The following is a 111,875-nucleotide window of genomic DNA, read 5'->3' on the forward strand; positions in this document are numbered from 1 at the left end:
CTTCGGCGGGCGGCGGCGCCGCAGGGCCGCGTGCTGCCCTGTCGGCATCGTGCCGGCGCTCTGCCGCTGCCCGCCGTCGCCCATCCCGGATCTGTCTTGAACGCCACTGCCCCCGTTTCTCCCGACGACCTGCCCCAGGCCGAGCGCCTGCGCATCGCCCTGGACCTGCTCGAGACCATCGCCGCCGACCGGCGCGTGCTCGATACCCTGCCCGAAGCCGAGCGGGTGCGCCTGCTGCAGGTGGTCGCCCAGGTCTTCAACCCCGAGCCCAAGGCGCGGCGCAAGCTGCTCAAGGAACAGGCGCGCGAGCGCCACCAGGAGAAGGTGCGCAAGGCCGAGGAGCTGTTGGCGCAGACCGGCATCCGCGCGCTGCGGCGCAAGCCGGTGTTCAGCACGCCCAACTATTTCCCGCCGCACACCCCGGAAGCGCTGACCCATGCGCAGGCCGTGGCCGAGGCGCCGGCGGCGCATTCGCCCGAGTTGCGCCACTGCTACGTGTGCAAGCAGAAGTACACCGAGCTGCACCACTTCTACGACCAGATGTGCCCGCCCTGCGCCGAGCTGAACTACTTCAAGCGCACCGAGACCGCGGACCTGCGCGGGCGCGTGGCGCTGCTCACCGGCGGCCGGGTCAAGATCGGCTACCAGGCTGGGCTCAAGCTGCTGCGTGCGGGTGCGGAACTGATCGTGACCACGCGCTTCCCACGCGACTCGGCAGCGCGCTACGCGGAGGAGCCGGATTTCGCCGAGTGGGGCCACCGCCTGCAGGTGTATGGGCTGGACCTGCGCCACACGCCCAGCGTCGAAGCGTTCTGCAGCGAGCTGCTGGCGACCCGCACGCGCCTGGATTTCATTGTCAACAACGCCTGCCAGACCGTGCGCCGGCCGCCGCAGTTCTACGCGCACATGCTGGCCGGCGAGACCGCCGCGCTGCACGACCTGCCCGAGCACGTGCGCCGGCTGGTGGGCCAGTACGAAGGCCTGCGCGGTCCCGATCTGCTGCCGGCCGGGGGCAACACGCAGATGGCCGGGGTGGGCCAGGGACGCAGCGGTGCCGACGGCCTGCTGCGCGCCGCGGAGCTGTCGCAGGTGCCGCTGCTGGCCGACGACCTGCTCGCCCAGCAGCACCTGTTCCCGGAAGGGCGCCTGGACCAGGACCTGCAGCAGGTGGACCTGCGCGGGCGCAACTCCTGGCGCCTGCTGCTGGACGAAGTGTCCTCGGTGGAACTGCTGGAGACGCAACTGGTCAACGCGGTCGCGCCGTTCGTGCTCAACGCGCGGCTCAAGCCGCTGATGCTGCGCACGCCCGAGCGCGACAAGCACATCGTCAACGTGTCGGCGATGGAGGGGCAGTTCTACCGCAACTTCAAGACCACCCGGCATCCGCACACCAACATGGCCAAGGCCGCGTTGAACATGATGACCCGCACCTCGGCGGCGGATTACCAGAACGACGGCATCCACATGAACAGCGTGGATACCGGCTGGGTCACCGACGAGGATCCGGCCGAGATCGCCGCGCGCAAGGTGGAGGAGGAGCGCTTCCATCCGCCGTTGGACATCGTCGACGGCGCCGCGCGCATCGTCGATCCGATCATCCACGGCTTCAACACCGGCGAGCACGTGTGGGGCCAGTTCCTCAAGGACTACGCGCCGACGGATTGGTGAGAGACGGCGCGTGGGGGCGGGCTGCGCCAACGCGCCCGCGTCCATGTTCCGACGATCGCCGCGGCCATGCCGGCGGCGTTGTCGTGCTTTCGGATGTCAGTCGCCGGCGGCCGCACGCCGCATGGTGCCGCTGTAGCCCCAGGCGAATTGATGCCACTGATCGGTCGGGGGAACGTCGAGATTGTTCACCGTGCGCTGCCAGTAGACGATCATCTCGTCATTGGATGTCCGCGCAAGCGTGAACGACGACGACTCGACCCAGACGCCATCCTCATCGCGACCCGAGGTGGTGCTGTAAATGAGCGCATGCGGGCCGGAATTGCGCATGCGGAACTGCCCCGGCTTCATTTCCTGCCACGTTCCCCTGACCAGGTTGTAGACGCGCACGTGCCAGCGCGAAACCACGAAGCGAAAACGCATGGGGAAGCCCGCGCTATCCACGTAGTGCGGCGCGTCGAATCCGTCGAGAACCCCTTCCCAGGTGCCCTGAAAGTCGAAGCTGGCATCGCTCGGGTGGGCCAGGACGGGGCGTGGCCGATACGAGTAGAGCGGCGCGGTGATGGTGGCGCAGGCGCTCGTCAGCAGACACAAGGCAAGCGCAACGGCCCAGGGTCTACATGCTTTCATGGCACATGGCATCCGATGCGATCGGCCGGCAGCCGGTTCGACATGGTTGGTTCGTAAAAGGCGCATCCGGAGCGGAAAGATCGGACGATGCGCTCGAGGCTTGCCCGACGCCGCTCAACGGGATGGATCGGAGGTGGCCGTCGCTTCGCCTTGGTCGCGTTCGCGGCCCCAGAACTCCACCAAGATGGTCATCATCGTCCACACGATCAGCGTCGGCTGTACCTTGTCCGGCAGCAGTGCCTGGCCCTTGAGCATCACGTCGATCACCTTCGGCAGCGCCAGCACCATCAGCAGCGTGTAGATCGCGTACGCCACCCGGTGCCGGCTGCTGGAAATGAACAGGATCGAGGTGACCAGGCTGGCGAGGACGCCCAGGACCACGCCGAACTGCCAGGTGTTGAGGCGTTCGGTACCGGTGAGCACCAGGCCCAGGACGGCGCCGAAGAACATGTTCAGGCCGTTGAGATTGGCCTGGTACTCGTCCCTGGTCATGCGGCCGAGGCCGACCTTGCCGAAAACGTTCCATCCCTTGCGCATGCTCGCTCCCCTTCGCATTGCCGCATCCTGGCGTCGCCATGCCTTCCGCTGGCCGCACGCCTCCCCGCCTCCACTGTAGCGAAGATCGCGCGCGTTCGTCGCCTGCCCGCCGCGCGTGGCACGCCGCGTGGCGCCTGCGCCACGGCGCGGGAACCGCCTGCGCTAGCCCAGGGTCTGCAACTCGCCGCGCGGGCCGGTCGATGTCAGGTACAGGTGGCCGAGGCTGATCGGCAGGCGGAAGCGGCGCGGCCCGGCGCTGCCGGGATTGAGGTAGAGCACGCCGTCGCGCGTCTCCAGCAAGGGCTTGTGCGAGTGGCCGCTGATCACCACGTCCACGCCGTCGGCGACGCGCGCCAGGGTCTTCAGGTCGTGGCGCACGTGCAGGCGAACGCCGTCGATGTCCAGGTCCAGGGTCTCGGGCAGCGCCTGCGCCCATGGCGCGGTATCGATGTTGCCGCGGATCGCGTGCAGCGGCGCCAGTTCCCGCAGTGCGTCGAGCACGTGCGGTTTGCCGATGTCGCCGGCATGCACGATCGCGGCGCAGCCGCGCAAGGCCGCCAGCGCCTCGGGGCGCAGCAGGCCATGGGTGTCGGCGATCACGCCGAGATGCAGTGGTCGAACGGGACGCATCGGTGGCACTTCCTGGTGCGTGACCAGCGTGCAGGCTACCTGCTCGGGCGTGGTGGCGCCGTCGCGAGCTGCGCGTGCTGGCCTGGTTCGTGAGGCGCTGGCGCCAGCGAGCCAGACGCGGATGTAGAGATCGTACCGACATCGGCATCGACATCGGCGCTTGGCGCATCGCCGGCGCGTATCGGGATGCACCCGATGTTGCATCAGCGGCAGTTCCGGCCTGGGCGTCGTACCGCTGTGCATTAACCCGCACGTAGCGACGTGCGGCGTCATGGCGGCATGCGCACGCGGCGTGTTGTACCGTTGCCACGCGCGCCGCCCATGCTGTCCCACGACATCGCAAGGCGGTGCCGTTTCTTCTCCAGCAGACTTCGATCGATGACTTCTTCCGCTACGCCCCCCGCCGCCGAGGCCGCGCCGCACGGCGCGGCCGCCGTGTTCCGCGTGGTCACCGGCAACTTCCTCGAGATGTACGACTTCATGGTCTATGGCTTCTATGCCACGGCCATCGGCCATGCGTTCTTCCCGTCGCACAGCGCGTTCGCCTCGCTGATGCTGTCGCTGGCCACGTTCGGTGCCGGCTTCCTGATGCGGCCGATCGGCGCGCTGGTGCTCGGCGGTTACATCGACCGGCACGGGCGTCGCAAGGGCCTGATCCTGACCCTGGGGCTGATGTCGGCCGGCGTGCTGCTGATCGCCTTCGTCCCCGGTTACGGCACCATCGGCGTGCTGGCGCCGTTGCTGGTGCTGCTTGGCCGCCTGCTGCAGGGCTTCTCCGCCGGTGCCGAGCTGGGCGGCGTATCGGTGTATCTGGCCGAGATCGCCACGCCGGGCCGGCGCGGCTTCTATGTGGCCTGGCAGTCGGCCAGCCAGCAGGTGGCGGTGGTGTTCGCCGCTGCGCTCGGCGTCGCCCTGCACGCGCTGCTGTCCGACAGCACGATGGACAGCTGGGGCTGGCGCGTGCCGTTCGCCATCGGCAGCCTGATCGTGCCGCTGATCTTCCTGATCCGCCGCTCGCTGCAGGAAACCCCGGAATTCGCCGCGCGCCAGGCGCCGGACCTGGCCGGTATCGCGCGCTCGCTGCGCGCCAATGTCGGGTTGATCCTGGCCGGCGTGGGCATGGTGATGATGACCACCGTGTCGTTCTACCTGATCACCGCCTACATGCCGACCTACGGCCGCGCCGAACTGCACCTGAGCGAGCTGGACAGCCTGGTGGTGACCGGCTGCATCGGCCTGTCCAATTTCGTGTGGCTGCCGGTGATGGGCGCGCTCAGCGACCGCATCGGCCGCAAGCCGCTGCTGGTGTTCGCCAGCGTGGCCATGTTGCTGACGGTGTGGCCGGCGCTGCAGTGGCTGGTCGACGCGCCCTCGTTCGTGCGGCTGCTGCTGGTGGGCGAGTGGCTGTCGCTGCTGTACGGCGCCTACAACGGCGCGATGGTGGTGGCGCTGACCGAGGTGATGCCGGCGGAGGTCCGTACCACCGGCTTCTCGCTGGCCTACAGCCTGGCTACCGCGACGATGGGCGGCTTCACCCCCGCGGTGTCCACCTGGCTGATCCACACCACCCACAGCCGTGCTGCGCCGGCGTTGTGGCTGTCGCTGGCCGCCCTGATCGGCCTAGCCTGCACCTTGCTGCTGTTCCGTCGCCAGCGCGGCGCTGGCACGTTCCACGCCGCCTGATCGCGGCGCTGCGTGGCGGCGGGGCAGGGCGGCGGCAGTGTGCCGCGCCCTGCGCAACCTGCGCCTGCCTAGCCCAGGTCCAGCGCGGCGGTCAGATCGCCCGGCACCACGCCGCTGGCGGCGTGCATCGCGCGTTCGCGCTCGACCAGGCCCGGCAACGGCTCCAGGCCGAAGCGGCGGGTGATGAAGCGCAGGATCGAGCCGGTGTCGTAGACGCTGTGGTCGACGTGGCCGCGCCTGGCGTACGGCGACACCACCAGCGCCGGAATGCGCGAACCCGGGCCCCAGCGGTCGGCCTTGGGCGGCGCCACGTGATCCCACCAACCGCCGTTCTCGTCGAAGGTGATGAACACGACGGTCTTCTCCCACAGCGGGCTGTTGCGCAGCGCGTCCACCACCATCGCGATGTGGCGATCGCCGGCGGCCACGTCGGAATAGCCGGCGTGCATGTTGAGGTTGCCCTGCGGCTTGTAGAACGTCACCGGCGGCAGCGTGCCGGCCTGCACGTCGGCGAGGAAGCGGTTCTCCGGGGCGGTGTCGCCCAGGCCGCCGTCGCGCAGCCGGCGCGCCCGCGCCTGCGTGCCCGGGGCGAGGTTGGCGAAGTAGTTGAACGGCTGATGGTGGATCTGGAAGTTGGGACTGCCCGGGAACTCGCAGGTGTCGCCGGTGTCGCCCTTGCCCTGCACCGCCAGCGCCCAGCCGCCGGCGTACCAGGCCCAGTCCACGCCCTTGGCGTCGAGCGCATCGCCGATGTGGCGGTGGGTCTGCGCCGGCAGCGTATTGGGGCTGTTGGGGTCGGCGTAGTCCGGGCGCGTCGGGTCCTGGCTGGTGCTGGGCTGGAACGGCGGGCTCAGGGTGTTGATCGCCCAGAAATCCGGGGTCAGCGCGCCGTTGCGCACGAAGCGCGGCCGGCCGTTGAGCGCGGTGCCCGGCGAATCGTCCTGCACCGCCAGCCGGATCTCGTCGGGACGGTCGCTGGCCAGCACGCTGATCTGCGTCCGCCCCGGGCTGCTGTCGGCCTTGGGGTAGTACGGCGCCTGCGCGGCGATCAGGTACTGATGGTTGAGAAACGAACCGCCGAACGCGCCCATGAAGAAGTTGTCGCACAGCGTGTAGTCGCGGGCCAGGCTCCACAGCCGCAGCGTGGCCGGCGCATCGGCGTAGTGGCCCATCACCAGGCCGCCGGCGTCGCTCCACGCGGCGAAGCCGTCGTTGCGGCCGCCGTTGATCTGCATCTGGTTCTCGTAGAAGCGGTGCACCAGGTCGCGGGTCACGATGCCGTGCGGCAGCAGTTGGCCGTCGGGCGTGCGCAGCGCGAACGGCGCATTGGGCAGCGGCCCGATCGCGTCCTCGCCGATCTTGTAGCGGCGGTGCGCCACCACCTGTTCGTCCGGCGCCAGTCCGCCCCAGATCGGCGGCAGGATGTCGAGCACGCTGCCGTCGCGGTCCACCTGCCGCGCCTGCGCCGGGGTCACCTTGGACAGCGGCTGCTGCAGCCCGGGGAACTCGGGAAACAGGTTGTTGAAGCTGCGGTTCTCGGCGTAGATCACCACCACGTGCTCGATCTTCTGCCGCAGCTGCCGATCCAGTTCCGTCGGCGAAAGCGCACGCGCCGGCGCGCGTTTGGCGCTCTCGGCGTGGGCCTCGGCGGGGCCGCCGAGCGCCAGGGCGCTGCCGGCCAGCGCCAGGCCGCCGAGCAGGCGCCGGCGTTGCGGGTTTTCGGGGGTGGTGTCGGTGTCGGCAGGCGTGGTGGACGCGGGATCCTGGGGCGGCTTCTTCACGGTGTCATCGGGCGAGGGAAAGGCACCCGCCAGTGTGTGCCGCGTGAATGACAAGTCAAAGCCAGCCGGTCCCGGTGCCGGGCCGGCGTTCAGCGGCCGTATCGCAGGCCGCGCTCCCGTGAGGCTGGATGACGCTGCGTCAGGCGGTGCCCGAGGCCGCCTTCAGCGGCGTACCCGCGGACTGCCAAATACCTGCTCGCACAGCACCACATAGTCGCCCGAGCCGTCGCGCGCGGCCGCGCCGCTGGCGATGGCGGCGCTCAGCGCCGGGCCGAGTCGCGCCTCGCCCAAGCGCGCGGCCAGTTCCGTCAGTTGGGTCTGGAACCGGTGCTGCATGTCGGCGATCTGCTGGGTATCGTGTCCCAGCCAGGCATAGCCCTTGTCGTTGTACGCGGCGGCACAGTGCAAGGTCTCGGCCAGGTCGCGTTGCAGGCCTTGCGGATCGGTGGGCATCGTCGCGTGCGGGGCGGGGTGGGATCACGCACCGCTGATCAGGCGGCGGGCTTTCCGGCGCCATCCGCGCCCTCGGCATCGCCCAGCGCATGCTGCACGTACAGCCGCTTGACCAGCACGTACAGCACCACGGTGAGCGGCGCCGCCAGCACCACGCCCATCGGCCCGAACAGCACGCCGATACCGAACAGCGAGAACAGCAGCAGCGCCGGCGGCAGGTCCACCGCACGCGCCTGGATCAGCGGCTGCAGCACATGGCCTTCGAGTTGCTGCAGCACCACGAACAGCAGCAGCGCGCCCAGCGCCACCTGCGGGCTGACCGTGAAGCCCAGCAGGATCGCCGGGACCGCGGCCACGATCGGGCCGACGATGGGGATGAAGTCCAGCAGCGCGGTCAACAGGCCGATGCCCAGCGCCACCGGCACGCCCAGCAGCCACAGGCCGATGCCGGTCAGGGTGCCGATCACCGCCATCGCCAGCAACTGGCCGGTCAACCACGCGCGCAGCGCCTGGCCGCTGGCGGTCAGCGCCTCGTCGGCGACGCCGCGGCGGTCGCGCGGCAGCAGGTGCAGCAGGCCCTGCCGATACAGCCGTGGCTGCGCGGCCAGGTACAGCCCGCCGACCATCATCAGTACCGCGTCGGTGACGCCGCCGCCGGCCGACAGCACGATGGCGCCGGCATGCGTGGCCAGGGTCGAGGCGCCGTCGCGCAACTGGTCGGGGATGCGCTCGATCTGCGGCCCCAGCGGGCCGGACTGCAGCCAGGCATGGAACTTGTTCCAGGCCGCCGGCAGGGTGGCGCGGAAGGTGTCGATCTGCGCGGCGACCTCGGCGCCGAACAGCAGCACGATCGCCGACAGCGCCAGCACCAGCACCAGGATCACCAGCGCCAGCGCCGCCCACTCCGGCAGCGGCAACCACTTGCGCAACAGCGTGGCCAGCCCGTGCAGCAGCACGCCCACCACCACCGCGCCGAACACGATCAGCAGCAGCTCCGACAACTGCCAGGCCAGCAGCGCCAGCGCGCCCAGCGCCATGACGACCAGGACCCGCGCCGCGAAGGGGCGCAGGGGCGAGGGGGAACTCGGGAGGGAGGCATTCATCGGTGGCGCGGATCCCGATCAGGACAATGAGCGCGGACAGTAGTGATAGCGCAGTGCAGGGGGAGCGAAGATCATGTGCCGCCGGTCGGTGGCGCCAGCCCGCCGGCGCGGGGCTGGTTCGACGCTGATCGGTCGGGCGTCCCGAGCTACCGGCCGGCCAGTCGGCCGGCCGGAGCGGGCACTACTGCCCGGCGGGCGGCTGCCAGAGCTCCACCTTGTTGCCTTCCGGGTCGATGACCCACGCGAAGGCGCCGTATTCGGATTCGTCGATGCGGTCCAGCACGTGGCAGCCTTCCTCGCGCAGCGCCGCCACCAGCGCGTGCAGATCGTGCACCCGGTAATTGATCATGAAGGGCGCGGTGCCGGGCGAGAAGTGCGGCTCCTCTGCCGCCGCGCCGATCGACCAGACGGTGGAGCCGGTCACCGGCGCGCCGTTGCCGTCGTTCCACGCGAAGGCGGTACCGCCCCAGGCCTGCACGTCGATGCCGAGATGCCGCTGGTACCAGGCCTGCAGCGCGGCCGGATCCTGTGCCTTGAAGAAGATGCCGCCAATCCCGGTGACGCGCTTCATGGAGCCTCCGCTGGTCCGATGGTGGGCTGGCCGGGCAGTGGCTCGTAACCGTCGCCGCGGCCGCTCAGCCAGCGCAGTCTACGCTTGCCGGCCTCGCCCAGGTACGCCGCGGCGGCCAGCAGCAGCGGATGCCGCAGGTCCGCGTCGACCATCAAGCGCACGTATCCGTCCACTTCGATGTTCAGGAAATGCGCTCGATCCGCATCGTCGTCGTAGCTGCGCGCCAGCACCCGATCGCGGCCGTCGCTGAAGCGGTAGAGAGTGTAGGCGTAGGAGTAGCCGTGCCCGTCGTCGGGTTCGCTGGCGTCCACGTGGTGGGTGATGTCGACGTGCATGCGGGTTCCATGTGTCTGTCAGGCCGCCCTCGCGACCACGTGGCCTGTCCCTTCGCTGCCGTTCGCCCAGAGCGTGAAATCGGCACCCGCCGGGAAATGGGCAAGTGCGTCAGGCATCAGCAACTGCACCCCTGCCCGGAACGTATCGCCGGGCGACGGGCTGCCGGTGAAGGTAAGGCGGGCCGACCACTGTTGCTGGTCGATGCAGAGAATGGCGCACCACTGGCCGGAGACGAGCGCAGTCGCCTTGCTTCCTGTTTGCGCAGGATGCAGCTGCAGATCGGCCAGGAAGTGATGCGGCAGGTCATGCATCAGGTCGATATCCGGTCACGGCTTGCCCCAGCGCTCCTCGACATTGAACAGCACCTCGCAATCGCAGAAGCCTCCGTGCGCACCGAGCCAGGGGATGACCGACTCTGGAGCGACATTGTGCGAGGCGAGGAACTGCGTGGTGCGCCGCAAGGAATGATCGCAGCCATCGGCGAGTACGTCGTTCAAGTAATCGAACAAGGCCCAGAGCGTTTCCTTGGGAAGGGGAAGCGCGGCCTCTTCGGACGCGCGCTGTTCGGACTGCATTGTTGTGCGGGGCGCGTAGCGACGTTGGGCTTTCGGATTCTCTGTCATTGTCGACTGTCACAGGGCGGACGCTGCGGCGAGGATTGCCATCAGTGTGAAAGCTGGGATTGAAATACCGCGCCAATGAATCGCTAACCATCCTCAGACACATGATGAGCGATGGAAGGATTGTCCTCGCAATTCCTCAAGACGGCATACTTGCCATCCGTCTTGCCAACCAGCGAAATCGGGAAGGACGTGTGGCCGCCATCGACGGAGATTCTGACCTCCATGTCCTGGCTCTCGAATGTCTTGAGTTCTTCGATCAACTGCGCGACCGATTTTCCCCTGGTTGTCCAATCTGGATTGATCATCTGCGAGTATCAGCTATTGGAGCAGTGGGCACGGGCCGAACAAGCAGTCCGCTTCTCCATGATCTCGGCCGCATCGCAATGAGATCATGCACCGGGTCTGTTCTTTGCCGCTAGCCGCTCGATCGCCTCGATGCCAAGACGCATCTTATCTCTCGCCGAGGTGTTTGCAGAATGGACGTGCATCCTGGGCGGAACGAAGGACCGAAGTGCCACTGCTTCCTCGATCCAGAGCACCACGTCGTAACCGGTTCCGCGCGCATCGTCGCCGAGATCATGGTCCAGGCTGAGTTCCTCTACCTTCCCGGTTTGGAGCAGCGCGATGACGTCATCCGGCCAATAGGCCCTTGTCCATCCCGCGGGTGTCTCGCGCTCATCGTCCAGAAATACACGCATGGCAATTGGCACCTGTTCTCGGATCGGCGGGTGCGCGCATCGCCCCGTACGCGACGAACCTACTACAGTCCAAGGATCGGCGCGATCTCGCCCCGCCGCAAGACAAGGGCGAAGCGGCGCGCCGCATCAGCCTGGGAGCGGCTCGGGCAGCTCCTGTTTTGGCGTCAGCGCGGGAACATCCAGGTCAGAGATCTGCAAGCGGCAATGCCTGTCACGGATGCTTTCGCGCAGCTCCGTCGCCGCGCCGGCCCCCATCGTCGCGAAATTCAGCATCCGTAGCAGCTTATGTATTAACGCAAGGCGCCTCCGGCGCGGATTGGCGCCGGCGTACTGCATCTTGTGCCGTAGATGTCGGCAGTTCGGTTCGCGGTCGAATACATCACACCTTCAGACTCGCAAGAGCGATGATGTGCCTGGCTTTCTCGTCACCAAGCGCGCCTACTTCCGCTTCCTGAATGATGCCGCGACGCAAAAGGACGGCGAAGACGAGGATGAGCTGAGAATAGCGGTAGTCGTATGTCTGAGCGATTTCGCGCTGCTTTTTTACGGCCTGGTCGACCAAGGGCCATAGAGCGTCCGGCGTGTCGATGCTTGCGGCACTGCGTTTGAACTCTTGGAGATAGGCTTGGAGTTCGCGGTGAAGCGCGGCGTCGAACAGTGCCCTGGCTGCCTTTTTCTCGGAAGCGCTCCAGGTCATGTCATGCATGGCGGCTTTCTCTTTCCGGGTACCCAGCCTGTCATGAATCATGCCAGAGCGGGGCTGGATGCGATAAGGGGTGGCTTACGCTGGCGATGCCGGTCGGATGCATCACCTGATCACCAGGCGTGGCTTGCACAACGCAGTTGTCACGAGCAGAAAATCCGCACGGATTTCCATGCAAAACTCCCCGGACGGTCAGTCGCTCTGCCTCCAGGCTTTGATGGACAGGGTCACGCGCTGGCGGGTCTCGGCATCCGCCTTGCGAACCAGATACGGCGACCGATTGCCCAACACCCCGGGCGCGGTCGACTGCACGCGCTCGGCGAGCTGCGCGATGAAATCACGCCCGAGCGTCTGGAACTGCGCAACTTCCTGGGCAGTCAGCGCCATGGTCCACGTGTAACCGACGGGGCCATGGCTGCAGTTGACGTCGAGCAGCAGCGTCTCGCCATCGCGAAGCAGGAACCAGGCGTGCGGTTCGTGCTCCACTACCTGCATGACGCCCTCCTGTGATGCGCGAGGACGACGCCTTGCACGCGGACGCACCACTTGGGCTGCATGACGTGACCGCGCATGCCCATTAGGTTGACGGCTTGTTCTTGCTGTACACGATCTTCTTGCTTCCCGCCGCACAACTGCCGATGACCTTCCGATCCTTGACGTCGGCGTTGTCGACGATGTCCAGCGTGTAGTCCTTGACGCCGTGGGCATCGAGTTTCGCGGTGAGCTCGGCCTTCAACTCCTCGCAGTATCTGCTGGCCGCGAAAGCGGACGAGGAGGCGAAGGCGAGCAGGAGAAGCGCGATGGCCTGTTTCATGATGGCACCGATAGTCGACGAGAGAGAACGAGGTTGCTGGAGAAAACGCCTAAGGTGTGGCGGTTTTGCTGCGGGCGTCGGCCTGGTCGCTTGCGGGAGCCGGGCCGCCGCGCCGAGTGTAGCAAGCGCAGATTGCGTCGACCGCTAACGCCACCGCAGTCGGTGGGCGGCCGGTCCGGAGGAGCGGGACGCCGACATTGCGACATGGATCATCGCATTCAGGGATCGACCCAGACGCCTGCGTCGTACATCAAACGCATGGTGTAGTTGAGCTGCAGCGTCTGGTTCGGGCCGCAGGCGATCTGCGTGGTCTTGTCCGACACGCCAGGCCCGGAAACGGAGATGGACGAGGCGGATCGGAGTGGATCGAACAGGCTGTACCGGTAGCCGCCGTTGCTGAACTCGATCGATGCGTTTCCGTTGGGAAACGTGTTGTAAGTGAAAAGACCCGTCGGCGGCTTCTGCTGTGCGGGGTACTGCAGCACCAGCTTGCCGCTCTCCGACGCTCGGTACTGAAGGTAGCCCGCGGTCCGGTTGACCGCCTTCGACGAGCATAGCGAAAACTCTCGCTTGCGCGTCTGGCACGTCCACAGGGTGAGCTCGTCCTTGCCGCACAGCGGGCTGTGCTGGTATTCGCTCTCGGACTCCTGCAGTGTCGCTTGGGTGATGGATGACACCGGCTCAGACGCTGGTGCTACGAGCGGCAGGACCGTCAAGGTCGCTGTCATGGCAATGCTTGCCATTGTCTTCTTCATGATGTGCCAATCCCGTTGTGCCGGGTCATGTCAGAGGAGAGTCGGGGAGGAAAAACGACGGCGTCGCCTCTTGCAGCACGGAGGTCTAATGCGGAGGCCGGGACCTTGCCAATAGCGTCCGAGCGCGCCGGCCCAGCTTGTCGCGATCTCTCAAGTAGATCGTAGGAGTATGGGTGACCGCAACGGTGGTCGCTGCCTGCAGTGGTGAGAGCTGGCTAAGCGGCTTGCCGAATTCCCGATCGGCAAAGCTGCTCAATCCATGATCTGTGCCGTTGTAGGAAAGAATGCAGTAGAGGCCGTACATGTGCGACTCGTCGAAGTGCATCGGTAGCAGCGCGCTCCAAAGCGCGTTGCGCACGTGCGACTGACCTTGCGCCAAATCCGGGTAGACGAGGGACGTCACCAGGCGAGCCGCATGCGGGGAGGGCGACCCCACATTCGCATCGATCAGCCTGCGGATCGCTTCGGGAGGAGCGGCGTCTTCTGGATTGGCCTGGGCGAGCAGATCGCGGATTCGGGCCAGATGTGGGCGGACAGAGCGCATCGTAAGCGACCAGTGCGACAAGCGTTGCCAGCAGGAGCAGCGCCGTTCCCTTTCCAACGAATTTGATGATCTTGATCATGGGCGTCAGCCAACCCTCGGGCGACATTGACAGGTGTAGTCGCGTTCCGCACGCGACTACAGCAGCTGGCGTTGTTCCGCCGCGCGCCGGAACACCCAGCCGACGAGCAAGCCGAGGCCAGTGGAAGCGAGCAGTTGCAGCCATTCCAGAGCGACAAACATGGCTGGTTCGTCCGCCATGTCCGGCGGAAATAGCGCTGCGACCATATCCGCGAAGACGGCGTACACGACCAGGATGAGGCAGGCGTGCGCGAGGCGGTGTTGCGCCACACGCAATGCGAGGTGTGCGAAGAGTGCGGCGCATAGGAGGAAAGAGAGAAGGGTCCAGGCATTTACCAAGCCGCCTAAGTCGAATAAGCCGCTGAAAAAGCCAACGCCGCACTGGAGAACAAACAGCAGGGCGGCATAGGCAAAGATCGATTTCCAGCGCATGGTCGGCTGTACGGGGCGCGCGATCAACGAGCGAAAAGTGCGTCGCGTGCTGGGAGGGCGGGGACACTCCGCATCGAGCAAGCGACGCGCTGCGCCTGTCCGATGCCGGCTCTGCGCTGACGCGCCGTGTCGCCCGACGTTGCCAGCGTCATCAACGCAGGGTGCCCTCGGCGACCTTGCGCCCGCCCTCATAGGCGATGAACGACCTGTCTTTTTCCAAAACGTGGAACTGCTCGATGCAGCTCAGAGACACGGCAGCGGTTTCGCCTGGTTCGATCTTCTGCTGCGCTTTGGGAATGCGTACTGCACACATGACGTCCTTACTCTCACCGGAGAATCGCACCTGTGGGCGGTAGTTGTCGTAGATCGCGTTGTCGCGCCCTACCTTTCCCTGGCGCGTCAGCAAGGTGAGCGAGATCGGCACAGCGGCATCGGCGGGGTAGGTCACTACCGCATCTTGGGGATTGCCCGCCGTGGCAGAAAAACAAAAGGCCAGCAGTGCGAGTGCAAGAAGCGTACAGCGGCGGAGCGATTTCATTGGGCGGTCTGCCTTGTTGGGTGGGAAATGGCGCCTGAGCCGTGAACCAAACCGGCTCGGGCCGGTCTTGCCGGCATCGAGGCTCAGGCGTGTGGCCCGAGCATCAGGGTGTACGCGCGAATGCTAGCCGACCTGATCTGATCCTTGGTCATCGATTTGTTGCCGCGCACCGCCTCGGCAGGAACGAGCATGACCGTCGTCCGCCCATCGCCGGTGTTCCAGCCAAAAGCCACGAATTTCTTGTCGGCGAGGAACGACTGATCCCCGTCTTCGACATCCGAACACAGGATGCTGCCGTTCGGCTCGGTGTTGCTCGATGCGGTGACATGCACCAGGCCGATCGCGCTATCGACGAGCACCTGATCCCTGTGGCCGGCCGAATTGACCCTCCCTTCCACAACCGAAGCGGTGTGGCCGAGAGACACGAGATGACCGGCGACGATCGACGCCAGGTGCTTTTTGCGATCGAGTTTGCTCTTGCCTGTAATCATAGGGTGTCCTGTCGATCAGCAAGGATGCGTGGATGGAACCGGACCACGCATGGTGCCCGCTTGGATGACGCCTTGTCATACGGCTTCCGTTGGGTGTGCATGCCTCTTGCAGGTCAACGGGGGAAAGACCGTGTCTTGCCAGGAGACGTCGTCAGCATAGAAGGGCGATTTGTCCAGCGTGTATCGGTCATCACCGAGTGGCACTGCCCAAGGCGTTTCGACCATGGCCCCGCCCTCATCGTCTGGGACACGGAACAACACCGACAAGTCGATCGGCTGGAGACATGTGCTGCGGCGCCCGGCGTCTTGTTAGAGGGCAAGCGTTAGAGCGTCGCAGCGAGTGGCGCGGGAGATTTGCATCGTTTGTTAGGCGTTCTTCTCTGGCGCTGAACCAGGCCCAGCGTCTAAACCCGACGGGTCCGAGCCAAGCAGGTCCTCAAAAAGCATGGTCGCGTCATCTGGTTTGATTCCTGGATCAGCCATCTTATAGAGCGTGTCGAACACGGCCTCATAGGATGCCATGCGATAAAGGAGGGACAGGTCGCGCCTCGATGCTCCCAAAGAAAGCAGTCGTTCCAGGACAGGGCCGACATCCCCGAATGGACCATCGGGCTGCTGCTGCGATGTATTGATTACATTGTCGATCCAGACCTCCTGCATCGGCGAATTGATGATTTCGCTCCATAGTGAATCTAGGAACTCTTCGCGGCTTGGGTACTCATCAGAATCATTCATGTTGTAGTGGTCTTGTATGCCTAGGAGTGAGTTTTGTATCTGACGTCTGAGTTAAGCCGAGTCGCGAAGGGGCGTCGGCTTGAATAAATTGTTAGGCCCCGTAATAACGCAAAACAACACGCCACAAACGAGACCGATAAAGCCGCCAGCTACGAAATTGGCAAGATAGGGCTGCGAGCCAACGCCTAGAAGCATGAGACTGCCCGGTAGCGAAAATGTTCCGGCTATGGCAGCACCAGCGCATACACTGAGCCAGCTCAAATAGCCAGCGCGCCGAAGCCACGTGACGTAGGGTAAGCCGATAGCGACCATCGTTCCATATGCGATGGGTAGGCCGAAAGAAAAGTAGATTACAACGGCAATGGGCCAATCCTTGAGCCCTGGCAGCCCCTCCCGCACTAGAGCAGACGCCAGCGAGTACAGCAAGAATGCCACTGGCGCCCCGAGAGGAGCGATAAGTGCACCTAGCAGGATCGATCTTTTGGTCTGCAGTGAGTTCATGCCGACGGCCTAACACTGGAAATAAGCCGCGTGCCGTAGGCACGTCGGCTTGATTGACTGGTTAGGCCAGGATGGCCCAACGAAGGTGGGGCGCCGGAACGAGGTGCCGACGACCGTATTGTCTGGTGCTGCGTCCGATGCAGGGCTTGCCACGTTGACCATCCGTTGAGGTGACCTGCCAAGTGTCAGGCGGCGCGGTGGTTGGTGCAACCGGGAGCGCCAAGCCAAAGAAGAAGCCACACGCCTAACGCTTGAGATAAGCCGCATGCCGTAGGCATGTCGGCTTGATTGAATTGTTAGGCCGCGGCGCGCCGGAACTCAATGACATAGTTCTCTCCGGATACGCCAGCGACCCTCCCCACGAGATCGTCCCGCACGGCAAAGGTCTTGGGAATCTTGCTCCCATCTTCGCCGCGCTGTACACGATCCGGCTCCAGTGCGCGAGCAAGCACTAAGCGGACCATAGCGCCAGTGTCAAAGGCACGAACGACGTTGGTGCGAAATTCCGTATTGCCGGGACCTGACCAGCGATCAAAGCGGTCGCCGAATGCCAAGATGTTTGGCCCGTAGCCTTTGATGTGGTGATGATTCCAGAGGCTCACTACCAACGTGTCGTCATCGACCCACGAGCTCACGGACCAGTTGACGTTCTTGAGTGTGGCCCCGTAACGCCGGAATGCTTCAGAGATACCAAGCTTCATAAGCAGCCTAACACCTGAGTTAAGCCGCGCCGAGAAGCGGCGTCGGCTTGAATGAATTGTTAGGGCGCACCCGCTGCTTCACCCCTGATGGATATCTATCACGTGCCGAGGCTGGAACCATAGCTTCATGCCAGCCTGCAGCCGGTCTGTGCAGTGCGGGTCGTTGTCTAGCGCGCCCCGGTACCAGCCCGCCTTGCACTCCAAGACCTGTACCCACATGCGCTCGCCGTGCTCGACCTCCTCGCCGGACGCGTCAGGGCCCAGGATGTAGAACCGGAGCTTAGCTATGTCGCCGGGTGCGAGCCCACGGCGGGCTTCTGCATGCGGGATCCAGAACGACTCCGGGCTCTCGGCATGGGCCTCTTCGCCGTCCGATAGCCACCAGCCGTCGTGTTCTCTTGTAGCGAGTCGCGGTGTGCTCACCTGTGCGCCCTAACGCCTGAATTAAGCCGCGCCGCGTTGAATGAATTGTTAGGCGCCAAGCCCGGGTTCTCCGCGGTAGGGCGCCAAAAGAAGGTTGTGCACGTTGTTCAAGCGAGTCAGAAGGCTAGAAATTGAACTACTACGGGTTGATAGTTCTTTGGAAAGCGCCTGAAGTTCCTCCGAACTGCACGGCTGTCGCCGGAACATGACCAGCGAAGCCTGATGGGCAACATAGTCTCGATGAGGAATCTCGGCTTGGAGATCTTTGACAAGCTGAGAGTCTGAGCATGTCTTTGCGAAGACCTTCAGGAGTGTGCCAAGCGCTGCGTTGTCATAGTCGCTGCCCGTGAAGCCGAAGTGGAAGTCGCGACCCACGCGATGCTTGGCGATATTGAAGTAGTTACGCAAGTAAGTCTTTAGCAGTGCCTCGATAAGCTGGTAGCCGCCAAGCGTCAAGTTGGCGATCTCTTGATAGCTCTTTACTTCAAAATCCCGATCTGCGTCCATGGCGCCTAATGCTTGAATTAAGCCGCGCCGCGAAGCGACGTCGGCTTGAATGAGTTGTTAGGCCGGCGACGGCCGCGACCGGAGTAGAGATTGAATGTATGCCGAACTGGAGCCATCCCAGCCGCAGATGGCACATTGCCCTGAAATGAACTCATGTGGACACTTTGGAGTGCCATACAGAATATGAGCGCACTCTGGACAAAGCGATGACATGCTTGAAGCCGTTGCGATATATCGGCTCCCGCATTCATCGCACTTCCCAGAAGTTCTTTCCATTGCGGCCTAACTACTATGGGACCGTCCAAAAGCGGTGATGTCCCAAGTATCCACCAACGCCGGACGTCTGCAAAGCGGAAATTCCCACCCTGCATCAATGACTTGCCTTATGGTGGTCGCGGCTCCGTGCGCCAATGCTGGTTACGTTATCCAACGTTCGAGCTGGCGTATGAGTTACACCCATGACGATGAAGGCGTAACGGCGCATCAACCGCCGAGGTTGCTGGAGCAGGTGCGTGGCCGGTTGCGGCTTCGGCATTACAGCCTGCGTACCGAGCAAATGTCTGTTGGCTGGATGGGGCGCTTCATCCTAGTCAATGGTGAACGGCATGCAGCGCGAATGGGGTAGGCCGCGCAGATCCTCCGCATATGCCGTGGTGTCCAGAAAAGCAGCATAGCCGTGGGCGTTTTCGGTCCCGCGTCGGGACTGAAGTCCCTCCCACAGTGCAGTACCTGGACGCCATGAAGACCGCGGCAACCCACGGCCTTCATGGCAACGCTTCACCCCTCCAACATCGCCTTGTCCCGCACCGCCCCCTTGTCCGCACTGGTCGCAAGCAGTGCGTAGGCCTTCAGCGCCGTGCTCACCTTGCGCGGGCGCGGCTCAGCCGGCTTCCAGCCGCGTGCATCCTGTTCTGCACGGCGCGTGGCCAGCTCCGCGTCGGAGACCAGCAGGTCGATGCGGCGTTGGGGGATGTCGATGCGGATGCGGTCGCCGTCGCGGACCAGGCCGATGGCGCCGCCGGCGGCGGCTTCGGGCGAGGCGTGGCCGATCGACAGGCCGGAGGTGCCGCCGGAGAAGCGGCCGTCGGTGAGCAGGGCGCATTGCTTGCCCAGGCCCTTGGACTTCAGGTACGAGGTCGGGTACAGCATTTCCTGCATGCCGGGGCCGCCCTTGGGGCCTTCGTAGCGGATCACCACGACGTCGCCGGCCTGCACCTCGTCGGCGAGGATGCCCTTGACCGCGGCGTCCTGGCTTTCGAATACCTTGGCGTTGCCCTCGAACACGTGGATGGATTCGTCCACGCCGGCGGTCTTCACCACGCAGCCGTCCTCCGCGATGTTGCCGTACAGCACCGCCAGGCCACCCTCCTGTGAATAGGCGTGGGCGACGTCGCGGATGCAGCCGCTGGCGCGGTCGGCGTCCAGGCTCGGCCAGCGCGTGGCCTGGCTGAAGGCGACCTGGGTGGGGATGCCGGCCGGTCCGGCCTGGTAGAAGGTCTGCACGGCGGGGTCGTCGCTCTGGGTGATGTCCCACTGCGCGATGGCGTCGGCCAGGCTGCGGCTGTGCACGGTGGCCTGGTCGGTGTGCAGCAGGCCGCCGCGCGCCAGTTCGCCGAGGATGGCGACGATGCCGCCGGCGCGGTGCACGTCCTCGATGTGGTACTTCTGGGTGTTCGGCGCCACCTTGCACAGCTGCGGCACGCGCTTGGACAGGCGGTCGATGTCGCGCAGGGTGAACGGCACTTCGGCCTCCTGCGCGGCGGCGAGCAGGTGCAGGATGGTGTTGGTGGAGCCGCCCATGGCGATGTCCAGGGTCATCGCGTTCTCGAACGCTTCGAAGGTGGCGATGCCGCGCGGCAGCGCGCGCGGGTCTTCGGCGCCATACCAGCGGTGGCACAGTTCCACCGCGGTGCGGCCGGCCTTGAGGAACAGTTGCTCGCGGTCGGCGTGGGTGGCGACCACGGTGCCGTTGCCGGGCAGGGCCAGGCCCAGCGCTTCGGTCAGGCAGTTCATGGAGTTGGCGGTGAACATGCCCGAGCAGGAGCCGCAGGTGGGGCAGGCGCTGCGCTCGAACGCGGCGACCTTCTCGTCGGAGGCGGTGGGATCGGCGGCGATCACCATCGCGTCGATCAGGTCCAGGTTGTGGTCGGCGAGCTTGGTCTTGCCGGCTTCCATCGGCCCGCCGGAGACGAACACGGTGGGGATGTTGAGGCGCAGGGCGGCCATCAGCATGCCGGGGGTGATCTTGTCGCAGTTGGAGATGCACACCAGCGCGTCGGCGCAGTGCGCGTTGACCATGTACTCGACCGAGTCGGCGATGATCTCGCGGCTCGGCAGCGAGTACAGCATGCCGTCGTGGCCCATGGCGATGCCGTCGTCCACGGCGATGGTGTCGAACTCCTTGGCCACGCCGCCGACGCGCTCGATCTCGCGCGCGACCAGCTGCCCGAGATCCTTCAGGTGCACGTGGCCGGGCACGAACTGGGTGAAGGAATTGGCGATGGCGATGATCGGCTTGTGGAAGTCGGCGTCCTGCATGCCGGTGGCGCGCCACAGCGCGCGGGCGCCGGCCATGTTGCGGCCGTGGGTCGAGGTCTTGGAGCGATAGTCGGGCATGGGAGCAGCGAACGAGCGGGCGGGGAGGCTGGCGATGGTGGCGCGATCGGATCGTTGCTGCTGCAACCGTCCTGGGCGCCCACCGGTGGGCCGACCACGTTAGCACGCAGGCTGGCGCCGCCGCGCGCCGGCCGGGAGTGCGAAGCGGGTCGCAGACCCGCCTGCCTGCGCTTGGCAGACTGCGGAGGCCGGTGCGTCAGGGGGCGTAGGCCCGGCTCGCCCATCATGACCACAGGAGGTGTCCATGCTCCGGCATGTGCGTTCGTCGTCTTCCGCTGTTTCCTCCCCCACCCCGTCCCTCGCCTCCACCCCGGCCGATCCGGGCCGCCGCAGCGTGCTGCGCGCCGGTGTCGGCATCGCCGCCGGCGCCGCGCTCTGGGGCCTCGGCGGCCAGGCCCGCGCCGCGGGCTCGCTGCCGTTCGCCGGCCTCAACCTGTCTGGGCTGGCGTCCAACAACTTCGTGGACAACGCCGTCATCGACCGGCACTACCGCGACATCCGCGACCAGCACATCGCCGCCGCCGGTGCCTGCCCGCTGTTCCGCCTGCCCACCACCGCCGCACGCTTCAGCATCGGCCAGGGCATGCCGCTCAACGCCACGTATTGCGATCAGGTCGAGAAGGTGCTGAATCGGCTCGCGCAGCGCGGCAAGGTGGCGATCCTGGAGTTGCACGACTACATGCGTCTGCCGATCAAGGTCGCAAGCAAGTCCGGTTACCGGCGCGATGGCTCAGGGCAGTTGATCGGGCCGGACGGACGCGCGGTCACCGACCCCGCCGACCAAGCGGTGTGGAACGGGACCTACCGCAAAGGCAATTTCCTGTACCTGGCCTACTTCGATCCTGCCGACAATCTGCTCAAGCTCTACGAGTACCGCGTGATCGGCACGCCGGGCTGCACGCTGTACAACGCCGCCGGCCTGCCGGATCTGTGGAGCCGCATCGTGCAGCGCTTCCGCTCGCATCCGGCGATCTTCGGCTGGGGCCTGATGAACGAGCCCTACGAGGGGCCGGAGTACAACGCCGACGGCAGCAAGCTGGTGATGGCCGACCATTGGCTGCGCACCGCCACCGCCACCGCGGCGCGCATCTTCGATTTCGACCGGTCGCATTACGTGTTCGTCTGCGGCAACGAGTACGCCAGCGCCCGCCGGTGGAAAGAAGCGTCCAACGACCTGGACAAGATCCCCGACCCCTACGACCGCATCGTCTACGAGGCGCACAACTACCTCGACAACGAGGGCCGCGGAGGCGGCGCCTGGGCCAATCCCAATGAAACCGTCGCGCCGGATACCGGTATCGAGATGGTCATGCCGTTCATCGACTGGCTGGCGCACAGAGGCAAGCGCGGCTTTCTCGGCGAGCACGGCTATCCGGCCGGCAACGCCAGCGCGGAACTGGCGACCACGCGCATGCTCGCGCACCTGCAGGCCAACAACATCCCCAGCACGCAGTGGTGCTTCGGTCCCGGTTGGCCGGACAACGACGTGCTGGGCATGAGCCGCGACGTCGGCATGGACATCCAGGTGAAGTCCAACATCGCCGCGGTGCAGCCGTATTTCGACGCGCGCCTGTCCAGCTACGTGCCGCCGCCGCCGAAGAGCTGACGCGTCGCGCGTGCGTCCGCAGTGATGCCCAACCGCCGGCTGCGGGTTTCCGCGGCCGGCGGAACCGGGCATCATCGTGGCTGGACTCAGGAAGACGTTGCCATGAAAAGGTCGAAGACGACCGCGTTGTTGCTGATGAGCGCCGCGCCGTTGCTGTTCACCGCGTGCGGGCGCGAGCCGGAAGCGAAGGCGCAGGAAGGCCTGTACACCTCGGTGGACGCCTGCGTGGCGCAGACCCACGACATCGCCACCTGCCGCGAGGCCTTCGCGCAGGCGCAGAAGCAGGCGGCCGAGCAGGGACCCAAGTACGCCAGTCGCGAGCAGTGCGCGCAGGACTATTCGCAAGATCGCTGCGTGGAGCAGCGCGACAGCCACGGCCATTCCTTCATCGGGCCGATGATGACCGGCTTCTTCCTGTCGCAGATGCTCAACAACAACCGCGCTGCCGGTTTCAATGCGGCCCCTGCCTACCAGGACCGGCAGAACCAGTGGCAGCGGCCGGCGTCCTATTCCGGCGGTGCCGGTGCGGCGGCCGCCAGCGGCACGATGCTGCGCGGCAACCAGACCATGACCCACATCGGCGCCACGCCGAACCGTGCGGTCACCGTCAGCCGCGGCGGTTTCGGCGAATCCGCCGGTGGACGCGGCTTCGGCAGCTGAGTACCGCTTTTTCTCTCTTCGCACGAGACCCCGCATGAAACGCATCGCGATCGTCGAGCGCGGCGACTGGCGCGCCCAGGCCGCGGAGTACGGTTTCCGCTTCCACACCATCGACGGCCAGCGCTACTGGGACGAACGCGCCTACTACGCGTTCAGCCTGCGCCAGATCGAACGCGACCTGGAAGATCCCAGCGCCGAACTGCACGCGATGGCGATGGGCCTGCTCGACGAGATCGTCGCCAGCGAGGAGCTGATGCAGCGGCTGGCGATCCCGCCGGCGTTCCGCGACTGGATCGCGGACAGCTGGCGGCGCCGCGAGCCGCATCTGTACGGGCGCCTGGACCTGGCCTACGACGGCCGCGGTCCGGCCAAGCTCTACGAACTGAACTACGACACGCCGACCTCGCTGTTCGAGTCGGCGTTCTTCCAGTGGCAGTGGCTGGAGGACCAGCGCGCGCAGGGCCGCCTGCCGGACGACGCCGACCAGTTCAACTCCATCCACGAAGCCTTGCTGGAGCGCTTCGCCGCGCTCGCCGGCGGGCTGCCGCCGCCGCTGTACTTCGCCGCGGTGCGCGACTCGGAAGAGGACCAGGGCACGGTCGCCTACCTGCGCGACTGCGCCGCGCAGGCCGGCGTCGCTGGCGAGCTGATCGCGATCGAGGACATCGGCTTGTCCAGCGACGGCCGCTACACCGATCTGGACGACACGGTGATCGGCGCGCTGTTCAAGCTGTATCCGCTGGAGGACATGTTCGCCGAGCGCTTCGGCCAGGCGCTGCCGGGATCGGGCCTGCGCCTGCTGGAGCCGCCGTGGAAGGCGTTGCTCAGCAACAAGGGCATCCTGCCGCTGCTGTGGGAGCGCCATCGCGGCCATCCGAACCTGTTGCCGGCCGCGTTCGATGACGGCAGCGCATTGCCGCCGGGTTGGGTGCGCAAGCCGCTGCATTCGCGCGAGGGCGCCAACATCGTGCTGCACCTGGACGATGGCCGCGTGCTGGAGAGCGACGGCCCCTATGCCGGGCCCTACATCCGCCAGCAGGCGCATCCGCTGCCGGCGTTCGAGGGTCGCTACCCGATGGTCGGCAGCTGGATCGTCGGCGACCGCGCCTGCGGCATCGGCATTCGCGAGGATGATGGCCCGATCACAAGCGACAGCGCGCGGTTCCTGCCGCACGCCATCGTCGAGGACGCGCGAACGGGTGTGCTGTATGCGTGAGTCGGTGTCGCGCGCCGATGCGGCGTCGCCTGGCGCGCCGCACCGGCATCGCAACGACGGAACACCCTTGGCTGCCTATGCGGACCAGGTGGCGGTGCGCTGCCATCGCTGTGGCGCGCCGGGGTGGGTGCTGGCGCAGTGGGAGCCGTATCGCTGGCAGGCGCGATTCCGTTGTGGCCAGTGCGCTACTGGGCTGGACAGCGACGCCGACGACTGGGTGGGAGCCGTGCAATTGGAAGGCCATCGCGCCTGCGGCCATTGCGGACACAAGTGGGTGCGGGTCCGTGCGACGTCGACCGGTGCAACCCCGGTGCCCGCGAACTTGCCCGGGCGTTGCGCGCATTGCGGGAAAAGCAGCGCGGTGGCCGTCACCACGTACCGCGTGCGCGACGGCTCGCCCCACGATCCGCATTTCGGCATGCCGCTGGCGCTGGTCGCGCCGACCCGCGCCGGCCTGCTGTGGGCCTACAACCCGCGCCATCTGCAGGAGTTGCAGGACTACGTGGCGGCGACGCTGCGCGAACGCCGCGGCCTGTTCGGGCGCTCGATGGTGGCGCGGTTGCCGGCGTGGATGAAGCTGGCGCGGCATCGGCCGCTGATGCTGCGCACCTTGCAGCGTCTGCAGCAGGCCAGTGCGCAGCTGCCGTCGGTGCCTGCGGCGGCAACGTAGCGGCGGCGTCTGCGGTTTCATTCTTCGCCGTGAATGCGGCCGGCGCAGTCGCGCCACGCGCGACGCATGCGAAATGTCTACGATGTGATACTCGTCACGATTGACCGGGCTTGCCCGTCTGACGAAGATCGACATCGGGGAGTGCTGCGGGGGCCGGCATGTCTGCATCTCGTATTCGCGCCAGAGTGGTGGTGCTGCTGGCGTGCGTCGCAGCCAACTGCAGTGCGTGCGCGGTGGTGACGGTCTCCACCGCGCGAGAGGACGTGGTCGTGCGTGGCCTGTTCGGCGCACGCATCGCCACGACGGGATTGGCCCCTGTGGCGATCCGTTCGCGCGGGCTGGGAATTTCGCAGACCCCGCGCGCGTGGACGCTGGGCTGGCACGCCGAAACCGCGATCTATGCTCCCCCGGATGCGGACGCATGCCGCATCGTGCTGATGTCCAATACCGAAGCCGAGGTCCGCCGCCTGCTTGCGATCCTGCAGGCCGGCGGTGGCGATCTGTCTCAGCTCTGCATCGCATCACAGGAGGTGTCACGATGAAAACGTCTCTGGCTTGTTTCTCTGTTCTGCTGTTGGGCGGCTGCGCGCATCTGGAGCAGGCGCCGTTGGTCTATGCTTCAAAAACCACCTTCGGTGTTGACATCTCTAGTGCCTCCACCGAAAACCCAGGGATTTCTATGAATGTAGGCTACAAACAAGTGGACGCCGCATATGTGCCGGTGGCTGTGGCGCGTGCATGTCGCGAACCACGGATTGGTAGCCCCAGCACTCCGCAGACCGGCAGTCCCAGCACTTTTATTGGTTCCTGTTCTGGCCCGCAATATGATCTGAAAATAATATCGGGCAGCTCGAAGCGTGGAAGTACGGACAAAGAAGGAGCAGGTGAGAGCCGGGCGGACAAGGCGGTACAGTACATCAATGCATTCCGTCGCTACGCGGACGCCGCTAGTAATGCGAAAGCTGCTGGTCAGAAGGTAGAAGAAATCGATGCCGAACTCAGTCAAAAAGAGCAAAAATGGAAAACTCTTTCGGTGCAGAAAGCGCAATACGATGCGGCTGTGGAGCGCAATAATAAGCTGCCTATATCTCGACAGGATTCAGAATCTACTACGTTTGACACGGAAGCAATGGCTTCAGTTGATAATACTCCGGAAATCCAGCGCCTCATGCTATTGCCCAGCGACTTGGCGTTCATGCGTGACTATTCAGAAATAGTAAAGGGGTTGAAGGAGAAGCGGCAGTTAGCCAATGAAGATTATGAAAGCAAGAAGAGCCTGGTGTCAGCACTGGAGGCCGAGGCGGCTGCAGCTAAGGCTTTCATTAGCCAGAACGATCGTGGCGACGCTTACTCAGTCTTCGGTAGCTTCGATGGCGCCAGCGACGCCGACAAGGAAGGCGCATCGATCGGTCTCGGGAAAATGTTCTCTACCGGAGTGGCTTCACAGAACCTTTCCGAGGCCACAGCTATCGCTCTGTGCTACAAGGCTGCTGCGCGCCTAGCCGAAAAGCTCCCACAGAACGAGTTGATCGAAGTCTTGAAAGACTGCCGCGAGCGCCTGGCGTCGCGTTAGCGTGAGGCGTGGAGCACGCCGCTGGCCCGATGCTGATGCAGCCCCTGGCCGGCGTTGCGTTGCGGCCTACAGCAACCCGTCGCGCTTCACCGCCAGGTAGCGCTCGATCAGGGCGGCGGGCAGTTCCTCGCCGGTGACGTCGAGCACCATCACGCCGTGGCTGCGCAGTGCGTCGTGCGCGGCGCTGCGTTGTTGCAGGTAGCGCGCCACCGCGCCGGCCTGCACCGCCTGCGGCAGCTCGTGCACGTCCTCCGCCAGCGCCTGGTCCAGTTCGCGCTCGCGCAGGCTGGCCACGCACACCAGGTGGCGGCGCTGCAGCAGGCGCACGGCGGCCAGCAGGTCTTCGATGTCCTCGTCGCGCACGTTGCTGACCAGCATCACCAGCGCGCGGCGGCGCTGGCGCAGCGACAGTTCGGTGGCCGCGGTCAGGTAATCGGTGGCCACCGGCTGCGGCTGCAGGTCGTAGCTGGCGCGCAGCAGCACGTCGACGGTGGCCATGCCGCGCTGCGGCGCCACCCAGCGCGCGTCGCCGCCGCTGGCCATCATGCCCACCGCGTCGCCCTGGCGCAGCGCCAGGTACGACACCACCAGCGACGCGTTGAGCACATGGTCGAAGTGCGACAGGCCGCGCTCGCTGGCCAGCATGCGTCGCCCGGTATCGATCAGCATCAGCAACTGCTGGTTCTTCTCGTCCTGGTACTCGCGCGAGATCAGCTTGCGTGCCCGTGAGGTCGCTTTCCAGTCGATCTGGCGCAGGCTATCGCCGACCCGGTATTCGCGCATCTGGTGGAAGTCGGTGCCTTCGCCGCGGCGCCGCTTCAGGTGCGCGCCGACCAGGCGCGAGGCCTGTTCGGCGCTGAACAGGGCGAAGCGGGTCAGCGGCGCGAAGTTCGGATACACGCGCACGGTCTGTGCGGACCCGGCCAGGCGCTGCTGCCACCACAGGCGCCAGGGCGCATGCAGGCGCAGGTGGGTGCCGTCGAAGACGAAGCGGCCGCGCGCGGTCGGACGCAGTCGATAGCGCACCTGGGTCTGATGCGCGGCGGGCAGGGTCATGCGCTGCGGCAGGCCCTGCAACTCCCAGCCGCTGGGCACCAGGTCGAACAGGTCCACGCGCTGGCGCTGCGCGCTGTCCAGGTGCAGCACCACGTCGCGCTGCACACCCAGCGGCAGCGCTTCGGGCAGCTCGCGGCGCACCTGCGGCGTCGGCCGGCGCCACAGCCGCCACGCATCCAGCGCCGCGACCAGGGCGATGCCCGCTGCGACCGCGTGCCAGCTCCACAGCGGCAGCCAGCCCAGCGCCACGGCCAGGCCGTACAGCGCCCACAGCGCGAGCAGGGCCAGCAGGAGCGGGGCGGGTCTCATTGGGTGGCCGGGATTGGGGAGTGGGGAGTGGGGATTCGTAAAGGCGCGCAATGGGGTCTGCAGCGCTGCGTGGCGCTGCGACGGGGTCGGGACACAGGGAGTGCGGTACAGCAGATCGACCAAGACGCTTTGACGTCAGCGGCATGCGCCGCCGCAGCGCTCCGCTGTTGCCAATCCCCAATCCCGACTCCCCACTCCCCGCTCATTTCCGCGGCGCCTCCACCTTGGCCAGCAACCCACCGAGGGCGTCGTCGGCGCTCTGGCCTTCGATCTGCAGTTCCGGGGCCAGGGCGATGCGGTGGCGCAGGGCCGGCTTGGCCACGTCGCGGATGTCGTCGGGGATGACGAAGTCGCGGCCGGACAGCACGGCCTGCGCGCGCGCCGCGCGGACCAGGGCGATGCTGCCGCGCGGGCCGGCGCCAAGCGCAATGCCGGGCCAGCGGCGGGTGGCGGCGACGATGCGCACGGCGTAGTCGATGACCTGCGGGTCGACGGCGATGGCCGCGGTGCCGGTCTGCATCGCCACCACGTCCTCGGCGCCGAGCACGCGCGGCACCTGCGACAGGTCGAAGTCGCCGGCGCTGCGGCCGCTGGTGACCGCGGCGACCATGCGCGCCTCGTCTTCCAGTTGCGGGTAGTCGATCAGGATCTTCAGCAGGAAGCGGTCCAGCTGCGCTTCCGGCAAGGGGTAGGTGCCTTCCTGCTCGACCGGGTTCTGCGTGGCCAGCGCCAGGAACGGCGGCGCCAGCGGGAAGGCCGTGCCTTCGATGGTGACCTGGCCTTCCTGCATCACTTCCAGCAGCGCCGACTGGGTCTTGGCCGGGGCGCGGTTGATCTCGTCGGCCAGCAGCAGGTGGGTGAACACCGGGCCGCGGCGGATCTTGAAGCTCTCGGTCTTGGGGTCGTACACGGCGTGGCCGCTGACGTCGCTGGGCATCAGGTCCGGGGTGAACTGCACGCGTGCGTAGTTCAGTTCCAGGGCCTGCGCCAGCGCGCGCACCAGCAGGGTCTTGCCGAGGCCGGGCACACCCTCGATCAGCACATGCCCGCCGGCCAGCAGCGCGATCAGGATCTGCTCCAGCACGTCCGGCTGGCCGATGAAGGCGTGGCCGACCGCGGCGCGGATCGCCTCGGCGCGTTCGATCAGGGCAGGGCCGGCGAGCGGCGCGACGGCGTCGGAGGAGGCGGTGGTCATAACTGGTTTCTCATCTGGACGAGGAGGCGGATGCGCTCGCGCAAGGCGGCGGGTTGATTGGGCGGCGGCGGCTGCAGCGCCTGTTCGACCTGCGTCACCGGCAGCTGCAGGCGTTCGGCGATGGCGGCGGCCTGGGCGGGGCCCTCCAGCGCGGCGGCGATCGGCGCGCGCCGGCACAGCCGCGCCAGGAACGCCTCGCGTACCGCCGCGTGCAGCAGGTCGGCGCGGCCGTAGCGCAGCAGGTGTTCGCCGCTGGCGCGCACGTGTTCCAGCAGCGAACGGCGATCCTCGGCCGGCGGCGCGAGCAGCGGCCCGAAACGCTGCATGCGCGACCACAGCCAGGCCAGCAGGACCAGCAGCGCGGGCAGCCAGGCCGGCCAGCCGCGGGTGAACAGGGTGCGCCACAGCGATGGCAGTTCGGCCGAATAGATCAGGTGGATGGTGCCCTGGCCGTAGTTCGGCCCCAGCACCTGCCGTGCCAGCAGGCGGTTGCCGGCCTCGCGCAGCCCGCCGCTGCGCAGCACCGGATCGTCTTCTATCGGCGAGTCCTCGAACATCTTGCCGAGCCGGTCGTCCTGGTTCTCGAGGAAATCCAGCTCCGACAGCACGTCCACGCTGCCGTCGCCGTAGGGCACGCGCGCGAACACGAAGTCGTCGTCCTCGCCGCTCCACCAGTTGTCGGGCGTGTCCGGATCGATGTGGAAGCGGCGACCGTCGCAGAACACCTTCTGCGGCGCCGCGCCCGGCACCGCCATGACCAGACAGTCGTCCGGGCTGCGCGCCTCGACGGTGATGTCCAGCGCTTCCAGGATCGGCACGTCGCCGCGCTTGACCTCTGCGGTGGGCGTGCGCAGCACCAGATGTCCGCCATGCTCCACCCAGTCCAGCAAGGCGTCGCCGTCGGCCTTGCCGAGCATGCGTGGGTCGCCGTACAGCACCACGCTGTCGTGCGGGCGCAGGCGCATCGCCTCCAGGTCCAGGCGTTGCCGCGACTCGGCGCGCACGCCGTCGGCGCGCAGGGTCTGGCGCAGCGCGTACAGCGGGTTGTAGGCCGCCTCGCCGCGCGGCGGCAGCACGATCTCCCGCTCGGCGCGTTCGTAGCGGCCGAAGAACCAGGCCGCGCCGACGCTGACCAGCAGCAGGCCGACCAGGAAGATCAGCGCATTGCGCGTGCCGCTGTTCATGCCTGCCACCGGAACTGGCGCTGCAGGTCGTCCACCAGCGCGTCGAAGGCGCCGTCCTCGGGCAGCCGGCCTGCATAGGCGGCGTGCTGCCAGACCCGCACCATGCGCGCGAACAGGCTGCGGTCGGTGTCATCGGGCAGGCGTTGCGCGGCGCGCAGGCACTGCGCCTCGGTGGCGCTGGGCGGCAACACCAGGTCGGCGCGCTCGCACAGCGTCGCCACGCTGGCCCGGTACAGCAGCGCCAGCGCGTCGCGGTGGCGGCCTTCGCGCCAGGCGCGTCGTGCCACCGTCGCCACGTCATCGGGCAGCGGTTGCGGCGCCAGCACCGGCGTGTGTTCCGGCGCCGCCGGCACCGTTGCACGTCGGCGTCCAGCGCCGCGCATCCACGGAAGCCAGTGCCTGGCGGTCAGCAGCAGCACCAGCAGCAGGATGCCCGCCAGCACCCACATGCCCCACTTGCCGACGAACGCGATGGCCTGGGCGGCGGCCTTCATCCATTTGCCGAACGCGGTGAGGTCGTGCTGCTTGTCGTCCGGCTTGGGCGGTTCGTCGGGATTGCGCTTTTTCCAGTAGCCGATGGTGCGCTTGGCGGTCAGCAGAGGATCGGCGTAGGCGCGGTCGGCGGCGCGGGCGAAGCGCGCATCGGCGGCGGGCTCGGTGTCGAACACCTCATCCAGCGGGACCGGGCGCGCGCCGTGGTGGTGGCTGTCGGCAGCGGACTTGCTGTCGGTGTCGGCATCCGCATCTGCATCACTGTCAGTGTCCGCGTCGGCATCGGTCCCGTCATCGCGTCTGGCGTCGGCGGGAGCATCCTGCTCCGCCGCCGTCTGCACCGCCGTGTCGTCGGCCGCCGGCTGCGCACGCAGCGCCACGGCCGGCGCGGCGAGCAGGGCCACGCACAGCAGCGCCAGCGGCGCGGCGGCGCGCAGGCGCGCGGCCATCCGCCGCAGCGCCATTTCCACGTCCCAGGCTTCGAGCTGGGTGCGCCGGTTGAGGTACAGGCCGAAGCCGGCGCCGACGAAGAACGGTTCGATCAGGGTCATCGCCAGCCAGGCGATGGCATTGAAGCCGATGTCCGCCCATACCGGGGTCTGCTGGCCGATCAGCGACCAGGCCGCGCGCGCGGTTTCCGGCAGCAGGTCGATGGGCACGAACAGGAAGATCGTGGCGATGCAGGCCAGGCTGAGCATGCCTTCGAACGTGGCGAAGACGCTGGCCATCAGCAGCGCATGGCCGTAGATCGCCCCGCCCAGGGTGCGGCGGCGCTCGCGCTGCTGGCTGGCGCTCGCGCCTTCCAGTAATTCCAGCGGCATGAACACGCTGCGCGCCGGACTCAACCGGCGCCAGGTCAGGTAGCCGATCAGGGTGCGCCAGCCCCAGGCGCCCTGCGCGCGCACGGTGTCGCGCACGCGCGGCACGTCGCCGAACACCGCGCGCGAGATCACGAACAGCGGGATCCGGTCCAGCACCGGCTTCAGCCACCACAGCAGCAGCGGTGCCAGCCACAGCGCATCGATCGCCCAGGCGCCGAGGTTGAGCACGGCGAACAGCGGCAGGGTGACCAGCAGCCACGGCTTCCAGATCGCCCCGGCGTGGCGGCGGACCAGGGCGCTGCCCAGTTCCATCGCTTCCCAGGCCGAGCGTGCGCGCAGCACCACGTCCAGGCGCTCAATCCGCATCGCTGGCCTCCGCCCGGCCGCGCCCGCCGCGCCACAGCCACGCCAGCACCAGCGTCCATAGCGCCGCCGACACGCTGTACTTGACCCACGCCGGCACGGTCGCGATGGACGACCAGAACGCCTCGATGAAGGCGGCCACCAGCAGCATCGCGGCCACGCCCAGGCACAGCCGCGCGCCGATCTTGCCGCCTTCCACCAGCGCATCGATGCGCCGCCGCCGTCCCGGCGCCAGCACCTTCAGGCCGAGCTGCAGACCGGCGCCGCCGGCGATCACGATCGCGGTCAGTTCGAACGGCGCATGCCCGGCAACGAAGCGCCAGAAGGTGACACCGTAGCCGATCTGGTGCAGGTGCCCGGCCACCGCGCCGATGGTGATGCCGTTGAACAGCAGCACCAGCACCGTGCCCAGTCCCGCCAGCAGGCCACTGGCGAACGTGCGCAGGCCGATGCTGATGTTGTTCATGATGTAGTGGCCGAACATCTGCCAATCGGTGCCGCTGTCGCGGCCCAGCTTCTGTGCGCTGGCGGCCGGGTCGTACATGCGCTCGACCTGGGTGACCTGCATCGGGTCCATCAACCCGTGGATCAGTTCCGGACGGAACTGCAGCAGCACGAAGATGGTCACCAGCGGCACCACGAACAGCGCGGTGGCCGCCGCCATGTAGCCGGCCTGGCTGCGCACCAGCTGCGGGAATTCGGCGAACAGGAATTCCGCCACGCGCCGCCAGCGTGGCCGCGGCGCCCGGTACAGGACGGTGTGGCCCTGCTGCATCAGATGCTGCAGGCGCGCGGTGACCTGCGGGCTGTAGCCGCGCCTGCGCGCCAGCGCCAGCTGGTGGCACACGCGCCGGTAGCGCGCCGGCATGTCCTCGTCGGCGAGCGGCGTCGGCTGGCCTGGACTCGTGATCGGGGGCGGGATCGGCGGCGCGGCGGTCTCGCTGGCGTCGCTGGCGGTACCGGCCTTGTTCGGCGCCGACGTGCGCGCGCTGCGCTGCAGCCAGGCCTCGAACACCTGCCATTCCTGCTGATGGCGGAGGACGAACTGTTCCTGTTTCATCGGCGGCCCAGCAACCAGTTGGCCATCGCGTACAGGCGCAGCACCCCGGCCTGGCCTGGCGTGTCGGTCAGCGGCTGCGCCAGCGCGGCCAGTTCCAGTTGCCGCTCCGGGGTGAGCCGCGGCGCGCGCTCGGCGAAGGCGATCAGCGCCGCTTGTTCGGCCGGCAGCAGCGGCCGCGGCGGCGCGAGCGCGCTGGCGATCGGCGGCAGCGCCTCGTCCTCGCGCGGCGGCTGGTGCACCACCAGCGTGCCGGCGACCAGGTCGCCCAGGCGCCGCGAATGGGTGTCGAACAGGCAGGCGATCAAACCGACGGCATAGCCGAACGGCAACATGTCCACGGTGCGCAGCAAGTTGCGGGTGATCGCGGCCATCCAGCCCACCGGCGCACCGTTGCGCGCCACCACGCGCAGGCCCAGCGCCTGCTTGCCCAGGGTCTGGCCGCGCCAGCCCTCCAGCACGATCGGGTACGCCCAGAACACCAGGAACATCGCCACCAGGTACAGGCCCTGGCCGAGGCCGCCGAGCAGGCCGAGGAACATGCCCATGGCGGTGAGCAGGGCGAAGCGCAGCGCCAGGTCGATCAGCCAGGCCAGCGCGCGCGGCACCGCACCGGCGGCCGGCAGATGCAGCGGCACGCCCTCGGGGGTGATGACTTCGCGGTAGGTATCGAGCATGCCGCTTACCGCCGCCAAGTGGTGCGGCGGACACGGGCACCTGCGATGTGGGGAGGCCGTCCTTCCGTTCGGCCGGCTGCCTGTGGCGGCATGCTGCTCTCGACTGCGTCCTGCTCCGAAGCGGCACTTTAGCCGGCGTGGCGTGAATTGCCCAGCACGCCGGCGGCGCCGATCAGCGTACCGTGCCGCCGTCGCGCTGGCGCCCGGAGAACAGCTTGCGCACGCCGGCGACCAGCGCCATCAGGCCGACCAGCAGCAGCTTCCAGGCCTTGGCCAACAACAGGCCCAGCTTGGCGAACAGGCCGGCCTTGGCCGCCAGGCCGCCGCCGATCAGCGTGGCCAGGCCGTAGCTGGCGATCTTGTCGGTGGACGGGTTGTGGTCGGCATAGCGGGCGCCGCTGTCGAACTCGGCCATCGGCAGCAACTGCTGCATGCCCTCGCGCACCTGCGCCAGTTCGCCCATGCCCGAGACCGCATTGAGGCTCAGATAGCCATGCCGTCCGAGCACGCGGATGTCGTAGTTGAGGGTGTGCTCGCGCTCGCCGGCGAACGCGAGCTCGCGGGCCCAGTACAGCTTCTTGCTGCCGGTGTCGTAGCGCGGCGGCACCGCCCAGCCGATCAGGTCGACCTGCTCGTAGCCGGCCTTCTTGCGCTGCGCGTTGGACTCGCGCGTCTCCTCCTGCATGTCCTTGAGCATGGCCTGGTAGTCGATCTTGCTGGCGTCCTCGTCGGACACGTAGCCGTCATCGGAGTAGGTGACGACCACTGCCCAGCTGCCCTTCTCGTCGAGCGCGGGCTGGCGCGGCACGATCAGGCCCAGCACGTCGTCGTCGGGCGGGTTGCCCCAGTAGCTCTCCAGCACCCTGCGTGCGTCGGTCTTGTCCAGGAAGCGGAATGCCGGGCCGAGGTCGAAGTGCACCTTGGCCTGCGGCAGTTCGATATGCCCGTCGCGGAAATGCAGCGTGCCGACGAACTGCTCGGCGGTCATGTCCGGGCCGCTGTCCTGGGCCAGGGCCGGGCCGGCGGTGGCGCACAGCGCGCAGAAAAAAGCGGCCAGCAGGCCGCGCAGCGAGATCTTGATCATCGGCGATTCCATTCGTTCGGTGGCGTCCCCACGCCAGAGGCGCCTAGTGTCGCGCAAGCGTGCGGCGCACGCCAGCCGCGACGCAGGTGCCGCAACGACCGCAGTGGCCTCAGCCGTTGCCGGTGAGGTAACGGTCCTTCAGCCGCACGTAGTGCTGCGCCGAGTAGTGCAGGCTCTCGATCTCCTTGTCGCTGAGCATGCGCGCCTTGCGCGCCGGATTGCCCAGCCACAGCTCGCCCTCGCCGACGGTCTTGCCTGGGCCAACCACCGCACCGGCGCCGACGAAGCCGTACTTCTTCACCGTGGCGCCGTCGAGGATGCAGGCGCCCATGCCGATCAGGCACAGGTCCTCGATGGTGCAGGCATGGATGATGGTGCCGTGGCCCACGGTCACGTCCGCGCCGATCAGGGTCGGGTAGCCGGCCGCATTGAACGGGCTGTGGTGGCTGACGTGGATGATGGTGCCGTCCTGGATGTTGCTGCGTGCGCCGATGCGCACGTAGTTGACGTCGCCGCGGATCACCGTGCCCGGCCACACCGACACGTCGTCCTCCAGCACCACGTCGCCGATCACGGTGCAGGCCGGGTCGACATAGACGCGCTCGCCCAGCTGCGGAGTCGTGTCGAGGTAGGGGCGGATCGGGGACATGCTGCTCTCCGGCGATGGGCGGCCGGCGGCCACGCGGGCGCCGATGATAGCGCGGCGCCTGGCGCCGGCTGCCGCCGGTGGAGCGCCCGAGCGGCTGGGCGACGCACGCGATTGTGCGATAAACGCACCGACAATCGATATTCGCACTTGAATGGTGCAGTGCGATAAAACTAGCGTTGCCGCTGTTCCGGCGCCTGACCGTGCGCGACGCGTGCCCCGCTGGCGGCCGCGGCGCCGCCCGCCGCCGGTGCGGTCCCGATTCTGTTGGAGATGGTGCATGTCCTGTGCGTTTTCCTGCGGCCTGGCCCTGCTCGCGGCCCTGCTTCCCGGTGCTGTGTGCGCCTACCAGGCCGAGCCGCCGGCGCCGGAGCGCAGCGTGCTTACCGTGGACCGCTATGCCGACGACGACGCCCCCGGTTCCCTGCGCTGGGCGATCACCACCGCCAACCAGGCGCCCGGCCGCTACCGCATCGAGATCGCCGCGGTGGGCGCGCCGCCGTACGTGATCCGCCCGCGCGCACCGCTGCCGGCGCTGCAGGGGCCGCTGCAGGTGGTGGGCCTGGCGCGGGCGCACGACGGCCAGTACATCGCCATCGACGGTGCCGGCTACATCCACGGCAAGGGCACCGCCGCCTGCGCGGGCGCGGAAAAAGGCCAGTTCGGCACCAACGTGCGCAGCACCACGCTGCCCGGCCTGGTGCTGCGCGATACCCATGGCGTGGAACTGAGCGGCCTGGAGATCCGCAACTTCTGCATCGGCGTGCTGCTCAGCCGCGCCAGCGACAATGTGCTGCGCGACAACCGCATCGTCGCCAACCACGGCGGGGCCGGGGTGATGCTGACCGGCGACGACGGCAACGGCCAGTCCACCGCCACCACCACGGTGCGCAACCGCATCGAGCGCAACACCTTCCTCGACAACGGCGACGGCCTGGAACTGACCCGCGGCGCGGCCTGGAACCTGGTGGCCGACAACGTGTTCCGCTCCACCGACGCCAATCCCGAGCCCTCGCAGGGCATCGAGATCCTGTGGGGCAACGACAACACCGTGCTGCGCAATCGGTTCGAGCGCTATTCCGACGGGCTGCAGATCAACTGGGGCAACCGCAACACCATCGCCGACAACGACTTCGCCGGCAATTCGATCGGGGTCAGCGTCACCGGCCGCGACAACCTGATCGAGGGCAACCGCCTGATCGGCAACGGCATCGGCATCGCGGTACGCCCGCAGCCGCGCAGCGAGCCCAACCGGTTCAGCGCCAACCTGCTGTCCGGCAATGGGTTGAAGATCGAACGCTGTTTCGCCGGCGGCGCCTGCGCCCCGGGCCAGCCGCGCGGCGCCATCGTGTTCGGCGTGCCGGGCCTGGAGCATGCACCCTTTGTCGGCTCGCGCGGCATCGGCGTCGATCCCGACCCGCGCAAGCGCGCGGCGATCTGCGGCGCTGCTGCGCCCGACGGTTGCCAACCGCCGCCCAACTTCGGCCAGGCCGCTCCGCAGTTGCGCGCGATCGAGCGCGGCGCCGGCGTGCCGCAGGTGCAGGGCAGCTTCGTCGGCCGTCCCGGCCATCTCTACACGGTGGAGCTGTTCGGCAACCGCCGGCCCGGCGACGACGAGGCCGAACGTTATCTGGGCCGCGTCGAGGCGCAAGTGGATGCACAGGGAAAGGGCCGCTTCGCGCTGCCGCTGGAGGGCGACGGCGCGGCGTTGGCCACGCTCACCGCCACCGTCACCAGCGACGACGGCGCGACCTCGCCGCTGAGCGCGCCGCTGGCGGTGAAGCCATGAGCCGCGCTGCATCCGCTGGCGCTCGCGCGCTGCGACGCGTGCCGTCGGTGCCGGCCTGGTCGCTGCTGGCCGCCGCCGTCGCCTACGTCCCGGCGATCGCCACCGCACAGGACGCCACCGACCTGGCGCACAGCACCTTGACCGGCGACTGGGACGGCACGCGCAGCGACTGGCTGCAACGCGGCGTCAACGTACGCGGCGACTACGTCGGCGAAGCCATGGGCGTGGTCGACGGCGGCCGCGGCGAGCGCGGCGCGCGCTATGCGCAGCAGGTGCGGCTGGGCGTGGACCTGGACCTGGCGAAACTCGCCGGCAGGGGCGGCGGCGCGTTGCACGTGACCGTGAACGACCGCCGCGGCCGCAGCACCTCGGCCGACCTGCTCGGCAACCGCTTCCCGATCCAGGAAGCCTACGGCGGCCAGTTCACCCGGCTGACCGAACTGAGCTACGACCGCCGCTTCAACGACGGGCGCAGCTACGTCAAGGCCGGCTTCTATGCGATGGGCAACCAGTTCGGCGCGCACACGCTGCTGACCAACTTCGTCAACGCCGCGTTCTGCGCGCATCCGCTGGCGATGTCCGGCAACAGCGGCTGGTACAACTATCCGAATGCGCGCTGGGGCGCGGAGGCGGCGCAGCAACTGACGCCGGCGACGAACCTGCGGGTCGGCTGGTTCCAGGTCAATCCCAGCACCAACAACAACGTGCACACCGCGTTCGACCTGGACGCGCGCGGCACCACCGGCTCGCTGTTCCCCGTCGAGCTCACCTGGACGCCGGGCGCCGGCGGCGCCTATCCGGGCACCTACAAGTTCGGCGGCTACTACGACTCCTCGCGGGTGCCGCGCAAGGGCCTGGATCCGCGCGCCACCACCGGCCGCGACGGCGCCTACCTGCTGGTCGAACAGAAGCTGTACTCGCCCGGCGGCGAGCGCGGCCGCGGCCTGACCGGCTTCGCCCAGTACATGGTGTCCGACCGCGCCACCGCGCAGATCACCCGCTGGTACGCGCTGGGCGGCGTCTACCAGGGCATCGGCCGGCGCAGCCAGGACCGCATCGCCCTGGGCTACGTCGGCGCCGACATCAATCACCGCCTGCTCGACGCGCGGCGCGCGGCGCTACTCGATGCCGGCGTGCCGCCGGAGGCGCCGGTGTTCGCGCTCGACACCGCCGAGGAACTCTACGAGCTGTCCTACAGCGCGCAGCTCACGCCGTGGCTGCTGCTGCGGCCGGACGTGCAGTACATCGTCAACCCCGGCACCTTCGCCTACGCGCGCACCGACAACGCGCTGGCGGTGGGGCTGCAGGTCAAGCTCACCTTCTGAGCGCGCGCTGCGCGCCTCCTGCCCAGGCCGATCCCGATGCCCCTGTTCCCACGACGACTGACCTTCCTGTGCTGCGCCGGCCTGCTGCTGGCCTCGCCGCTGCATGTCGCCTCCGCGGCGCCTCCGGCAGCGGCGCCCGCCGCGCCGTCCGCGGGCGCGCCGTTGCCGCCGCCGCGCGTGCTGCAGATCCGCGGGCTCGCCATCGGCACCGGCCTGCCCAAGATCATCGTGCCGATCACCGCGCACGATGCCGGGGAGGCGCTGGCGCAGGCGCAGCGCATCGCCGCTTCGCCGGATGCGGACCTGGCCGAGTGGCGCATCGACCTGATGGACGGCGCCACCGACGCGGCGGCGCTGGCGGCATTGGGGCCGCGCTTGGCGCAGGCGCTGCACGGCAAGCCGCTGCTGCTGACCTTCCGCACCAAGGCCGAGGGCGGTGCGGTGGCGATCGACGATGCCGCCTACGGCGCGCTGTACGCCCGCCTGCTGGACGCGCGCTTCGCCGACCTGCTCGACGTGGAGATGTTCCGCGACCCGGCGGTGCTGCGGCAGGTGGTTGAGCATGCGCACCGGCAGGGCGTGTATGTGGTGATGTCCAGCCACGACTTCCACGCCACTCCCCCGGTGGCGGAGATCGTGGCGCGGCTGCAGCGGCAGCAGGCGCTGGGCGCCGACGTGCTGAAGATCGCGGTGATGCCGCGCGATCCGGGCGACGTGCTGCACCTGCTCGACGCCACCTGGCAGATGCGCCAGCGCAGCGGCCAGCCCTTGCTGACCATGGCGATGGGGCCGCTGGGCGCGGTGTCGCGGCTGTCCGGCGAGACCTTCGGGCAGAGCCTGACCTTCGGCATGCTCGGCACCGCCTCGGCGCCGGGGCAGATCGACGCGGCACGCTTGCGGCAGACGCTCGATGCGCTGCATGCCGCTGCGCCGCCCAAGTAATCCCGCGACGCTGCCGTTCTCGTTCGCCGTTCCTGCAGGAGTGTTGCCATGAGCCATGCCGCCGCCCCGCCCACCGCCCTCGTCCTGGACCGCATGAGCGGGTTCCAGTGGACGGCGATCGCGGTCTGTGTGCTGTTGAACATGCTCGACGGGTTCGACGTGATGGTGATGGCCTTCATCGCCCCGCACGTGTCGGAGGCCTGGCGCCTGTCCGGGAAAATGTTGGGCATCGCACTCAGCGCCGGGCTGGTGGGTATGGCGCTGGGCTCGCTGCTGCTGGCGCCGCTGGCCGACCGCTGGGGCCGGCGCAGCATGATCCTGTGCTGCCTGGTGATCCTGACCGTCGGCATGGCCGCCTCGGCGCTGGCGCAGGACATCTGGCAGCTTGCGGCGCTGCGCGTGTTCACCGGCATCGGCATCGGCGGCATGCTCGCCGGCGTCGGCGTGATCACTGCCGAATACGCCAGCCCGAAGTGGCGCAGCACCGCGGTGGCCCTGCAGGCCACCGGCTATCCCATCGGCGCCACGCTGGGCGGGTTGATCGCCGCGATGCTGCTGGAACGCTGGGGCTGGCATGCGGCCTTCCTGTTCGGCGCGCTCGCGTCGCTGCTGTGCATCCCGGTGGTGCTGGCGTTGCTGCCCGAATCGCTGGACTTCCTGCTCAGCCGGCGCCCGCCGGATGCGCTGGCGCGGCTCAACGTACTGCTGACGCGCATGCGCGCACCGACTCTGGACGCCCTGCCGCCGCGACCGCCGGTACAGGAGAAGGCGGGCTACGCAGCGCTGTTCACTCCCCGCCTGCGCCGCAACAGCGTGCTGATCGCGCTGGGCTTCTTCATGCACATGTTCGCCTTCTATTTCGTGCTGAGCTGGACGCCGAAACTGCTGGTGCAAGCCGGGTTGTCGGCCGAACAGGGCGTCACCGGCGGCGTGCTGCTGAACCTGGGCGGCATCGTCGGCGGCGCGTTGTTCGGCGGCCTGGCCGCACGCTTTTTGCTGCCGCGGTTGACCGCCGCCAGCTTCCTGATCGCCGCACTGGGGATGGCGGCGTTCGCCACGCTCGGCACGCAACTGCAGTTGGCGTTCCCGGTGGCCTTCGTGATCGGTGCGGCGCTGTTCGGCTCGATGGCCGGCCTGTATGCGCTGGCGCCGATCGTGTTCGCGCCGAGCGTGCGCACCACCGGCCTGGGCTGGGCGATCGGCATCGGCCGCGTCGGCGCGATCCTCTCGCCGATGACCGTCGGCGTGCTGGTCGACGCCGGCTGGCAGCCGGCCAACCTGTACTACGTGCTGGCGTTGCCGCTGCTGGTGGCCATTGCCGCGGTGCTGACGATGCGGCTGCAGCCGTCGCGTTGAGGGCAGGGCGGCGCGGACGCGCGTCTGATCCAGCTTCTGGGAACACTGCGCCTGACGGCGCTTGCTGCGCCGACCTGGCCTACGTCGCACCCCCGGCGCCGCTGCCCGGCGCCTAGATCGGCGGCTTCGCCGACGTACCCTCACCCCAACCCCTCTCCCGGGGGGAGAGGGGCTTCAGTTTCCTGCGGTTGAATGAGTTCGGCTGGCGGCTGGCGGCTGCGATGTGTCGGCCAACCTGTTGCACCCGCACGAGGCGGCCTGAGGCCCAACGGACACGTGGCTGCACTGTCCAGTGTCACCGCGCGCAGGCCTTGCTACTTGGCGTCCGGCAGCGCGTAGGCGATCACGTAGTCGCCGCGGTCCGGCGACTGCCGCGCGCCGCCGGCGGTGATCACGATGTACTGCTTGCCGTTTTTGGCCGACACGTAGGTCATCGGCCCGCCCTGGCTGCCCACCGGCAACCGCGCCTTCCACAGTTCCTTGCCGGTGCCGCTGTCGAAGGCGCGCAGGTAGTAGTCCTGGGTGCCGGCGATGAACACCAGGCCGCTCTGCGTGGCCAGGGTGCCGCCCAGGGTCGGCATGCCGACCGGGATCGGCAGGTGCATCTTGAAGCCGAGCGGGCCGGTGTCCTGCACGGTGCCCACCGGCACCTGCCAGGCGATGCTGCGGGTCTTCAGGTCGATCGCGCTCAGCGTGCCGAACGGCGGCGCCTGGCAGGGGATGCCCAGCGCCGACAGGAAGCGGTTCTTGTTGACCGCGTACGGCGTGCCCTTCAGCGGCACCGCGCCCATGCCGGTGTTGACCGCCTCGCCGCCGCTGGAGGCGGCCGCCTTGTCGGCCTTCTGCGGAATCATCTGCACCCACAGGCCCAGGCGCATGTCGTTGGCGAACACCACGTCGTGCACCGGGTCGACCGACAGCCCGCCCCAGTTCATGCCGCCCAGCGAGCCGGGGAAGCTCAGCGACACGTCGGTGCCGGGCGCGGTGTACAGGCCCTCGTAGCGCATCTTCTTGAAGGCGATGCGGCACAGCATCTGGTCCAGCAGGGTGGCGCCCCACATGTCCGCTTCGGTCAGGTGCTTGGTGCCGATCTGCGGCATGCCCACCGACAGCGGCTGGGTCAGCGCATACGGCTCGTGCGGGATGTCGGCGGCCTTCACGGGTACTTCGCGGACCTCGGTCAGCGGCCTGCCGGTGGCGCGGTCGAGCACGTACAGCTGGCCGGCCTTGGTGCCGATGATCAGCGCCGGCACCTTGCGGCCATCGGCCATCGGGAAGTCGATCAGGCTCGGCTGCATCGGCAGGTCGAAGTCCCACAGGTCGTTGTGCACGGTCTGGTAGACCCACTTGACCTGGCCGGTGCTGGCGTCCAGCGCGGTGATCGAGGCGCCGAAGCGGTGATCCAGCGCGCTGCGCTCGGCGCCATACAGGTCGGTGGACGGGCTGCCCATCGGCAGGAACACGGTGTTGGACGCGGCGTCGTAGGACATCGGCGCCCACACGTTCGGCGTGCTGCGCACGTAGGTCTTGCCCGGCGCCGGCGGCTGCGTGTCCTGCGGGTTGCCCGGGTCGAAGGCCCAGCGCTGCGCACCGGTGATCACGTCGAAGCCGCGGATCACGCCGCCCGGCATGTCGGCCTGCACGTTGTCGGCGACGCGGCCGCCCACCACCACCGTGGTCCCGGCCACGGTCGGCGCCGAGGTCAGCTGGTAGAACGGATCGGGCGCAGCGCCGAGGCCGGCCTTCAGGTCGACCTGGCCGTTCTGGCCGAAGCCGCTGCAGAACGCGCCGGTGTCCGCGTCCAGCGCGATCAGCCGTGCGTCGATGGTGTTGGTCAGCACGCGGCGCCGGCAGTTGGCGCCGGCCGGCAGCATCGCCGGCGCCACCGGCGAGGCGTTGGCGGCGCTGGGCTGGGCCAGCGCCGCGTCGGTATCGAAGTAGGCCAGGCCGCGGCAGCGCTGCCAGACCGAGGAGTGTGCGTTGATCTCGCGCTTCCACCGTTGCCGGCCGCTGCTGGCGTCCAGCGCGATGACGTTGTTGTGCGGGGTGCACACGTACAGCGTCTCGCCGATCTGCAGCGGGGTGGTCTGGTCTTCGGCGCCGTTGCCGTCGCTGAGGGCGATGTCGCCAGTGCGGTAGGTCCAGGCCACCTGCAACTGGCCGACGTTGCCACGGCCGATCTGGTCCAATGCGGCGAAGCGGCTGCCGCCGGAGGTGTTGCCGTAGTGGCTCCAGTCGCGTTGCGCCTGCGCCGGGGTCACCGGCACCGGCGCCGGGCCGGGGCCGCTGGCGGCCACCGGCGGATGCGGCACGAACATGCCGGCCAGGCCGCCGGCGCAGGCCAGCGCCAGCACCGCCGCCAACGCATAGGCGCCGCGTCCGCCGGGCAGGCCGCGGGCGCGGCGCAGGGTCGGGTAGACCAGGGCGACCAGCAGCGCCAGCACCGCCGGCATCATCAGCCGCGACACCAGCGGCCAGAACGCCAGGCCGGCGTCCCAGTACGCCCAGGCCACGCTCAGCACGAAGGCCAGCGCGTACAGCCAGGCGCCGGCTGGGCGCCGCCGCAGCACCAGCAGCGCCGAGGCCACGCAGGCCGCGCCCATCGCCAGGAAGTAGAGGCTGCCGCCGAGCGTGGCCAGGCGGATGCCGCCGACCAGCAGCGCCAGTCCGATCAGCGCCAGCAGCAGGCCGACGCTCCACAGCACGATCCGGCCGCCGGCCGACACATCCGATTGGGTTTGCACGTTTTCGATCCTCTGCAGCAGGGTAGGCGCGTGGCGTCCGCTGCCGGTCACGACGGCAGCGCGGGCGGGCGTGCGCACGATGGCATGCCGCGGCGGGAAACGACGTCGGCAAGATGGGCGATTATCGCATTTGTGTTCGGTAATAGAACGAACAGGGCCGTCCGCCGGTGCGACGTTGCATGCCGGTTTCCGACGTTTCTCCGACCTTGGTGAAGCCCGTACAACGCACTGTTACAGAGATGGTGCGATGCGACACATCCGTGGAGTAGCGTTGCGCGTTTCTTCCCAGCCGCACTCCCCATGTCCGACCGTTTCCAGGCGCCTCGTCGTCCCGTTCGCTGTGCCGTATTGCTGGCCATTGCCGTGGCCGGAGGCTGCTCCGGCGACAAGCCGGCGGCCGCGCCGCCGCCGCGGGTGGGGGTGCTGACCCTGGGCGCGCGCACCCTGCCGGTCGAGCGCACCCTGTCCGGCCGCACCGTGGCCTACGAGACCGCCGACGTGCGCCCGCAGGTCGGTGGGTTGCTGCGCCAGCGCTTGTTCCAGGAAGGCCAGGAGGTCAAGGCCGGGCAGGCGCTGTACGTGATCGACCCGGCGCCGTACCAGGCCGCCTACGACATCGCCCGCGGCAACCTGGTGCAGGCCGAAGCGGCGCTGGCCAGTGCGCGGCCCAAGGCCGAGCGCACCCGCAGCCTCACCGACATGGACGCGGCCAGCAAGCAGGACGCCGACGACGCGGTGTCCGCGCTGCGCCAGGACGAAGCGGCGGTGGTCGCGGCCAAGGCGGCGCTGCAGGCGGCGCGCATCAACCTCGACTACACCCGCATCACCGCGCCGATCTCCGGCACTATCGGCACCTCCGCCTACACCGTCGGCGCGCTGCTCACCGCCGCGCAGGACGCGGCGCTGACCACCATCCAGCGGCTGGACCCGATCTACCTGGACGTCACCCAGTCCAGCACGCAGATGCTGGCGCTGCGCCGGCAGCTCGACGCCGGGCAGATCCATGCCATCGACGGCAAGGCGCAGGTGCAGGTGCGGCTGGAGGACGGCAGCACCTATCCGCACGCCGGCACCCTCGAATTCGTCGGTACCCAGGTCAACGCCGGTACCGGCAACGTCACCCTGCGCGCGGTGGTGCCCAACCCCGAGCACCTGCTGTTGCCGGGCATGTACCTGCGCGCGGTGCTGCCGATGGCCACCGACCAGGGCGCGGTGCTGGTGCCGCAGCAGGCGGTGACCCGCGACAGCAAGGGCGAGCCCGTCGTGAAGCTGCTCGACGCGCAGAACAAGGTGGTGGAGCGGCACATCCGCACCGGCGAGGCCATCGGCCACGACTGGCTGGTGGAATCCGGACTCAAGCCGGGCGAGCGCCTGATCGTGGTCAACGGCAGCCGCGCCGAACTCGGCAAGCCGGCGCAGCCGTATCCGCTCACCGCCGCCCAGCTCGATGCCGCGCCGGCGCTGCCGGGCGACGGCGCCCAGGCCGACTGAGGACTCCCGCATGTCGCGCTTCTTCGTCAACCACCCGGTGGTGGCCTGGGTCATGGCCATCGTCATCGTCCTGATCGGCATGCTGGCCATCCATGGGCTGCCGGTCGAACGCTATCCGCACATGGCGCCGCCCACCATCACCGTGCGCGCCACCTACACCGGCGCCTCGGCGCAGACGGTGGAGAACACCGTCACCCAGCTGATCGAGCAGTCCCAGCAGAGCCTGGACCACCTGCTGTACATGACCTCCACCAGCGCCTCGGACGGCACCGCGCAGGTCAACCTGGTGTTCGAGACCGGCACTAACGCCGACACCGCGCAGGTGCAGGTGCAGAACCAGTTGCAGTCGGTGATGTCGGTGTTGCCGCAGGCGGTGCAGCAGAACGGCCTGGTCATCACCAAGTCCAGCGGCTCGCTGTTCGAGGTGGTGGCGTTCACCTCCGACGACGGCAGCATGGACAACTTCGATGTCGCCAACTACATGGAATCGAACATCGACGACCAGATCAGCCGCGTCAGCGGCGTCGGCAACATCCAGCCGATGGGCTCGGAATACGCCATGCGCATCTGGCTGGACCCGGAGAAGCTGCGCAAGTACGCGCTGATGCCCTCGGACGTGGAGAACGCGCTGCAGTCGCAGAACACCGACGTGTCGGCCGGCGAGATCGGCGGCCAGCCGGCGCTGCGCGGGCAGCGCCTGGACGCCACCGTGACCACCCGCAGCCGCCTGCAGACCCCGGCGCAGTTCGGCGCGATCGTGCTCAAGAGCGATGCCAGCGGCGCCGCCGTGCACCTGTCGGACGTGGCCAGGATCGGCCTGGGCCCGGAGACCTACGACAGCATCACCCGCTTCAACGGCAAGCCCTCGGCCTCGCTGGGCATCGAGCTCAACTCCGACGCCAACGCGGTGGAGACTTCCAGGGCCATCGACCAGCGCCTGCAGGAACTCAAGCAGTACTGGCCGCACGGCTTCAACTACCACATCGCCTTCAGCACCACGCCGTTCGTCACCACCTCGATCAAGGAAGTGGTCATCACCCTGATCGAGGCGGTGCTGCTGGTGGTCGCGGTGATGTACCTGTTCCTGCAGAACTGGCGCGCCACGCTGATCCCGACCATCGCCGTGCCGGTGGTGCTGATGGGCACCTTTGGCGTGCTCGCCGCGTTCGGCTACTCGATCAACACCCTGACCATGTTCGCGATGGTGCTGGCGATCGGCCTGCTGGTGGACGACGCCATCGTGGTGGTGGAGAACGTGGAGCGGGTGATGGGCCAGGAAGGCCTGCCGCCGAAGGAGGCGACGCTGCGCTCGATGCAGCAGATCGGCGGCGCCCTGGTCGGCATCGTGCTGGTGCTGACCGCGGTGTTCGTGCCGATGGCGTTCTTCAACGGCGTCACCGGCGTGATCTACCGGCAGTTCTCCATCACCATCGCCGCCTCGATGATCCTGTCGGTGCTGGTGGCGATGACCCTGACCCCGGCGCTGTGCGTGACCATCCTCAAGCCGCTGCACCAGGGCGAAGCGCCGATCGGGTCGCACGGCCGCCTGGGCTGGTTCTTCATCTGGTTCAACACCCGCTTCCGGCATCTGTCCGAGCGCTACCGCACGCTGGTCGAGCGGGTGCTGGGCAAGCGCGCGCTGGGCCTGGTCGCCTATGCGCTGCTGATCGCGGTCACCGGCCTGCTGCTGTGGCGCCTGCCCGGCGCGTTCCTGCCCGACGAGGACGAGGGCATGCTCAACGTGCTGGTCAAGCTGCCGGCCGGCTCCACCCTGGAGCAGACCCTGGCGGTGACCGACCGGCTGACCAAGGCCGCGCTGAAGGATCCGGGCGTGCGCTCGGTGCTGTCCTCGGCCGGCTTCAGCGTCACCGGTGCCGGTCAGAACGTCGGCATGGCCTTCGTGCGCCTGAAGGACTGGGACGATCGCGACGACGATGCGGCGACCATCGCCGACCATCTGAACAAGGCGCTGGCCGACGTGCCGGACGCGGAACTGTTCGTGACCTCGCCGCCGGCGATCACCGGCCTGGGCGACGCCTCCGGTTTCACCTTCGAACTGATGGACTACGAAGGCGCCGGCCACGCCGCCCTGGTCGCCGCGCGCGACAAGCTGCTGCGGCTGGCCCAGCACGATCCCAAGCTGATGAACGTGCGCTACGCCAGCCTGGAAGACGCGCCGGTGTACGCGGTCAAGATCGACGACGCCAAGGCGCAGGCGCTCGGCGTGGATCCAGGCGACATCAACGCCACGCTCAACAGCGCGCTCGGCGGCGACTTCGTCAACAACTTCATCTACAAGGGCCGCATCAAGAAGGTCTACGTGCAGGGCGATGCCGACGCGCGCATGGCGCCGCAGGACCTGGACCGCTGGACGGTGCGCAACGGCGGCGGCGACATGGTGCCGATGTCGGCGTTCACCCGCTCGCACTGGACCAGCGCGCCGGCCGCGCTGGAGCGCTACAACGGCGTGTCGGCGATGGAGCTGACCGGCCAGGCGGTGCCCGGGGTCAGCTCCGGCGCGGCGATGGACGCGATGGCCGAACTGAGCAAGCAGCTGCCGCACGGCTTCGGCTACGCGTGGTCGGACATGGCCTACCAGGAGAAACTCTCGGCCAACCAGGCACCGGCGCTTTACGCGATCTCGCTGCTGTTCGTGTTCCTGTGCCTGGTGGCGCTGTACGAGAGCTGGTCGATCCCGTTCGCGGTGATGCTGGCGGTGCCGGTGGGCGTGTTCGGCGCCGTGCTGCTGATGACCCTGCGCGGGCTGGAGAACGACGTCTACTTCCAGGTCGGCCTGCTGACCACGGTGGGCCTGGCGGCGAAGAACGGCATCCTCATCGTCGAGTTCGCGCGCGACCTCGAGCACCGCGGCGAGAGCCTGCTCGCCGCCACCCTGCACGCGGTGCAGATGCGTCTGCGGCCGATCCTGATGACCTCGCTGGCGTTCCTGCTCGGCGTGCTGCCGCTGGTGTTCAGCAAGGGCGCCGGCTCGGCCGCGCGCCACTCGCTGGGCACCGGCGTCACCGGCGGCACGCTGGCGTCGATCACCCTGGGCCTGTTCTTCGTGCCGCTGTTCTACGTGATCGTGCGCCGGATGTTCCCGGGGCCGGCGGTCGCCCACCCGGAGACGCAGGCATGAGCGCGCTGACCCGCATGAGCGTGGCGGTGGCCACGCTGCTGGCCCTGTCCGGCTGCACCCTGGCGCCCACCTACGTGCGCCCGGCGGCGCCGGTGCCGGCCGACCTGGCGGCGGTCGATGCGGCACCCGCCGCGGGCACTGCCACCGACACCCTGGCGATGCCGGACTGGCAGCAGGTGTTCCTGGATCCGCGGCTGCGCCAGACCATCGCGCTGGCCTTGCAGAACAACCGCGACCTGCGCGTGGCGATGTTGTCCATCGACAAGGCGCGTGCGCAGTACCGCCTCCAGCGCGCCGCGCAGTTGCCCTCGTTCGACGCCAACGCCAGCATGAGCCGCGGCCGCAGCAGCGCCGCCAGCAACGATGATGGCGTCTCCCAGGTCAGCACCAGCGACACCCTGCAGGTGGGGCTGAGCAGCTGGCAGCTGGATCTGTTCGGGCAACTGCGCAGTCTCAAGCAGGAAGCCCTGCAGAACTGGATGTCCAGTGCGGAAAACCAGCGCAACGTGCGCCTGACCCTGGTCGCCCAGGTCGCCGCGGCGTGGCTGACCGTGGGTGCGGACCAGGCGCAACTGGATCTGGCGCAGCAGACCCTGGACAGCCAGGCGCAGACCCTGCAACTGACCGAGCGCCGGCACAGCATCGGCAGCGCGTCCGGGCTGGACCTGGCGCAGCAGCAGACCAGCGTGGAGTCGGCGCGCGTGGCCGTCGCCAGCGCCGCCACCCAGCTGGCGCAGGCGCGCGATGCGCTGCAACTGCTGGTGGGCGCGCCGGTGGAGGCGGCGCTGCTGCCGACCGCGCAGGCCATGCAGGCCAGCGTCGCGCTGGCGCCGCTGCCGGCGCACCTGTCCTCGGCGGTGCTGCTGCAGCGCCCGGACGTGCTTGCCGCCGAGCACACCTTGCAGGCAGCCAACGCCGACATCGGCGCCGCGCGCGCGGCGTTCTTCCCGTCGCTGAGCCTCACCGCGTCCACCGGGCGCAGCAGCGATGCGCTGTCCACGCTGTTCTCCGCCGGCAGCCGCACCTGGTCGTTCGTGCCCAGCATCACCGCGCCGATCTTCCACGCCGGCGCGCTGAAGGCATCGCTGGACGCCTCCAAGCTCGGCAAGGACATCGCCGTGGCGCAGTACGAGAAGGCGATCCAGTCGGCCTTCGCCGAAGTGGCCGATGCCCTGGCCACGCGCGACCATCTGCAGGCGCAGCTGACCGCGCAGCAGGCCCTGGTCGACGCCAGCCAGCGCAGCTACACCCTGGCCGACGCGCGCTACCGCGCCGGCCTGGACGGCCACCTGCCGGTGCTGGATGCGCAGCGTTCGCTGTTCGCCGCGCAGCAGGCGCTGATCGCGCTGCGCCTGCAGGACGGCAGCAACCGCGTCACCCTGTACCAGGTGCTCGGCGGCGGTGCCGACGCCCAGGCCCAGGTCGCTGCCTCGCCCTGAGCCGGAACCGAGGCAGACCGAGGCTCGGCCTGGGCTGGCCTGAGGCGAGCTTGAGGCGAGCCTGAAGCCGGCAGGCTTGAGCGTGCAGAAGCGTCGCCACGCGCGACGCTCTTCTGTGGGAGGGACTTCAGTCCCGACGCGATGGACTCGGACGGTGGTCCAGACCTCCGACCCAGGCGCTGCGTGCGCACCGCCCGGCAGACAACACGACAAGCCCCGCGCTGCCGTCTTCCTTACCTGAACGTGGCGGTACACCTCGGCGGCCGTCGTAGACAAATGCCAGGCGCTGCCGCGCCGCCCAATCGTTCGTCGCACAGGCCGCAAGCCGCGCCGTGCGTATCTTCGGCGCGTTGGCGACACCGTCGACGCCGCGCCGGCACGCCGGGCACCACGCCAGCCTTGGGCCATAATCGCGGCGACTCACTCCAGGTACGCCGCACCCGATGAAGATTCCCCCGAGCCTGCAGCCGCTGATCGACGATGGCGTCATCGACGGCGTGCTGCGCCCGCTCAAGAGCGGCAAGGAGGCTGCGGTCTACGTGGTCCAGGCCGGCGACGACGTGCTCTGCGCCAAGGTCTACAAGGACATGGCGCAGCGCAGCTTCCAGGCCCGTGTGCAGTACCAGGAAGGGCGCAAGGTGCGCGGCAGCCGCCAGGCGCGGGCGATCGGCAAGGCCAGCAAGTTCGGCCGCCGCGAGCAGGAAGCGGCGTGGAAGGACACCGAGGCCAACACCCTGTACCAGCTGGTGGACGCCGGTGTGCACGTGCCGCAGCCGCGCGGCTACTTCCACGGCGTGCTGCTGATGGACCTGGTCACCGATGCCGACGGGCAGAGCGCGCCGCGGCTGGGCGAGGTGGAACTGGAACCGGAGCAGGCGCGCGCCTTCCACACGCAGCTGGTCGGCGACGTGGTGAAGATGCTGTGCCTGGGCCTGGTGCACGGCGACCTGTCCGAATACAACGTGCTGGTCGCCGCCGACGGTCCGGTGGTCATCGATTTCCCGCAGGTGGTCAGCGCCGCCGGCAACAACGCCGCCCGCAGCATGCTGCTGCGCGACGTGCACAACCTGCGCGACTGCCTGGGCCGCTTCGCGCCCGAGCTCAACGCCACCCACTACGGCGAGGAGATGTGGGCGCTGTACGAGAAGGGCACGCTGCGCCCGGACAGCGCGCTCACCGGTCGCTTCACCTTCGACACCCGTCGCGCCGACGTGCGCGCGGTGCGCGCCTCGATCGAGGACGCGCGGCAGGAAGCCATCATCCGCCAGCAAGGCCGCGAGGCCGCCGCGCAGGACGACTAGGGCTGTCGTCCGCTCCGCGCATGCCGCGGCGCCGCGGTGGCGCGGGCTTGCGGGCAGGAAGCGAGGACGTGGATCCCGTCCCCGCCTGGCCGACCGCATGCAGCAGGCCTAAAGCCGCGCGCAAGGTGCCGAATGGCCTCGGCGAGAGACTGAGCGCACCGACCGATCTGCCCAGGCAGTGCCGGCCGATTGCGCCGACTGCAACGCCGCCAAGCCGTCGCGGGCGCGCCCGATCATGCCGCGCGGGTGGGGCGTGGAAAACGTGCTGCCGATGCAGCGCGGCGTGACCAGACCCCCGCCCCTCAATGCCAACGGCCGCCCGCCAACGCAATGCGCTGTACCCGGGAACAGGTGACAGATCCGGGCGCGTAACCGCATTCGCGCACGTCCATGTTGCGCTGCAATGCGGCGCAGCGGCGTGTGCGACACCGGCCATCGTGCGCCGCAAGCCGCGCGAAGCCTTGCCACTCCTGCATTGCGGACGCCTTTGCGCCGCTGCGACGGGTTGCCTGCCGCTGACCCGCCAGGCACCGTGATGACCGTTCAAGTTCGCTTATTTGCGGAAATGGTTATTGACAATAACAATCTGCCCGACGCCGCTTGCGCAGCCGCCCCGGGAGGGCCACCCATGTATTTCGATCCAGACGTCGTCCGTTTCTTCGCCCAGGCCCAGCAGTCCGGGCAGCCGCCGATGGAGGAACTGCCCTTGCCCGAGGCGCGGGCGATGATGCGTGGCGTCGCCGCGCAGTTCGGTTTTCCGCGTGTGGAAATGGCCGAAGTCCGCGACCTGCAGGCGCCGGGTCCTGCCGCGCCGATTCCGCTGCGCCTGTACCGCCCGCATGGCCTCGATGCCGGTCCGGCCCCCACTTGCCTCTATGCGCACGGCGGCGGCGGCGTGGTCGGCGACCTCGACTCGCACGACGACGTGTGCCGGCAACTGGCCGCGCGCGCCGGCTGCCAAGTGCTGGCGGTGGACTACCGGCTGGCGCCCGAGCATCCGGCGCCGGCCGGCATCGAGGACGTGATCGCCGCGCTGCACTGGTTGGCCGCGCACCCGGGCGAGGTCGGCGCCGATGCGCAGCGCCTGGCCGTGGCCGGCGACAGCATGGGCGGCGCCCTGGCGGCGAGCGCCGCGCTGGACGCGCGCGATGCCGGCATCGCCCTGCGCTGCCAGATCCTGATCTATCCGCTGACCGACGTGCGCCCGGACAATCCCTTCCCCTCGCGCGTGCACAACGCCGGCATCCCGCCGCTGACCGAAGCGGCGATGCGCTACTTCGATCGCCAACTGCTGCCGGACCCGTCGCTGGCATCGGACTGGCGCATCTCGCCGGTGGTGGCGCCGGACGTGGCCGGTGTCGCCCCGGCGCTGGTGGTGCTGGCCGAGCGCGACGCGCTGCACGACGAAGGCCTGCACTACGCGCAGCGCCTGCGCGAGGCGGGCGTGGAAACCCTGGTGCGCGTCCACCCCGGCATGATCCACGGCTTCATCAACATGGGCAGCGTGATGCGCGTGGCCGGCGAAACCCTGGACCTGGCCGCGCTGCTGCTACGCCAGCGCCTGCTGCCGGTGGCTGCGTAGGACTGAGCCCCACCGCAGTGCGTACCCCCTCCCGGCAATCGCCGCCGGCGCTGGCACGCGCTGCTTCGTCTGGAACCATGTGCCCGTCGCGCGGATGCGTCGGCTTCCGTAGTCAAAGCCCCTCTCCCCCCGGGAGAGGGGTTGGGGTGAGGGTCCGGGAGCGCAGCGCCGCCTCCGGACCTTAGTGCACCATCCGTACCCTCATCCGCCCCTTCGGGGCACCTTCTCCCGAGGGGAGAAGGGAAAAACAAAGGAGCGGCTTCAGCCTCGACTTGGCATTGCCGACACGCCCAGGTCGCGGCTGAAGCCGCTCCTACGGGGGCGCTGCGCGCGATGCGCGTTCGCGACCGATCACGCCACCCGGCTGCGGCGCGCACGTTCCAGGTGCACCAGCAGCAGCGAGATCGCCGCCGGGGTCATGCCGGGGATGCGCTGCGCCTGGCCCACGGTCTGCGGGCGCACGCGTTCGAGCTTCTGCTGCACTTCGGCCGACAGGCCGCGCACCTGCGCGTAGTCGAAGGCGGCCGGGATCGGGGTGTCCTCGTGGCGCTGCTGGCGGGCGATCTCGTCGCGCTGGCGGTCCAGATAGCCGGCGTACTTGATGCCGATCTCCACCTGCTCGGCCACCTGCGCGTCGGCCACGCCCGGGCCCAGCGAGGGCACCCGCATCAGCTTGGCGTAGTCCAGCTCCGGGCGCTTGATCAGGTCCAGCACGGTGGTCTCCCGGCTCACCGCCACGCCCAGCGTGGCCGCGACCTCGCGGCCGAGCGCGTTGCCCGGCGTGGCCCACAGCGCGCGCAGGCGTTCGTTCTCGCGCGCCACCGCCTCCTGCTTGGCCTGGAACAGGGCCCAGCGCGTTGCGTCGACGAGGCCCAGGTCGTGGCCGATGCCGGTCAGGCGCGCATCGGCGTTGTCCTCGCGCAGCTGCAGCCGGTACTCGGCGCGGCTGGTGAACATGCGGTACGGCTCGCTGGTGCCGTGGGTGATCAGGTCGTCGATCAGCACGCCGATGTAGGCCTGGTCGCGGCGCGGCGACCACGGTTCCAGCCCGCGCACCTGGCGCGCGGCGTTGAGGCCGGCGATCAGGCCCTGCGCGGCGGCTTCCTCGTAGCCGGTGGTGCCGTTGATCTGGCCGGCGAAGAACAGCCCGGGCATGGCCTTGGTCTCCAGCGAGGCCTTGAGCCCGCGCGGGTCGAAGAAGTCGTACTCGATGGCGTAGCCGGGGCGGGTGATGTGCGCGCGCTCGAAGCCGCGGATCGAGCGCACCAGCTCCAGCTGCACGTCGAACGGCAGCGAGGTGGAGATGCCGTTGGGGTAGATCTCGACCACGTCCAGGCCTTCCGGCTCGACGAAGATCTGGTGGCTGGCCTTCTCGGCGAAGCGCACCACCTTGTCCTCGATCGAGGGGCAGTAGCGCGGGCCGATGCCCTCGATCTGGCCGGTGTACAGCGGCGAGCGGTCCAGCGCGCCGCGGATGATGGCGTGGGTGCGCTCGGTGGTGTGGGTGATCCAGCACGAGACCTGGCGCGGATGCTGGGCGACCTCGCCCAGGAACGACATCACCGGCAGCGGATCGTCGCCGGGCTGTTCCTCCATCGCCGCGTAGTCCAGGCTGCGTCCGTCGATGCGCGGCGGGGTGCCGGTCTTGAGCCGGTCCACGCCGAAGCGGCCGTCGCGCAGCGCCTGCGCCAGCGCGGTGGCCGGCGGATCGCCGGCGCGGCCGCCGGCGTACTGGGTCTGGCCGATGTGGATCTTGCCGGCCAGGAAGGTGCCGGCGGTCAGCACCACCGCCGCGGCCTCGAAGCGCAGCCCGGTCTGGGTCAGCACGCCGCGCACGCGCTCGCCGTCCATCACCAGGTCGTCCACCGCGGCCTGGAACACGGTCAGGTTCGGCTGCGCCTCGACCAGGCGCCGGATCGCGCTGCGGTACAGGCTGCGGTCGGCCTGGCAACGGGTCGCGCGCACCGCCGGGCCCTTGGAGGCGTTGAGGGTGCGCCACTGGATGCCGGCCAGGTCGGCGGCGTGGGCCATCGCCCCGCCCAGCGCGTCGATCTCCTTGACCAGGTGGCCCTTGCCGATGCCGCCGATGGCCGGGTTGCAGCTCATCGCCCCCACCGTCTCCACGTTGTGGGTCAACAGCAGGGTGCGCGCGCCGGCGCGCGCAGACGCCAGCGCCGCCTCGGTGCCGGCATGGCCGCCGCCGATCACGATCACGTCATGGCGGTAGAAGGAGTCGCTCATCGGGGTCTCGTCGGCCGGCGCGGGGCCGGCGGCAGGGGGCGACACGTGGCGTCGCCCAGGGTGTGAACAGGAATTTTAGCGGTTGCATCACAAATTGCAGATCCGGGCCTCAAGTTGGCACGCAATCTGCAGATATTCCCACTGCACCCAACGTGGCAATGCGTCAGGGGCGTATGACTGGAATTGGAACAGGGGCCAGTCACGCGCACGTTGGGGGAGCTGGGGGCCGGTAGTCGGGGGACTACCGGCCCTTTTTTATGCCCGTTTTTCGCCGGTCGCCGGCGCCACGCCAGCAATGGCAAGGCCCCAACGCGAAAAGCCCCGGCGGACCGGGGCTTTTCGTTGTGAGGCGCCGACGCCCGACAGGGCCGGAACAGGGGGGATCCAGATTTCCCTGTCGGACATCGACATAGACGGTGGGGTCGACCCCTTCGGGTCATAAAGCGACGCAGGCGGTCACCCCGTAGGACGTAGAGTGCGTGCTGGGACAGGCGAACGCAAGCCCTTTCTTAGGGTTCTAGTGTGCGACGCGTCCCATTGCTGCGACCCATATTGCCGGGGCGCGGCGCCGGCGGGCGCTGCATGCTCTCGGGACGCTGCATCGCCGGCCGGGCCGGCTGCATCGACTGCGGCCGCGGTGCCGAATTGAGCGCGTCCGGACGGCGCAGGCGGTCCATGTCGCGCCACGGCGTCGGTACCCGACCACCCACGCTGGGCGGGGGGGACGGCGGCCGCGAACCGCCGTCGTCCGGCCGCGGACGCGGTGGCGGGCGGTGGCGCGGACCATCGTAGCCACGGTAGTAGTAATACGGCACGCCGTACCCGTAGTAGCCGTAATAGGACGGGCCGTAGCCGTAGTAGGGCACCGCGCCGTAGGGCGAGTAGTACTCCGAGTAGCCGGCGGGGTAGCGGTATTCGACCGACGGGGCGCCACGGTAGTAGCCACCCTCGCCGCCTCCGGCGTAATCGTAGGTGGCACAGCCGCCCAGTGCGGCCAGCAGTCCAGCGGCGCAGATCAGGCGCAGTTTCATGGCATTTGCCCTCCAGCAGGCTGGCTGACAGGTTCGGTCCGTGGCATTGAATCCCCCCTTAACTTCATCGGCCGCACTTGAACGCTTAAGTTGCGCGCAACGACGGCGAACCGGCGCGGGTCGCGGGCGCTGCACGTTGGCGACGATACGCTACCCTTTCGCGCATGGTCTCACGTTTTCTGCCCGAGTTCGGCGACGTCCTGGCGGCCGCCGCACGCATTGCCGCGCACGCGCGGCCGACCCCGGTGCTGCGTTCGCGGGCGCTGGATGCCGCCACCAGCGCGCAGCTGTACTTCAAAGCCGAACACCTGCAGCGCGGCGGCGCGTTCAAGTTCCGCGGCGCCTGCAACGCGGTGTGGGCGCTGGACCCGGCGCAGGCGGCCTGCGGGGTGGTCACCCATTCCTCCGGCAACCATGGCGCGGCACTGGCCCTGGCCGCGCGCACCCGCGGCATCGGCTGCCATGTGGTCGTGCCGGAGGGGGCGGTCGCCGCCAAGCTCGCCAACATCGCCCGCCACGGCGCCACGCTGTGGCGTTGCGCGCCGAGCATCGCCGCGCGCGAGGCGCTGTGCGCGCAGGTGCAGCGCGATACCGGCGCGACCCTGGTGCATCCCTATGCCGATCCGGCGGTGATCGCCGGGCAGGGCACCGCGGCGCTGGAACTGCTGGACGCCAGCGGCGGGCTGGACCTGCTGGTAGTGCCGGTCGGCGGCGGCGGCCTGGCCGCGGGCAGCCGGCTGGCGCTGTCGGCGCGGGCGCCGCAGGCGCAGCTGCTGCTGGCCGAGCCGGCCGGCGCCGCCGACACCGCGCGCTCGCTGGCCGCCGGCGAGCGCCGCGTGGACATGGTCCCGGACACGCTCTGCGACGGCCTGCGCGGCAGCCTCGGCGAACCCAACTTCGCCCTGCTGCACGGCCAGGCCGAGGTGCTGGTGGTGGAGGACGCGGCGACCGTGGCGGCGATGCGGCTGCTGTGGCAGATGCTCAAGCAGGTGGTGGAGCCGTCCTCGGCGATCGCCCTGGCGGCGGTGCTGGCGCAGCCGGCGCGCTTCGCCGGGCGCCGGGTGGGGGTGATCCTGTCCGGCGGCAACGTCGACCTGGACGCCTTGCCGTGGGGCGCGGCATGAGCGCGCGGGGCGGCTTCCGCTGGCTGCGCTGGCTGCTGCGCCTGGCGGCGCTGCTGGGGCTGTGGCTGCTGGGCGTGGCGATCTACATCGTCTGGGTCGGCGACCGCGACCAGGCGGCGCCGGCCGACGCGATCATCGTGCTCGGCGCCGCGGCCTACGACGCCAAGCCGTCGCCGGTGTTCGAAGAGCGCATCCGTCATGGCCTGGACCTGTACCAGCGCGGCTACGCGCCGACCCTGATCTTCACCGGCGGCTTCGGCAACGGCGCGCGTTTCGCCGAGTCGCAGGTGGCCCGGCGCTACGCGCTGCGCCACGACGTGCCGGCCGACGCGATCCTGATCGAAACGGTGTCGCGCACCACCCGGCAGAACCTGATCGAGGCGCGGCGGCTGATGCGCGAACACGGCCTGCACCGGGTCATCGTGGTCAGCGATCCGCTGCACATGGCACGGGCGCTGCGGCTGTGCCAGGAACTGCAGATCGACGCGCTGGCGTCTTCGACGCCGAGCAGCCGTTTCCGCAGCTTCCAGACCCGCTGGCGCTTCCTGCTGCAGGAGCTGTACTTCTTCCATCGCGACCTGCTGGAGCGGGGCGTTGAGCACGGCGGCGAGACCGTATGATGGGCCTTTCCACGGCCGGAGGGCGGCAGCCATGAGCAACCACGGAGTTCCTGCGCAGGACCAGGCCATCGCCCTGGTGCAGGCCTATTACGCGGCGTTCAACCGCGGCGACTGGGACGGCATGCTGGGCATGCTTACCGACGATGTCGCCCACGATCTCAACCAGGGCGCGCGCGAGACCGGCAAGGAGGTCTTCGCCGCCTTCCTGCAGCGCATGAACGCCAGCTACCGCGAGCAGCTGCACGACATCGTGGTGCTGGCCGCGCAGGACGGCCGCCGCGCCGCCGCCGAGTACGTGGTGCATGGCGAATACCACCACACCGACACCGGCCTGCCGGAGGCGCGCGGCCAGCGCTACGTGCTGCCGGGCGGGGCGTTCTTCGACATCCGCGACGGCAGGATCGCCCGGGTGAGCAACTACTACAACCTGGAAGACTGGATCGCGCAGGTCTCCGCCTGAGCCGCGCGCCGGCCTGAGGCCGGCGCGTTCGCGCTGTCGCAAAACTGTCCGCCGGCCGTCATCCGCGGCCGCAGGCGCCGCCGCTATGGTCGCCGCGCCGAGTGAGAGGATTGCCGATGCGCGCGCTGCTTCGTTCTCCGGCCGTCGCGGTGGCGCTGCTGGCCTGCACGCTCGCGCTGGCCCTGCTGGGCATGCGCGGGATCTGGGACGCCGACGAAGGCCGTTACTCCAATGTCGCGCTGAACATGCTGCACAGCGGCGACTGGCTCACGCCGCGGCGCAGCGAGGACGTGGCGCACTGGACCAAGCCGCCGCTGACCTACTGGGCGATCGCCGCCAGCGTCGCGGTCTTCGGGCCATCGCCATGGGCGGCGCGGCTGCCCTCGGCGCTGGCCTACCTGCTGTGCGTGCTGCTGGTCTGGCGGCTGGCGATGCGGCTGTTTCCCGAACGCCCCGAGCTGCCGGCGCAGGCGGCGCTGCTGTACGCGACCATGCTGGCGCCGTTCGGCGCGGCGCAATGGATTTCCACCGATTTCCTGCTCGCCGCCTGCGAGACCCTGGCGGTGTGGGCCTTCGTCGAAGCGCGGGCGCATCCACCCGGACAGGGCAAGCGCTGGATCGCGGCGATGTGGTCCGGCTTCGCCCTGGCGTTCATGACCAAGGGCCCGCCTGGCCTGCTGCCGCTGCCGGCGCTGCTGCTGTTCAACGCGGTGACGCCCGGGCCGCCGCGGCGCGCGCTGCAGCTCTCCGGCATCGTCCTGTTCGTGGTGCTGGCGCTGCCCTGGTACCTGGCGGTGATCCACGGCCATCCCGGATTGCTGCAGTACTTCGTCGGCGAAGAGGTGGTCAAACGCGTGGCCAGCGATGCGTTCGGGCGCAACGCGCAGTGGTACGGCTGGGCGGTGGCGTATGCGCCGATCCTGGTCCTGGGCACGCTGCCGTGGACGCCGGCGCTGGCGCGCTGGGCCTGGCAGTTGCCGCGGCAGCTGCGGCAGTGGTGGCGCGATCCGGCGTTGCGCCTGCAGCAGGCCGCGCCGCTGCTGCTGGCACTGTGGCTGCTGCTGCCGCTGCTGGTGTTGTGCCTGTCGCGCTCGCGGCTGCCGCTGTACGTGCTGCCGCTGTTCGTGCCGCTGGCATTGCTGGCGGCGTGGCAGCGCGCGCAGGAGGGCCGGGCGCCGTGGTGTTGGCCTTGGTTGCTTGCGTGGTGCGGGTTGCTGCTGGCGCTCGAACTGGCCGTGGCGCTGTTGCCCACGCACAAGGATGCCGGCGCCTGGGCGCAGGCGATCGCCCGGCGTGCCGGCGCGCCGGTAACCGAGGTGGTGTTCGTCGAGGACATGGCGCGCTACGGCCTGCGCCTGGAACTGGGCGCGCAGGTGCGCAAGATCCGCCTGGACCCGGTGCGTGACGCGCCGCGTTTCGGTCCCGAGTACGACGCCGATCTGGCCACGGTGCTGCGGCAGCCGCGCGCCGGCCGCGTGTGGGTGTGCAAGCAGGAGGCCTGGCCGCAGGTGGCCGCGCGCATCGCCGCGCAGGGCGCACAGGCGCAAGCGTTGGGGATGCCCTACCAGGGCCGGGTGCTGTTCCGGGTGCGGCCCGGCTCAGTCGCCGCGGCGGCGGATGGGGATCGCTGACAGCGGCACCGCGGCGATCTCGCCGCCGCCTTCGCGGATCGGCGCGCCCGGCGGCGGCGCCCAGGCGTGCGCGTAGATCACTTCCCAGGTGCTGGGCAGGGTGCCGTCGGCGCCGCGCAGCGGCTCGTAGGCGGCGCTGGCGGCGGCGAAGCGGCCGCGGCCGGTGAGCGAATGGCGGCGCGCCTGCAGTGCGTTGGTGGCGCCGATCGCACGCAGTTCGCGCATCAGCGCGGGCAGGTCCGGATAGGTCAGGTTGAACACGTCGCGGTCCAGCACCGGATCGCGGAAGCCCGACAGCATCAGCGCATCGCCGAACTGCGCGATCGGCGCGAAGCGGCTCACGTGCGGCGTCGTCCGGTCGGCCTGGGCGAAGGCCTCGCGCAGTTCGATCAGGGTGTCCGGGCCGAAGCTGGAACACAGCAGCAGCCCGCCGGGACGCAGCACGCGGCGGAATCCGGCGAACACCGCCGGGAGGTCCTCGACCCACTGCAGGCACAGATTGCTGAAGATCACATCGACGCTGTGCTCGGCCAGCGGCAGCGCGCGCGCATCGGCGCAGACGCGGCCGAACGGCTTCCACCAGCCGGCCTGGCGCTTGGCCTGCTGCAGCATCGGCAGTGCCTGGTCGAGCGCGATCACCTGCGCGCGCGGCCAGCGCTTCTTCATCGCCGCGGCGGCATGCGCCGGGCCGCTGCCCACGTCCAGCACCACCTGCGGCACGCGGTCGCCGAGGTAGTCCAGCGATTCCAGCAAGCGCCCCTGCACCTCGCGCTGCAGCGCCGCGGCGGCATCGTAACTGGTGGCGGCACGCGCGAACGCGCGGCGGATGTGCTGGGAGTCGAACGCGGAAGGGTCCATCCGCGCATTATCGCCGCCCGCGTCGTGCTGCGGCCAGCAGGGGCACGGATCACCGCGTTCCGTACTGCGCGCCGACCGGACGCCGGATGCGGCGGCTGTGCGTCTCAATCCTCCATCGCGTTTCCGGCGCCTTGTCGTCGCGCACATCCAGCGATGACAAGCGGATCAGCGCGATCCGCATTCGTCGCGACCAGGTGTGCGAACCGGCTGTGCATCCCCACTCCCGAATCCCCACTCCCGGCTCCCGGCTCTTCAGAACGCCCCCGGATAGCTGCCGCCATCCAGCAGCAGGTTCTGCCCGCTCAGGTAGCCGGCCTGCGCGCTGCACAGGAAGGCGCAGGCCGCGCCGAACTCTTCCGCGGTGCCGAAGCGCCCGGCCGGAATCTGCCGACGCTTGCGTTCGGCCAGGTCGGCGGGATCCATGCCCTCGCGCTGCGCGGCGTGGGCGATGTTGCCGCGCAGGCGGTCGGTGTCGAATTGCCCCGGCAGCAGGTTGTTGATGGTGACGTTGTGCGCCACCGTGCGCCGCGCCAGCCCGGCGACGAAGCCGGTGAGGCCGGCGCGCGCGCCATTGGACAGCCCCAGACTGTCGATCGGCGCCTTCACCGCAGCGGAGGTGATGTTGACGATGCGGCCGAAGCCGCGCGCCTGCATCGCATCGACGGTGGCACGGATCAACGCGATCGGCGCCAGCATGTTGGCGTCAAGCGCGCGCAGCCAGTCCTCGCGTTCCCAGTCGCGGAAATCGCCCGGCGGCGGCCCGCCGGCGTTGTTGATCAGGATGTCGACCTGCGGGCAGGCGGCCAGCGCGGCGGCGCGGCCGGCCTCGGTGGCGATGTCCGCCGCCACCTCGACCACCTCGCCACCACCGTCGAGCGCGCGCAGCTGCGCCGCGGCCGCATCCAATCCGGCCTGACCGCGCGCCACGATCACCACATGCACGCCTTCGCGGGCCAGCGCCTGCGCGCAGCCCAGTCCCAGCCCCTTGCTCGCGGCGCAGACCAGCGCCCATTTGCCGGCGATTCCCAGGTCCATGCTTGCACTCCGGTTCGAAGGAGTCGCGATGATCGGACATCGGCGCTGTGGCGGCCAGCGTCACACCGCGACTGCGGGACAGTCGAGCACGCAAGACACGTGTTGGTGCGACGTCGCTGCGCTGCGTTCGATTGCCATGCGTCGCGACTGAAGTAGCTCCCACAGGATGAGCCGGGCGTCCTTGTGGGAGGGACTTCAGTCCCGACGACGGAGGGTGTCCGTCGGCTTTCGTCTTCGCTTGTCGCGGCGGCACGACAGTTGAGTCCCACGGCGGAGCCGCTTGCGTCTTTCTGACGTCGGTGCGGGTCGCGTGATGCAATGTGGGAGTCAACTGTCATGCAGCGCGCGACGCGCGAGACGGTGTGCGCTTTCCGATGGCGCAATGCGTCGGGACTGAAGTCCCTCCCACAGTGCACCCGGCGGGCTCGTCGCAAGCGCCTGTAGGAGCGGCTTTAGCCGCGACCTGATGCAGCAGGCGTGTCGCGGCTGAAGCCTCTCCTACGACAGCACCGTGGAACGCGCTTCGCGACGCCGCTAGTCCAGCGTCGCCAGGAATCCGCGCAGCGCGTCGGCGACGGTGTCGGCATGGCCGAGGAACGGGGCGTGGCCGCCACCGGCGATGATCAGCGCGCGCGCGTTCGGCGCCAGTGCCGCGGCGGCTTCCATGCCTGCGGGTGGGACCAGGCGGTCGCGCTGGCCGCCGATCCACAGGCTGGGCACGCGCAGGCCGGGCAGGGCGCGGCGCAGGTCGGTGCGTTCCAGCAGGGTCAGGCCGTCCTGCAGCACGTGCGGGTCGGGCGCGCCGCGGGCGTCGAGCGCTTCGCGCAGCGTGCGCAGTTCGGCGCGCGCGTGCGCCGAGCCGAGCGTGTCCAGCGCCAGGAAGCGTTCGAGGGTGCCGCGGTAGTCCTCGGCCAGATCGCGGCCGAACTGTTCGAACACCTGTGGTTCCACCGCATGCGGCCAGTCGCTGCCGCGGACGAAGCGCGGCGTCGCCGCGAGCATCGCCAGCCCGCGCACCTGCGGTTGCGTGGCGGCGGCGTGCAGCGCGAACAGCCCGCCCAGCGACCAGCCCAACCACACGGCCGGCGGCGTGGCCGCGGCGATCGCGCTGACCACGTGCGGCAGCGCCAGCGGCGTGTCGTCGCCGCGGCTGTGGCCGTGCCCGGGTAGGTCCACCAGGTGCAGGCGGTACTGCGCCGACAGGCGCTCGACCAAGGGCGCGAAGATGCCGCCGTTCAACGCCCAGCCGTGCAGCAGGACCAGATCGGGGCCCTGCCCCAGGGTGTCGATATGCATCGTCGTGCGTCGTCGCGAAAGAACAGGAAAGGCGGCGTCGGCTGCCGCGTCAGTGCGCCGCGCGCCGCGCCAGCACCTGCGGCAGCAGCAGGCGCCACTGCCGGCGCGGATAGGCGCGGGTGCGCCAGGCGGACACGCGATGCGCACCGCGGCGCTGCTGGATCGCCGCGCTCAGCCAGTCGCCATCGATGCCCTGCCAGGCGCCGGCCGGCGTCAGCAGGTTCGGCGCCAGCCGCGGATGCACGTCGTCGCGCAGCATCTGCCACAGCGTGTCGGTAGCGAACGGCGAGGCGGCGAGGACGGCGGCGATCTGCGGATGGTGTGCGTCGACCGCGGTGTCCAGGTAAAGCTCGGCCAGCGCCTCCCAGACCTTGCGGCGTGCGGCGTGCCTGCCGTCGCTCACGCCGGCACGCCGGGCGGATGCGCGACCACGCGATCGCGGGCCAGCGCCAGGGCATCCAGCAGCGCCTGCACCTGCGCCGGCGTATGCAGCGCCGACAGGGTCACGCGCAGCCGCGACTTGCCCTCCGGCACGGTCGGCGGACGGATCGCCGAGACCAGGTAACCGGCCTGTTCCAGCGCCGCCGACCAGGCCAGCGCGGTGCGCTCCTCGCCGCACAGCAGCGGCTGGATCGGCGTGTCCGAGGCCATCAGTTCCAGGCCATGACGGCGTGCGCCGCCGCGGAACAGGGCGATCAGTTCGACCAGCCGCTCGCGCCGCCACTGGTCGCGCCGCGCCAGCTTGACCGCCGCCAGCGAGGCCGCGGCCTGCGCCGGCGGCAGCGCGGTGGTGTACAGATACGGCCGCGCGGTTTCGGCCAGATGCCGGATCAGCGGGGTATCGCCGACCACCGCGGCGCCGTAGCCGCCCAGCGCCTTGCCCAGGGTCACCAGTTGCAGCGGAACGTCGTCGGCACCCAGCCCCGCCTCGGCGACGCTGCCGCGCCCCTGCGGGCCGACCACGCCGACGCCGTGCGCGTCGTCCACGTACAGCAGCGCCTGTTGCGTGCGCGCCACCAGCGCCAGCGAGCGCAGCGGGGCGACGTCGCCGTCCATGCTGAACACGCCATCGGTGGCCAGCATCGCCGCTCCGTCGGCGGCGTGCTTGAGCTGGCGCATCGCGCCTTCGGCATCCAGGTGCGGATAGCGGCGCAGACGGCAGCCGGCGAGGCGGCTGGCGTCGAGCAGGCTGGCGTGATTGAGCCGGTCCTGCACGCACACGTCCTCTTCCTCGCTCAGCAGCGCCTGCTGTACCGCCAGGTTGGCGATGAAGCCGCTGCCGAACAGCAGCGCCTGCGGATAGCCGAGCCAGTCGGCGATCTCGCGTTCCAGCGCCTCGTGCAGCGCGTGGTGGCCGCACACCAGGTGCGAGGCGGTGGCGCCGGCGCCCTCGCGCGCGGCGGCGTCCTGAAGGGCGGCGACCACTTCGAACTGCTGCGCCAGGCCCAGGTAGTCGTTGCTGCAGAAGCCGGTCAGCCAGCGGCCGTCCACTTCCAGGCGCACGCCGTCGCGGCGGCCGACGCTGCGACGCACGCGCAGGCGTCCCTGCGCTTCGCGCAAGGCGCGCGCGGACTGGATGCGGTCGTGCAGGTCGGGACGGGCCATGGGCGCGGGACGGGCATCTGGCGGGCTAGCGTAGCGCGTCCCCGGCCGAGCCGGGCGCCGCCGGCGATGGACGGCCGGATCGGCGGACGGACGCGCGACCCGGGTTCAGACCAGGGCCGCGGCGATCGCCGGCGTGGGCTGGGCGGTGATGTCCGCGTGCACGGTGCCGGGATGGTCGTGCGCGTCGGCATCCACCATCACCTGCATCGGCCGCAGCCCCAGCCGCGCGAACAACGCCTGGTCGCGCTCGGTGTCCGGGTTGCCGGTGGTCAGCAGCTTCTCGCCGTAGAAGATCGAGTTGGCGCCGGCGCAGAAGCACAGCGCCTGCAGTTCGTCGCTCATGCTCTCGCGCCCGGCCGACAGCCGCACCATCGCCCGCGGCATCGCGATGCGGGCGACGGCGATCGTGCGCACGAATTCGAACGGATCCAGCTCGACCGTGCCGTGCAGCGGGGTGCCGGCGACCTGCACCAGGCGGTTGATCGGCACCGAGTCCGGATGCACCGGCAGGTTGGCCAGCGCCTGCAGCAGGCCGGCGCGCTGGTCGCGCGACTCGCCCATGCCGACGATGCCGCCGCAGCAGGTCTTCAGCCCGGCGTCGCGCACGTGGGTCAGCGTGTCCAGGCGATCCTGGTACTGGCGGGTGTGGATGATCGAATCGTAGAAATCCGGCGCGGTGTCCAGATTGTGGTTGTAGTAGTCCAGCCCGGCCGCCTTCAGCGCCTGCGCCTGGGTGCCGTCGAGCATGCCCAGAGTGGCGCAGGTCTCCAGGCCCAGCGCCTTCACCTCGCGGATCATCTCCGCCACCTTCGGGATGTCGCGGTCCTTGGGCGAGCGCCAGGCCGCGCCCATGCAGAACCGCGACGCGCCAGCGGCCTTGGCCTGGCGCGCCTTGTCCAGCACCGCCTCGGTGCTCATCAGCTTCTGCGCCTCCACGCCGGTGGCGTAGCGCTGCGCCTGCGGGCAGTACGCGCAGTCTTCCGGGCAACCGCCGGTCTTCACCGACAGCAGCGTGGACACCTGCACCTGCGCCGGATCGAAGTGTTCGCGGTGCACGGCGGCCGCGCGGTGCAGCAGTTCCGGGAACGGCAGATCGAACAGGGCGAGCAATTCCTGGCGTTGCCAGTCGTGTCGGACGACAGCGGACATGGGGGTTTCCTGACGGTCAGCGGCTGGGAAAGCGGGCAGTCTGGTAAGCATGCAACGTCCTGTCAACTTCATGATGGCTGGTTTGGTTGACGGTGGTTGGCGCTGGCTGCAGCGCCGCCTGCTGCCGGAACGCTGCCTGGTGTGCGGGGAGCCCGGCGCGCCGGGCCTGGACCTGTGTGCCGCCTGTCGCGACGATGTGCCCTGGAATGCGGCGGCCTGTTGCCGCTGTGCGCTGCCGTTGCCGGCGCTGGATGCCGAGCAGGTCTGCGGCGCGTGCCAACGCCGGCCGCCCTTGCTGGAGCGGGTGGCCAGCGCCTGCGTGTACGCCGCGCCGGTCGATGGCCTGTTGCGCCGCTTCAAGTTCCATCAGGACCTGGCCGCCGGGCGCCTGCTCGCCGCATTGCTGCAGACACGCTGCGCGGCCTTGCCGCGGCCGCAGGCGCTGCTGCCGGTGCCGCTGCATCCGGCGCGGCTGCGCCAGCGCGGCTACGACCAGGCGCTGGAACTGGCGCGGCCACTGGCGCGCGCGCTCGCGCTGCCGCTGTGCCTGGAATTGCAGCGGGTGCGGGCGACCGCGGCGCAATCCGAACTGGATGCGCGCGCGCGCCGGCGCAACCTGCGCGGCGCGTTCGCGGTGCCGGATTCGGTGGCGCTGCCGGCGCACGTGGCCCTGGTCGACGACGTGATGACCACCGGCGCGACCCTGCATGCCGCGGCCAAGGCGCTGCGCCGCGCCGGCGTGGAACGGGTCGATGCCTGGGTGGCGGCGCGGGTGCCGTGAGCGTGGTCGTCCATCGGGTGCGGGCGGTTGGCGTCGCTGGATGGCGCGCGGCCGGGCCGCGCGTGTCTTGCCTGCGAATCGGCCGACGGGTCGCGGCGGCGATCTGCCGGATGCACGCGCCTGTGCGCATGAACGGTCGGCGGACGCACCCGGCTTTATGATCGTGAGGAAGCCAACAACGAAAGGAGCTTGCGATGCGCTGGAAGGCGTTGGGTCTGTCGATGGCGCTGTGTGTGTCCGGTGTCGCCGGGTGTGGGTATGACAACGCCCCGGATGTCGCCGACGCCAGCCCGGTCAAGGCGAAGCTCGAATGGCGGCTGGCCAGCCATGCGTCCATCCCCGACTATGTGCAGGCCGACTATCACGGGCAGCCGGTATACCTGGCGCCGCAGGCGCTGCTGGTCGTCGAAAAGGCGGCCACCGTCGCGCCCGCCGACAACGGCAACGGCCAGCCAGCGCTGGACCTGCGCTTTCCTGGACATGGCCAACGCCTGACCCAGGCCACCGAGCAGAACGTCGGCAAGCCGATCGCACTGCTGGCCGACGGCAAGGTGCTGACCGTGGCCACGATCATGGCGCCGTTGCCGGGGGACAGCCTGCGGATCAGCGGGCTGCAGGACGTGCAGGAACAGCAACGGGTGTTCGCGCTGCTGACCCACGCGCCGGCCGCGGATGCGCCAGCGCAGGACGCCAAGCGCTAGAACGCATCGGGGCGAGGAGGAGCGGCGGATGCCGCCTCCTTGTCAGGTCATGCGTGGGTCGAGTCGATGGCCTGGCTGACGGCGGGGCGCGCCGGAACGTGACAATGTCGGCAGGGCGCGTCCTAGGCGCCGACCTTTTGCGAGGGCCCTGGGGCACGTTTCACAGTCCGGCGCGGACTGTGCGTGATCGATGACGGTCCCTAGCCGGCGCGCAGCGCCAGCGCCGCGGCAATGCCGGCGAAGATGGCTAGGCCGACCCAGTTGTTGTGCAGGAAGGCGCGGAAGCACGCCGCGCGTTCGCGGTGCCGGGCCATGCGGAACTCGACGACGACCAGCAACGCCGCCACGCCCAGGCCGGCCCAGTACCACACGCCCAGGTCCGCGCGATGCCCGACGAAGGCGAGGGCGACGAACATCAGCGCGTACAGCACGCCCTGGATGATCAGGTCGAGTTCGCCGAACAGGATCGCGGTGGACTTGGAGCCGGCGCGCAGGTCGTCCTCACGATCGACCATCGCATACCAGGTGTCGTAGGCGGTGGCCCACAGGATATTGACCGCGTACAGCAGCCAGCCCAGCGCCGGCACCTCGCCGCGCACCGCGGCGAAGGCCATCGGGATGCCCCAGCCGAAGGCCATGCCCAGGTAGACCTGCGGCAGGTAGGTGTAGCGCTTCAGATAGGGATAGCTGGCGGCCAGGAACAGCCCGACCACGCTCAGGCCGATGGTCAGCGCGTTCATGGTCAGCACCAGCGCGAACGCCACCAGCATCAGCACCGCGAACACCGCCAGCGCTTCGCGGCCGCTGACCGCGCCGGTGGCCAGCGGCCGGCTGCGGGTGCGCTCGACCTGCGGGTCCAGCCAGCGGTCGGCGTAGTCGTTGATCACGCAGCCGGCCGAGCGGGTCAGCCACACCCCGGCGGTGAACACGAACAGGGTCCACAGCGGCGGTACCCCATCGGCGGCCAGCCACAGCGCCCACCAGGTCGGCCACAGCAGCAGCAGCACGCCGATCGGCCGGTCGCCGCGCAGCAGTTTCCAGTACTGGCCCAGGCGCGCGCGCGGCGGCAGCGCGGCAGGCGTTTCGTAGCGTTCGTAACCCATCGCGCAAGGGTAGCAGCCGCGTGGTGCGGGCGGCGCGTCGCGGAGGTGGATGCGCCGTGTCCTGCGTTGGTTGGCCGAGCGCCGCAGGACGCGGACGGGCGCCAGGCGTCCACGGCGAGGTGGCCGCCGTGCCGCATGTCGACGCAAGGTGCCGGTGAGCGGACGGCGGCGGCCGCATGCCCATGACGCGCGCGCCGTCGCCGGGCCGTGCGAATGGGGGAGACGCGGACCACGAATGCCGTTAGAATGCGCGTCCGTTGCGCCCGTAGCTCAGCCGGATAGAGTAGTGGCTTCCGAAGCCATTGGTCGGGGGTTCGAATCCCTCCGGGCGCGCCATCCCCCGCCGTGCATGCCGATCCTGTCTGGCATCGCTCGCGTCCTGTTCGCCATCTCCGCAGGCTCCTCTCTACTCTTTCGCTTCCGCCGCCCTGCGGCCGTGCGAACGCATGCGTTGCTCGCTGCCGGGCGCTGTGGCGCCGATGGGTCATGCCCGCGCGATCCCGACCTTGTCCCAGCGCTTGGCCAGCGTCCCATCCGCTCCCAGAAGCATGGTGCGCGGCGTGCTCTGCTGGAGCCGCTTGCGCGGTGTCCGAGCAGGGCGCCAGGCGTGGTACTGGCTGCGGTGCGTGGCATGAGTGCGTGCGTGCTCGGAGACGGGACGTGCGCCGGAACGCACGGAACGAGGTGTTGCGCAATGTAATATGTTGATGAATTTCACATTTCATGTCTCCCTGTGTAGAATTTCGGAGCGGGCAGGGTAGTGTCCGCCACGGGGCCGGCATGGGGATGCCGCTCGCAGTGCTTTCAGTGACGCCCGCCACCTGCATACGCACACGTTCGGATACAACGCCGGGTTCTTCATGCGCCGCCGCTCGACGCTCACGCCCCTGTTGCTCCTGATCGTCCTGTTGCTTGGCGGGTGCGGCGGAATCCAGTCGGTCTCCGAGCAGGGCCGCCGCTCCATTGCCCTGAACGGGCACGTACAGATGCTGCGCGACCGTGCCGGCACGCTCGACGTGCACGCGGTGGCGGCGCGCGGCGACCTGCAGCCGGCGTCGCCGGAGTTCAGCCTCGGCTACATCCCTGATGCGGTCTGGCTGCGCCTGCGCCTGGATCGCATGACCGGCCTGCCTCGGGTGCTGATGTTGCAGGTGGACGCGCCGCTGGCCGATACCGTGCGCCTATACGTGCCGCAGCCGGGCGGTGGCTTCCGCGAACTGCGCCGCGGCGAGGACGTGTCGCGGCGCGAGTACCCCTACCTGCTGCGGACGCCGGTGTTCCAGTTGGAAGCGCCGGATGGACGCTATCCGGAGGTCTACCTGCGCCTGACCGAGCGCAACGCGATGACGGTGGCGCTGAAACTGTGGGAGCCGCAGGCGCTGCTCGCCCACGAGGCCTTGTCCGCCAGCCAGGACAGCATCTTCCTGGGCTTCATCCTCGCGCTGTGCATGGCCGGCACCTTCATCTGGCGACGCAGCGGCGTGGGGCCGGTGCGCTGGTATGTCGCCTACATCGCCACCAGCGGCTACAGCGTGTACAAGACCCGGGGCCTGGTCGGCCCGTTTTTTCGTCTGGACACGCACGATGGCGGCGACACCGTACTCGGCGTGGTGCTGGCGCTCAGCGTGGCCATCGCCGTGTCCTTCAGCGTGCGGTTGATGGCTTTGCACACGCATTTCCCGCGGCTGTCGCGCGCCTACGAAACCTTCGTGTGGCTGGTGATCGGCGTCGCCTGCACCGGATTCCTGCTTGGCAGGTTCGGCACGGTAATGCCGTTCGTGCAGGGGCTGAGCCTGGCCAGCGTACCGTTGCTGCTGCTGGTGGCGGCTTACCTGAGCTGGCGCGGCCAGGCCATGGCCAAGCTGTACCTGGTGGCGTTCCTGGTGCTGTACATCGCATTCTTCCGCGGCTTCCTGATCAACCTTGGCCTGCTGCCGAACACGCCGTGGCTGCGCAATGGCGCGCCGCTGGCGGTGGGCCTGACCCTGCACCTATTGCTGCTGACCTTCAGTTTCGCGCAACGCTTCTACGCGCTGGAGAAGCAGCGCCAAGATGCATTGGCCCTGGCGCTGGAACTCTCGCAGCAGTCCGGGGCATCGCTGGAGCACAAGGTGCGCGAACGCACCCGCGAACTGGCCGAGGAAATCGTGCAGCGCCAGGCCACCGAGCAGCGCCTGCGCGAGAGCAAGACGCAATTGCGGCAGGCACTGGTCGCCGAGCAGCGGCTGCGCGAGGAGCAGCGCGAATTCGTGACGTTGCTGTCGCACGAGTTCCGCACGCCCTTGTCGATCATCCATGCCAGTGGCCAGATGCTGCAGGACACGGAGACCGCGCTGCAGCCGGCAGGACGCCGCCGCATCGAGAAGATCCAGCGATCGGTGGAGCGCATGTCCGAGTTGATCGAACGTTTCCTCGACGATGAACAGGTGCTCTCGGACGAAGGCGCGCTCAAGCGCGAGGTGTTTGCGTTGCCCGCGCTCATCGACGAGGTGCTGGACGCGCTCGATCCGTCACGCGAGCGCGTGCGGGCCGAACTGGCGCAGGCGCCGCTGCGGGTGGATTGCGACCGCGGCCTGCTGCGGATCGCCCTGGACAACCTGTTGGGCAACGCCCTGAAGTACTCCGGGCCGGGACAACCGGTACGGCTGACGGCCACGGCGGAGGCGCAGACCCTGATCCTCGGCGTCGCCGATCAGGGTCCCGGCATTCCGCAGCACGAGCACACCGGGATCTTCCGCAAGTTCGCGCGCGGCAGCGGCAGCGGCGGCACTGCCGGCGCGGGGCTGGGGCTGTACCTGGTCAAGCGCATCGCCCTGCGATTGGGCGGCGAATTGACCCTGGACAGCGACGGCCGCGGCGCGACCTTCAGCCTGCGCCTGCCCCAGGCCGTCGCCGCGGAGGGGCGGTGAGCATGCGCACGCACCGCACATGCGGCGCACGGCATGGCGTCGCGCACCGCCGCCGCGCCGGGGAGGCACGCTGACATGGCATTGATCGGTCTGCTCGAAGACGAAGTGGATCTGTGCGAGGAACTGCAGAGTTATCTGGTCGGCGCCGGACACCGCGTGGTATCCGCTGGCTCGGCCGCGGCCTTCTTCGCCGCAAGTGCCGGGCTGCGCTTCGACGTGGTGATCCTCGATCGCGGGCTCCCCGATGCCGATGGCCTGGAGATCGTGGAGCGCCTGCGCAGCGCCTCCGCGGGCATCGGCATCATCATGTTGACCGCGCGCGGTGCCAGCGAGGACCGCATCCACGGCCTGGAGAGCGGGGCCGACCACTATCTGGTCAAGCCGGTGCGCCTGGCGGAACTGGCGGCGCACGTGCGTGCACTGTTGCGACGGCTGCCGCGCGGCTGGCGTCTGGTCGCCAGCGAATGCTGCCTGTACACGCCGGAGGATGCGCGTCTGGAACTGAGCGCGCGCGAGTTCGCGCTGTTGCGGGTGCTGGCCGTGCGCGCCGGCGAGATGGCCGGCCGCCGCGAGGTGGCCGAGGCGCTGGGCTGGGACTGGATGTCCTTCGACCAGCGTCGCCTCGACACCTTGATCAGCCGGCTGCGTCGGCGCTGCCGCGACGCCTGCCGCCAAGAACTGCCGATCCGCACCGAGCACGCGCGCGGCTACCTGACGACCGAGCCCGTGCGCGTGGAGTGACTGCGCCACACCGTAAGGCGAGCGTGCGATGGCGATCTTGCGCAATCGAGTGTGCGCACGCTGTGGCGCCGGCGATGCGCGTCAGAATTCCGCCGCCGATGACGGTGACGTGCCGGCCGCCGACCGTTTGAGTGCGCCAAAAATCCGCCGAAAAGGCCTGCAATTCTGCGGCGCGAGCGGGATGCGCATGCGGTCTTCTGACGTTACGCGGGCGTGTCAGAACTCGTAAGTTTTCACACCCTCGTGATCTCCAGAATGGCGCCGATCAACAAGGGCGCGTTCTGCGCACCACACGGGGACATTGCATGAATACCACGCGGCTGGCCAAGCTTCTTGGCCTCGGCTCGTTGCCACTCGCTGTCAATTTGGCTCTTGCGCAGACGGCGCCGCCGGACGCGGGTTCGCTGCTCAACCAGCAGCAGCGCCAGGAACGGCTGCAGCCGCCGGCCGACGATGCCGCCGCGTTGCTGCAGGCGCCGTTGCCGGATGCGCCGGATGGCGGTTTCAGCGCACGCATCGACCGCGTCCGCTTCAGCGGAGCCGAGGGCGCGATCGACACGCAGGCGCTGCAGGCGGTGGTTGCCGATGCGCTGGGCAAGTCGCTGACCCACGCGCAGTTGCAGGCGCTGGCGCAGCGGGTCAGTGCCGCGCTGCAGGCGCAGGGTTATCTGTTGGCGCGCGCCTATCTGCCGCGGCAGGACCTGAGCAACGGCGAGCTGGAGATCGCGATCATGATCGGGCGTCTGCAGAGCGCGCCCGGCCGCGTGCAGGTGCTGTCCGACGATGCCGCGCTGCGCGCCCGCGCGACCGGCATCGCCGATGCGGCCTTGCCCGAAGGGCCGGTGCGCAACGACCAGTTGGAGCGCGCGCTGCTGTTGATCAACGACGTGCCAGGCGTGAGCGCGCGTGCGACGCTGGAAAAGGGCGTCGAGCCCGGCAGCAGCCGCCTGCTGATCCGTGCCGATAGTGCGCCGGCGTGGATCGGCGGCGCGAGCGTGGACAACTTCGCCAACCGCTACACCGGCGCGTGGCGCAGCAGCGCCTGGGGCGCGGTGAATCGGCCGTTCGAGCACGAGGACCTGCTCGGCGTGAACCTCAGCCACAGCAGCGGCACTGATCTGCTGGGTCTGAACTACGCCATCGGCCTGACCCCGTCGGGTCTGCGCGCCAACGTCGCCGCCTCGTCGATGCACTACGCGGTTGGTGCCGAGTTCAAGCCGCTGGACCTGCGCGGCAGCGCGCGTACCGTCAGCGCCGGCCTCAGCTATCCGCTGTTGCGCACGCGCAAGCGCAGCCTGTGGATCAGCATGGACGCCGAGCGTCGCGAGCTGGTCGACAAGGCGCTTGGCCAGGTCCTGCGCGAGCGCAATCTGGACCGGCTCACCACCATGCTCAGCGGCAACGCCTGGGACGGTTGGTGGGGCGGCGGTTACTTCGGCGCCAGCCTGGGCTGGGTCGCAGGCCGCGTGGATCTGGACAACGCGGCCGACCGTATCGCCGACGGGCTGAGCGCGCGCACCCGCGGCAGCTACAACAAGCTGGTCTGGCGCGTGGAGCGCAATCAGAGCCTGGGCGGCTTGAGCAACTGGGGCCTGTACGTGGGTGCCAATGGTCAGTTCGCCAGCAAGAACCTGGATTCGTCGGAGAAGTTCCTGCTCGGCGGCCCGTCCGGGGTGCGCGGGCATGCGGTCGGCGAAGGCAGCGGCGACAACGGCTGGCTGGTCAATGCCGAGCTGCGCCGCGATTTTCTCGTCGCCAGGCACGTGCGTGCGCAGGCGCTGTTGTTCGCCGATCACGGCCACGTGCGCCAGCACATCGATCCGTGGGCGGGATCGGTGATGCCGTGGTCGGGCAATGCGTACGACCTGTCCAGCGCTGGTATCGGCCTGAACCTGCAAGGCGAGCGCTGGTCGCTGCGCGGTGCCTGGGCGCACCGGCTGGGCGACAACCCCGGCCGCAGCGCCGCTGGCCTGAACGCCGACGGCCTGCGCGACGACCACTACCTGTGGCTGCAGGCCAGCCTGCGCTTCTGACGCCGCCACTCCACGCCTTCTGAGGACGATTCGCATGAATCACATCTACCGTTTGATCTGGGACGAACTGCGTGGCGCCTACGTGGTCGCCGCCGAGATTTCCCGCCGCCGCGGCAAGCGCAGCGGCACCGTGGTGCGCGCTGCCGCCGCCGCGATCGCCATCGGCAGCGTGCCGCTGTCTGCCTATGCCGTGGATCCTGGCGCATTGCCCGACGGCGCGCAGATCGCCGCCGGCAATGCGCACCTGGACCAGCACGGCGCCAACCTGACCGTGCATCAGGACAGCCAGCGGCTGATCCTGAACTGGAACAGCTTCGACATCGGCAACCAGGCCAGCGTGCGCTTCGAGCAGCCCGACAGCACCGCCATCGCGCTGAACCGCGTGCTCGGTGGTACGCCCAGCCAGGTGCTGGGCGAACTGAGCGGCAACGGCCAGGTCTGGCTGGTCAATCCCAACGGCGTGTACTTCGGCAAGGGCGCGCAGGTGGACGTGGGCGGGCTGCTGGTCAGCTCGCTTGGCATCAGCGACAGCGACTTCCTGGGCGGACACGCGCGCTTCGTCGCCAGCGGTGCGGCCGGCGCGGTGCGCAACGAGGGCGCGATCCGCGCCAACGGCGGCGTGGTGGCATTGCTGGCGCCGGCGGTGAGCAACACCGGCAGCATCGCGGCGGGCCAGGTCGGCCTGGCCGCAGGCGATCGCGTTGCGGTGGACTTCGGCAGCGACGGCCTGCTGTCGCTGGCGGTCGCCCAGGACGCGCTGAAGGCGGAACTGGCGCAGAGCGGCACCATCCGCGGCAACAACGTGGTGCTCAGCGCCGCCGGCGCCAGCGCGCTGCGCTCCAGCGTCATCAACATGGATGGCGTGGTCGAAGCGACCTCGCTGGGCGCGCATGGCGGGCGCATCCTGCTCGACGGCGGCGACGCCGGCCAGGTCCACGTCGGCGGCCGTCTCGACGCCAGTTCGGCGACCGGCCAGGGCGGCCGCATCGACGTGCTCGGCCAGCAGTTGCGCCTGGACGGCGGCGCGCGCCTGGACGCCAGCGGCGCGACCGGCGGTGGCGCCATCCACGTCGGCGGCGGTTGGCAGGGGCACGACCCGGCGTTGCGTAACGCCACCCAGGTGGAGGCCGATGCCAGCATCGCGCTCGACGCCAGCGCCGGCAGCAGCGGCAACGGCGGCGAAGCGGTGGTCTGGTCCGACGGCGACACCCGGTTCGCCGGCAGCATCGCCGTGCGCGGTGGCGCGCAGGGCGGCAACGGCGGCCGCGCCGAAGTCTCCGGCAAGCAGCAACTCGCCTACAGCGGCCGCACCGATGCCAGCGCGGCCAACGGCGCGATGGGCGACCTGCTGCTCGATCCGAATACCATCACCATTCAGGCCGGCGCCGGCACCGGCAGCCTCACCGGCAGTACCGTCTACGTGCAGGACCTGCAGGCGCAGAACGCCAACGTGATGCTGGTGGCCGACAATGGCATCACCTTCGGCGACCTGTCGCTGAACGGCGGCAATGGCCGCCTGAGCATGGCCAACAATGTCAGCCTGCGTCTGGAGAACACCAACGGCACCATCAGCTTCGCCAATCCGACCAATACGGTGGAAGTGTTCGGGACCGGCAGCATCTACATGCAGAGCGGACGCACCAACACCGGCTTCCTGAGCAGCATCGGCAACCTGATCGCACATGGCCCCGGCACCAATCCCGGCACGCTGCCGACCCACGACGTCACCCAGAACGGCAACGGTACCCCGGGCGCCGGCTCGATCACCCTGTACGGCGCCGACGGCATCTCGGTCAGCGGCGCGCTGACCACCAACGGCGGCTATGTGCGCATCTGGGGCGACTCGGACGACATGGGCGGTGGCGACCTGACCCTGAACTCGCCGATCTTCAGCAATGGCGGCAACGTCTACCTGTCCACCGGCCAGGGTGCGGTGACACTGAACTCCAACATGACGCTCGGTGCCGGGCGCGTGCTGTTCAAGGCCGACGGCAGCTACACCAGCGGCGAAAAAATCCTCAACGGCCTGATCGACGCCAGTGGGGACTTCAACATCGATACCGCGTTCACCATGAAGGGCAACGCGAGCATCTACACCAACGGCAACATCGTGTTCGGCAACGTACCGGTCAATCTCGATACCGGCAGCGGCGTGCTGGTGCTGCGCGCCAACAAGATCGACTGGGGCTCGTCGACCCTCAACAACCTCAGCACGGCGTCGATGCGCTTGGAGCCGTACGACCCTTCGGTCAACATGGTGCTGGGCGACGCCAACGGCTTCGCCTCGGCGGCGACGCTGAACAAGTTGCCGGGCATCCGCAACCTGACCATCGGCCGCGCCGACGGCACCGGCACCATCAGCGTCTCCGGCAACTACAACTTCAATGCCAGCGGCAGCTTCGAGTTGCTCGACAAGACCCTGGACATCACCGCCGGCAGCCTCAGCAACAGCACCGGCGACGTGATCCTGACCGGCGACACCATCAACCTCAGCCAGCATGTCACCGCCAATGGCGGCAACGGCAAGGTCACGATCCGGCAGATGACCGCGGCCAACGCCCTGCACCTGGGCACCGGGCTGAGCAATGCGTCGATCGGCCAGGTCAACGCGGCGACGCTGGAGGTGGGGCGCAGCGATGGCGGCGATCTGGTGTTCGACAGCGACATCGTCACCGGCGCCAGCACCGTGAGCCTGAAGAGCGGGCAGCGTGTGCTCGGCGTCAATGGCGGCGTGTCCGCGGCCAAGCTGGCGGTCACCGCCGGCGCCGGGGCCACGCTCAGCGACAGCACCTTCGACTTCACCACCCTGGCCCTGGACGTGGGCGGGGCCAGCCAGGTCACCAGTGCCAGCGCCAACTGGGGCTTGGGTGCGGCGGACACGCTGACCGGCCTGAACGTGCGCGCCGGCACCACCGGGACGGTCGGGCTGACCGCGACCGGCACGTTGGGGCTGAACAGCGCGATCAACGTCAACAACAGCGCCGCCACCCTCGCCGCCACCGCCGGTACCGGCTTCGATGCCGCCAGCGCCGTGCTGAGCAACCATGCGGCGGCCACCGTGGCCTTCGCCGTGTCCGGCGGCAACCCGTTCGCGTTCGGCGGCAGCAGTACGGTCCTGAGCGGCGGCACGCTGTCGCGCTTCAACGGGGTGAACACGCTGCGCGTGGATGCGGCGGGCAACGACGTGACGATGGGGGCATTCAACGTCACCGTCGGCAACCGCATGCAGGTGCAGGCGCGCCGCCTGCAGCAGACCGACGACGTCGGCGTGAGCGGCGGCAGCCTCTATCTCAGCGCCGCGCAGGGCGGCCTGACCCTGAACCACGGCATCAGCGCCGCGCAGACGCTGTCGCTCAACGACGTCGCCGGCACCGGCATCCAGGGCAGCGGCGCGCTGACCGCCGCGGCACTGGCGCTGCGCTCCAGCGGCACGGTGTCGCTGACCTCCGCCAGTACCCTGGTGAACGCGATCGCGGCGCAGAGCGGCAACCTGACCTTCCGCAACAACGGCAGCCTGCTGGTCGGCAGTGTCGATGGCCTCGCCGGCATCACCTCCACCGGTGCGGTGGACCTGCGCCTGACCGGTGCCAGCGCTGACCTGACGCTGCAACAGGCGGTGAGCGCGGGCAATGTCGCACAACAACAGACCGGCGTGTTGCTGGCGGCCGGCCGCAACTTCATCAACCAGGCCGGCAGCAGTGCGGTGAGCACCGGCAACGGGCGCTGGCTGGTGTATTCCACCTCGCCGCTCAACGACACCCGCGGCGGTCTGGCGCCGCAGTTCAAGCAGTACAACGCCGGCACCGGCAGCACCGTGCTGGATGCGGGCAGTGGCTTCCTGTACCGCGTCGCCCCGACCGTTGCCGTCGCCCTCACCGGCGCAGCCAGCAAGACCTATGACGGCAATGCCGCTGCCGCACTGGGCGGGATCGGCTACACGGCCAGCAGCGGTGCGATCGACGGCGATACGGTCGTCGTCACCGGCGCCGCCGCGCACTACGACAGCAAGAACGTCGGCCACGGCAAGGCGGTCACCGTCGACGGCCTGAGCGTGGACCACGCCGGCAACGGCGCGGTGCGCGTGTACGGCTACGGTCTGGCCAGTACCAGCGCCAGTGCCAACATCGGTACTATCAGCCAGAAGACGCTGCAGCTGGGGGGCGGCTCGATCCAGGGCAAGGTCTATGACGGCACCACCACCGCCAGCCTGGGGTCGGCGACCCTGAGCGGTGTGGTGAGCGGCGACGACGTGCGCTTCGCCGGTGCATCCGGCGCGGTGTTCGCCGACAAGCGCGCCGGCGTCAACAAGCAGGTCACTGTCTCCGGCATCGCGCTCGGCGGCAACGATGCAGGCAACTACCTGGTCGACAGCACGGCCTATGCCGACATCGCCAAGCGCACGCTGACGGTGGCGGTCGACATCGCCGGCAAGGTGTACGACGGCGGAATCGGCGCGCAGGTGCGCAACGCCACGCTCGGCAATGCCGTCGTCGGCGACGATGTGTCCGTCGCCACCCAGGCCGCGTTCGTCGACAAGAACGTCGGCGACAACAAGAGCGTCGTGGTCGCCGCACAACTCGGCGGCACCGATGCCGGCAACTACGTCATGGACGTGGCCACCTCTACGCCGCGCGGCAGCACCGCCTCGATCACGCCCAAGACGATCGACGTCGGCACGCTGAGCGTGACGGCCAAGGTGTACGACGGCAACCGCACCGCCAACGTCGGCAGCAACGGCCCGGTCGGCACGCTGAGCGGGGACGACGTGGCACTGGTCCTGCAGGGCCAGTACGACGACAAGAACGCCGGCACCGGCAAGCGGGTGGACGTGACGGCGGGCTTGCGCGGTGGCGACGCCGGCAACTACCAGCTGCTCGCGACGCGCCTGCAGTCCAGTGGCGACATCACGCCCAAGACGATCGACGCCGGCACGCTGAGCGTGATGACCAAGGTGTACGACGGCAACCGTACCGCCAACGTCGGGAGCAGCGGCCTGGTCGGCACGGTTGGTGGGGACGACGTGGCGTTGATCTTGCAGGGCCTTTACGACACCAAGAACGCCGGCACCGGCAAGCGCGTGGACGTGACCGCGGGCCTGCGTGGAGGTGACGCCGGCAACTATCGCCTGGTCAACACCAGCCTGCAGTCGCGCGGCGACGTGGCGGCGAAGGAACTGACCGTCGGCAATGTGGCCGTGCTGGACAAGCGCTTCGACGGCGGCAGCGACGCGGTGCTGGTACTGCCGCCGCTGCGTGGCGTAGTCGCTGGCGACGAGGTCGCGCTGCAGGGTCGCGGTCAGTACGACAATGCCTCGGCCGCGGCGGGCAAGACGGTGCAGATCGCACTGGCTCTGAGCGGTGCCGACGCGGGCAACTACCGCCTGACCGACGCGCGTCAGCAGACCGTCGCCGGCATCGAGGACCTGCCGGGCCGCAACGCGGTGGACGCGGTCTCGCAGCCGAGCATGGGGGGCAACGGCACGCAGCCGGGCGGCATCGCCGACGGCAATTCGTTGACGGCGGCGGGCGCGATTTCGGCAGCGGCCGGCGCGATGGGGGAATTGGGCGCATCGGCGCAACCGCGGCTGGGTGGAACCTCGCTCGATCCGACCGGCGCCGGTGGCAGCGGCAGCGGCCTTGGCGGTAGCGCCGGTGGTTCGGGCGGTGCCGGCGGCCCTGCCGGCGCTGCGATCGGCACGGGCACCGGGACCACCGCGGCCGACGGTGCCACCGGCTCGGCGGGCGCCAATGCCGGTGGCAACGGCGCAGGCAACGTCGCCGATGCCCAGGGCGGTGCTGGCGCCGCAAGCCAGGGTGCCGGCCAGCGCGGCGGTGCCCCGGGCGATGTGGCGATGGAGCAGGTGCTGCGCAACGGTGCCGGCGTGAGCCTCGCTACCGGTGGCGAGACCCTGGCGCAGCCCGAAGTGGCGGTGCTGACGGTGTTCGACGGCGAAGGCCGTGCGCTTGGCCGCCTGCGGGTGGAAGACCTGGGCAGCAGCCTGGCGCTGCACCCGCTGGACGGCAGCGCGCCGACCGCGCCGAACCTGCAGCAGAACGTTCGCGCCAGCGCCCAGACCAGCGTGGCCGTCGATGCGGACGAGAACGCTACGCTGCGCCTGTCCCTGCTGGAGGACGGCACGCTCCACGTGGTGGCGCCGCGTTCGGCCGCACGCATGGACCGCGAAACGCTCAGCGCCTACGCGCTCGGCGCGCTGAAACAGCAGGCAGGCGTGTCGGTGCAGCAAGTGCGCGCGCTGGTGCTGAGCTTCGTCGACTGACGGAGTGGCGAGGGACGCAGGGGCGGCTGCCGCCTCTGCGTCCCGGCGGCCTGGCTGATCGGGGGAAAGGCCAGGCCGGGTTCGACCGTCTCGGCGCGGGTGATGCGCCTGAAGCGGAGGCAGCGGCGTCCGCGGTGCGATGGTGGCAAGCGCGGAGCACCCTTGCGGTGAGATCAAGGTCATCGCCTCGCCATCGTCGCGCCGCGGACGCGCCACATTCTGCAGGTGTGATTGCCTGATGCATGCAGGGTGCGACACAGCGCGACCCTGCGTCGCACAAGCCCTCATGCGGGAGTGTGCTCTGGCAGCCTTGTGGGTGGGAGGCTGCCGCCGCCGTTCCGGTGCGTGTGCCGCGCGGCCATCGCGATGCCGTGCCGCCCATCGCCACCGCATCGCTGCAGTGTCGCCGCGCCGGGGCGATACGGCTATCGTATCGGGATGCCGAGCGCTTCCCCACTTCCCTTTCGACGCAAACGGCGTGTTGCTTGCGCGGCGATGGCGTTGTTGGCCGCTGGCTGTCGGCGTCGCTGGCGGTAGTCGCGGTGTCGCACGCATGATCGCGACGAGCAGTTCGCGCACGCCCCTGCCCAAGCCCGCCGTCCGCCGGCTCGGCGCGGACGACGCGCTGGCCTATCTGCGGGTGGGCGAGGGCGCGCCGGTGCTGCTGGTGCACGGTGCCCTGTGCGACTACCGCTACTGGGCGCCGCAGCTGCGCGGCCTGGCCGACCGCTTCCAGCTCAGCGCGCTGAGCCTGGGCCAGTACTACCCGCGACTGCCGTCGGCGTCGCGGCATGCGTTCGGCTGGCGCTGGCATGCGCAGCAGCTCGCCGCCTTCATCGCCGAGGAAGCGCGGCCGGTGCATCTGGTCGGCCATTCCCGCGGCGCCGCCGTGGCCTGGCAGGCGGCGCTGTTGCGGCCGGAGGCCATCGCCAGCCTGACCCTGTTCGATCCGGGCGGTCCGCAGCCGCAGGGCCTGCCGGCGGATGTGCAGGCGGTCCGCCGGCAGGCGATCGCGTTGCTGCAAGGTGGCCAGGTGGAGGCCGGCCTGGAATGCTTCGTCGATTCGGTCAGCCAGCCCGGCGCCTGGGCGCGCAGCAGCGCAAGCTTCCGGCAGATGGTGCGCGACAACGCGCAGACCCTGGTGCCGCAGATCGCCGACGTGCTGCCGGCGTACCGGCCCGAGCAGGCAGCCACGCTGGCGATGCCGGTGTTGCTGGTCGCCGGCGAACGCAGCCCGGGCCAGTACCGCGACAACGCCGCCGCGCTGGCGGCCTGGCTGCCGCATGCACGCCATGAGGTGCTGGGCGGGGCGTCGCACGGCATGACCTTTACCCATGCGAGGCGGTGCAATGCCTTGATCGCCGAGTGGGTGGACGCTGCGGCGAGGAGCTGAGCGCGTACGGCAGAGTGCTGCGCTCAGCGGGCATGACTGGGTGCAGACTGGATGCGGCGCACGCCGGCTGCGGCTCGGCGTCAACCTACCAGGCGGCGTGCCCCGGGTGGCGTCGGACCCACGGCACTCGCCGTTGGCTCACCACGATCCAGTTGCCGGTACGCGATGGCCTCGGTCAGGTGCGCAGTGGCGATGGCGTCGCTGGCATCCAGATCGGCGATGGTGCGCGCCACGCGCAGAATCCGATGCAGCGAGCGTGCCGACAGCCGCAGGCGCTCGATGGCCTGTTCCAGCAGCGCCTCGTCGCGCGGTTGCAGGCGGCAGTCGCGCAGGGTCTCGCTATGGCCGAGCTGGCCGTTGGGCCGGCCGGCGCGGGCCTGCTGGCGTTGCCGCGCCTGTTCCACGCGTTCGCGCACGGCGGCACTGGACTCGCCGGGCGCCGCATCGGCGCGCAACGCCTGCGGCGGCAGCCGCGGCACTTCCACGTGCAGGTCGATGCGGTCCAGCAGCGGGCCGGAGATGCGTGCGCGGTAGCGCCGCACCGCGTCCTCGCTGCAGCGACAGCGGCCGCTCGGGTCGCCGGCCCAGCCGCAGGGGCAGGGATTCATCGCCGCGACCAACTGGAAGCGCGCAGGGAACTCGGCGCTGCGCGCCGCGCGCGACACGGTCACCTGGCCCGATTCCAGCGGTTCGCGCAGGACTTCCAGCGCATGCCGGTTCCATTCCGGCAGTTCGTCCAGGAACAGCACGCCATGGTGCGCCAGCGAGATCTCTCCGGGGCGCGGATGGGTGCCGCCGCCGACCAGCGACACCGCGCTGGCGGTGTGGTGCGGTGCGCGGTAGGGGCGTTGCCGCCAGCGCGACGGGTCCACGCCGCGGCCGCTGACCGAGGCGATGGCCGCGCTCTCCAGGGCCTCGGCTTCGCTGGCCTCGGGCAGGATCCCGGGCAGGCGCGAGGCCAGCAGGGTCTTGCCGCAGCCGGGGCTGCCGATCAGCAAGAGGTGGTGATGCCCGGCCGCGGCGATCTCCAGGGCGCGCCGCGCCTGCGCCTGGCCGCGCACGTCGCTCAGGTCGGGAAAGGGCGCGGCGACCGTGGGCGGCGCGGTGGCCGAGGGCAGGGTCTTGCTGCCGTTGAGCAATCCACAGACTTCCAGCAAGGTGCGTGCGGTGTAGGCCTGCACGTGTTGCGCCAACGCGGCCTCGGCGCCGTTGTCGGCCGGGACGATCAGGGTGCGTCCGGCCTGGGCGGCGGCCAGTGCGGCCGGCAGGACGCCATCGACCGGGCGCAATTCGCCGGTCAAGGCCAGTTCGCCGAGGAATTCGTACTGGCCGAGCACCTGCGGGTCGAGCTGGCCGGCGGCGGCGAGGATGCCCAGCGCGATCGGCAGGTCGAACCGCCCGCCTTCCTTGGGCAGGTCGGCCGGGGCCAGGTTGACGGTGATCCGCCGTGCCGGGAATTCGTACTGCGCGCAAAGCAGGGCGGCGCGGACGCGATCGCGCGACTCGCGCACCGCCGCCTCGGGCAGGCCGACGATCTGCGTCGTCGGCAGGCCGCCGGACAGATGGACTTCGACCCGAACCGGAGGCGCAAGCACCCCCGCGCGGGCACGGCTGTGCACCAGCGCCAGGCTCATGGTGGCGGGTGGATCAGGCGTTGGGGCTGGGCGTGGGCCCGCTGCGCGCCGCTTCCAGCGCGGCGACGCTGCGCTCCAGCGCTTCGAGCTTCTCGCGCGTGCGCAGCAGCACCGCACGCTGCACTTCGAATTCCTCGCGGGTGACCAGGTCGAGCTTGCCCAGCCCGGCCTGCAGTGCGCTCTTGAAGGTGCTCTGCAGTTCGTCGCGGGATTGGCGCAGGCCCGGCGGCACCAGATCGCTGAGGCGGCGGGCGAGGTCGTCGAGATGGTTGAGGTCGATCATGGCTGTGCTCCGGCAGGTGGCGTCAGAGTGCGGCACCGGGAAGGTCGGGACCATCGGGATCGGACGCGGCGCGCTGTCGGAAAATTCCGGCGTTGGGGGCGCGCGGCCATTGAACCCGACGGCCGCCGATCGCGCAACCGCGCTATCCTGAGGCCATTGTGATTGGAGAACGCCGCATGAAGATGATCATGGCCGTGATCAAGCCGTTCAAGCTCGACGACGTGCGCGAAGCGCTCGCCGCGCAGGGCGTGGCCGGCATCACCGTCACCGAGGTCAAGGGCTTCGGCCGGCAGAAGGGCCACACCGAGCTGTACCGCGGTGCCGAGTACGTGGTCGATTTTTTGCCCAAGGTGAAGCTGGAAGTGGCGGTCAGCGAGGACCAGGTCGAGCGCGTGGTCGAGGCCATCGTCAAGGCCGCCGCCACCGGCAAGATCGGCGACGGCAAGGTGTTCGTCTACGACCTGGGCACGGTGGTGCGGATCCGCACCGGCGAACTGGACGCGGACGCGCTGTAACGCAGTCACCGCGCCTGCAGCGGCGTGGCATGGATGGTGTCGTGCAGGAGCGGCTTCAGCCGCGATGGGCGTTCCCGATAGAGCCTGTCGCGGCTGAAGCCGCCCCTTCAGGCATGGCGGGCCAGCCGGATAGGCCGCCACGCTGCGCCAGGCGCCGACTCAGACGCCGCCGTAGCCGCGGCCGAGGGTGAGCCAGAACGCCGCCGCCACCAGCACCGCCACCGCGACCGTGGCGTGGCTGGACGGTAGCGGCAGTGGCGCGCGCGACCGGCGCGACAGCGCGATGACCACCAGGCCGATCGGTGCCAACAGGCCTTCCTGCGCCGCCTCGCGCAATGCCGGCAGCACCGGCCCGGCATGGAACAGCACGCTCACGCAGGCCACCGCGCCGGCACTGGCGTAGGCCGCCAGCATTGGCCTGCCTTTCGGCAGCCACGGGGCAATGGCGCGCAGCACCTGCAGATACAGCCAGGCGCCGGCCAGTCCCATCCCCAGCTGCCAGGCCCAGGCCGGCTGCAGGGCGAGGTCGCGCAGGACGAAGGCGAGGTCCCCGTCATTGGTGACCGCGGAGAACAGCAGATAGCCGGCGCCCCACATTCCGTTGAAGGCGGCGATCAGCGCGAGCGCCAGGCGCGGCGTGTCCGCGCGACGGCGGCGTGCCGCCAGGATGCAGGCTGCGGCCACGCATAGATTCGCCAGCGGGCCGGCAGCATCGACGAAGGGGCGCCCAGGCTGGCAGCGGAAGTACACCGACGTGAGCCAGCGGACGGTGCCGCCGCTGCCCAGGCAGGCCAGGCCATGGCCCACCGCTTCGTGGGCGACGCAGGCGACGACGAAGCCGATCGCGGCCAGCGCGCACAGGGTCCACGGCGACGTCGTCTGGGAGCGCATGGCAGGCTCGCGGTTTGTGCGATGGAGGCCGGCGCATCGTCGCACGCGCGGGCCATGGCGTACGGCATCGTTTGGCGCCTACAGCGCGCGATCGCGGCAACCGGCGAGGCGATGCCATGCGCGATGCAGCGCGCCTGTCGATTCGAATGCGCACGCATTGGGGGCCGGCCTTGCCGAGGGCCCCGGCAGCACTCCGCGGCATCGGCGCACATCAGGCGCGCGCCGATGCCGATGGAGGACGGCGCCTTAGCCGCCCAGCGCCTCGGCCACGAACGGCGGCAGCACCTGGGTGGCGGTGTGCAGGTGCGCGCTGTAGTAGCGGGTGGCGAACGGCTTGGCCGCGGCGTCGTCCTGGCGGAAGTCGAAGCCGCCTTGCTTGCGCGCCATGGTCACGCTCCACCAGCCGGTCGGATAGCACGGCTGCGGGAACGGCACGGTGTGGAAGCTGGCGAAGCCGGCCTTGCCCATCTCCGCGCGCATTTCCTTGATCAGGTCCAGCAGCGCCAGCGGCGATTCGGACTGCTGTACCAGGATGCCGTCGTCCTTCAGCGCCTTGAAGCAGCTCTCGTAGAAGGCCTTGTTGAACAGGCCTTCGGCCGGGCCGACCGGGTCGGTGGAGTCGACGATGACGATGTCCACGCTGCCGGCCGGGCAGTTGGCCATGTAGGCCACGCCGTCGTCGAACAGCAACTCGGCGCGCGGGTCGCCGTTGGAGTCGCACAGCTCCGGGAAGTACTTCTCGGCCATGCGCGTGACCTGCTCGTCGATGTCACACTGGGTGGCGCTTTCCACGCCCGGGTGCTTGAGCACTTCGCGCAGGGTGCCGCAGTCGCCGCCGCCGATGATCACCACGCGCTTGGGCGCGGCGTGGGTGAACAGCGCCGGGTGGCTGATCATCTCGTGGTAGAAGAAGTTGTCGCGCGTGGTCAGCATCACCGCGCCGTCGATCACCATCAACTTGCCCCAGTCGGTGGTGTCGTAGATCTCGATCTTCTGGAACGGCGACTGCACCTCGTCCAGCTTGCCGGTGATGCGGTAGCCGATGGCCGAGCCGGTGGGCTGGAAGTGTTCGATGTACCAGTTTTCGTTGGCGCTCATGGAATGTCCTAGGAAAGCAAAAAGAATGCAGCAGTCCCTTCTCCCCCCGGGAGAAGGTGGCGCGAAGCGCCGGATGAGGGTCGGGCGCAGCCTCGTGCAGCCAAGCCATGCGATGCCGTTACCGCACCCTCTCCGGATGAGGGTCGGGCGTAGCCTCGTGCAGCCGAGCTACCCGATGCTGTCGCCGTGCCCTCCGGACGCGGCCCCGCGCACTCAAGCCACGCCAGGCACCCGCGAACCCGGCCCGGCTCCACCAGGAGCCGAGAGCGTCGGAACGGCGCGGATTGTAACGGACCCCACGCGTAGCAGGGGTTACAATCCACGCCCTTTTTCCGTCAGCCGAGCCGCCACGATGAGCGATTGGTCCCTCGACCAAGCCCGCAAGACCTACTCGATCCCGCACTGGGCCGACGGGTACTTCGACGTGGACGCGGCCGGCCGGGTGGTGGTGCGGCCGCAGGGCGCCGACGGCGTGGCGATCGCGCTGCCGGAGGTGGTGGACGCCGCGCGCGCGGCCGGCGCCAAGCTGCCGATGCTGGTGCGCTTCCCGGACATCCTCGGCGAGCGCCTGGGCAAGCTGCAGGCCGCCTTCGCCCAGGCCCAGGCCGACTGGGACTACACCGGCGGCTACACCGCCGTGTACCCGATCAAGGTCAACCAGCACCGCGGCGTGGCCGGCACCCTGGCCAGCCACCAGGGCGAGGGCTTCGGCCTGGAGGCGGGCAGCAAGCCGGAACTGATGGCGGTGCTGGCGCTGTCGCGGCCGGGCGGGCTGATCGTCTGCAACGGCTACAAGGACCGCGAGTACATCCGCCTGGCGTTGATCGGGCGCAAGCTCGGCCTGCAGACCTTCATCGTCATCGAGAAGCCGTCGGAGCTGAAGCTGGTGCTGGAGGAGGCGCGCGCGCTGGACGTGAAGCCGGGCCTGGGCGTGCGCATGCGCCTGGCCTCGCTGGGCGCGGGCAAGTGGCAGAACAGCGGTGGCGACAAGGCCAAGTTCGGGCTGTCGCCGCGGCAGGTGCTGGACCTGTGGAAGACGCTGCGCGACACCGAATACGCCGACGCGCTGAACCTGCTGCACTTCCACATGGGCTCGCAGATCTCCAACGTGCGCGACATCGCCAACGGCATGCGCGAGGCCACCCGCTATTTCGTCGAGCTGTCCAAGCTGGGCGCGCAGATCAGCCACGTCGACGTCGGCGGCGGCCTGGGCATCGACTACGAAGGCACCCGCTCGCGCAGCTATTGCTCGATCAACTACGGCCTGCACTCCTACGCCAGCAACATCGTGCAGCCGCTGGCCAGCGCCTGCGAAGAGCACGGCCTGCCGCCGCCGCGCATCGTCACCGAGTGCGGGCGCGCGATGACCGCGCACCACGCCGTGCTGATCGCCAACGTGTCCGAAGTGGAGCAGGCGCCGGAAGGCCGCGTGCCCGACGCGCACAACGACGAACCGGCGGCGATCCGCCACCTGCGCGAGATCCATGCCGAACTGGACCAGCGCCCGGCGGTGGAACTGTTCCAGGAAGCGCAGCACTTCCACGCCGAAGGCCTCAGCGGCTACGCCCTGGGCCAGATCGACCTGACCCATCGCGCGCGCATCGACGACCTGTTCTACGCCATCGCCCATGGCGTGCGGGCGCGGCTGAGCCATGAGGAAAAGAGTCATCGTCCGGTGCTGGACGAACTCAACGAGCGCCTGGTCGACAAGTACTTCGTCAACTTCAGCGTGTTCGAATCGATTCCCGACGTGTGGGCGATCGACCAGGTGTTCCCGATCGTGCCGATCGAGCGCCTGAACGAGGCGCCGGCGCGGCGCGGCGTGGTCTGCGACATGACCTGCGATTCCGACGGCATGGTCAAGACCTACGTCGAGAACGAAAGCCTGGACAGCTCGCTGCCGCTGCACGCGCTGCGTCCGGGCGAGAGCTACCGCATCGGCTTCTTCCTGGTCGGCGCCTACCAGGAAATTCTGGGTGACATCCACAACCTGTTCGGCGACACCGACGCGGTGGAAGTGGCGGTGGACGGCGACGGTTACCGCATCGCCCAGCAGCGCCGCGGCGACACCACCGACGTGATGCTGGACTACGTCGGCTACCGCCTGGACGACCTGCGCGCCGCCTACGCCGAACGCGTGGCCGCCGCGCAGTTGCCGGCCGCGCAGGCCACGGAACTGGCCGACGCGCTCGAGGCCGGCCTGACCGGCTACACCTACCTGTCGGACGAACCGCTGGGCTGAGTTCGCACAACCCGCGCCAACGCCGCGCATGGCGCGGTGAGCGTTAAGCCCCTCTCCCCTCGGGAGAGGGGTTGGGGTGAGGGTACGGCGCTGCAAGTAAGCATGGGGGACGCCTAGCGCCGCCGCCGCGCCTCGCCTCGCAGGCGCGATCGCGCCGGCGCCGATGCCGGTGCACGACCGCCGCCGCAACCGGCGGTTCAGCCAGTAAGCTGCTCGCTCCCCACCGCCAACCCCCTGCGATGCGCTATCCCGGCCTCGACCTGCTGCGCGCCACCGCCATCGTCTGGGTGATGTTGTTCCACTCCTTCGTGGTCGGTGGGCTGGGCGCGGATTGGGAATGGCTGTCGCGCTATGGCTGGATGGGCGTGGATCTGTTCTTCGTGCTCAGCGGCTTTTTGATCGGCGGGCAGGTGCTGGCGCTGCTGGCGCGCGGCGAGCCGCTGCGCTACGGCGACTTCTACCGGCGCCGCGCCTACCGCATTCTGCCGGCGTACGCGGTGGTGCTGGCGCTGTACCTGGCCTGGCCCGGGTTCCGCGAAGTGCCCGGGATCGCGCCGTGGTGGCTGTTCGCCAGTTTCACCCTCAACCTGGGCATCGACTACGCCAACCAGCAGGCGTTCTCGCATGCCTGGTCGCTGTGCGTGGAAGAGCACTTCTACCTGGTGTTTCCGCTGTTGGCGGCGTGGATGCTACGGCGGCCGTCGGCGCCGCGTTTCGTGGCGCTGTGCGTGGCCGTGGTGCTGGCCGGCATCGCCCTGCGCAGTGCGATCTGGCTGCACGACAGCGCGCTGGATCGCATCGGCGCCGGACTGCAGCGCAACTGGTTCATCGAGGATCTCTACTACCCCACCTGGAACCGTCTGGACGGCCTGCTGGCGGGCGTGGCGCTGGCGATGCTGAAGACCTTCCGGCCGCAGCACTGGCAGCGGCTGCAGCGCCACGCCAGCGTCGTGGCGCTTGCCGGCATCGTGGTCTGTGCGCTGGCGATGTGGCTGTTCCGCGACCGCACCGGCCTGCTCGGCAATGCGATCGGCTGGCCGGTGCTGTCGCTGGGCCTGGCGCTGCTGGTCGGCGCTGGCGCCTCCACCCAGGGATGGCTGGGGCGTTGCCGGGTGCCGGGCGCGGCCTGGCTGGCCGCGGTGTCCTACAGCCTGTACCTGAGCCACAAGGCCGCGTTCCATCTGACCCAGGTGTGGTTCGGTGCGCAACTGGACGGTCACGGGCTGCTCGCCTTCGCCGCCTATGCCGGCATGGCGCTGCTGTTCGCGGCTGTCCTGCACTACGCGGTGGAGCAGCCGTTCCTGCGCCTGCGCGAGCGGCGCGGGGCTCCGGCCGCGGCGGCGACGCGTGGCTGAACGCACGGTAGCCGATCCACACGGAACGCCCCTGTAGTGCTGCCACGGATCGTGCTAGCGTGCGCGCCTTCAGGGACGAATAGGGGGAATGCAATGCCTACGATTACACGCCGTGGCTGGGTCCTGTTGCTGTGCTGCGGGCTGGCTGCCGCCGGCCAGAGCCCCGCGCAGGTACGTACGTCGCCGACCGTGGACAACACGCCGAAGATCCGTGAGGTCATGCCGAGCCAGCCGTTCGACAAGCAAGCTGCAGAGGCTGCTTTGGCCAAGGGCCATGCGACCATCACCGGCGTGGCCTGCGCCTATCACGACAACCGCGTGTTTCTGGCCAACAACCGCAAGGTCATGCTGTTTCCGGCGACGCCCTACTACGAGCAGTGGGTCGCCATGCGCAAGAAGGCCGACCCCAGTAAGGAAGCGGTAAAGATGTCCGACCAGGCTTACAACGCGCGTGTGGAGACGGAGACCGATGCCAAGGGCGCGTTCCAGTTCACCGACATGCTGCCCGGTCGTTACATTCTGGCCCTGCAGTTCCAGTTCGATCAGGCCAAGTCACGCGATGTGTATGCGGGCAGCAGCTACGGCGATTCCATGCAGGTGGATCATTACGAGCGTCAGGATTACACGGTTGCGCGTGCCGACGAACTCTTCAAGGAAGTGGAAATCAAGACCGATGGCAGCAAGGTCAAGACCGCACTTTCTGGAGGCGCCGGCATGCTCAATGGCGGTGGGGGGTTGTGGAGCAAAATGCTGCCATGCAAGACCAACCTGTGATCGGCATGCGCAGCGCCGGTTCCGAGACGTGATCGGTGTTTCGCCTTGGCGGCGCCTATGTCGCCGGGTGCGGGCTGGCAGGAGTGGACGTCAGGTCTCGGCGTTGTCCGGCGGGAATGACCATCCACAGGTTTTCGCCGGCAGCCTAGGTTCGAGACCTTGATAGGCTAAGCGACCCGGGGCGGCGGAGCATCGTTCTGTCTTTGTCGCCCGACGGTTTTTCCTGCGTCTGTGCGAACCGTCTGCAGCGCTCGCTGGCGTACCGCTGGTGGCCTGGATCGCCCTGTCGGAACGCGCTTGGCGTGTGGGCCGGTCGTGTGGCGATCTCATTCCGGATCGCCACACGCTACGCGTGCCTCGTGCAGGCGCTGTTGCAGGATCTCCGCCAGCCGCGCCACCGCCGGCGGCGGCACGGCGGACGCGCGATGCAGGCTCAGCCCTAGCGCCGGCAACGCGGGCAGGCCGCTGGCGCCGGGCGGAAGCAGGGTCAATCCGGCCGGCACGCCGGCCGGGGTGCGCAGGGTGATGCCCAATCCGGCGCGGACCGCTGCCCATACGCCGCCGAGGCTGGCGCTGGTGAAGGCGATGCGCCACGGGATGCCGGCGCGGTCCAGTGCGGTGGTCGCGGCCGTGCGCAGCAGGCAGGGGGCTTCCAGCATCACCAGTGGCAGCGGCGCCGCGCCGCTCCAGTCGGCCACGTCCGGCGCGCTGCGGTCGCCTGCGGCGATCCAGCGCAGCGGCCACGCCGCTTGCGCGTGCCGATGCGCCGAGGCCGCGCCGGAGTCCCAGGCCAGGGCCAGATCCAGGTGCCCGGCCTCCACCCGCGCCAGCAGTTCCTGGTGGCGGGCGATGCGCGCTTCGATCCGCACCTGCGGGTGGGCGCGGGCGAAGCGCCCCAGCACGTCCGGCAGCATGTGCTCGCCGAAGTCCTCCTGCAGGCCAAGCCGCACCCATCCCTGCAGCGCCGTGTCCTGCAGCGCCACGACCGCCTCGTCGTTGAGTTCGAGCAGCCGCCGCGCGTAGCCCAGCAAGGCTTCGCCGGCCTCGGTCAGGGCCAGGCCGCGGCCCTGGCGGCGCAGCACCGGCTGCCCGGCCTGCTCCTCCAGCTTCTTCAACTGCGCGCTGATCGCCGAGGTGGAGCGCCCGCGGCGGTCGGCCGCCTTGGCGAAGCTGCCCAACTCCACGCCGGCGACGAAGCTGCGCAGCGCGTCGAGGTCGAAGGTGACGGGGCGCATTGGTCGATCCTGATTTTCCGGATGGTCGTTTCGATATTTTCCGATTTTTCGGAAGGTTGTGTGCGATTAGGCTGTGCCCGTTCCCCATGCGAGCCTTCCGATGTCCGACCCTGGCACGCCGTTTCCTTCCTCGCAGGCCGCGTTCGGCGACATCGCGCCGGCCTTCGCCCGCCTCACCGACGAGGTGCTGTTCGCCGAGGTATGGCAGCGCCCCGGGCTGTCGCCACGCGAGCGCAGCCTGGTCACGGTGGCGGCGCTGGTGGCGCTGTCCCGTCTGGAGCAGTTGCCGCTGCACCTGGCCCGCGCGCTGGACAACGGCCTGGACCGCGACACCCTGGCCGAGGCCATCACCCACCTGGCGTTCTACGCCGGCTGGCCGTGCGCGGCGTCCGCGCTGCCGTTGCTGCGCACCGCTGCCGCGTCGCGGCCGGCCATGACGGAGACGCGCTGATGCCGTACGCCCGCATCTCGCTGCTGCGCGGCCACCCGCCCGCCTACCTGCGCGCGCTGTCGGCCAGCCTCTACCAGGCCATGCACGACGCCTTCGAGGTGCCGGCCGGCGACTGCTTCCAGGTCATCCATCAGCACGACCCGGACGAACTGGTGTTCGATCGCGATTACCTGGGCGGGCCGCGCTCGGATCGTTTCGTGCTGATCGCCATCACCGCCGGCCGCGAACGCAGCGCCGCCCGCAAGCAGGCGTTCTATCGGCGCCTGGTCGAACTGCTGGCGATCGCGCCGGGAATTCCCCCGGAGGATGTGATGGTCACCATCGTCACCACCGCGGCGCAGGACTGGTCCTTCGGCGGCGGCCGCGCCGGCATCGTGGCCCGCGGAGTGCCGGCATGATCGCCATGCAGTACAGCATCGCGTTGCCGGCGGACTACGACATGGCCCTCATCCGCCGCCGCATCGCCGACAAAGGCCCGTTGCTCGACACGCTGCCGGGGCTGCAGTTCAAGGCCTACCTGGTCGCCGATCGCAACGATCCGCTGCTGCCCGGCCGGCAGAACCTGTACGCGCCGTTCTATCTGTGGCGCGATGCGGCGGCGATGCACACGTTCCTCGTCGGCCCCGCGTTCGCCGCGCTGTGCGAGGCCTTCGGACGCCCGACCGTGCAGGCCTGGATGGTCGCCACGGCGTGGACGTCCGCGGCGCTGCGCTCGGCGCGCTACGCCACCCGCGCGCTTCCGGCGCCATCGTGTGCCTGCGGAAGCGACACCGACGACATGGCGGTGCCTGACGAACGCGTGCTGGCCACGGTGTACGGCTACGAACCGCAGGGATGGACGCGGCTGCGTTTTCACCTGTGGCGCGATCTGCCGCCGGAACACGCCGCCGCACACCGCTATGCCGTGCATCACCTCAGCGCGCCCGGCGTGACCGACGCCGCCCGGTGATCGGCGGCGTTGGATGCGCTCAGTACATGTTCTTCTTGTAGTCGGCCTGCAGTCCTTTGCGCACCACGCCGGGCACCGAGACCGCCGCGCGCATCAGCGTGGCCTGGGCGCCGCGCGCGCCGCTGAGCCGGACGTGGTCGCGGAAGATCGCCGGCGGGTCCAGGTCGTGTGCGATGGCGGCGGGCGGCCAAAGGTCGAAGCGACCGAGCGCGCGGCTGTGCGTCTCTTCGAGGAGCGCCGGCAGCACCCGCACCGCCAGATGCGGAACGCGTCCATCGACGGCGAGCGCGTTGCGGATCGCCTCGTCAGTGCTGGGGCGGGCGAGCCCCTCGATGCATACACAGTGCGCGCTGCCGGGGCGCAGTGCGAGCAGCGCGAGCTGCGGCCGCGCCAGCAGGTTGCCCAGGCTGTCGACGCGGCGATTGCCCGGCCGGTCGGCGAACCACCAGGCATCACGGTGGGCTTGCAGCAAGGCCCCGGCGCGATCGCCGCGCGGACTGACATCGACGCGGCCTTCGGCATCGGCGGTGGCCAGGATCAGCAGCCGGCAACTGGCGAGCAAACCTTCCGGCGTCTCCGGTGGCGTGGCGCCGGTCTGCACCTCCGCGTGCCACCAGTCGGCGCGCAGCAGGGCCTTGGCGCAGTGCAGATAGCATTCCTCGACGGCGACGAACAAGCGCGTGCCGTCGTCGCCGGCGATGCGGCCATTGATCCGCAGGGTTTCGCCCAATCCGGGCACCAGGAACAGCGAGCCGAAGCCGGCGCCGACGTGCGCGTGGGGGGTGTCCAGTGCCTGCAGTGGGATCGACAGCAGATGCGGCGTATCGCCGCGCGCGAAGCCGGGTGCACCGCTGCCCGCACTCAATGCCAGGCGCTGGCCGGCGACGCCGGCGAACAGCAAGGGGCTGGCGGCCAGCCAGCGCAGCGCATGCGCGTCCAGGTGGTCGATCACCTTCAGGTCGCGCGGGCCGGGCAGGCGGCCCACGCAGTCCTGCAGCTGCGCTGCGTCGGTGACGAAGTCGGTCATCGCGCTGTCTCCCGGAAGCGGAAGACGCGGTGGTCGAGCGAAGCGGGAGAGGTCATCGCAAAGCACTCCTGTGAACGAGCGGGAGGCTTGCGCGAAGGCTGGCGACGCCTGGAACCGTACCACAGCGCGGCGGACGCCGCGTCCGGCGACTTACGGTCGTCCTTGGCCAGGCAACACCGTGACAGGGCACCTCTCATCTCCACGGGGACGTGTCCCGCAGGAGCGGCTTCCGCCGCGACAGGGGGCGTTTCCGGTGAAGCCCGTCGCGGTTGAAGCCGCTCCTACGCAGCACGCTGTGGCCGATGCAGGTGATGCGAGGTGCCCTACAGCCGCAGTTCCAACCCGAGGTAGGCCGAACGCCCGGGCGCTGGCGAGAACATCGCCTGATTGTTGCCGCCCCAGAAGAAGCTGTCGTACCAGACGTAGGCGTAGCGGGTGTCGGTGAGGTTCTTGACCTGCAGGTCGAGGCTGGTGCGCGGACCGAGCTGGTAGCGCACGCTGGCATCGACCACGCGGAAGCCGCCGTACTTGCCCTGCGCATTGCGCTCGTCGATGTAGTAGTCGCCTTGCGCGCGCGCCTGCACGCCGAAGGTCCAGCGCGCGTCGGGCCGGTAGTCGACGCCGGCGTTGCTGATGTAGCGCGGCACCGAGAACACCTCGCGGCCGCGCAGCGATTCGCCCGAGGCGTTGTAGGCGCTGACCACCTTGGCCTCCTGCAGCGCCTGCGACAGCCACAGCGTCCAGTGCTCGCCCAGTTGCGTGCTCAGTTGCAGGTCCACGCCCTGGCGCCGGGTCTGGCCCAGGCCCACGGTGGTGCCGGAGCTGACGTTGTTGGCCACCTCGTCGGTGGCGTCCTGGCGCCAGACCGCCACCCGCGCCTCGGTGCCGGCGGCCGGCTGCAGTTTCAGGCCCAGTTCCTTGCCGGTGTTGATCGACGGCCGCACGCCGGGCTGGCCCGGCGTCAGGTAGGCCGGGGCGGTGGAACCGGTGAGGATCTGGAAGGTGCGGCCCCAGTTGGCGTACACGCTCAGCTGCGGCGTCAGCGCGTAGATCACGCTGAGCTTGGGCTGGTCGATCCAGCCGTAGCGCTGCAGCGGCGCGTGCACGCCGCCGGGCAGCGTGGTGTCGCCGGAAAAGCGGTCGACGCGGAACGCCGGCACGATCTTCAGCGCGGCGGTCGGCTGCAATACCGCCTGCAGGTACAGGCCGAGGTTGTCGAGCGTGTAGCGGTCGTCGTTCTGCACGCGCGCCGGCGCGCTCCAGAAATCGGTCGGCACCGCGTAGGCATAGCGGTAGCGGCGATAGCGGTTGTCCTGGTGCTCGGCGTTGAGGCCGCCTTCCACGCTCAGCAGGTCGCTGGCCCGCCAGGTGACGGTGCTGAGCAGGCCGGTCTGGGTTTCGTCCCATTGCCGGCGCTGCCGCGGTGCGTTGCCGACCGGGTAGGGGGTGAAGGTGACGCGGCGTTCCTCGTCGTAGCGGTTGACGTACAGCGTGTTGCGCAGCTGCACACCGTCGCCGAGCTTGAAGTCGGCATGCACGCTGGCCTGGCGCAGGGTGCGCTCGCCGCCGTCGTTGGCATTCTGTGGCGGCGACTGGTCGCGGTCGTCGTTCCATTGCGCGGCGGTGAGGAAGCCGGGTGCATCGGCCTTCAGATGGTAGGCGCGGGCGATCAGGCCGATGCGCGCGGTGTCGTCGTCTTCGCCGTAGAACCACTTGCCGCCGAGCGTGTACTTGCGCGCGCTGTCGTGCGCGCGCTCGCCCTGTGTGGCCTGGGCGCCGACGAAATAGTTCTGCGCCAGGCCGCCTGCCTCATGGCCGACGGCGTACTGCAGTGCGCGCGTGGCGAAGCTGCCGTAGCTCAACCGCAGATCCTGGTAGTCGCCGCCCTGGCGGGTGGCGATGTTGAGGTTGCCGCCGATGTTGTGCAGGCCGTAGCGCGGGTCGTTGGTGCCGCGCACGACTTCGATGTAGGCGATCTCCAGCGGGAAGATCATGTCGGTGAAGCGCTGGTTGCCGCTGTTGGCGTCGCTGGGCACGCCATCGATCAGGATCTTGATGCCGTTGAGGTAGCCCTCGCCGTTGAAGGCGCGGAAGGTGGCCTTGCCGGATTCGGCGCCCTGGCGGATCTCGGTGAGCTGCACGCCAGGCATCATGCCCAGCAACTCCCAGCCGTTCATGACCTGCTTGTCGCCGATCTGCTCGCTGCCGAGCACGTCGACCGAACTGAGGATGTTGCGGGTGGACAGCGAGGCGGCGGTCTCGCGCCGCGCCTCCACGGTGCCGAGGGTGGTGGTGGTCTCGGAGGTGAGGGTCTGCGCGGCGGCATGGCCGGCGGCAAGCCCGGCCAGCACGGCCAGCACGGCCAGGGCAAGGGAGTCGATCTTCATGGGGTCTGCAAGCAAGTGGGGACAGCGGAGGGCTGGCGGCAACGGCGAGGTTGCGGGGCTTGCTTGTTCGGTACGCTGGGCGTACCTCGCTCCGTGAAGGCGATGTTATGCGATTTCGCCGGGAAAATCGCGCGGTTGTCTGCGCCACGCAGGCAACCGCGCCGTGGCACCGGCGTGCCCCGGACGGCGCCGGGAAGACCGAGGCGCGGCCGCAGCGGACCGCGCCGACGTCGGCAATGGCTATAGGCGCAGTTCGAAGCCGAGATAGGCCGCGCGTCCGGGCGCCGGCGAGAACATCGGCTGGTCGTTGCCGCCCCAGAAGAAGTTGTCGTACCAGACGTAGGCGTAGCGGGCGTCGGTGAGGTTCTTGACCTGCAGGTCGAGGCTCGCACGCGGGCTGAGCTGGTAGCGCACGCTGGCATCGACCACGCGGAAGCCGCCGTACTTGCCCTGCGCATTGCGTTCGTCGATGTAGTAATCACCCTGCGCGCGCGCCTGCAGTCCCAGCTTCCAGCGTGCGTCGGGCCGGTAGTCGACACCGGCGTTGCTGATGTAGCGCGGGGTGGAGAACACCTCGCGCCCGCGCAGCGACTCGCCGCTCGCGGTAAAGGCGCTGACCACCTTGGCTTCCTGGATCGCGTGCGACAGCCACAGCGTCCAGCGCTCGCCCAGTTGCGTGCTCAGTTGCAGGTCCACGCCCTGCCGGCGGGTCTGGCCGAGCCCGACCGTGGTACCGGTACTGGGCATGTTGGCCACTTCGTCGGTGGCATCCTGGCGCCAGACCGCCACGCGCGCCTCGGTGCCGGCGACGGGCTGCAGTTTCAGGCCCAGCTCCTTGCCGGTATTGATCGAGGGCCGGAACGTGCTCTGCCCGGGCGTCAGGTAGGCCGGGGCGGTCGAGCCGGTGAGGATCTGGAAGGTGCGGCCCCAGTTGGCGTACACGCTCAAGTGCGGGGTCAGCGCGTAGATCACGCTGAGCTTGGGCTGGTCGATCCAGCCGTAGCGCTGCAGCGGCGCATGCACGCCGCCGGGCAGCGCGGTCTCGCCGGAGAAGCGGTCGACGCGGAATGCGGGGACGATCTTCAGCGCATCGCTCGGTTGGATCACCGCCTGCAGGTACAGGCCGAGATTGTCGAGGCTGTAGCGGTCGTCGTTCTGCACGCGTGCCGGCGCGCGGTCGAAATCGGTCGGCACGCTGTAGGCGTAGCGCGAGCGCCGGTAACGGTTGTCCTGGTGCTCGGCGTTGAAGCCGCCTTCCACGCTCAGCAGATCGCTGGCCTGCCAGGTGACGGTGCTGAGCAACCCGGTCTGGGTTTCGTCCCATTGCCGACGCTGCCGTGGCGCGTTGCCCAGCGGGTAGCGGGTGAAGGTGATCCGGCGGTCGTCCTGGTAACGGTTGACGTACAGCGTGTTGCGCAATTGCAAGCCGCCGCCGAGCTTGAAGTCGGCGTGCACGCTGGCCTGGCGCATGTCGCGGTCGTCGCCGTCGTTGGCGTTCTTCGGCGGCGACTGGTCGCGGTCCTCGGCCAACTCGGTGGCGGTGAGGAAGCCCGATTCGTCGGCCTCGTGGTGGTAGGCGCGTGCGATCAGGCCGATGCGTGCGGCATCGTCGTCTTCGCCGTAGAACCATTTGCCGCCGAGGGTGTACTTGCGCGAGCGGTCGTGCTGGCGATAGCCGTGCGCGGCCTGCGCGCCGACGAAATAGTTCTGCGCCAGGCCATCGGCCTCATGGCCGACGGCGTACTGCAGTTCGCGGGTGGCGAAGCTGCCGTAGCTCAGCCGCAGGTCCTGGTAGTCGCCGCCCTGGCGGGTGGCGATGTTGAAGTTGCCGCCGATGTTGTGCAGGCCGTAACGCGGATCGTTGGTGCCGCGCACCACCTCGATGTAGGCGATCTCCAGCGGGAAGATCATGTCGATGAAGCGTTGGTTGCCGCTGTTGACATTGCTCGGCACGCCGTCGATCAGCACCTTGATGCCGTTGATGTAGCCCTCGCCGTTGAAGGCGCGGAAGGTGACCTTGCCGGACTCGGCACCCTGCCGGGTTTCGGTGAGCTGCATGCCGGGCATCTGCCCCAGCAACTCCCAGCTGTTCATGACCTGCTTGTCGGCGATCTGTTCGCTGCCGAGCACGTCGACCGAACTGAGGATGTTGCGCGTGGACAGCGAGGCGGCGCTGTGGCGCCGCGCTTCCACGGTGCCGAGCGTGGTGGTGGTGTCGGTGGTGGTCTGCGCGGCGCCGTCGCCGGCCGCGAGCCCGGCCAGCACGGCGAGGGCATGGGTGTAGGTCTTCATGGTGGCTGCGGACAAGGGGGAGTGGAGACTGGCGGCAGCGGCTGGGCTGCGGGCGAGCGGGTGGTGCGCGGTCCGAGGTACGAACGCGGCCGCGATCAAGTGATGTTATATCATTTCGTTAAGAAGTTGTCGGAATCCGCCTGCCGGTCGACGCGACAGGCGCCCGTCCCGGCCGTGTGGCAGAGGGCCTTCGCGGCGTGGGCGCGAGAGAGACGGGACGTGGCGGGGCCGCGCGGAGCGGCCCCGCAGTCGTTCAGGCCGGTTGCCGCGCGACCTGGAAGCCGGCGAAGGACTGCGTCACCGGCATGATTTCCAATCGATTGATGTTCAGATGCGGCGGCAGTGTCGCCACCCAGAAGATCTGTTCGGCGATGTCCTCGGCGGTCATCGGCTGCGCACCCTGGTAGAGCGTGTCCGAGGCCTGCTGGTCGCCATGGGTGCGGACCAGGGTGAACTCGGTCTCGGCCATGCCCGGTTCGATCGCGGTGACGCGCACGCCGGTGCCATGCAGATCCGAGCGCAGGCCCAGCGAGAACTGGCTGACGAAGGCCTTGGTGCCGCCGTAGGTGTTGCCGCCCGGGTAGGGGTACAGCGCGGCGACCGAGCTGATGTTGATGATCGCGCCGCGACGCTGGATCAGCGTCGGCAGCAGGCGATGGGTCAGCGTCACCAGCGCGGTGATGTTGGTGTCGATCATCGTGCGCCAGTCGTCCAGTTGCGCGGCCTGCGCCGGCGCGGTGCCCTGGGCCAGGCCGGCGTTGTTGACCAGCAGGTCGATGCCGCGGAACGCCTCGGGCAGTGCCGCCAGCATCGCGTCCAGCGCGTCGGTGTCGCGAATGTCGAAGGCGGCGATGTGCACGCGCTCGGCGCCGAAGGCGTCCAGCAGCGGTTGCAGGCGCTCGGCGCGGCGGCCGGTGGCGATTACGCGCCAGCCGGCATCGACGAAGCGGCGCACGGCGGCAGCGCCGAAACCGGAGGTGGCGCCGGTGATCAGGGCAGTCTGAGTCATTGGAGGGCCGGGAATGGGGAGTGGGGAATCGGGAATGGTAAAAGCAAAACCCGGTCGCGCGCGTCGACGGCGCGTGTGCCCGCGGGGGAAGTCGGCTTCGATGATCGATGACGCGCCAGCGTGGCGCGACGGCGCGCGGATCCGAATCGCCTTCAAGCCTCGTCGCGCGGGACGTGCTCGCGTCCCATTCCAGATTCCCTGGCGACTAAGTTTTTTGCGTAGCCGCCGGCAGCACGCTGTCGTGGAACTGCAACGTCATATCAAACCAGCGCGGCCCAATGTCAGCAGCGACAACGCATCCGCGCACGTACAGGTGAAAACGGCAAGAAGGCCGCTTCACCCATTCCCGAATCCCGATTCCCCAATCCCGGCTTCACTGCGCCTTGATCGCGATCGCCGACAGCCCGCTGCCGTTCAACTTCTGCTTGGCCTCGGCCAGTTCGCTGGCGGTGCCGTACGGCCCCATGCGCACGCGATAGACGGTCTTGCCGCTGATCTGCGCCGACTCCACGCGTGCGGACAGGCCCAGCATCGCCAGCTTGGCCTTGGTCGACTCGGCGTCGCCGGAGGCGCCGAACGAGCCGGCCTGCAGGATGTAGCGGGCGTTGTCGGGCGCGGCCGTTGCCGCGGCAGTCGTCGGTGCGGTGGTCGCGGCAGGCGTTGCCGTGGCAGTTGCCGGCTTGGCGGCGGCGGGGGTGGTGCTGGCGGCCGCGCTCGGCGTTTCCGGCAGCGGGGTCGGGTTGGCCGCTGTCGCGGTCGGCGCGGTGGCGACCGCGGCCGGAGTGGTGCCGGTGGCGGCCGTGCCTGCGGCGGCCTGCGCCTTGGCCTGGCGAATGGCCTCGGCGCGCGCGCTGGCGGCCAGTTCGGCGTCGGACATCTGCACTTCCTTGCCGGGCAGCAGGGTGTAGAAGTCGTACTGGGTCTGCGCGTCCTTCTTCGCTTCCGGCTTGGTGCTGCCGGCCGCGTTGGCGGCGGGCTTGGGCAGGTCCGGGGCCGCATCGACGTCGGCATCGGCCACCGGCGCCGGTTGCGCATCCGGATTGGCGCGCGGGCCGCCCACGCGCAGGAAGTCGCCGTCCTTCTTGAACAGCCCCGGCGCGCCGAGGAACACCACCGCGGCGATCGCCGCGCCGGCGATCAGCCACACCCACCCGGGCGTGCCGTTGCCGCTGTTGCGCCGGGCCTGGGTCTTACCGCGTCGTGCTGCCATTTACCGCTTCTCCACTCACATTTTTTCCGGGGCCGAGACGCCCAGGAGATTCAGACCGTTCGCCAGGACCTGCTGCGCCGCCACCGCCAGGGTCAGCTTGGCGTTGCGTTCGCCGGCGTCGTCCACCAGCACCGGGGTGCCGTGGTACCAGGTGTGGAAGGCCGTCGCCAGTTCGCGCAGGTATTGCGCGATCAGGTGCGGCTCCAGCGCATGCCCCGCATTCTCCACCACTTCCGGGTAGCGCGAGAGTTCCTGCATCAGTTCCAGCGAGGTCGCGTCGCTGAGCCGGTTCAGTTGCGCCTGGCCATCGGCCTGGTCGTAGTCCAGCTTCTTTTCCTGCGCCTGGCGCAGCAGGCTGCACACGCGGGCATGCGCGTACTGCACGTAGAACACCGGGTTGTCGTTGCTCTGCTGGCGCGCCAGGTCGATGTCGAAGGTGAGCTGGGAATCGGGCTTGCGCGCGATCAGGAACCAGCGCGTGGCATCGCGGCCGGCTTCCTCGATCAGGTCGCGCAGGGTCAGGTAGCTGCCGGCGCGCTTGGACAGCTTCACTTCCTCGCCGCCGCGCATCACCGTGACCATCTGGTGCAGCACGTACTCCGGCCAACCCTTGGGGATGCCCAGGTCCATCGCCTGCAGGCCGGCACGCACGCGCGCCAGCGAGCCGTGGTGGTCGGCGCCCAGTTCGGTGATGGCGCGCACGTAGCCGCGCTGCCACTTGCTCAGGTGGTAGGCCACGTCCGGCACGAAGTAGGTGTAGCTGCCGTCGGACTTGCGCATCACGCGGTCCTTGTCGTCGCCGAAATCGGTGGATTTCAGCCACAGCGCGCCGCCCTCTTCGTAGGTATGGCCGGAGGTGATCAGCTTCTGCACCGCCTCCTCGACCTTGCCGTCGCGGTACAGCGAGCTTTCCAGGAAGTAGATGTCGAAATCCACGCCGAACGCGGCCAGGTCGTGGTTCTGCTCGTTGCGCAGATAGGCCACGGCGAAGCGGCGGATCGCATCGAGATCCTGCGGATCCTTGGCGCCGGTGACCACGTGGCCCTCCAGGTCGACCGCGGCGCCGGCCATGTAGGCGTCGGCCACGTCCTGGATGTAGTCGCCGCGGTAGCCTTCTTCCGGCCAGTCGGGGCTGTCGGGGGTCTTGCCCAAAGCGCGCGCCTGCACCGAGCGCGCCAGGTTCTCGATCTGGTTGCCGCCGTCGTTGTAGTAGAACTCGCGCTTGGCGTTCCAGCCGTTGGCCTCGAGCAGGCGCGCCAGGCAGTCGCCGATGGCCGCAGCGCGGCCGTGGCCGACATGCAGCGGCCCGGTCGGGTTGGCCGAGACGTACTCCACGCCCACGGTGCGGCCGTTGCCGACCAGGCTGCGGCCGTAGTCCTCGCCCTGCTTGAGCACCGCCAGCACCTCGCGCTGGTAGGCGCCGGGACCGAGATGGAAATTGATGAAGCCGGGACCGGCGATCTCGACCTTGCTGACGTCGTCGTTGGCCGGCAGCGCGTCCACCAACTGCTGGGCCAGGGCGCGCGGATTGGTGCGCGCGGCCTTGGCCAGCAGCATCGCCGCGTTGGTGGCGAAGTCGCCGTGCTCGCGGGTCTTGGGCCGCTCGACCACGAAGTCCGGCGGCAGGGTGTCGGCCGGCAGGGTGCCATTGGCGCGCAAGGCTTCGATGCCTTGACCGATCAGGGCGCGGAGTTGGGATTTCACGAGATCTCTGCTTGAAGCGCGGAACCGGCGATTTTACCCGACCCGCCGCCTCCCGGCCCGTCCCGGGTTCAGCCCGACCTCAGCCGCGACGCCGCGATGCCGCGACCAGCACGCGCCTGCGCCCCTGAGCCTGGGCCGGCTGACCGCCCGCGTGGCCCGGAGCCGGCCTCGCCCGGATCGGCGCCCCGCGGCATGGCACGCCCAGCCGCCGCCTCGGTTCAGGCCCAGCCGCGCGATGCCATCGAGACAGGCACGCCGTCGCCGACGATGAAGTGGTCGAGCAGGCGCACGTCGATCAGGTCCAGCGCCTGTTTCAGCCGGTCGGTGACGGCGCGGTCGGCGGGCGAGGGTTCCGGGTTCCCGGACGGGTGGTTGTGGCCGATGATCACCGCGGCGGCGTTGAGCGTGAGCGCACGCCGCACCACCTCGCGCGGATGCACCTCGGCGCCGTCCAGCGTGCCCTGGAACAGTTCCTCGAACGCCAGCCAGCGGTGCCGGGTGTCCAGGAACAGCGCGGCGAACACCTCGTACGGCCGCGCCCGCAGGCGTTGCGCGAAGTAGCGGCCGGCGGTGATCGGATTGCTGAGGGTGTCGCCGCGCTGCAGTTCCGCGGCCAGGTGGCGCTGGCCCAGCTCCAGCGCCGCCGACAGCTGGCAGGCGCGCGCCGGGCCCAGCCCGGGCAGGCGTACCAGGTCGCCGGGCGACCGGTCCAGCAGCGTGCGCAAGGGCCCGTGCCGCTGCAGCAGGTCGCGCGAGGTGCGCACGGCGTCGCTGCCGGGCAGGCCGGAGCCGAGAAAGATCGCCAGCAGTTCGGCGTCGGAAAGGGCCCGGGGACCGCGTGCCAGCAGCTTTTCCCGGGGACGTTCTTCGCAGGGCCAGTCGGAGATGTGCATATCGCCAGGGTGCCGGCCGACATGGCGCAACGGTATCAGGCCGCCAAAACCCATCGGGTAAGCTAATCGTCCTTGTATGGGTAGGACATTCCCGACGTGACCGCGATTTTCGAGAGGCCCCTGCCGGGGCGACGTGTGCTGTTGTGCGTCGGCGGGGGAATCGCCGCCTACAAGGCGCTGGAACTGGTGCGGCGCCTGCGCGACGCCGGCGCCGAGGTGCAGGTGGCGATGACCGCCGGCGCGCAGCAGTTCGTCACCCCGCTGAGCTTCCAGGCGCTGTCCGGCCATCTCACCCGCACCACGCTGTGGGACAGCGGCGCCGAGCAGGCGATGGGTCACCTGGAACTGGCCCGCTGGGCCGAGCAGGTGGTGGTGGCCCCGGCCACCGCCGACCTGCTGGCGCGCCTGGCGCACGGGCTGGCCGACGACCTGGTGGGCACGCTGTGCCTGGCCAGCACCGCACCGCTGACCGTGTGCCCGGCGATGAACCACCGCATGTGGCTGCACCCGGCCACCCAGGCCAACATCGCCACCCTGCGCGCGCGCGGCGCTCAGGTGGTCGGCCCGAACGACGGCCCCCTGGCCGAAGGCGAGTCCGGCCCCGGACGCCTGGCCGAACCGGAGCAGATCGTCGCCGCGCTCGTTGGGCGCACCGACCAGAGCGCCGCGTCGGCCAAGCCAGCCGTGGCCGCCGTCCAGGCGCGTTCCGGCGCGGGCACCGGCACTGCCGCCCTGCGCGGCCTGCGCGTGGTGATCAGTGCCGGCCCCACCTACGAAGACCTGGATCCGGTGCGCTACCTGGGCAACCGCAGCAGCGGCAAGATGGGCTATGCGCTGGCCGCGGCCGCGGTCCGGCAAGGCGCCGAGGTGGTGCTGGTCAGCGGTCCGGTGCATTTGTCTACGCCCGACGGCGTGCAGCGCATCGACGTGCGCTCGGCCGCGCAGATGCGCGAGGCGGTGCTCGGCGCGCTGCCGGCGGACATCTACATCGGCACCGCCGCGGTCGCCGATTACACGCCAAAACAGGTAGCGGCGCAGAAGATCAAGAAGAGCGGCGAGACGCTCACCCTCGAACTGACCCGCACTCCGGACATCCTGGCCGAGGTCGCCGCGCAGACCCAGGCGCTGAAGCTGGTGGTCGGCTTCGCCGCCGAGACCCACGACATCGAGCGCTACGCCCGTGGCAAACTCGCCGACAAGCACCTGGACCTGATCGTGGCCAACCGGGTGGGGGTGGCCGGCAACGGCTTCGAGAGCGACCAGAACGCGGCCACGGCCTATTGGCAGGATGGCGAACGCGACTTCCCGGCGGTCTCCAAGACGCAGCTGGCCGAACAACTGCTGGACCTGATCGCGCAGAGGCTGCACGCATGAGCACTCCCACGCCCTATCCGCTGCAGGTGAAGCTGCTGGATCCGCGCTTCGGCGACAGCTGGCCGCTGCCCGACTACGCCACCGAAGCCAGCGCCGGGCTCGACCTGCGCGCGGCCACCGAGGCGCCGCTGACCCTGGCGCCGGGCGACACCGCGCTGATCCCCAGCGGCCTGTCCATCTACATCGCCGATCCGCAGCTGTGCGCGGTGGTGCTGCCGCGCTCGGGCCTGGGCCACCGCCACGGCATCGTGCTCGGCAACGGCACCGGCCTGATCGACGCCGACTACCAGGGGCCGCTGCTGATCAGCGTCTGGAACCGCGGCCGCGAGGACTTCACCATCGCCCCCGGCGACCGCATCGCGCAGCTGGTGGTGATGCCGGTCGTGCGTGTCGCCCTGCAGGTGGTGGATACTTTCGCCGACAGCGCCAGGGGAACGGGTGGATTCGGCCATACCGGAGTGCGCTGACAGGGGATCGTCTGCATGAGCGAGGCAACACAAGCGCGGCCGGTGCCGCAGGGTTTGCGCAAGGTGGCGCCTCTGCTGACGGTGCTGCTGGTGCTGTTGGTGGTCTGGTTCGGCTGGAGCGGGCTTGAGCAATGGCGCGCCGAGCAGGCCGCCGCCACGCTGGAGCAGGCGCGCGATGCCGCGGTGACGCAGACCCAGCAGGCGCTGGCGGGCGTGGGCAAACGTCTGTCCGAACGCCTGCAGCAGCCGGCCGTGCAGGCGGCGCTGAGCCGCGGCGATGCCGCGGCCGCCGCCCAGGCGCTGCGTGCGGACTGGGCGCAGGCCGAGGACGCGCAGGTGCTGCCGGCCGATCTGGAACCGGGCTACACCGATGCGGCGCACTTCGGCTACGGCCGCCTGGCGCTGCTGGAGAAGGCCCTGATGACCGGCAAGCTCGCCAGCGCGGTAATCCGCGACGGCGGCGGCCCAAGGCTGGGCCTGGCCGCGCCGGTCTCGCTGGGCGGCAACGCCGGGGTGGTGTACCTGCGCCTGCCACTGGCGCTGCTGACCGACCCGGTCGCGCAGGCATCGGTGCCGGGCACCGGCTATCTGGCCCTGCGCCAGGGCAGCTACGACGTGATCGCCGCCGGCGACAATGCGCTGCACGATCGCGCCGACGCGATGTCGCGCCCGGTCGGCGACAGCGGTCTGCGCATGGTCGCCTCGCTGCCGGATACCGAAGCCGGCCCGCTGGGGCTAGGCGCGCTGCCCTGCCTGCTGGTCGCCGGCCTGTGCCTGGTGCTGGGCGCGCTGTTGTTGCTGGCCGCGCGTGGGCGCCTGCCGCAGCCGCGGGTGCGCCGCGCCGGCGCGGCGGTGGCCGAAGAACACACCCTGCAGCAGAGCCTGCAACGCCAGGAACCGCCGCCGCCACCCGTCACCGAGGAGGCCGCGCCGGCCAAGCCGGTGCCGGCGTTCACGGTGGCGCCGGAGATCTTCCGCGCCTACGACATCCGCGGCGTGGTCGGCCGCGACCTCAGCCCGCAGGTGGCGGCGCTGATCGGCCAGGCGATCGGCGCGGTGATGCAGGAGCAGGGGCTCAACGAGGTGGTGGTCGGCCGCGATGGCCGCCTGTCCGGGCCGGAGCTGTCGGCCGCACTGATCGAAGGCCTGCGCCGCGCCGGCTGCCACGTCACCGACATCGGCCTGGCGCCGACCCCGGTGGTCTACTTCGCCGCCTACCACCTGCGCGCCGGCAGCTGCGTGGCGGTGACCGGCAGCCACAACCCCGCCGACTACAACGGCTTCAAGATCGTGGTCGGCGGCGAGACCCTGTCCGGCGCCGCCATCGCCGACCTGCACGCACGGATCAGCGCCGGCCGCCTGCCCACTGCCGAGGAACCGGGCCGGCTGCAGCAGCGCGACGTCGGCGACGACTACATCCAGCGCATCGCCGACGACGTGCAACTGGACCGCCCGCTCAAGGTGGTGGCCGATGCCGGCAACGGCGTCGGTGGCGAACTGGCGCCGCGTCTGCTGGAGGCGATCGGCGCCGAGGTCGTGCCGCTGTATTGCGACGTCGACGGCACCTTCCCCAACCACCATCCCGACCCCAGCGAGCCGCACAACCTCGAGGATCTGGTGCAAACGGTGCGGCGCTTCGATGCCGACCTCGGCGTGGCCTTCGACGGCGACGCCGACCGCCTCGGCGTGGTCACCAAGGAAGGCACGGTGATCTATCCGGACCGCCTGCTGATGCTGTTCGCCGCCGACGTGCTGCAACGCAATCCCGGCGCGCTGGTGATCTACGACGTCAAGTGCACCGGCAAGCTGTCCGACTATGTGCTGCGCAACGGCGGCAGCCCGCTGGTCTGGAAGACCGGGCATTCGCTGATCAAGGCGAAGATGCGCGAAACCGACGCCGAACTGGCCGGCGAGATGAGCGGCCACTTCTTCTTCAAGGAGCGCTGGTACGGCTTCGACGACGGCCTTTACGCGGCGGCGCGGTTGCTGGAGATCCTGGCCCAGCGCGAGGAATCGCCGTCGGAGGTGCTGGCCGAGTTGCCCGACAGCGTGGCCACGCCGGAGATCAAGCTGCCGGTGGACGGGCAGGACGCGCATGCGCTGGTCGCCGAGCTGGTCGCCCAGGCGCAGCAGGAGGGCTCGCCGTTCGCCGGCGCGCGGCTGCTGACCATCGACGGGCTGCGCGCCGACTTCCCGGATGGCTGGGGCCTGGTGCGCGCTTCCAACACCACGCCGGTGCTGGTGCTGCGCTTCGAAGCCGACAACGCGGCGGCGCTGGAGCGGATCAAGGCGCTGTTCCGTGCCCAGTTGCAGGCCGTGCTGCCGGGCCTGGCGCCGACCTTCTGAGGCGGCGTCGCGCGCCCGGCCTGGTCCGGGCGCAGAGGTGTGCGACGGCTCAGCCGCCGGCGGTGGTCGCGGACTGTGCCGGGCCGTTGCCCCGGGCCGCGCGATAGCGCTGCAGCACGTCCTCGATTTCCTGATCCAGGCCGAGCCGCTGCTGTTCGAAGTTCTTCTGCATGCGCAGCTGCCACAGCAAGGCGCGGTGCCGCTGCTGCACGTCGTCGGCGGTCTTGGCCGGCACGCTCTGCCCGGCCAGCTCGCGCGCGCCGGCGCCGGACAGCAGGCCGATCAGGCCCTGGCGCAGGCTCTCCACGTTGTAGCGCGCGGTCTGGATGTTGTTGTCGACGATACCGATGCGCTCGGCGAACACCCGGCGCAGTTCGTCCTCGGTCTGGTACGACAGCAGCATCGCCTGGTCGGTGCGCTTGCGCGTCTCCAGCGCGGCCTGGTCGGCGCGCTGCTGCGCGGCATCGGCGGCGGCGGCGGCGCGTTCCTCGGCGTTCAGCGCACGCCCGACCTCGGCGCTGCGCATGCCGCTGGTGGCGTTGAACTCGTCGCGCGCCTGGTTCACCGCTTCCGGCGGCAACGCATCGCTGCAGGTACGTTGGCCGCCCTGGTTCCAGCAGTACAGCTTCTTGGATGGCGCCGACGCCTGTTGCGCGGCGGCCGGCAAGGCGAGCAGCGCCAGCAGCGCCGGCAGGACGCGAGTGCGTGGTCGGATCGGCATCGTGGCAGCCCCCTGCTGTCAGCCAGACGAAGCGCAGCCGTAGCGGGCCCGGTAGGCCAGCAGCGGTTCGCGGAAGCCGACAAGGTCTGCGTTTCCGTCGATGAATGCAAGCAGGTCGCCCAGATGCGCGACCGAGACCACAGGAACGCCGGCCTCGGCGGCCACCGCCTGCGCCGCCGAGCGGCGGTCGTCCTCGGCGGCGATCTCCTGGCGGTCCAGCGCGACCAGGATCGCGGCCGGCTCGCCGCCGGCGGCGCGGATGATGCCCAGCGCCTCGCGGATCGCGGTGCCGGCGGTGATCACGTCGTCCACGATCAGCACCCGGCGGCCGGCCAGCGGCGCGCCGATCAGGCTGCCGCCTTCGCCGTGCGCCTTGGCTTCCTTGCGGTTGAACGCCAGCGGCAGATCGCGCCCGCGCCGCGCGTACTCGCAGGCCACCGCCGTCGCCAGCGGAATGCCCTTGTAGGCCGGGCCGAACAGCAGATCGAAGTCGAGCCCGGCGGCATCGGCCGCATCGGCGTAGCACGCCGCCAGCCGCGCCATGCTGGCGCCGGAGTCGAAGCGCCCGGCATTGAAGAAATACGGACTGAGACGCCCGGACTTCAGCGTGAACTCGCCGAAACGCAGCGCCTCCACGTCCAGGGCCAGTTGCAGGAAACGTTGCCGGTAGTCGGTCATTGGGGGCAGGGATTCGGGATTGGGGATTAGGGATTCGTAAAAGCGTACCCCATGCGCGGACGCTGCATGGGCGTGACCGGCTATGCTTTCACAAATCCCGTCATCCCCAATCCCGAATCCCGGCTCCCCACCCATGCGTATCATCAGCTTCAACGCCAACGGCCTGCGGTCGGCCGCCACCAAGGGTTTTTTCGAGTGGTTCGCCACCCAGCAGGCGGATGTGCTGTGCGTGCAGGAGACCAAGGCGCAGGAGCATCAGCTGGCCGGGCCGGCGTTCCTGCCGGACGGCTACCGGGTCTGGTTCCGCGACGCCAGCACCAAGAAGGGCTACAGCGGCGTGGCCATCTACAGCAAGCGCGAGCCGGACGAGGTGCGGACCGCGCTGGGCTGGCCCGAGTTCGACGAGGAGGGCCGCTACATCGAGGCGCGCTTCGGCAACCTGAGCGTGGTGTCTTTCTACATTCCTTCCGGGTCCTCCGGCGAACTGCGCCAGGGCTACAAGTTCCAGGTCATGGACTGGCTGCGGCCGATCCTGGTGGAGTGGCTGCGCAGCGGCCGCGATTACGTGCTGTGCGGCGACTGGAACATCGTGCGCTCGGCGCTGGACATCAAGAACTGGAAGTCGAACCAGAAGAACTCCGGCTGCCTGCCGGCCGAGCGCGACTGGCTCAACGGCCTGTGCGCCGACCGCGCCGAAGAGGCCGATGCGGCCAGTGGCCGCGGCTGGGTCGACGCCTACCGCGCGCTGCATCCGGATGGCCAGGACTACACCTGGTGGAGCAACCGCGGCGCGGCGCGCGCCAACGACGTCGGTTGGCGCATCGACTACCAGTTCGTCACCCCGACCCTGCGCGAGCGCCTGCAGGGCTGTTCGATCTATACCGCGCAGCGCTTCTCCGACCATGCGCCGTTCACGGTGGACTACCGCGAATGAGCGGCGGTGCTGCCGCGGCGCCGGTGTCCTACAAGGGCTGGGCCGGGATCAAGCGCGCCTTCGCTACGCCGTCGGCGGCGACGATGGCGCTGCTGGGCTTCGGCAGCGGCCTGCCGTTCCTGCTGATCGCCTCGCAGACCCTGTCCACACGCCTGCGCGACGTCGGCCTGGACCTGGGCAGCATCGGCCTGATCAGCCTGGCCAGCTTCTTCTACCTGCTCAAGTTCCTGTGGGCGCCGCTGCTGGATCGCTACCGCTTCCCGCTGTTCGGCTTCCTCGGCCGGCGCCGCTCGTGGCTGCTGGTCGCGCAGCTGGGCGTGGCCGTCGGCTTGGTGGCGCTGGCGTTCACCAGGCCGGAGCTGAGCGTGGCCGCGCTGGTGCTGTGGGTGTTGATCGCCTCCTTCGCCGGTGCCACCCAGGACTCGGTGGTGGATGCCTACCGCATCGAGATCGCGCCGCCGTCGGCGCAGGCCGCACTCGCCGCGACCTACACCTTCGGCTACCGCATCGGCCTGATCCTGTCCGGCGCCGGCGCGCTGTACCTGGCGCAGTTCGGCAACTGGAGGTTGGCCTATCTGGTCATGGCCGGGCTGATGCTGCTGCCGATCGTCACCACCCTGGTGTGTCGCGAGCCGGAGGTGCCGGCCTCGACGGTGGTGCGCAAGATCGACGTGGTCGGCGCGTTCTGGCAGCCGATCTCCAGCTTCTTTTCCAGCAATGGCCTGGCGCTGGGGCTGGCGCTGCTGCTGTTCGTGGGCCTGTTCAAGTTCCCCGACCAGGTGATCGGGGTGATGTCCGGCCCGTTCTACCTGGACTCGGGCTTCGACAAGGCCGACATCGCCACCGTCTCCAAGCTGTTCGGGGTCTGGATGGGGATCGCCGGGGCCTTCGCCGGCGGCCTGGCGGTGGCCGCCTTCGGCTTCCGGCGCATGTTGCTGGTCGCCGCGCTGGGCGTGGCGCTGTCCAACCTGGCGTTCCTGCTGATGGCGCACAACCCCGGCCAGCTCTGGTCGTTCTATGCCGCGCTCAGCGCCGACAACCTGTTCCAGGGCTTCGCCGGCACCGTGCTGGTCGCCTTCATGTCCTCGCTGACCGACCGCAACTTCACCGCCACCCAGTACGCGCTGCTGGTGTCGCTGGCCAACCTGCCGGGCAAGTTCGTCGGCGGCGTCTCCGGCTACATCGTCGAAGCCACCTCCTACAGCACCTTCTTCGTGCTCAGCGCCTTCACCGTGATCCCGACCCTGCTGCTGTTGGCCTGGCTGTGGCCGCGGATCCGCGAACAGACGCCCCCAGCCCTGCCGCCGGGCGATTGAAAGGGCGCCCCCGGGCGCGGATGATGGGCAGCGGCGCATGCAGTGCGCCGCCGCCCGGGAGTCCGCATGAGCGACCTTGTGTTGCGCGATATCGACCCGTTCCTGCTCGAACGCATCCGCCGCATCGCCGTCGCGCGCGGCTGGACCCAGCGCCAGGCGGTGCTGGCGCTGATCGAGCAGGGCCTGTTCTCCAGCGAGCACGACGTGCGCAGCGGGTTCGAGCACCGCGAGGTGGATGCGCTGTCGGAGGCGATCGCGGCGTTGCGCGCGCTGCCCGCCGGCAGCGGTTTCTGACCTTCTAGCTAGCGTCGTCGTTCAGGCGGGGTGGATCGCGCCGAGGATGCGCGGCCCGCGCGCGCCGCTGACCGACGGCAGGTTGCCCGGCAGCCCGGCCAGGGTCTGCCGCGCCAGCCAGGCGAAGCCCATCGCTTCGATGTAGTCCGGGTCCAGGCCCTGCGCCTGGGTCGATTGCACCTGCACGCCCGGCAGCCGCGCCAGCAGCCGCGCCAGCAACAGCGCGTTGTGCACGCCGCCGCCGCACACCAGCAACTGCCGGGTCGCCGGTTGCTGCGTCTGCAGCGCATCGGCGACGGTGGCCGCGGTCAGTTCCAGCAGCGTCGCCTGCACCGCGGCCGGCGCGGGCGCCGGCGCCGCCAGGCAGGCCTCCAGCCAGCGCAGATGGAACTGCTCGCGCCCGGTGCTCTTGGGCGGCGGCAGCGCGAACCAGGGATCGGCCAGCAGGCGCTGCAGCAGGTCGGCGTCGACCGCGCCGCTGGCGGCGAACGCGCCGCCGGCATCGTAGGGTTGGCCGCGATGGCGCTGGCACCAGGCATCGAG

100 protein-coding genes and 1 tRNA gene (1 of these 101 running past the window's edge) are annotated in these 111,875 nt (G+C 69.4%); 42 read left to right on the forward strand and 59 right to left on the reverse strand.

Annotated elements, in window-relative coordinates; all coding sequences use genetic code 11:
* The first annotated feature begins 96 nt into the window (after window positions 1-96).
* A complete protein-coding gene (locus AC1PMG_RS01780; RefSeq protein ID WP_481110435.1) occupies window positions 97-1,668 on the forward strand; it encodes an SDR family NAD(P)-dependent oxidoreductase in 1,572 nt (523 codons plus the stop codon).
* A 96-nt stretch (window positions 1,669-1,764) separates the two neighbouring features.
* Here AC1PMG_RS01780 and AC1PMG_RS01785 read toward each other — a convergent pair whose 3' ends face one another.
* The 3 genes from AC1PMG_RS01785 to AC1PMG_RS01795 form a co-directional block, all read right to left on the reverse strand.
* A complete protein-coding gene (locus AC1PMG_RS01785; protein ID WP_481110436.1) occupies window positions 1,765-2,295 on the reverse strand; it encodes a hypothetical protein in 531 nt (176 codons plus the stop codon).
* A gap of 114 nt (window positions 2,296-2,409) precedes the next feature.
* Entirely contained in the window at window positions 2,410-2,832 is a 423-nt protein-coding gene (locus tag AC1PMG_RS01790; RefSeq protein WP_481110437.1) for a hypothetical protein, read from the reverse strand.
* Window positions 2,833-2,994: 162 nt separating this feature from the next.
* On the reverse strand, window positions 2,995-3,462 hold the full coding sequence (locus AC1PMG_RS01795) for a metallophosphoesterase family protein (RefSeq protein WP_481110438.1): 468 nt from the start codon (window positions 3,460-3,462) through the stop codon (window positions 2,995-2,997).
* Window positions 3,463-3,840: 378 nt separating this feature from the next.
* Between AC1PMG_RS01795 and tcuC the strand changes: the two genes are divergently transcribed.
* Window positions 3,841-5,145: an MFS transporter gene (tcuC, locus tag AC1PMG_RS01800; protein WP_320745347.1), complete on the forward strand. Its 1,305-nt coding sequence runs from the start codon at window positions 3,841-3,843 to the stop codon at window positions 5,143-5,145.
* A 68-nt stretch (window positions 5,146-5,213) separates the two neighbouring features.
* Here tcuC and acpA read toward each other — a convergent pair whose 3' ends face one another.
* The 23 genes from acpA to ilvD form a co-directional block, all read right to left on the reverse strand.
* A complete protein-coding gene (gene acpA, locus AC1PMG_RS01805) occupies window positions 5,214-6,926 on the reverse strand; it encodes an acid phosphatase (protein ID WP_481110439.1) in 1,713 nt (570 codons plus the stop codon).
* A 162-nt stretch (window positions 6,927-7,088) separates the two neighbouring features.
* Entirely contained in the window at window positions 7,089-7,379 is a 291-nt protein-coding gene (locus AC1PMG_RS01810) for a hypothetical protein (RefSeq protein ID WP_481110440.1), read from the reverse strand.
* 38 nt (window positions 7,380-7,417) lie between these two features.
* Window positions 7,418-8,416, reverse strand: coding sequence for an AI-2E family transporter (locus tag AC1PMG_RS01815; RefSeq protein WP_017907681.1), 999 nt, complete (start codon window positions 8,414-8,416; stop codon window positions 7,418-7,420).
* 247 nt (window positions 8,417-8,663) lie between these two features.
* Window positions 8,664-9,053 carry a VOC family protein gene (locus tag AC1PMG_RS01820; protein WP_481110441.1) on the reverse strand — a complete coding sequence of 130 codons (390 nt, stop codon included), beginning with the start codon at window positions 9,051-9,053 and terminating at the stop codon, window positions 8,664-8,666.
* Entirely contained in the window at window positions 9,050-9,388 is a 339-nt protein-coding gene (locus AC1PMG_RS01825; RefSeq protein WP_481110442.1) for a hypothetical protein, read from the reverse strand. The genes AC1PMG_RS01820 and AC1PMG_RS01825 overlap by 4 nt, the downstream gene beginning before the upstream one ends.
* An 18-nt stretch (window positions 9,389-9,406) precedes the next feature.
* Entirely contained in the window at window positions 9,407-9,700 is a 294-nt protein-coding gene (locus AC1PMG_RS01830) for a hypothetical protein (RefSeq protein ID WP_481110443.1), read from the reverse strand.
* A 15-nt stretch (window positions 9,701-9,715) separates the two neighbouring features.
* Window positions 9,716-9,964 carry a DUF2695 domain-containing protein gene (locus AC1PMG_RS01835; protein WP_481110444.1) on the reverse strand — a complete coding sequence of 83 codons (249 nt, stop codon included), beginning with the start codon at window positions 9,962-9,964 and terminating at the stop codon, window positions 9,716-9,718.
* 131 nt (window positions 9,965-10,095) lie between these two features.
* Window positions 10,096-10,317: a hypothetical protein gene (locus tag AC1PMG_RS01840; RefSeq protein ID WP_481110445.1), complete on the reverse strand. Its 222-nt coding sequence runs from the start codon at window positions 10,315-10,317 to the stop codon at window positions 10,096-10,098.
* Window positions 10,318-10,401: 84 nt separating this feature from the next.
* Window positions 10,402-10,710: a cyclic-phosphate processing receiver domain-containing protein gene (locus AC1PMG_RS01845; protein WP_481110446.1), complete on the reverse strand. Its 309-nt coding sequence runs from the start codon at window positions 10,708-10,710 to the stop codon at window positions 10,402-10,404.
* 126 nt (window positions 10,711-10,836) lie between these two features.
* Complete coding sequence (locus AC1PMG_RS01850) at window positions 10,837-10,983, reverse strand: hypothetical protein (protein WP_481110447.1); 147 nt, start codon at window positions 10,981-10,983, stop codon at window positions 10,837-10,839.
* 106 nt (window positions 10,984-11,089) lie between these two features.
* Window positions 11,090-11,416, reverse strand: a complete 327-nt coding sequence (locus AC1PMG_RS01855) for a hypothetical protein (RefSeq protein WP_481110448.1) — start codon at window positions 11,414-11,416, stop codon at window positions 11,090-11,092.
* Window positions 11,417-11,605: 189 nt separating this feature from the next.
* Window positions 11,606-11,908 carry a hypothetical protein gene (locus AC1PMG_RS01860; protein WP_481110449.1) on the reverse strand — a complete coding sequence of 101 codons (303 nt, stop codon included), beginning with the start codon at window positions 11,906-11,908 and terminating at the stop codon, window positions 11,606-11,608.
* A gap of 82 nt (window positions 11,909-11,990) precedes the next feature.
* Complete coding sequence (locus AC1PMG_RS01865; protein WP_481110450.1) at window positions 11,991-12,227, reverse strand: DUF1161 domain-containing protein; 237 nt, start codon at window positions 12,225-12,227, stop codon at window positions 11,991-11,993.
* Window positions 12,228-12,445: 218 nt separating this feature from the next.
* Window positions 12,446-12,982: a hypothetical protein gene (locus AC1PMG_RS01870; protein ID WP_481110451.1), complete on the reverse strand. Its 537-nt coding sequence runs from the start codon at window positions 12,980-12,982 to the stop codon at window positions 12,446-12,448.
* A gap of 85 nt (window positions 12,983-13,067) precedes the next feature.
* Window positions 13,068-13,526, reverse strand: coding sequence for a hypothetical protein (locus AC1PMG_RS01875; protein ID WP_481110452.1), 459 nt, complete (start codon window positions 13,524-13,526; stop codon window positions 13,068-13,070).
* A gap of 135 nt (window positions 13,527-13,661) precedes the next feature.
* Window positions 13,662-14,036, reverse strand: coding sequence for a hypothetical protein (locus AC1PMG_RS01880; RefSeq protein ID WP_481110453.1), 375 nt, complete (start codon window positions 14,034-14,036; stop codon window positions 13,662-13,664).
* A gap of 151 nt (window positions 14,037-14,187) precedes the next feature.
* Window positions 14,188-14,574 (reverse strand): hypothetical protein, encoded by a 387-nt coding sequence (locus AC1PMG_RS01885; RefSeq protein ID WP_342074534.1) that lies wholly within the window; start codon window positions 14,572-14,574, stop codon window positions 14,188-14,190.
* A gap of 83 nt (window positions 14,575-14,657) precedes the next feature.
* Complete coding sequence (locus AC1PMG_RS01890; RefSeq protein ID WP_481110454.1) at window positions 14,658-15,065, reverse strand: hypothetical protein; 408 nt, start codon at window positions 15,063-15,065, stop codon at window positions 14,658-14,660.
* Window positions 15,066-15,140: 75 nt separating this feature from the next.
* The gene (locus AC1PMG_RS01895) at window positions 15,141-15,290 is read right to left on the reverse strand and encodes a DUF4265 domain-containing protein (protein WP_481110455.1); all 150 of its coding nucleotides are present in this window, start codon (window positions 15,288-15,290) and stop codon (window positions 15,141-15,143) included.
* Window positions 15,291-15,431: 141 nt separating this feature from the next.
* Window positions 15,432-15,800, reverse strand: a complete 369-nt coding sequence (locus AC1PMG_RS01900; protein ID WP_481110456.1) for a hypothetical protein — start codon at window positions 15,798-15,800, stop codon at window positions 15,432-15,434.
* A 797-nt stretch (window positions 15,801-16,597) separates the two neighbouring features.
* Entirely contained in the window at window positions 16,598-17,002 is a 405-nt protein-coding gene (locus AC1PMG_RS01905; RefSeq protein WP_481110457.1) for a hypothetical protein, read from the reverse strand.
* Window positions 17,003-17,473: 471 nt separating this feature from the next.
* Complete coding sequence (locus tag AC1PMG_RS01910; RefSeq protein WP_481110458.1) at window positions 17,474-17,932, reverse strand: hypothetical protein; 459 nt, start codon at window positions 17,930-17,932, stop codon at window positions 17,474-17,476.
* A 777-nt stretch (window positions 17,933-18,709) separates the two neighbouring features.
* The gene (gene ilvD / locus AC1PMG_RS01915; RefSeq protein WP_481110459.1) at window positions 18,710-20,548 is read right to left on the reverse strand and encodes a dihydroxy-acid dehydratase; all 1,839 of its coding nucleotides are present in this window, start codon (window positions 20,546-20,548) and stop codon (window positions 18,710-18,712) included.
* 244 nt (window positions 20,549-20,792) lie between these two features.
* Here ilvD and AC1PMG_RS01920 point away from each other — a divergent pair, with 244 nt between their 5' ends.
* The 6 genes from AC1PMG_RS01920 to AC1PMG_RS01945 all read left to right on the forward strand — a co-directional run bounded on the left by AC1PMG_RS01920 (window position 20,793) and on the right by AC1PMG_RS01945 (window position 26,273).
* Window positions 20,793-22,154 carry a glycoside hydrolase family 5 protein gene (locus AC1PMG_RS01920; protein WP_481110460.1) on the forward strand — a complete coding sequence of 454 codons (1,362 nt, stop codon included), beginning with the start codon at window positions 20,793-20,795 and terminating at the stop codon, window positions 22,152-22,154.
* Window positions 22,155-22,256: 102 nt separating this feature from the next.
* Entirely contained in the window at window positions 22,257-22,814 is a 558-nt protein-coding gene (locus AC1PMG_RS01925; RefSeq protein WP_170268090.1) for a DUF1190 domain-containing protein, read from the forward strand.
* 34 nt (window positions 22,815-22,848) lie between these two features.
* Window positions 22,849-24,030 carry a glutathionylspermidine synthase family protein gene (locus AC1PMG_RS01930; RefSeq protein WP_481110461.1) on the forward strand — a complete coding sequence of 394 codons (1,182 nt, stop codon included), beginning with the start codon at window positions 22,849-22,851 and terminating at the stop codon, window positions 24,028-24,030.
* 361 nt (window positions 24,031-24,391) lie between these two features.
* Complete coding sequence (locus tag AC1PMG_RS01935) at window positions 24,392-24,700, forward strand: hypothetical protein (RefSeq protein ID WP_267085637.1); 309 nt, start codon at window positions 24,392-24,394, stop codon at window positions 24,698-24,700.
* Between the two features lie 158 nt (window positions 24,701-24,858).
* Entirely contained in the window at window positions 24,859-25,242 is a 384-nt protein-coding gene (locus AC1PMG_RS01940) for a hypothetical protein (RefSeq protein ID WP_481110462.1), read from the forward strand.
* Window positions 25,239-26,273, forward strand: a complete 1,035-nt coding sequence (locus AC1PMG_RS01945) for a hypothetical protein (RefSeq protein ID WP_481110463.1) — start codon at window positions 25,239-25,241, stop codon at window positions 26,271-26,273. The genes AC1PMG_RS01940 and AC1PMG_RS01945 overlap by 4 nt, the downstream gene beginning before the upstream one ends.
* Before the next feature lie 66 nt (window positions 26,274-26,339).
* Here AC1PMG_RS01945 and AC1PMG_RS01950 read toward each other — a convergent pair whose 3' ends face one another.
* From AC1PMG_RS01950 to AC1PMG_RS01985, 8 genes are all read right to left on the reverse strand, one after another.
* On the reverse strand, window positions 26,340-27,638 hold the full coding sequence (locus AC1PMG_RS01950) for a DUF58 domain-containing protein (RefSeq protein ID WP_481110464.1): 1,299 nt from the start codon (window positions 27,636-27,638) through the stop codon (window positions 26,340-26,342).
* 202 nt (window positions 27,639-27,840) lie between these two features.
* Window positions 27,841-28,833: an AAA family ATPase gene (locus tag AC1PMG_RS01955; RefSeq protein ID WP_481110465.1), complete on the reverse strand. Its 993-nt coding sequence runs from the start codon at window positions 28,831-28,833 to the stop codon at window positions 27,841-27,843.
* Window positions 28,830-30,017 carry a DUF4350 domain-containing protein gene (locus AC1PMG_RS01960; protein ID WP_481110466.1) on the reverse strand — a complete coding sequence of 396 codons (1,188 nt, stop codon included), beginning with the start codon at window positions 30,015-30,017 and terminating at the stop codon, window positions 28,830-28,832. Before AC1PMG_RS01960 ends, AC1PMG_RS01955 begins: the two co-directional genes overlap by 4 nt.
* Window positions 30,014-31,696 (reverse strand): DUF4129 domain-containing protein, encoded by a 1,683-nt coding sequence (locus AC1PMG_RS01965; protein ID WP_481110467.1) that lies wholly within the window; start codon window positions 31,694-31,696, stop codon window positions 30,014-30,016. The genes AC1PMG_RS01960 and AC1PMG_RS01965 overlap by 4 nt, the downstream gene beginning before the upstream one ends.
* Window positions 31,686-32,753 (reverse strand): stage II sporulation protein M, encoded by a 1,068-nt coding sequence (locus AC1PMG_RS01970; RefSeq protein WP_481110468.1) that lies wholly within the window; start codon window positions 32,751-32,753, stop codon window positions 31,686-31,688. Before AC1PMG_RS01970 ends, AC1PMG_RS01965 begins: the two co-directional genes overlap by 11 nt.
* A complete protein-coding gene (locus AC1PMG_RS01975) occupies window positions 32,750-33,427 on the reverse strand; it encodes an RDD family protein (RefSeq protein ID WP_150410941.1) in 678 nt (225 codons plus the stop codon). Before AC1PMG_RS01975 ends, AC1PMG_RS01970 begins: the two co-directional genes overlap by 4 nt.
* 172 nt (window positions 33,428-33,599) lie before the next feature.
* Entirely contained in the window at window positions 33,600-34,523 is a 924-nt protein-coding gene (locus AC1PMG_RS01980; protein ID WP_481110469.1) for a DUF2167 domain-containing protein, read from the reverse strand.
* A gap of 97 nt (window positions 34,524-34,620) precedes the next feature.
* Complete coding sequence (locus AC1PMG_RS01985) at window positions 34,621-35,160, reverse strand: gamma carbonic anhydrase family protein (protein WP_481110470.1); 540 nt, start codon at window positions 35,158-35,160, stop codon at window positions 34,621-34,623.
* A gap of 277 nt (window positions 35,161-35,437) precedes the next feature.
* Between AC1PMG_RS01985 and AC1PMG_RS01990 the strand changes: the two genes are divergently transcribed.
* Genes AC1PMG_RS01990 through AC1PMG_RS02005 form a run of 4 tightly spaced genes read left to right on the forward strand, consistent with a single transcriptional unit; the run spans window position 35,438 to window position 40,569 of the window.
* Window positions 35,438-36,946, forward strand: a complete 1,509-nt coding sequence (locus AC1PMG_RS01990; protein ID WP_481110471.1) for a right-handed parallel beta-helix repeat-containing protein — start codon at window positions 35,438-35,440, stop codon at window positions 36,944-36,946.
* Window positions 36,943-38,271, forward strand: a complete 1,329-nt coding sequence (locus AC1PMG_RS01995) for a carbohydrate porin (protein ID WP_481110472.1) — start codon at window positions 36,943-36,945, stop codon at window positions 38,269-38,271. The genes AC1PMG_RS01990 and AC1PMG_RS01995 overlap by 4 nt, the downstream gene beginning before the upstream one ends.
* 36 nt (window positions 38,272-38,307) lie before the next feature.
* Complete coding sequence (aroD, locus tag AC1PMG_RS02000) at window positions 38,308-39,213, forward strand: type I 3-dehydroquinate dehydratase (protein WP_481110473.1); 906 nt, start codon at window positions 38,308-38,310, stop codon at window positions 39,211-39,213.
* 48 nt (window positions 39,214-39,261) lie between these two features.
* The gene (locus AC1PMG_RS02005) at window positions 39,262-40,569 is read left to right on the forward strand and encodes an MFS transporter (protein WP_481110474.1); all 1,308 of its coding nucleotides are present in this window, start codon (window positions 39,262-39,264) and stop codon (window positions 40,567-40,569) included.
* A gap of 314 nt (window positions 40,570-40,883) precedes the next feature.
* Here the strand turns inward: AC1PMG_RS02005 and AC1PMG_RS02010 are convergent, their stop codons facing one another.
* Window positions 40,884-43,313 carry a membrane-bound PQQ-dependent dehydrogenase, glucose/quinate/shikimate family gene (locus tag AC1PMG_RS02010; RefSeq protein WP_481110475.1) on the reverse strand — a complete coding sequence of 810 codons (2,430 nt, stop codon included), beginning with the start codon at window positions 43,311-43,313 and terminating at the stop codon, window positions 40,884-40,886.
* 300 nt (window positions 43,314-43,613) lie between these two features.
* Here AC1PMG_RS02010 and AC1PMG_RS02015 point away from each other — a divergent pair, with 300 nt between their 5' ends.
* The 5 genes from AC1PMG_RS02015 to AC1PMG_RS02035 all read left to right on the forward strand — a co-directional run bounded on the left by AC1PMG_RS02015 (window position 43,614) and on the right by AC1PMG_RS02035 (window position 52,265).
* Window positions 43,614-44,804, forward strand: coding sequence for an efflux RND transporter periplasmic adaptor subunit (locus AC1PMG_RS02015; RefSeq protein ID WP_481110476.1), 1,191 nt, complete (start codon window positions 43,614-43,616; stop codon window positions 44,802-44,804).
* Between the two features lie 10 nt (window positions 44,805-44,814).
* Entirely contained in the window at window positions 44,815-47,943 is a 3,129-nt protein-coding gene (locus AC1PMG_RS02020) for a multidrug efflux RND transporter permease subunit (RefSeq protein WP_481110477.1), read from the forward strand.
* Window positions 47,940-49,382 (forward strand): efflux transporter outer membrane subunit, encoded by a 1,443-nt coding sequence (locus AC1PMG_RS02025; protein WP_481110478.1) that lies wholly within the window; start codon window positions 47,940-47,942, stop codon window positions 49,380-49,382. The genes AC1PMG_RS02020 and AC1PMG_RS02025 overlap by 4 nt, the downstream gene beginning before the upstream one ends.
* A 443-nt stretch (window positions 49,383-49,825) precedes the next feature.
* Entirely contained in the window at window positions 49,826-50,683 is an 858-nt protein-coding gene (locus AC1PMG_RS02030; RefSeq protein ID WP_017909291.1) for a PA4780 family RIO1-like protein kinase, read from the forward strand.
* Between the two features lie 628 nt (window positions 50,684-51,311).
* Window positions 51,312-52,265, forward strand: a complete 954-nt coding sequence (locus AC1PMG_RS02035) for an alpha/beta hydrolase (protein ID WP_481110479.1) — start codon at window positions 51,312-51,314, stop codon at window positions 52,263-52,265.
* A gap of 351 nt (window positions 52,266-52,616) precedes the next feature.
* On the opposite strand, the gene mnmG is transcribed toward AC1PMG_RS02035, so the two are convergent.
* The gene (mnmG, locus tag AC1PMG_RS02040) at window positions 52,617-54,506 is read right to left on the reverse strand and encodes a tRNA uridine-5-carboxymethylaminomethyl(34) synthesis enzyme MnmG (protein WP_481110480.1); all 1,890 of its coding nucleotides are present in this window, start codon (window positions 54,504-54,506) and stop codon (window positions 52,617-52,619) included.
* Between the two features lie 509 nt (window positions 54,507-55,015).
* Window positions 55,016-55,537 (reverse strand): hypothetical protein, encoded by a 522-nt coding sequence (locus AC1PMG_RS02045; protein ID WP_481110481.1) that lies wholly within the window; start codon window positions 55,535-55,537, stop codon window positions 55,016-55,018.
* A gap of 164 nt (window positions 55,538-55,701) precedes the next feature.
* Between AC1PMG_RS02045 and AC1PMG_RS02050 the strand changes: the two genes are divergently transcribed.
* The 4 genes from AC1PMG_RS02050 (at window position 55,702) to AC1PMG_RS02065 (ending at window position 59,372) form a co-directional block, all read left to right on the forward strand.
* Window positions 55,702-56,661 carry a pyridoxal-phosphate dependent enzyme gene (locus AC1PMG_RS02050; protein WP_481110482.1) on the forward strand — a complete coding sequence of 320 codons (960 nt, stop codon included), beginning with the start codon at window positions 55,702-55,704 and terminating at the stop codon, window positions 56,659-56,661.
* A complete protein-coding gene (locus AC1PMG_RS02055) occupies window positions 56,646-57,281 on the forward strand; it encodes a YdcF family protein (RefSeq protein WP_081616554.1) in 636 nt (211 codons plus the stop codon). Before AC1PMG_RS02050 ends, AC1PMG_RS02055 begins: the two co-directional genes overlap by 16 nt.
* Window positions 57,282-57,312: 31 nt before the next feature.
* Complete coding sequence (locus AC1PMG_RS02060; RefSeq protein WP_017914487.1) at window positions 57,313-57,741, forward strand: ketosteroid isomerase-related protein; 429 nt, start codon at window positions 57,313-57,315, stop codon at window positions 57,739-57,741.
* A gap of 116 nt (window positions 57,742-57,857) precedes the next feature.
* Complete coding sequence (locus tag AC1PMG_RS02065) at window positions 57,858-59,372, forward strand: ArnT family glycosyltransferase (protein ID WP_481110483.1); 1,515 nt, start codon at window positions 57,858-57,860, stop codon at window positions 59,370-59,372.
* On the opposite strand, the gene bioC is transcribed toward AC1PMG_RS02065, so the two are convergent.
* The 6 genes from bioC to bioB form a co-directional block, all read right to left on the reverse strand.
* Window positions 59,340-60,230, reverse strand: coding sequence for a malonyl-ACP O-methyltransferase BioC (gene bioC / locus AC1PMG_RS02070; protein ID WP_481110484.1), 891 nt, complete (start codon window positions 60,228-60,230; stop codon window positions 59,340-59,342). The two genes, AC1PMG_RS02065 and bioC, sit on opposite strands and share 33 nt — an antisense overlap.
* A gap of 252 nt (window positions 60,231-60,482) precedes the next feature.
* The gene (locus AC1PMG_RS02075; RefSeq protein WP_481110485.1) at window positions 60,483-61,265 is read right to left on the reverse strand and encodes an SDR family oxidoreductase; all 783 of its coding nucleotides are present in this window, start codon (window positions 61,263-61,265) and stop codon (window positions 60,483-60,485) included.
* 534 nt (window positions 61,266-61,799) lie between these two features.
* A complete protein-coding gene (gene bioH / locus AC1PMG_RS02080) occupies window positions 61,800-62,561 on the reverse strand; it encodes a pimeloyl-ACP methyl ester esterase BioH (RefSeq protein WP_342074628.1) in 762 nt (253 codons plus the stop codon).
* A gap of 49 nt (window positions 62,562-62,610) precedes the next feature.
* Window positions 62,611-62,964 (reverse strand): DUF7079 family protein, encoded by a 354-nt coding sequence (locus tag AC1PMG_RS02085; protein WP_481110486.1) that lies wholly within the window; start codon window positions 62,962-62,964, stop codon window positions 62,611-62,613.
* Window positions 62,961-64,166 (reverse strand): 8-amino-7-oxononanoate synthase, encoded by a 1,206-nt coding sequence (bioF, locus tag AC1PMG_RS02090; RefSeq protein ID WP_481110487.1) that lies wholly within the window; start codon window positions 64,164-64,166, stop codon window positions 62,961-62,963. The genes AC1PMG_RS02085 and bioF overlap by 4 nt, the downstream gene beginning before the upstream one ends.
* Before the next feature lie 105 nt (window positions 64,167-64,271).
* Window positions 64,272-65,315, reverse strand: a complete 1,044-nt coding sequence (gene bioB / locus AC1PMG_RS02095) for a biotin synthase BioB (RefSeq protein WP_017914166.1) — start codon at window positions 65,313-65,315, stop codon at window positions 64,272-64,274.
* Between the two features lie 49 nt (window positions 65,316-65,364).
* On the opposite strand from bioB, the gene AC1PMG_RS02100 reads away from it, so the two are divergent.
* Window positions 65,365-66,096, forward strand: a complete 732-nt coding sequence (locus AC1PMG_RS02100) for a ComF family protein (protein WP_481110488.1) — start codon at window positions 65,365-65,367, stop codon at window positions 66,094-66,096.
* A 194-nt stretch (window positions 66,097-66,290) separates the two neighbouring features.
* Entirely contained in the window at window positions 66,291-66,797 is a 507-nt protein-coding gene (locus tag AC1PMG_RS02105; protein WP_481110489.1) for a SecDF P1 head subdomain-containing protein, read from the forward strand.
* A gap of 200 nt (window positions 66,798-66,997) precedes the next feature.
* Here AC1PMG_RS02105 and ubiA read toward each other — a convergent pair whose 3' ends face one another.
* Entirely contained in the window at window positions 66,998-67,900 is a 903-nt protein-coding gene (gene ubiA / locus AC1PMG_RS02110) for a 4-hydroxybenzoate octaprenyltransferase (RefSeq protein ID WP_481110490.1), read from the reverse strand.
* A gap of 259 nt (window positions 67,901-68,159) precedes the next feature.
* Between ubiA and AC1PMG_RS02115 the strand changes: the two genes are divergently transcribed.
* The 6 genes from AC1PMG_RS02115 (at window position 68,160) to AC1PMG_RS02140 (ending at window position 81,253) form a co-directional block, all read left to right on the forward strand.
* Window positions 68,160-68,236 (forward strand) — tRNA-Arg (locus AC1PMG_RS02115).
* 650 nt (window positions 68,237-68,886) lie between these two features.
* Entirely contained in the window at window positions 68,887-70,809 is a 1,923-nt protein-coding gene (locus AC1PMG_RS02120) for a sensor histidine kinase (RefSeq protein WP_481110491.1), read from the forward strand.
* A gap of 75 nt (window positions 70,810-70,884) precedes the next feature.
* Window positions 70,885-71,550 carry a response regulator transcription factor gene (locus AC1PMG_RS02125; RefSeq protein WP_481110492.1) on the forward strand — a complete coding sequence of 222 codons (666 nt, stop codon included), beginning with the start codon at window positions 70,885-70,887 and terminating at the stop codon, window positions 71,548-71,550.
* A gap of 305 nt (window positions 71,551-71,855) precedes the next feature.
* On the forward strand, window positions 71,856-73,583 hold the full coding sequence (locus AC1PMG_RS02130; RefSeq protein ID WP_481110493.1) for a ShlB/FhaC/HecB family hemolysin secretion/activation protein: 1,728 nt from the start codon (window positions 71,856-71,858) through the stop codon (window positions 73,581-73,583).
* 34 nt (window positions 73,584-73,617) lie between these two features.
* Window positions 73,618-79,860 carry a YDG domain-containing protein gene (locus AC1PMG_RS02135; RefSeq protein ID WP_481110494.1) on the forward strand — a complete coding sequence of 2,081 codons (6,243 nt, stop codon included), beginning with the start codon at window positions 73,618-73,620 and terminating at the stop codon, window positions 79,858-79,860.
* A gap of 553 nt (window positions 79,861-80,413) precedes the next feature.
* Complete coding sequence (locus AC1PMG_RS02140; RefSeq protein WP_481110495.1) at window positions 80,414-81,253, forward strand: alpha/beta fold hydrolase; 840 nt, start codon at window positions 80,414-80,416, stop codon at window positions 81,251-81,253.
* 80 nt (window positions 81,254-81,333) lie between these two features.
* Here the strand turns inward: AC1PMG_RS02140 and AC1PMG_RS02145 are convergent, their stop codons facing one another.
* Window positions 81,334-82,887 (reverse strand): YifB family Mg chelatase-like AAA ATPase, encoded by a 1,554-nt coding sequence (locus tag AC1PMG_RS02145; protein ID WP_481110496.1) that lies wholly within the window; start codon window positions 82,885-82,887, stop codon window positions 81,334-81,336.
* A gap of 13 nt (window positions 82,888-82,900) precedes the next feature.
* Window positions 82,901-83,170 (reverse strand): ubiquinone biosynthesis accessory factor UbiK, encoded by a 270-nt coding sequence (gene ubiK / locus AC1PMG_RS02150; protein WP_342074618.1) that lies wholly within the window; start codon window positions 83,168-83,170, stop codon window positions 82,901-82,903.
* A gap of 176 nt (window positions 83,171-83,346) precedes the next feature.
* Between ubiK and AC1PMG_RS02155 the strand changes: the two genes are divergently transcribed.
* Window positions 83,347-83,685: a P-II family nitrogen regulator gene (locus AC1PMG_RS02155; protein WP_010341856.1), complete on the forward strand. Its 339-nt coding sequence runs from the start codon at window positions 83,347-83,349 to the stop codon at window positions 83,683-83,685.
* Window positions 83,686-83,844: 159 nt separating this feature from the next.
* Here AC1PMG_RS02155 and AC1PMG_RS02160 read toward each other — a convergent pair whose 3' ends face one another.
* Window positions 83,845-84,576 carry a hypothetical protein gene (locus AC1PMG_RS02160; RefSeq protein ID WP_481110497.1) on the reverse strand — a complete coding sequence of 244 codons (732 nt, stop codon included), beginning with the start codon at window positions 84,574-84,576 and terminating at the stop codon, window positions 83,845-83,847.
* Between the two features lie 246 nt (window positions 84,577-84,822).
* Window positions 84,823-85,674, reverse strand: coding sequence for a polyamine aminopropyltransferase (gene speE / locus AC1PMG_RS02165; RefSeq protein WP_481110498.1), 852 nt, complete (start codon window positions 85,672-85,674; stop codon window positions 84,823-84,825).
* A gap of 352 nt (window positions 85,675-86,026) precedes the next feature.
* Here speE and speA point away from each other — a divergent pair, with 352 nt between their 5' ends.
* The 3 genes from speA to AC1PMG_RS02180 all read left to right on the forward strand — a co-directional run bounded on the left by speA (window position 86,027) and on the right by AC1PMG_RS02180 (window position 90,045).
* Window positions 86,027-87,916: an arginine decarboxylase gene (speA, locus tag AC1PMG_RS02170; RefSeq protein WP_481110499.1), complete on the forward strand. Its 1,890-nt coding sequence runs from the start codon at window positions 86,027-86,029 to the stop codon at window positions 87,914-87,916.
* Window positions 87,917-88,155: 239 nt separating this feature from the next.
* On the forward strand, window positions 88,156-89,271 hold the full coding sequence (locus tag AC1PMG_RS02175) for an acyltransferase family protein (RefSeq protein WP_481110500.1): 1,116 nt from the start codon (window positions 88,156-88,158) through the stop codon (window positions 89,269-89,271).
* Between the two features lie 93 nt (window positions 89,272-89,364).
* Window positions 89,365-90,045, forward strand: coding sequence for a carboxypeptidase-like regulatory domain-containing protein (locus AC1PMG_RS02180; RefSeq protein ID WP_481110501.1), 681 nt, complete (start codon window positions 89,365-89,367; stop codon window positions 90,043-90,045).
* Window positions 90,046-90,371: 326 nt separating this feature from the next.
* Here the strand turns inward: AC1PMG_RS02180 and AC1PMG_RS02185 are convergent, their stop codons facing one another.
* Window positions 90,372-91,280 carry a LysR substrate-binding domain-containing protein gene (locus tag AC1PMG_RS02185; protein ID WP_481110502.1) on the reverse strand — a complete coding sequence of 303 codons (909 nt, stop codon included), beginning with the start codon at window positions 91,278-91,280 and terminating at the stop codon, window positions 90,372-90,374.
* A gap of 100 nt (window positions 91,281-91,380) precedes the next feature.
* Between AC1PMG_RS02185 and AC1PMG_RS02190 the strand changes: the two genes are divergently transcribed.
* Genes AC1PMG_RS02190 through AC1PMG_RS02200 form a run of 3 tightly spaced genes read left to right on the forward strand, consistent with a single transcriptional unit; the run spans window position 91,381 to window position 92,680 of the window.
* The gene (locus AC1PMG_RS02190; RefSeq protein ID WP_481110503.1) at window positions 91,381-91,731 is read left to right on the forward strand and encodes a carboxymuconolactone decarboxylase family protein; all 351 of its coding nucleotides are present in this window, start codon (window positions 91,381-91,383) and stop codon (window positions 91,729-91,731) included.
* Window positions 91,731-92,129, forward strand: a complete 399-nt coding sequence (locus tag AC1PMG_RS02195) for a tautomerase family protein (protein ID WP_481110504.1) — start codon at window positions 91,731-91,733, stop codon at window positions 92,127-92,129. The genes AC1PMG_RS02190 and AC1PMG_RS02195 overlap by 1 nt, the downstream gene beginning before the upstream one ends.
* Complete coding sequence (locus tag AC1PMG_RS02200; RefSeq protein ID WP_481110505.1) at window positions 92,126-92,680, forward strand: DUF4865 family protein; 555 nt, start codon at window positions 92,126-92,128, stop codon at window positions 92,678-92,680. Before AC1PMG_RS02195 ends, AC1PMG_RS02200 begins: the two co-directional genes overlap by 4 nt.
* A 19-nt stretch (window positions 92,681-92,699) precedes the next feature.
* Here AC1PMG_RS02200 and AC1PMG_RS02205 read toward each other — a convergent pair whose 3' ends face one another.
* From AC1PMG_RS02205 to radC, 7 genes are all read right to left on the reverse strand, one after another.
* Window positions 92,700-93,707 carry a pyridoxamine 5'-phosphate oxidase family protein gene (locus AC1PMG_RS02205; protein ID WP_481110506.1) on the reverse strand — a complete coding sequence of 336 codons (1,008 nt, stop codon included), beginning with the start codon at window positions 93,705-93,707 and terminating at the stop codon, window positions 92,700-92,702.
* Window positions 93,708-94,030: 323 nt separating this feature from the next.
* On the reverse strand, window positions 94,031-96,094 hold the full coding sequence (locus tag AC1PMG_RS02210) for a TonB-dependent receptor (protein WP_481110507.1): 2,064 nt from the start codon (window positions 96,092-96,094) through the stop codon (window positions 94,031-94,033).
* 240 nt (window positions 96,095-96,334) lie between these two features.
* Window positions 96,335-98,386, reverse strand: coding sequence for a TonB-dependent receptor (locus AC1PMG_RS02215; protein WP_481110508.1), 2,052 nt, complete (start codon window positions 98,384-98,386; stop codon window positions 96,335-96,337).
* Window positions 98,387-98,639: 253 nt separating this feature from the next.
* Window positions 98,640-99,395, reverse strand: a complete 756-nt coding sequence (locus AC1PMG_RS02220; protein WP_342074607.1) for an SDR family NAD(P)-dependent oxidoreductase — start codon at window positions 99,393-99,395, stop codon at window positions 98,640-98,642.
* Between the two features lie 373 nt (window positions 99,396-99,768).
* Entirely contained in the window at window positions 99,769-100,605 is an 837-nt protein-coding gene (locus AC1PMG_RS02225) for an SPOR domain-containing protein (RefSeq protein ID WP_481110509.1), read from the reverse strand.
* A gap of 15 nt (window positions 100,606-100,620) precedes the next feature.
* Complete coding sequence (gene argS, locus AC1PMG_RS02230) at window positions 100,621-102,309, reverse strand: arginine--tRNA ligase (protein ID WP_017907880.1); 1,689 nt, start codon at window positions 102,307-102,309, stop codon at window positions 100,621-100,623.
* Window positions 102,310-102,527: 218 nt separating this feature from the next.
* Window positions 102,528-103,202: a RadC family protein gene (radC, locus tag AC1PMG_RS02235; protein WP_152237292.1), complete on the reverse strand. Its 675-nt coding sequence runs from the start codon at window positions 103,200-103,202 to the stop codon at window positions 102,528-102,530.
* Between the two features lie 96 nt (window positions 103,203-103,298).
* Between radC and coaBC the strand changes: the two genes are divergently transcribed.
* Genes coaBC through AC1PMG_RS02250 form a run of 3 tightly spaced genes read left to right on the forward strand, consistent with a single transcriptional unit; the run spans window position 103,299 to window position 107,389 of the window.
* Window positions 103,299-104,576: a bifunctional phosphopantothenoylcysteine decarboxylase/phosphopantothenate--cysteine ligase CoaBC gene (coaBC, locus tag AC1PMG_RS02240; protein ID WP_481110510.1), complete on the forward strand. Its 1,278-nt coding sequence runs from the start codon at window positions 103,299-103,301 to the stop codon at window positions 104,574-104,576.
* Window positions 104,573-105,043: a dUTP diphosphatase gene (gene dut, locus AC1PMG_RS02245; RefSeq protein WP_017907877.1), complete on the forward strand. Its 471-nt coding sequence runs from the start codon at window positions 104,573-104,575 to the stop codon at window positions 105,041-105,043. The genes coaBC and dut overlap by 4 nt, the downstream gene beginning before the upstream one ends.
* A 15-nt stretch (window positions 105,044-105,058) precedes the next feature.
* Window positions 105,059-107,389, forward strand: coding sequence for a phosphomannomutase/phosphoglucomutase (locus AC1PMG_RS02250; RefSeq protein WP_481110511.1), 2,331 nt, complete (start codon window positions 105,059-105,061; stop codon window positions 107,387-107,389).
* Window positions 107,390-107,438: 49 nt separating this feature from the next.
* Here AC1PMG_RS02250 and AC1PMG_RS02255 read toward each other — a convergent pair whose 3' ends face one another.
* Together AC1PMG_RS02255 and pyrE are read right to left on the reverse strand one after the other, a co-directional pair.
* Window positions 107,439-108,110, reverse strand: a complete 672-nt coding sequence (locus AC1PMG_RS02255) for a hypothetical protein (RefSeq protein WP_051067856.1) — start codon at window positions 108,108-108,110, stop codon at window positions 107,439-107,441.
* A gap of 18 nt (window positions 108,111-108,128) precedes the next feature.
* A complete protein-coding gene (gene pyrE / locus AC1PMG_RS02260) occupies window positions 108,129-108,788 on the reverse strand; it encodes an orotate phosphoribosyltransferase (protein ID WP_160962628.1) in 660 nt (219 codons plus the stop codon).
* A 133-nt stretch (window positions 108,789-108,921) separates the two neighbouring features.
* On the opposite strand from pyrE, the gene AC1PMG_RS02265 reads away from it, so the two are divergent.
* The 3 genes from AC1PMG_RS02265 to AC1PMG_RS02275 all read left to right on the forward strand — a co-directional run bounded on the left by AC1PMG_RS02265 (window position 108,922) and on the right by AC1PMG_RS02275 (window position 111,332).
* Window positions 108,922-109,722: an exodeoxyribonuclease III gene (locus AC1PMG_RS02265; protein WP_481110512.1), complete on the forward strand. Its 801-nt coding sequence runs from the start codon at window positions 108,922-108,924 to the stop codon at window positions 109,720-109,722.
* Window positions 109,719-111,038 carry an AmpG family muropeptide MFS transporter gene (locus tag AC1PMG_RS02270; RefSeq protein ID WP_342074602.1) on the forward strand — a complete coding sequence of 440 codons (1,320 nt, stop codon included), beginning with the start codon at window positions 109,719-109,721 and terminating at the stop codon, window positions 111,036-111,038. Before AC1PMG_RS02265 ends, AC1PMG_RS02270 begins: the two co-directional genes overlap by 4 nt.
* A gap of 66 nt (window positions 111,039-111,104) precedes the next feature.
* The gene (locus tag AC1PMG_RS02275; RefSeq protein ID WP_026143529.1) at window positions 111,105-111,332 is read left to right on the forward strand and encodes a hypothetical protein; all 228 of its coding nucleotides are present in this window, start codon (window positions 111,105-111,107) and stop codon (window positions 111,330-111,332) included.
* Window positions 111,333-111,353: 21 nt separating this feature from the next.
* On the opposite strand, the gene AC1PMG_RS02280 is transcribed toward AC1PMG_RS02275, so the two are convergent.
* On the reverse strand, window positions 111,354-111,875 hold the final stretch of the coding sequence (locus AC1PMG_RS02280) for an anhydro-N-acetylmuramic acid kinase (RefSeq protein ID WP_481110513.1). It continues 609 nt past the right edge of the window; 522 of the gene's 1,131 nt are visible here — the last part of the coding sequence; its start codon lies off the right edge, out of view; it ends in the stop codon at window positions 111,354-111,356.

It is taken from the genome of Xanthomonas sp. NCPPB 2250, assembly GCF_056725265.1.

What these genes read in the sequence shown, in the direction of transcription:
- AC1PMG_RS01785 (WP_481110436.1), bottom strand. Translation starts at nt 2,295, where the DNA reads ATGAAAGCATGTAGACCCTGGGCCGTTGCGCTTGCCTTGTGTCTGCTG.
- AC1PMG_RS01790 (WP_481110437.1), bottom strand. Translation starts at nt 2,832, where the DNA reads ATGCGCAAGGGATGGAACGTTTTCGGCAAGGTCGGCCTCGGCCGCATG.
- AC1PMG_RS01795 (WP_481110438.1), bottom strand. Translation starts at nt 3,462, where the DNA reads ATGCGTCCCGTTCGACCACTGCATCTCGGCGTGATCGCCGACACCCAT.
- tcuC (WP_320745347.1), top strand. Translation starts at nt 3,841, where the DNA reads ATGACTTCTTCCGCTACGCCCCCCGCCGCCGAGGCCGCGCCGCACGGC.
- AC1PMG_RS01810 (WP_481110440.1), bottom strand. Translation starts at nt 7,379, where the DNA reads ATGCCCACCGATCCGCAAGGCCTGCAACGCGACCTGGCCGAGACCTTG.
- AC1PMG_RS01815 (WP_017907681.1), bottom strand. Translation starts at nt 8,416, where the DNA reads ATGGCGCTGGGCGCGCTGGCGCTGCTGGCCTGGCAGTTGTCGGAGCTG.
- AC1PMG_RS01820 (WP_481110441.1), bottom strand. Translation starts at nt 9,053, where the DNA reads ATGAAGCGCGTCACCGGGATTGGCGGCATCTTCTTCAAGGCACAGGAT.
- AC1PMG_RS01825 (WP_481110442.1), bottom strand. Translation starts at nt 9,388, where the DNA reads ATGCACGTCGACATCACCCACCACGTGGACGCCAGCGAACCCGACGAC.
- AC1PMG_RS01830 (WP_481110443.1), bottom strand. Translation starts at nt 9,700, where the DNA reads ATGCATGACCTGCCGCATCACTTCCTGGCCGATCTGCAGCTGCATCCT.
- AC1PMG_RS01835 (WP_481110444.1), bottom strand. Translation starts at nt 9,964, where the DNA reads ATGCAGTCCGAACAGCGCGCGTCCGAAGAGGCCGCGCTTCCCCTTCCC.
- AC1PMG_RS01840 (WP_481110445.1), bottom strand. Translation starts at nt 10,317, where the DNA reads ATGATCAATCCAGATTGGACAACCAGGGGAAAATCGGTCGCGCAGTTG.
- AC1PMG_RS01845 (WP_481110446.1), bottom strand. Translation starts at nt 10,710, where the DNA reads ATGCGTGTATTTCTGGACGATGAGCGCGAGACACCCGCGGGATGGACA.
- AC1PMG_RS01850 (WP_481110447.1), bottom strand. Translation starts at nt 10,983, where the DNA reads ATGCTGAATTTCGCGACGATGGGGGCCGGCGCGGCGACGGAGCTGCGC.
- AC1PMG_RS01855 (WP_481110448.1), bottom strand. Translation starts at nt 11,416, where the DNA reads ATGCATGACATGACCTGGAGCGCTTCCGAGAAAAAGGCAGCCAGGGCA.
- AC1PMG_RS01860 (WP_481110449.1), bottom strand. Translation starts at nt 11,908, where the DNA reads ATGCAGGTAGTGGAGCACGAACCGCACGCCTGGTTCCTGCTTCGCGAT.
- AC1PMG_RS01865 (WP_481110450.1), bottom strand. Translation starts at nt 12,227, where the DNA reads ATGAAACAGGCCATCGCGCTTCTCCTGCTCGCCTTCGCCTCCTCGTCC.
- AC1PMG_RS01870 (WP_481110451.1), bottom strand. Translation starts at nt 12,982, where the DNA reads ATGAAGAAGACAATGGCAAGCATTGCCATGACAGCGACCTTGACGGTC.
- AC1PMG_RS01875 (WP_481110452.1), bottom strand. Translation starts at nt 13,526, where the DNA reads ATGCGCTCTGTCCGCCCACATCTGGCCCGAATCCGCGATCTGCTCGCC.
- AC1PMG_RS01880 (WP_481110453.1), bottom strand. Translation starts at nt 14,036, where the DNA reads ATGCGCTGGAAATCGATCTTTGCCTATGCCGCCCTGCTGTTTGTTCTC.
- AC1PMG_RS01885 (WP_342074534.1), bottom strand. Translation starts at nt 14,574, where the DNA reads ATGAAATCGCTCCGCCGCTGTACGCTTCTTGCACTCGCACTGCTGGCC.
- AC1PMG_RS01890 (WP_481110454.1), bottom strand. Translation starts at nt 15,065, where the DNA reads ATGATTACAGGCAAGAGCAAACTCGATCGCAAAAAGCACCTGGCGTCG.
- AC1PMG_RS01895 (WP_481110455.1), bottom strand. Translation starts at nt 15,290, where the DNA reads ATGGTCGAAACGCCTTGGGCAGTGCCACTCGGTGATGACCGATACACG.
- AC1PMG_RS01900 (WP_481110456.1), bottom strand. Translation starts at nt 15,800, where the DNA reads ATGAATGATTCTGATGAGTACCCAAGCCGCGAAGAGTTCCTAGATTCA.
- AC1PMG_RS01905 (WP_481110457.1), bottom strand. Translation starts at nt 17,002, where the DNA reads ATGAAGCTTGGTATCTCTGAAGCATTCCGGCGTTACGGGGCCACACTC.
- AC1PMG_RS01910 (WP_481110458.1), bottom strand. Translation starts at nt 17,932, where the DNA reads ATGGACGCAGATCGGGATTTTGAAGTAAAGAGCTATCAAGAGATCGCC.
- ilvD (WP_481110459.1), bottom strand. Translation starts at nt 20,548, where the DNA reads ATGCCCGACTATCGCTCCAAGACCTCGACCCACGGCCGCAACATGGCC.
- AC1PMG_RS01920 (WP_481110460.1), top strand. Translation starts at nt 20,793, where the DNA reads ATGCTCCGGCATGTGCGTTCGTCGTCTTCCGCTGTTTCCTCCCCCACC.
- AC1PMG_RS01925 (WP_170268090.1), top strand. Translation starts at nt 22,257, where the DNA reads ATGAAAAGGTCGAAGACGACCGCGTTGTTGCTGATGAGCGCCGCGCCG.
- AC1PMG_RS01930 (WP_481110461.1), top strand. Translation starts at nt 22,849, where the DNA reads ATGAAACGCATCGCGATCGTCGAGCGCGGCGACTGGCGCGCCCAGGCC.
- AC1PMG_RS01940 (WP_481110462.1), top strand. Translation starts at nt 24,859, where the DNA reads ATGTCTGCATCTCGTATTCGCGCCAGAGTGGTGGTGCTGCTGGCGTGC.
- AC1PMG_RS01945 (WP_481110463.1), top strand. Translation starts at nt 25,239, where the DNA reads ATGAAAACGTCTCTGGCTTGTTTCTCTGTTCTGCTGTTGGGCGGCTGC.
- AC1PMG_RS01950 (WP_481110464.1), bottom strand. Translation starts at nt 27,638, where the DNA reads ATGAGACCCGCCCCGCTCCTGCTGGCCCTGCTCGCGCTGTGGGCGCTG.
- AC1PMG_RS01955 (WP_481110465.1), bottom strand. Translation starts at nt 28,833, where the DNA reads ATGACCACCGCCTCCTCCGACGCCGTCGCGCCGCTCGCCGGCCCTGCC.
- AC1PMG_RS01960 (WP_481110466.1), bottom strand. Translation starts at nt 30,017, where the DNA reads ATGAACAGCGGCACGCGCAATGCGCTGATCTTCCTGGTCGGCCTGCTG.
- AC1PMG_RS01965 (WP_481110467.1), bottom strand. Translation starts at nt 31,696, where the DNA reads ATGCGGATTGAGCGCCTGGACGTGGTGCTGCGCGCACGCTCGGCCTGG.
- AC1PMG_RS01970 (WP_481110468.1), bottom strand. Translation starts at nt 32,753, where the DNA reads ATGAAACAGGAACAGTTCGTCCTCCGCCATCAGCAGGAATGGCAGGTG.
- AC1PMG_RS01975 (WP_150410941.1), bottom strand. Translation starts at nt 33,427, where the DNA reads ATGCTCGATACCTACCGCGAAGTCATCACCCCCGAGGGCGTGCCGCTG.
- AC1PMG_RS01980 (WP_481110469.1), bottom strand. Translation starts at nt 34,523, where the DNA reads ATGGAATCGCCGATGATCAAGATCTCGCTGCGCGGCCTGCTGGCCGCT.
- AC1PMG_RS01985 (WP_481110470.1), bottom strand. Translation starts at nt 35,160, where the DNA reads ATGTCCCCGATCCGCCCCTACCTCGACACGACTCCGCAGCTGGGCGAG.
- AC1PMG_RS01990 (WP_481110471.1), top strand. Translation starts at nt 35,438, where the DNA reads ATGTCCTGTGCGTTTTCCTGCGGCCTGGCCCTGCTCGCGGCCCTGCTT.
- AC1PMG_RS01995 (WP_481110472.1), top strand. Translation starts at nt 36,943, where the DNA reads ATGAGCCGCGCTGCATCCGCTGGCGCTCGCGCGCTGCGACGCGTGCCG.
- aroD (WP_481110473.1), top strand. Translation starts at nt 38,308, where the DNA reads ATGCCCCTGTTCCCACGACGACTGACCTTCCTGTGCTGCGCCGGCCTG.
- AC1PMG_RS02005 (WP_481110474.1), top strand. Translation starts at nt 39,262, where the DNA reads ATGAGCCATGCCGCCGCCCCGCCCACCGCCCTCGTCCTGGACCGCATG.
- AC1PMG_RS02015 (WP_481110476.1), top strand. Translation starts at nt 43,614, where the DNA reads ATGTCCGACCGTTTCCAGGCGCCTCGTCGTCCCGTTCGCTGTGCCGTA.
- AC1PMG_RS02020 (WP_481110477.1), top strand. Translation starts at nt 44,815, where the DNA reads ATGTCGCGCTTCTTCGTCAACCACCCGGTGGTGGCCTGGGTCATGGCC.
- AC1PMG_RS02025 (WP_481110478.1), top strand. Translation starts at nt 47,940, where the DNA reads ATGAGCGCGCTGACCCGCATGAGCGTGGCGGTGGCCACGCTGCTGGCC.
- AC1PMG_RS02030 (WP_017909291.1), top strand. Translation starts at nt 49,826, where the DNA reads ATGAAGATTCCCCCGAGCCTGCAGCCGCTGATCGACGATGGCGTCATC.
- AC1PMG_RS02035 (WP_481110479.1), top strand. Translation starts at nt 51,312, where the DNA reads ATGTATTTCGATCCAGACGTCGTCCGTTTCTTCGCCCAGGCCCAGCAG.
- mnmG (WP_481110480.1), bottom strand. Translation starts at nt 54,506, where the DNA reads ATGAGCGACTCCTTCTACCGCCATGACGTGATCGTGATCGGCGGCGGC.
- AC1PMG_RS02045 (WP_481110481.1), bottom strand. Translation starts at nt 55,537, where the DNA reads ATGAAACTGCGCCTGATCTGCGCCGCTGGACTGCTGGCCGCACTGGGC.
- AC1PMG_RS02050 (WP_481110482.1), top strand. Translation starts at nt 55,702, where the DNA reads ATGGTCTCACGTTTTCTGCCCGAGTTCGGCGACGTCCTGGCGGCCGCC.
- AC1PMG_RS02060 (WP_017914487.1), top strand. Translation starts at nt 57,313, where the DNA reads ATGAGCAACCACGGAGTTCCTGCGCAGGACCAGGCCATCGCCCTGGTG.
- AC1PMG_RS02065 (WP_481110483.1), top strand. Translation starts at nt 57,858, where the DNA reads ATGCGCGCGCTGCTTCGTTCTCCGGCCGTCGCGGTGGCGCTGCTGGCC.
- bioC (WP_481110484.1), bottom strand. Translation starts at nt 60,230, where the DNA reads ATGGACCCTTCCGCGTTCGACTCCCAGCACATCCGCCGCGCGTTCGCG.
- AC1PMG_RS02075 (WP_481110485.1), bottom strand. Translation starts at nt 61,265, where the DNA reads ATGGACCTGGGAATCGCCGGCAAATGGGCGCTGGTCTGCGCCGCGAGC.
- bioH (WP_342074628.1), bottom strand. Translation starts at nt 62,561, where the DNA reads ATGCATATCGACACCCTGGGGCAGGGCCCCGATCTGGTCCTGCTGCAC.
- bioF (WP_481110487.1), bottom strand. Translation starts at nt 64,166, where the DNA reads ATGGCCCGTCCCGACCTGCACGACCGCATCCAGTCCGCGCGCGCCTTG.
- bioB (WP_017914166.1), bottom strand. Translation starts at nt 65,315, where the DNA reads ATGTCCGCTGTCGTCCGACACGACTGGCAACGCCAGGAATTGCTCGCC.
- AC1PMG_RS02100 (WP_481110488.1), top strand. Translation starts at nt 65,365, where the DNA reads ATGCAACGTCCTGTCAACTTCATGATGGCTGGTTTGGTTGACGGTGGT.
- AC1PMG_RS02105 (WP_481110489.1), top strand. Translation starts at nt 66,291, where the DNA reads ATGCGCTGGAAGGCGTTGGGTCTGTCGATGGCGCTGTGTGTGTCCGGT.
- ubiA (WP_481110490.1), bottom strand. Translation starts at nt 67,900, where the DNA reads ATGGGTTACGAACGCTACGAAACGCCTGCCGCGCTGCCGCCGCGCGCG.
- AC1PMG_RS02120 (WP_481110491.1), top strand. Translation starts at nt 68,887, where the DNA reads ATGCTGCGCGACCGTGCCGGCACGCTCGACGTGCACGCGGTGGCGGCG.
- AC1PMG_RS02125 (WP_481110492.1), top strand. Translation starts at nt 70,885, where the DNA reads ATGGCATTGATCGGTCTGCTCGAAGACGAAGTGGATCTGTGCGAGGAA.
- AC1PMG_RS02130 (WP_481110493.1), top strand. Translation starts at nt 71,856, where the DNA reads ATGAATACCACGCGGCTGGCCAAGCTTCTTGGCCTCGGCTCGTTGCCA.
- AC1PMG_RS02135 (WP_481110494.1), top strand. Translation starts at nt 73,618, where the DNA reads ATGAATCACATCTACCGTTTGATCTGGGACGAACTGCGTGGCGCCTAC.
- AC1PMG_RS02140 (WP_481110495.1), top strand. Translation starts at nt 80,414, where the DNA reads ATGATCGCGACGAGCAGTTCGCGCACGCCCCTGCCCAAGCCCGCCGTC.
- AC1PMG_RS02145 (WP_481110496.1), bottom strand. Translation starts at nt 82,887, where the DNA reads ATGAGCCTGGCGCTGGTGCACAGCCGTGCCCGCGCGGGGGTGCTTGCG.
- ubiK (WP_342074618.1), bottom strand. Translation starts at nt 83,170, where the DNA reads ATGATCGACCTCAACCATCTCGACGACCTCGCCCGCCGCCTCAGCGAT.
- AC1PMG_RS02155 (WP_010341856.1), top strand. Translation starts at nt 83,347, where the DNA reads ATGAAGATGATCATGGCCGTGATCAAGCCGTTCAAGCTCGACGACGTG.
- AC1PMG_RS02160 (WP_481110497.1), bottom strand. Translation starts at nt 84,576, where the DNA reads ATGCGCTCCCAGACGACGTCGCCGTGGACCCTGTGCGCGCTGGCCGCG.
- speE (WP_481110498.1), bottom strand. Translation starts at nt 85,674, where the DNA reads ATGAGCGCCAACGAAAACTGGTACATCGAACACTTCCAGCCCACCGGC.
- speA (WP_481110499.1), top strand. Translation starts at nt 86,027, where the DNA reads ATGAGCGATTGGTCCCTCGACCAAGCCCGCAAGACCTACTCGATCCCG.
- AC1PMG_RS02175 (WP_481110500.1), top strand. Translation starts at nt 88,156, where the DNA reads ATGCGCTATCCCGGCCTCGACCTGCTGCGCGCCACCGCCATCGTCTGG.
- AC1PMG_RS02180 (WP_481110501.1), top strand. Translation starts at nt 89,365, where the DNA reads ATGCCTACGATTACACGCCGTGGCTGGGTCCTGTTGCTGTGCTGCGGG.
- AC1PMG_RS02185 (WP_481110502.1), bottom strand. Translation starts at nt 91,280, where the DNA reads ATGCGCCCCGTCACCTTCGACCTCGACGCGCTGCGCAGCTTCGTCGCC.
- AC1PMG_RS02190 (WP_481110503.1), top strand. Translation starts at nt 91,381, where the DNA reads ATGTCCGACCCTGGCACGCCGTTTCCTTCCTCGCAGGCCGCGTTCGGC.
- AC1PMG_RS02195 (WP_481110504.1), top strand. Translation starts at nt 91,731, where the DNA reads ATGCCGTACGCCCGCATCTCGCTGCTGCGCGGCCACCCGCCCGCCTAC.
- AC1PMG_RS02200 (WP_481110505.1), top strand. Translation starts at nt 92,126, where the DNA reads ATGATCGCCATGCAGTACAGCATCGCGTTGCCGGCGGACTACGACATG.
- AC1PMG_RS02205 (WP_481110506.1), bottom strand. Translation starts at nt 93,707, where the DNA reads ATGACCGACTTCGTCACCGACGCAGCGCAGCTGCAGGACTGCGTGGGC.
- AC1PMG_RS02210 (WP_481110507.1), bottom strand. Translation starts at nt 96,094, where the DNA reads ATGAAGATCGACTCCCTTGCCCTGGCCGTGCTGGCCGTGCTGGCCGGG.
- AC1PMG_RS02215 (WP_481110508.1), bottom strand. Translation starts at nt 98,386, where the DNA reads ATGAAGACCTACACCCATGCCCTCGCCGTGCTGGCCGGGCTCGCGGCC.
- AC1PMG_RS02220 (WP_342074607.1), bottom strand. Translation starts at nt 99,395, where the DNA reads ATGACTCAGACTGCCCTGATCACCGGCGCCACCTCCGGTTTCGGCGCT.
- AC1PMG_RS02225 (WP_481110509.1), bottom strand. Translation starts at nt 100,605, where the DNA reads ATGGCAGCACGACGCGGTAAGACCCAGGCCCGGCGCAACAGCGGCAAC.
- radC (WP_152237292.1), bottom strand. Translation starts at nt 103,202, where the DNA reads ATGCACATCTCCGACTGGCCCTGCGAAGAACGTCCCCGGGAAAAGCTG.
- dut (WP_017907877.1), top strand. Translation starts at nt 104,573, where the DNA reads ATGAGCACTCCCACGCCCTATCCGCTGCAGGTGAAGCTGCTGGATCCG.
- AC1PMG_RS02250 (WP_481110511.1), top strand. Translation starts at nt 105,059, where the DNA reads ATGAGCGAGGCAACACAAGCGCGGCCGGTGCCGCAGGGTTTGCGCAAG.
- AC1PMG_RS02255 (WP_051067856.1), bottom strand. Translation starts at nt 108,110, where the DNA reads ATGCCGATCCGACCACGCACTCGCGTCCTGCCGGCGCTGCTGGCGCTG.
- pyrE (WP_160962628.1), bottom strand. Translation starts at nt 108,788, where the DNA reads ATGACCGACTACCGGCAACGTTTCCTGCAACTGGCCCTGGACGTGGAG.
- AC1PMG_RS02265 (WP_481110512.1), top strand. Translation starts at nt 108,922, where the DNA reads ATGCGTATCATCAGCTTCAACGCCAACGGCCTGCGGTCGGCCGCCACC.
- AC1PMG_RS02270 (WP_342074602.1), top strand. Translation starts at nt 109,719, where the DNA reads ATGAGCGGCGGTGCTGCCGCGGCGCCGGTGTCCTACAAGGGCTGGGCC.
- AC1PMG_RS02275 (WP_026143529.1), top strand. Translation starts at nt 111,105, where the DNA reads ATGAGCGACCTTGTGTTGCGCGATATCGACCCGTTCCTGCTCGAACGC.